General features: G+C 42.1%; 90 protein-coding genes, 1 tRNA gene and 5 pseudogenes. 41 read left to right on the top strand and 55 right to left on the bottom strand.

What is annotated here, in order from left to right; all coding sequences use genetic code 11:
• From V7K36_RS30625 to V7K36_RS30615, 3 genes are all read right to left on the bottom strand, one after another.
• The coding region (locus tag V7K36_RS30625; RefSeq protein WP_335121435.1) for a tetratricopeptide repeat protein at positions 1–1,426 on the bottom strand (1,426 nt) is incomplete at its 3' end.
• Between the two features lie 6 nt (positions 1,427–1,432).
• Complete coding sequence (locus V7K36_RS30620) at positions 1,433–2,221, bottom strand: PP2C family serine/threonine-protein phosphatase (protein ID WP_335121433.1); 789 nt, start codon at positions 2,219–2,221, stop codon at positions 1,433–1,435.
• 10 nt (positions 2,222–2,231) lie between these two features.
• A complete protein-coding gene (locus V7K36_RS30615; RefSeq protein WP_335121431.1) occupies positions 2,232–2,891 on the bottom strand; it encodes a vWA domain-containing protein in 660 nt (219 codons plus the stop codon).
• Between the two features lie 413 nt (positions 2,892–3,304).
• On the opposite strand from V7K36_RS30615, the gene V7K36_RS30610 reads away from it, so the two are divergent.
• On the top strand, positions 3,305–4,372 hold the full coding sequence (locus V7K36_RS30610) for a DMT family transporter (protein WP_335121429.1): 1,068 nt from the start codon (positions 3,305–3,307) through the stop codon (positions 4,370–4,372).
• 367 nt (positions 4,373–4,739) lie between these two features.
• On the top strand, positions 4,740–5,882 hold the full coding sequence (locus V7K36_RS30605) for a peptidoglycan-binding protein (protein WP_335121447.1): 1,143 nt from the start codon (positions 4,740–4,742) through the stop codon (positions 5,880–5,882).
• Between the two features lie 375 nt (positions 5,883–6,257).
• Here V7K36_RS30605 and V7K36_RS30600 read toward each other — a convergent pair.
• A pseudogene (locus V7K36_RS30600) lies at positions 6,258–6,713 on the bottom strand (DUF2141 domain-containing protein).
• A gap of 573 nt (positions 6,714–7,286) precedes the next feature.
• Between V7K36_RS30600 and fba the strand changes: the two are divergent.
• Positions 7,287–8,366, top strand: coding sequence for a class II fructose-bisphosphate aldolase (gene fba / locus V7K36_RS30595; RefSeq protein WP_334824096.1), 1,080 nt, complete (start codon positions 7,287–7,289; stop codon positions 8,364–8,366).
• A 499-nt stretch (positions 8,367–8,865) separates the two neighbouring features.
• Here fba and V7K36_RS30590 read toward each other — a convergent pair whose 3' ends face one another.
• From V7K36_RS30590 to V7K36_RS30570, 5 genes are all read right to left on the bottom strand, one after another.
• Positions 8,866–9,678 (bottom strand): carbon-nitrogen hydrolase family protein, encoded by an 813-nt coding sequence (locus V7K36_RS30590; protein WP_335121427.1) that lies wholly within the window; start codon positions 9,676–9,678, stop codon positions 8,866–8,868.
• Positions 9,679–10,023: 345 nt separating this feature from the next.
• A complete protein-coding gene (gene trxA / locus V7K36_RS30585) occupies positions 10,024–10,347 on the bottom strand; it encodes a thioredoxin (protein ID WP_334824090.1) in 324 nt (107 codons plus the stop codon).
• 386 nt (positions 10,348–10,733) lie between these two features.
• On the bottom strand, positions 10,734–11,897 hold the full coding sequence (locus tag V7K36_RS30580) for a GuaB3 family IMP dehydrogenase-related protein (RefSeq protein WP_335121426.1): 1,164 nt from the start codon (positions 11,895–11,897) through the stop codon (positions 10,734–10,736).
• 427 nt (positions 11,898–12,324) lie between these two features.
• Positions 12,325–12,852 carry a YdcF family protein gene (locus tag V7K36_RS30575; RefSeq protein WP_334825164.1) on the bottom strand — a complete coding sequence of 176 codons (528 nt, stop codon included), beginning with the start codon at positions 12,850–12,852 and terminating at the stop codon, positions 12,325–12,327.
• 278 nt (positions 12,853–13,130) lie between these two features.
• Positions 13,131–14,384 carry an exonuclease SbcCD subunit D gene (locus V7K36_RS30570; protein ID WP_334942779.1) on the bottom strand — a complete coding sequence of 418 codons (1,254 nt, stop codon included), beginning with the start codon at positions 14,382–14,384 and terminating at the stop codon, positions 13,131–13,133.
• A gap of 366 nt (positions 14,385–14,750) precedes the next feature.
• Between V7K36_RS30570 and V7K36_RS30565 the strand changes: the two genes are divergently transcribed.
• A complete protein-coding gene (locus V7K36_RS30565; RefSeq protein ID WP_335121423.1) occupies positions 14,751–16,358 on the top strand; it encodes an N-6 DNA methylase in 1,608 nt (535 codons plus the stop codon).
• Here V7K36_RS30565 and V7K36_RS30560 read toward each other — a convergent pair.
• Entirely contained in the window at positions 16,327–16,518 is a 192-nt protein-coding gene (locus V7K36_RS30560) for a hypothetical protein (protein WP_335121421.1), read from the bottom strand. The genes V7K36_RS30565 and V7K36_RS30560 overlap by 32 nt on opposite strands.
• A gap of 314 nt (positions 16,519–16,832) precedes the next feature.
• On the opposite strand from V7K36_RS30560, the gene V7K36_RS30555 reads away from it, so the two are divergent.
• The 4 genes from V7K36_RS30555 (at position 16,833) to V7K36_RS30540 (ending at position 20,582) form a co-directional block, all read left to right on the top strand.
• Positions 16,833–17,549: a class I SAM-dependent methyltransferase gene (locus V7K36_RS30555; protein ID WP_335121420.1), complete on the top strand. Its 717-nt coding sequence runs from the start codon at positions 16,833–16,835 to the stop codon at positions 17,547–17,549.
• 529 nt (positions 17,550–18,078) lie between these two features.
• Positions 18,079–19,158, top strand: a complete 1,080-nt coding sequence (locus V7K36_RS30550; RefSeq protein WP_335121418.1) for a M4 family metallopeptidase — start codon at positions 18,079–18,081, stop codon at positions 19,156–19,158.
• A 158-nt stretch (positions 19,159–19,316) separates the two neighbouring features.
• Positions 19,317–19,616, top strand: coding sequence for a protealysin inhibitor emfourin (locus V7K36_RS30545; RefSeq protein WP_334942775.1), 300 nt, complete (start codon positions 19,317–19,319; stop codon positions 19,614–19,616).
• A 60-nt stretch (positions 19,617–19,676) separates the two neighbouring features.
• Positions 19,677–20,582: a DUF4437 domain-containing protein gene (locus tag V7K36_RS30540; protein WP_335121416.1), complete on the top strand. Its 906-nt coding sequence runs from the start codon at positions 19,677–19,679 to the stop codon at positions 20,580–20,582.
• Between the two features lie 41 nt (positions 20,583–20,623).
• On the opposite strand, the gene V7K36_RS30535 is transcribed toward V7K36_RS30540, so the two are convergent.
• Positions 20,624–22,093 carry an amidohydrolase family protein gene (locus V7K36_RS30535; protein WP_335121414.1) on the bottom strand — a complete coding sequence of 490 codons (1,470 nt, stop codon included), beginning with the start codon at positions 22,091–22,093 and terminating at the stop codon, positions 20,624–20,626.
• A 117-nt stretch (positions 22,094–22,210) separates the two neighbouring features.
• Between V7K36_RS30535 and V7K36_RS30530 the strand changes: the two genes are divergently transcribed.
• Positions 22,211–23,005, top strand: a complete 795-nt coding sequence (locus tag V7K36_RS30530; protein WP_335121412.1) for an aspartyl/asparaginyl beta-hydroxylase domain-containing protein — start codon at positions 22,211–22,213, stop codon at positions 23,003–23,005.
• 79 nt (positions 23,006–23,084) lie between these two features.
• On the opposite strand, the gene V7K36_RS30525 is transcribed toward V7K36_RS30530, so the two are convergent.
• Complete coding sequence (locus tag V7K36_RS30525) at positions 23,085–23,999, bottom strand: DUF4437 domain-containing protein (RefSeq protein ID WP_335121410.1); 915 nt, start codon at positions 23,997–23,999, stop codon at positions 23,085–23,087.
• 580 nt (positions 24,000–24,579) lie between these two features.
• Here V7K36_RS30525 and V7K36_RS30520 point away from each other — a divergent pair.
• Positions 24,580–24,741 (top strand): annotated as a pseudogene (locus V7K36_RS30520) (alcohol dehydrogenase); the annotation flags it as partial.
• A gap of 38 nt (positions 24,742–24,779) precedes the next feature.
• Positions 24,780–25,178: a nuclear transport factor 2 family protein gene (locus V7K36_RS30515; protein ID WP_334825044.1), complete on the top strand. Its 399-nt coding sequence runs from the start codon at positions 24,780–24,782 to the stop codon at positions 25,176–25,178.
• A 112-nt stretch (positions 25,179–25,290) separates the two neighbouring features.
• Here V7K36_RS30515 and V7K36_RS30510 read toward each other — a convergent pair whose 3' ends face one another.
• From V7K36_RS30510 to V7K36_RS30490, 5 genes are all read right to left on the bottom strand, one after another.
• Positions 25,291–25,779, bottom strand: a complete 489-nt coding sequence (locus V7K36_RS30510; protein WP_335121408.1) for a hypothetical protein — start codon at positions 25,777–25,779, stop codon at positions 25,291–25,293.
• Positions 25,780–25,846: 67 nt separating this feature from the next.
• Positions 25,847–26,437, bottom strand: coding sequence for a hormogonium polysaccharide biosynthesis acetyltransferase HpsU (hpsU, locus tag V7K36_RS30505; RefSeq protein WP_335121406.1), 591 nt, complete (start codon positions 26,435–26,437; stop codon positions 25,847–25,849).
• A 31-nt stretch (positions 26,438–26,468) separates the two neighbouring features.
• On the bottom strand, positions 26,469–27,425 hold the full coding sequence (locus V7K36_RS30500) for a glycosyltransferase family 2 protein (protein WP_335121405.1): 957 nt from the start codon (positions 27,423–27,425) through the stop codon (positions 26,469–26,471).
• 23 nt (positions 27,426–27,448) lie between these two features.
• Entirely contained in the window at positions 27,449–28,378 is a 930-nt protein-coding gene (locus tag V7K36_RS30495) for a glycosyltransferase family 2 protein (RefSeq protein WP_335121403.1), read from the bottom strand.
• 179 nt (positions 28,379–28,557) lie between these two features.
• Positions 28,558–29,385 carry a hypothetical protein gene (locus V7K36_RS30490; protein ID WP_335121401.1) on the bottom strand — a complete coding sequence of 276 codons (828 nt, stop codon included), beginning with the start codon at positions 29,383–29,385 and terminating at the stop codon, positions 28,558–28,560.
• A gap of 216 nt (positions 29,386–29,601) precedes the next feature.
• Here V7K36_RS30490 and cobU point away from each other — a divergent pair, with 216 nt between their 5' ends.
• A complete protein-coding gene (gene cobU / locus V7K36_RS30485) occupies positions 29,602–30,177 on the top strand; it encodes a bifunctional adenosylcobinamide kinase/adenosylcobinamide-phosphate guanylyltransferase (protein WP_335121399.1) in 576 nt (191 codons plus the stop codon).
• A gap of 52 nt (positions 30,178–30,229) precedes the next feature.
• Positions 30,230–30,652 carry a hypothetical protein gene (locus V7K36_RS30480; RefSeq protein ID WP_335121398.1) on the top strand — a complete coding sequence of 141 codons (423 nt, stop codon included), beginning with the start codon at positions 30,230–30,232 and terminating at the stop codon, positions 30,650–30,652.
• A gap of 1 nt (position 30,653) precedes the next feature.
• Here the strand turns inward: V7K36_RS30480 and V7K36_RS30475 are convergent, their stop codons facing one another.
• From V7K36_RS30475 to V7K36_RS30400, 16 genes and pseudogenes are all read right to left on the bottom strand, one after another.
• Positions 30,654–31,373 (bottom strand): DUF4079 domain-containing protein, encoded by a 720-nt coding sequence (locus V7K36_RS30475; protein WP_335121396.1) that lies wholly within the window; start codon positions 31,371–31,373, stop codon positions 30,654–30,656.
• A gap of 146 nt (positions 31,374–31,519) precedes the next feature.
• Positions 31,520–33,145: a glycosyltransferase family 39 protein gene (locus V7K36_RS30470; protein ID WP_335121394.1), complete on the bottom strand. Its 1,626-nt coding sequence runs from the start codon at positions 33,143–33,145 to the stop codon at positions 31,520–31,522.
• 95 nt (positions 33,146–33,240) lie between these two features.
• Complete coding sequence (locus tag V7K36_RS30465; protein WP_335121393.1) at positions 33,241–34,032, bottom strand: GNAT family N-acetyltransferase; 792 nt, start codon at positions 34,030–34,032, stop codon at positions 33,241–33,243.
• 589 nt (positions 34,033–34,621) lie between these two features.
• A complete protein-coding gene (locus tag V7K36_RS30460) occupies positions 34,622–35,542 on the bottom strand; it encodes an NAD(+) kinase (protein ID WP_335092831.1) in 921 nt (306 codons plus the stop codon).
• A 6-nt stretch (positions 35,543–35,548) separates the two neighbouring features.
• Positions 35,549–35,854 (bottom strand): NADH-quinone oxidoreductase subunit NuoK, encoded by a 306-nt coding sequence (nuoK, locus tag V7K36_RS30455; protein ID WP_006199065.1) that lies wholly within the window; start codon positions 35,852–35,854, stop codon positions 35,549–35,551.
• 59 nt (positions 35,855–35,913) lie between these two features.
• Positions 35,914–36,528, bottom strand: coding sequence for an NADH-quinone oxidoreductase subunit J (locus tag V7K36_RS30450; RefSeq protein ID WP_335121391.1), 615 nt, complete (start codon positions 36,526–36,528; stop codon positions 35,914–35,916).
• A 119-nt stretch (positions 36,529–36,647) separates the two neighbouring features.
• A complete protein-coding gene (ndhI, locus tag V7K36_RS30445; protein ID WP_335121389.1) occupies positions 36,648–37,232 on the bottom strand; it encodes an NAD(P)H-quinone oxidoreductase subunit I in 585 nt (194 codons plus the stop codon).
• Positions 37,233–37,357: 125 nt separating this feature from the next.
• Positions 37,358–38,476, bottom strand: a complete 1,119-nt coding sequence (nuoH, locus tag V7K36_RS30440) for an NADH-quinone oxidoreductase subunit NuoH (RefSeq protein WP_334942757.1) — start codon at positions 38,474–38,476, stop codon at positions 37,358–37,360.
• A 375-nt stretch (positions 38,477–38,851) separates the two neighbouring features.
• Positions 38,852–39,988 (bottom strand): citrate synthase, encoded by a 1,137-nt coding sequence (locus tag V7K36_RS30435; protein WP_335121387.1) that lies wholly within the window; start codon positions 39,986–39,988, stop codon positions 38,852–38,854.
• 107 nt (positions 39,989–40,095) lie between these two features.
• Positions 40,096–40,590, bottom strand: a complete 495-nt coding sequence (sixA, locus tag V7K36_RS30430) for a phosphohistidine phosphatase SixA (RefSeq protein ID WP_335121386.1) — start codon at positions 40,588–40,590, stop codon at positions 40,096–40,098.
• 35 nt (positions 40,591–40,625) lie between these two features.
• Positions 40,626–40,884, bottom strand: a pseudogene (locus V7K36_RS30425) (ParE family toxin-like protein).
• Positions 40,881–41,081, bottom strand: a complete 201-nt coding sequence (locus V7K36_RS30420) for a hypothetical protein (protein ID WP_335121384.1) — start codon at positions 41,079–41,081, stop codon at positions 40,881–40,883. The pseudogene V7K36_RS30425 and the gene V7K36_RS30420 overlap by 4 nt, the downstream one beginning before the upstream one ends.
• Before the next feature lie 79 nt (positions 41,082–41,160).
• Positions 41,161–42,366, bottom strand: coding sequence for an HNH endonuclease (locus V7K36_RS30415; RefSeq protein ID WP_335121382.1), 1,206 nt, complete (start codon positions 42,364–42,366; stop codon positions 41,161–41,163).
• 124 nt (positions 42,367–42,490) lie between these two features.
• Entirely contained in the window at positions 42,491–42,961 is a 471-nt protein-coding gene (locus V7K36_RS30410) for a DUF29 domain-containing protein (RefSeq protein WP_335121380.1), read from the bottom strand.
• A gap of 243 nt (positions 42,962–43,204) precedes the next feature.
• A complete protein-coding gene (locus tag V7K36_RS30405) occupies positions 43,205–44,488 on the bottom strand; it encodes a DHH family phosphoesterase (RefSeq protein WP_335121378.1) in 1,284 nt (427 codons plus the stop codon).
• 808 nt (positions 44,489–45,296) lie between these two features.
• Positions 45,297–45,794, bottom strand: coding sequence for an HNH endonuclease (locus V7K36_RS30400; protein WP_069070622.1), 498 nt, complete (start codon positions 45,792–45,794; stop codon positions 45,297–45,299).
• 305 nt (positions 45,795–46,099) lie between these two features.
• Between V7K36_RS30400 and alr the strand changes: the two genes are divergently transcribed.
• The 12 genes and pseudogenes from alr (at position 46,100) to V7K36_RS30340 (ending at position 59,528) form a co-directional block, all read left to right on the top strand.
• Positions 46,100–47,287: an alanine racemase gene (gene alr / locus V7K36_RS30395; protein WP_335121376.1), complete on the top strand. Its 1,188-nt coding sequence runs from the start codon at positions 46,100–46,102 to the stop codon at positions 47,285–47,287.
• Positions 47,288–47,451: 164 nt separating this feature from the next.
• A tRNA-Leu gene (locus V7K36_RS30390) sits at positions 47,452–47,533 on the top strand.
• A 531-nt stretch (positions 47,534–48,064) separates the two neighbouring features.
• Positions 48,065–48,526, top strand: a complete 462-nt coding sequence (locus tag V7K36_RS30385) for a DUF29 domain-containing protein (RefSeq protein WP_335121374.1) — start codon at positions 48,065–48,067, stop codon at positions 48,524–48,526.
• A gap of 191 nt (positions 48,527–48,717) precedes the next feature.
• A complete protein-coding gene (locus V7K36_RS30380; protein ID WP_335121372.1) occupies positions 48,718–48,903 on the top strand; it encodes a hypothetical protein in 186 nt (61 codons plus the stop codon).
• A 513-nt stretch (positions 48,904–49,416) separates the two neighbouring features.
• Positions 49,417–50,484 carry a response regulator gene (locus V7K36_RS30375; protein WP_335121370.1) on the top strand — a complete coding sequence of 356 codons (1,068 nt, stop codon included), beginning with the start codon at positions 49,417–49,419 and terminating at the stop codon, positions 50,482–50,484.
• A 52-nt stretch (positions 50,485–50,536) separates the two neighbouring features.
• Positions 50,537–50,902: pseudogene (locus V7K36_RS30370) on the top strand (four helix bundle protein).
• Between the two features lie 59 nt (positions 50,903–50,961).
• Positions 50,962–51,339, top strand: coding sequence for a response regulator (locus V7K36_RS30365; RefSeq protein ID WP_292770633.1), 378 nt, complete (start codon positions 50,962–50,964; stop codon positions 51,337–51,339).
• A gap of 4 nt (positions 51,340–51,343) precedes the next feature.
• Positions 51,344–51,841: a chemotaxis protein CheW gene (locus V7K36_RS30360; RefSeq protein ID WP_335121368.1), complete on the top strand. Its 498-nt coding sequence runs from the start codon at positions 51,344–51,346 to the stop codon at positions 51,839–51,841.
• 62 nt (positions 51,842–51,903) lie between these two features.
• Positions 51,904–54,756: a methyl-accepting chemotaxis protein gene (locus V7K36_RS30355; RefSeq protein ID WP_335121366.1), complete on the top strand. Its 2,853-nt coding sequence runs from the start codon at positions 51,904–51,906 to the stop codon at positions 54,754–54,756.
• Positions 54,757–54,916: 160 nt separating this feature from the next.
• On the top strand, positions 54,917–57,961 hold the full coding sequence (locus V7K36_RS30350) for a hybrid sensor histidine kinase/response regulator (RefSeq protein ID WP_335121364.1): 3,045 nt from the start codon (positions 54,917–54,919) through the stop codon (positions 57,959–57,961).
• A 517-nt stretch (positions 57,962–58,478) separates the two neighbouring features.
• Positions 58,479–58,676 (top strand): annotated as a pseudogene (locus tag V7K36_RS30345) (HEAT repeat domain-containing protein); the annotation flags it as partial.
• Positions 58,650–59,528: a HEAT repeat domain-containing protein gene (locus tag V7K36_RS30340; RefSeq protein ID WP_335121445.1), complete on the top strand. Its 879-nt coding sequence runs from the start codon at positions 58,650–58,652 to the stop codon at positions 59,526–59,528. The pseudogene V7K36_RS30345 and the gene V7K36_RS30340, both read left to right, overlap by 27 nt.
• Positions 59,529–59,891: 363 nt before the next feature.
• Here V7K36_RS30340 and V7K36_RS30335 read toward each other — a convergent pair whose 3' ends face one another.
• Positions 59,892–60,767 carry a LysR family transcriptional regulator gene (locus V7K36_RS30335; protein ID WP_335121362.1) on the bottom strand — a complete coding sequence of 292 codons (876 nt, stop codon included), beginning with the start codon at positions 60,765–60,767 and terminating at the stop codon, positions 59,892–59,894.
• Between the two features lie 264 nt (positions 60,768–61,031).
• Here V7K36_RS30335 and V7K36_RS30330 point away from each other — a divergent pair, with 264 nt between their 5' ends.
• Together V7K36_RS30330 and V7K36_RS30325 are read left to right on the top strand one after the other, a co-directional pair.
• Positions 61,032–61,532: a cupin domain-containing protein gene (locus V7K36_RS30330; protein WP_334948611.1), complete on the top strand. Its 501-nt coding sequence runs from the start codon at positions 61,032–61,034 to the stop codon at positions 61,530–61,532.
• On the top strand, positions 61,525–61,731 hold the full coding sequence (locus tag V7K36_RS30325; protein ID WP_335121360.1) for a hypothetical protein: 207 nt from the start codon (positions 61,525–61,527) through the stop codon (positions 61,729–61,731). Before V7K36_RS30330 ends, V7K36_RS30325 begins: the two co-directional genes overlap by 8 nt.
• A 41-nt stretch (positions 61,732–61,772) precedes the next feature.
• Here the strand turns inward: V7K36_RS30325 and V7K36_RS30320 are convergent, their stop codons facing one another.
• Positions 61,773–62,057, bottom strand: coding sequence for a DUF427 domain-containing protein (locus V7K36_RS30320; RefSeq protein WP_335121358.1), 285 nt, complete (start codon positions 62,055–62,057; stop codon positions 61,773–61,775).
• Between the two features lie 520 nt (positions 62,058–62,577).
• On the opposite strand from V7K36_RS30320, the gene V7K36_RS30315 reads away from it, so the two are divergent.
• The 3 genes from V7K36_RS30315 (at position 62,578) to V7K36_RS30305 (ending at position 65,308) form a co-directional block, all read left to right on the top strand.
• Entirely contained in the window at positions 62,578–63,747 is a 1,170-nt protein-coding gene (locus tag V7K36_RS30315; protein WP_335121356.1) for a KamA family radical SAM protein, read from the top strand.
• 93 nt (positions 63,748–63,840) lie between these two features.
• On the top strand, positions 63,841–64,236 hold the full coding sequence (locus V7K36_RS30310; RefSeq protein WP_335121355.1) for an SET domain-containing protein: 396 nt from the start codon (positions 63,841–63,843) through the stop codon (positions 64,234–64,236).
• A 31-nt stretch (positions 64,237–64,267) separates the two neighbouring features.
• The gene (locus tag V7K36_RS30305) at positions 64,268–65,308 is read left to right on the top strand and encodes a D-alanine--D-alanine ligase family protein (RefSeq protein WP_335121353.1); all 1,041 of its coding nucleotides are present in this window, start codon (positions 64,268–64,270) and stop codon (positions 65,306–65,308) included.
• 194 nt (positions 65,309–65,502) lie between these two features.
• Here V7K36_RS30305 and V7K36_RS30300 read toward each other — a convergent pair whose 3' ends face one another.
• On the bottom strand, positions 65,503–65,916 hold the full coding sequence (locus V7K36_RS30300) for an SET domain-containing protein (protein WP_335121351.1): 414 nt from the start codon (positions 65,914–65,916) through the stop codon (positions 65,503–65,505).
• Positions 65,917–65,983: 67 nt separating this feature from the next.
• Positions 65,984–67,366 carry an MATE family efflux transporter gene (locus tag V7K36_RS30295; RefSeq protein ID WP_335121349.1) on the bottom strand — a complete coding sequence of 461 codons (1,383 nt, stop codon included), beginning with the start codon at positions 67,364–67,366 and terminating at the stop codon, positions 65,984–65,986.
• A gap of 263 nt (positions 67,367–67,629) precedes the next feature.
• Between V7K36_RS30295 and V7K36_RS30290 the strand changes: the two genes are divergently transcribed.
• On the top strand, positions 67,630–67,770 hold the full coding sequence (locus V7K36_RS30290; RefSeq protein ID WP_335121347.1) for a hypothetical protein: 141 nt from the start codon (positions 67,630–67,632) through the stop codon (positions 67,768–67,770).
• A 148-nt stretch (positions 67,771–67,918) separates the two neighbouring features.
• Here V7K36_RS30290 and V7K36_RS30285 read toward each other — a convergent pair whose 3' ends face one another.
• A complete protein-coding gene (locus V7K36_RS30285) occupies positions 67,919–70,111 on the bottom strand; it encodes a lytic transglycosylase domain-containing protein (protein WP_335121345.1) in 2,193 nt (730 codons plus the stop codon).
• 271 nt (positions 70,112–70,382) lie between these two features.
• Between V7K36_RS30285 and V7K36_RS30280 the strand changes: the two genes are divergently transcribed.
• Positions 70,383–70,523, top strand: a complete 141-nt coding sequence (locus tag V7K36_RS30280) for a hypothetical protein (protein ID WP_335121343.1) — start codon at positions 70,383–70,385, stop codon at positions 70,521–70,523.
• Positions 70,524–70,771: 248 nt separating this feature from the next.
• Here the strand turns inward: V7K36_RS30280 and V7K36_RS30275 are convergent, their stop codons facing one another.
• The 3 genes from V7K36_RS30275 to V7K36_RS30265 all read right to left on the bottom strand — a co-directional run bounded on the left by V7K36_RS30275 (position 70,772) and on the right by V7K36_RS30265 (position 74,512).
• Positions 70,772–71,323, bottom strand: a complete 552-nt coding sequence (locus V7K36_RS30275; protein WP_335121341.1) for an REP-associated tyrosine transposase — start codon at positions 71,321–71,323, stop codon at positions 70,772–70,774.
• Positions 71,324–71,590: 267 nt separating this feature from the next.
• Complete coding sequence (locus V7K36_RS30270; RefSeq protein WP_335121340.1) at positions 71,591–72,166, bottom strand: Uma2 family endonuclease; 576 nt, start codon at positions 72,164–72,166, stop codon at positions 71,591–71,593.
• 354 nt (positions 72,167–72,520) lie between these two features.
• The gene (locus tag V7K36_RS30265) at positions 72,521–74,512 is read right to left on the bottom strand and encodes an MASE1 domain-containing protein (RefSeq protein WP_335121338.1); all 1,992 of its coding nucleotides are present in this window, start codon (positions 74,510–74,512) and stop codon (positions 72,521–72,523) included.
• A gap of 213 nt (positions 74,513–74,725) precedes the next feature.
• On the opposite strand from V7K36_RS30265, the gene V7K36_RS30260 reads away from it, so the two are divergent.
• Positions 74,726–75,346, top strand: a complete 621-nt coding sequence (locus tag V7K36_RS30260) for a Uma2 family endonuclease (RefSeq protein ID WP_335121443.1) — start codon at positions 74,726–74,728, stop codon at positions 75,344–75,346.
• A 3-nt stretch (positions 75,347–75,349) separates the two neighbouring features.
• On the opposite strand, the gene V7K36_RS30255 is transcribed toward V7K36_RS30260, so the two are convergent.
• From V7K36_RS30255 to V7K36_RS30235, 5 genes are all read right to left on the bottom strand, one after another.
• Positions 75,350–76,609, bottom strand: coding sequence for an FAD-dependent hydroxylase (locus tag V7K36_RS30255; protein WP_335121336.1), 1,260 nt, complete (start codon positions 76,607–76,609; stop codon positions 75,350–75,352).
• 228 nt (positions 76,610–76,837) lie between these two features.
• On the bottom strand, positions 76,838–77,005 hold the full coding sequence (locus V7K36_RS30250; protein WP_335121334.1) for a hypothetical protein: 168 nt from the start codon (positions 77,003–77,005) through the stop codon (positions 76,838–76,840).
• A gap of 1,130 nt (positions 77,006–78,135) precedes the next feature.
• Positions 78,136–78,429 (bottom strand): hypothetical protein, encoded by a 294-nt coding sequence (locus tag V7K36_RS30245; protein WP_335121332.1) that lies wholly within the window; start codon positions 78,427–78,429, stop codon positions 78,136–78,138.
• Between the two features lie 296 nt (positions 78,430–78,725).
• On the bottom strand, positions 78,726–79,484 hold the full coding sequence (locus tag V7K36_RS30240; protein ID WP_335121331.1) for a YebC/PmpR family DNA-binding transcriptional regulator: 759 nt from the start codon (positions 79,482–79,484) through the stop codon (positions 78,726–78,728).
• 115 nt (positions 79,485–79,599) lie between these two features.
• On the bottom strand, positions 79,600–79,821 hold the full coding sequence (locus V7K36_RS30235; RefSeq protein ID WP_335121329.1) for a hypothetical protein: 222 nt from the start codon (positions 79,819–79,821) through the stop codon (positions 79,600–79,602).
• Positions 79,822–80,115: 294 nt separating this feature from the next.
• On the opposite strand from V7K36_RS30235, the gene V7K36_RS30230 reads away from it, so the two are divergent.
• Positions 80,116–81,462, top strand: coding sequence for an ABC transporter substrate-binding protein (locus V7K36_RS30230; RefSeq protein ID WP_335121327.1), 1,347 nt, complete (start codon positions 80,116–80,118; stop codon positions 81,460–81,462).
• Between the two features lie 248 nt (positions 81,463–81,710).
• Here V7K36_RS30230 and V7K36_RS30225 read toward each other — a convergent pair whose 3' ends face one another.
• Positions 81,711–83,279, bottom strand: a complete 1,569-nt coding sequence (locus tag V7K36_RS30225) for a metallophosphoesterase (RefSeq protein WP_335121325.1) — start codon at positions 83,277–83,279, stop codon at positions 81,711–81,713.
• Positions 83,280–83,642: 363 nt separating this feature from the next.
• Here V7K36_RS30225 and V7K36_RS30220 point away from each other — a divergent pair, with 363 nt between their 5' ends.
• On the top strand, positions 83,643–84,896 hold the full coding sequence (locus tag V7K36_RS30220) for an ABC transporter substrate-binding protein (protein WP_335121324.1): 1,254 nt from the start codon (positions 83,643–83,645) through the stop codon (positions 84,894–84,896).
• A gap of 292 nt (positions 84,897–85,188) precedes the next feature.
• Here V7K36_RS30220 and V7K36_RS30215 read toward each other — a convergent pair whose 3' ends face one another.
• Together V7K36_RS30215 and V7K36_RS30210 are read right to left on the bottom strand one after the other, a co-directional pair.
• The gene (locus V7K36_RS30215; RefSeq protein ID WP_335121323.1) at positions 85,189–85,938 is read right to left on the bottom strand and encodes an SDR family NAD(P)-dependent oxidoreductase; all 750 of its coding nucleotides are present in this window, start codon (positions 85,936–85,938) and stop codon (positions 85,189–85,191) included.
• Between the two features lie 397 nt (positions 85,939–86,335).
• Positions 86,336–86,758, bottom strand: coding sequence for an ester cyclase (locus V7K36_RS30210; RefSeq protein ID WP_335121322.1), 423 nt, complete (start codon positions 86,756–86,758; stop codon positions 86,336–86,338).
• A 388-nt stretch (positions 86,759–87,146) separates the two neighbouring features.
• Between V7K36_RS30210 and V7K36_RS30205 the strand changes: the two genes are divergently transcribed.
• A complete protein-coding gene (locus V7K36_RS30205; RefSeq protein ID WP_335121321.1) occupies positions 87,147–88,094 on the top strand; it encodes a glycosyltransferase family 2 protein in 948 nt (315 codons plus the stop codon).
• Positions 88,095–88,213: 119 nt separating this feature from the next.
• Here the strand turns inward: V7K36_RS30205 and V7K36_RS30200 are convergent, their stop codons facing one another.
• Both V7K36_RS30200 and V7K36_RS30195 read right to left on the bottom strand, forming a co-directional pair.
• On the bottom strand, positions 88,214–89,047 hold the full coding sequence (locus V7K36_RS30200; RefSeq protein WP_335121320.1) for a hypothetical protein: 834 nt from the start codon (positions 89,045–89,047) through the stop codon (positions 88,214–88,216).
• A complete protein-coding gene (locus V7K36_RS30195; RefSeq protein WP_335121441.1) occupies positions 89,040–90,533 on the bottom strand; it encodes an AAA family ATPase in 1,494 nt (497 codons plus the stop codon). Before V7K36_RS30195 ends, V7K36_RS30200 begins: the two co-directional genes overlap by 8 nt.
• A 137-nt stretch (positions 90,534–90,670) precedes the next feature.
• Between V7K36_RS30195 and V7K36_RS30190 the strand changes: the two genes are divergently transcribed.
• Positions 90,671–91,042, top strand: coding sequence for a zinc ribbon domain-containing protein (locus V7K36_RS30190; protein ID WP_335121319.1), 372 nt, complete (start codon positions 90,671–90,673; stop codon positions 91,040–91,042).
• 181 nt (positions 91,043–91,223) lie between these two features.
• Here V7K36_RS30190 and nblS read toward each other — a convergent pair whose 3' ends face one another.
• Complete coding sequence (gene nblS, locus V7K36_RS30185; RefSeq protein WP_335121318.1) at positions 91,224–93,170, bottom strand: two-component system sensor histidine kinase NblS; 1,947 nt, start codon at positions 93,168–93,170, stop codon at positions 91,224–91,226.
• A 745-nt stretch (positions 93,171–93,915) separates the two neighbouring features.
• On the bottom strand, positions 93,916–95,541 hold the full coding sequence (locus V7K36_RS30180; protein ID WP_335121317.1) for a S8 family peptidase: 1,626 nt from the start codon (positions 95,539–95,541) through the stop codon (positions 93,916–93,918).
• Positions 95,542–96,316: 775 nt separating this feature from the next.
• Between V7K36_RS30180 and V7K36_RS30175 the strand changes: the two genes are divergently transcribed.
• Positions 96,317–96,856: an IS5 family transposase gene (locus V7K36_RS30175; RefSeq protein ID WP_335121439.1), complete on the top strand. Its 540-nt coding sequence runs from the start codon at positions 96,317–96,319 to the stop codon at positions 96,854–96,856.
• 442 nt (positions 96,857–97,298) lie between these two features.
• Here the strand turns inward: V7K36_RS30175 and V7K36_RS30170 are convergent, their stop codons facing one another.
• Positions 97,299–97,442, bottom strand: coding sequence for a hypothetical protein (locus V7K36_RS30170; RefSeq protein WP_335121316.1), 144 nt, complete (start codon positions 97,440–97,442; stop codon positions 97,299–97,301).
• Positions 97,443–97,787: 345 nt separating this feature from the next.
• Here V7K36_RS30170 and V7K36_RS30165 point away from each other — a divergent pair, with 345 nt between their 5' ends.
• The 3 genes from V7K36_RS30165 to mltA all read left to right on the top strand — a co-directional run bounded on the left by V7K36_RS30165 (position 97,788) and on the right by mltA (position 101,047).
• Entirely contained in the window at positions 97,788–99,212 is a 1,425-nt protein-coding gene (locus V7K36_RS30165) for an NB-ARC domain-containing protein (RefSeq protein WP_335121315.1), read from the top strand.
• Between the two features lie 317 nt (positions 99,213–99,529).
• On the top strand, positions 99,530–99,784 hold the full coding sequence (locus tag V7K36_RS30160; protein WP_334827513.1) for a hypothetical protein: 255 nt from the start codon (positions 99,530–99,532) through the stop codon (positions 99,782–99,784).
• 3 nt (positions 99,785–99,787) lie between these two features.
• On the top strand, positions 99,788–101,047 hold the full coding sequence (gene mltA / locus V7K36_RS30155; RefSeq protein ID WP_335121437.1) for a murein transglycosylase A: 1,260 nt from the start codon (positions 99,788–99,790) through the stop codon (positions 101,045–101,047).
• A gap of 63 nt (positions 101,048–101,110) precedes the next feature.
• Here the strand turns inward: mltA and V7K36_RS34350 are convergent, their stop codons facing one another.
• A complete protein-coding gene (locus V7K36_RS34350; protein ID WP_442948532.1) occupies positions 101,111–101,485 on the bottom strand; it encodes an LssY C-terminal domain-containing protein in 375 nt (124 codons plus the stop codon).
• Positions 101,486–101,566 lie beyond the last annotated feature (81 nt).

Below are 101,566 nucleotides of genomic sequence, written 5' to 3'. Positions count from 1 at the left end.
CTATTGCCCCCTGCTTGTCTCCCAAATCAGAATGGGCATTTCCCCGATTGATGTAGGCATCGGCATGGTTAGGATTAATACGCAAAGCTTGGTTGCAATCATCTATCGCCCCTTGGTTGTCTCCCAAATCAGAATGGGCAGATCCCCGGTTACTGTAGGCATCGGCATGGTTAGGATTAATACGCAAAGCTTGGTTGTAATCGTCTATTGCTCCCTGCTTGTCTCCCAACTTATAACGTGCAGCTCCCCGGTTGCAGTAGGCATCGGCATAGTAAGGATTAATAAGCAAAGCTTGGTTGTAATCATCTATCGCCCCTTGGTTGTCTCCCAAGTTATAACGGGTAACTCCTGAGTTGATGTAGGCATCGGCATTTTTATCTTTGTAAAAGGTGTGTTTTTTAGAAAATATAGGAAATATATCAATACCAAGTTTTGTGGCCCGATCGCACCAATAACACTTACCATAAGTTTGGCTGTAGTAATGGCTGTCTACCTTTCCACAGATAGTTAACTCATTAACAGCAAGTCTGAGCGCCTTTACCCAATCCCTAGCAGTTGGGCGCAAATTAGAATTTTTATAACCATCATTAAAACATCTCAAAAAACATCGCTGAACCTCTGGGTGAACAATCTCAAGAGGAATTGTGCTATCTATAGCTTGAATCAAACTATTTGGTGCATACAGCCATAAACCCCGACGGATAAGTTCATTAGTTTCTGGCATTTCACCCGCGCCTATCCAGTTTCCCTTAAAAAGAGTTTGACTACTAAACAACAACTGATAGATAATCACTGCTAACCGAAAGCGATCGTGTACTTCTGTTTGATCAATGCTAGAAAAATCTTGATCAATCAGTTCCGGTGGTGTATAATCTGGTGAACCAACTGGACAACGATAAATATTGCCATTTTCCGGATTCCGAACCTGAAAAGAATCAGTATCAATAATTGAAGGTAAGGCGCGATCGTTTACAAGAATATTTTGCTGCTTGATATCACCCAAAACATAGCCAGAAATGTGAATTGCTTCAATAATTGAGGCGATATTCAGCGCCGTAGTGTGGAGAAAACGCCAATCAACATCAAGTTTTGAATCCTTTCTTTTCTTGGGGTTGTATACATCAATAAGTACTTTTGCTTCCTTAATTTCCGGCATCAAAAAACCGACACAATCACCCTGAGCATCTTTCAGTACCGACTTAGGCCAAGCAAAAGAAATATGATTTAGGTGAAAGTTTGGCTCTTTGGGTCGGTGCGCTATCATCACAGCCAACTTTTGCACTTGCTCAGGAGTTTGCGAGTGGTAAATTTTTGCTAAGTAACCATTGTGATTAGTTCGCCAAACCTTACCTTCACCACTATTAGCTATCGGTTCACCCAGCAGAGTAATCGATTTTCCCGTACTAGCACAGGTGAGAACTGTCATCGAATTTTACTCTCTATCAAATAAGCACAAAAGTAAGGTTTTATCATCATCAGTGCGAGAATTTAGCCGTTCAGAGTTGAGGAATTCCGTTAGATATTTATCCTCCTTTGGATCAACACTTTCATGCAAATATTCCTCTAAAGGTTTAAAGAAAGGTGAGAAAGGTTCCCAGTCACTCAAGCGAATTGCTACTTTTTCTAGTCCATCAGTGGAAACACAAATAAACTCTTGTTTTTCAGAAATAACCTTTACAGGTATATCTTTTACTGCATTTGTTGAGGTGATAAAAGTTGTTTCATTCACAAACTCACCTTTATCGGGCTGAAACAACAGTTTATATTCTGAGTCGTGTGAACGCATTACAATAAATCCATCCCCGATTTGCATAGCTGCAACCCAGTCAGGAGTTGCCACGAAAACCAACAACGTACAAGCTAAATCATTGACAGAATAACCTCCTTCGTCCGCTTGATTATGTAACTTTCCAATAGCTATTTTCACAATCTTCGTAAACAGTTTCTCAGCTTCTTCTTGGGACAGTGGTTGAGAAAAACCTTCCTCTGATTCTTCTTCATTCTGAGGAGATTCATGAATATCAGAAAAGCATTTGAGTACCGTTTCTACTGCCAACTTAGCACCAATATCCGAATATTTAGCACTACCAGCACCATCAGCAACCGCACCTACAATAATCACATCATTAAAGATGAGATAACGCCCATAGTCTTGACAAGGTATCTCCTGGTTTTGATGACTTGTTCCGATCGCACAATCCCCAGCAACTTTCCAATTCACAAAATTTCCCCTAAGTAGTAATTTGACCCCATCCCACAGCCGGTAAAGCTACAGCCTGTCCCACTTTGCCACTAGAAACCCGTTTCATCGAAGCAGAAAGCCAGACAAACAACTCACGAAAATCCAAGCCTTTTAGCATAATTGGTGGACGTTCAGGAGGGGAAATTTGTTTGAGGATATTCATATCAGCATCCTGTACACCAACTGCAAAAAATGACAGTCGGCTTTGTGCTTCTGCTTCTCTCAATCTTTGCGCGGCTGATTGCCAGGAGTCTGTTGGCACTCCGTCTGTAATCAAAAACACCCAAGGGCGATAATAATGGATACCGTTGTCTTTATAAGTCTGTTTGCGGGTTTCTAAAAAATCTAAAGCATACTCAATCGCCGCACCCATTGGGGTAAGACCACCTACTTCCAATATAGGCGGTGTAAATTGGTCAATCGTCACAAAGTCTTGCACCACTTGAACTATGGGGCCAAATGTGATTATTGCCACTTCTACACTCAGCGATGCTTGGGAATCTTTTTGTACATCTTCTTTGAAAGCTGCAAGTCCTCGATTTAACTCTTGGATAGGCTGACCTGACATAGAGCCAGAAGTATCAAGTAAGAGAATTACAGGGCAACGATTTTCTGGATTTTCAACGAATTCAGGCATTCCGGCAGACATTCGATGCTCCTAAATTGAATCAACTGGTCTGAGAGATAAATCACTTACATTTTCAGCTATAAAACACACTTTTGCAGTAGTATTTATACGTATAAATACTACTGCCTATTTGCCTGATTTAAAGCGTTTGTGCTTTTTACCTGATAAGTAGTCGGATAGAATTAATTACACGTAAATATTTTTGTCCAGCTAGTTATAGCGCCTCTTAGTTGAGTCCAATACAGACCTAACCCCCAGCCCCTTCCCTACTAGCGTTGGGGAGTAAGATTCAAAGCCTCTCTCCTTTTAAAAGAGAGGTTTGGAGAGACGTCAGACTGTCTCTTCGAGACGCTATGCGATCGCAAAACTACATAATTCGGTAAAATTGGGTAAAGCAATTTTTGCGCTTGTTAAATAAAGGCATCAGCAAACCCATGCAACTGAAACTCAGTGCATCTCAACTTCCCTTCGCCCCCCTCCTGTTAATTGCCCCCTTTTTCCTATGGGGGACGGCAATGGTAGCCATGAAAGGAGTGATACCCCACACCACACCCCTATTCATGGCGGGAGTGCGTTTGATACCAGCAGGGGTGTTAATTCTGATTGCAGCAGCATTCATGGGTAAACCCCAGCCCAAGGGTTGGGCCGCATGGCTGTGGATTGCTTTATTTGCTCTAGTAGATGGGACGCTGTTTCAAGGCTTTTTGGCAGAGGGATTAGTCAGAACCAGTGCAGGGTTAGGGTCTGTGATGATTGACTCACAACCCTTAGCTGTTGCCTTGCTGTCGTTGTGGCTATTCCAAGAACACATTGGTTTTTGGGGATGGCTAGGGTTAGGACTAGGAATCACAGGTATTAGTTTAATTGGTTTACCTGATGAGTGGATTTTACATTTTTTCGACTCAGGCACAAATATTACAATTGGCAACTGGCAAGATTTGTTTGCTAGTGGCGAGTGGTTAATGCTGTTAGCAGCCCTATCAATGGCAGTGGGAACAGTGTTGATAAGGTTTGTGTGCCGACACGCTGACCCAGTAAGCGCTACGGGATGGCACATGATTTTGGGTGGATTGCCATTATGGGGAATTTCATCAGTTGTTGAATCCCAGCAGTGGGAGAATCTAGGAACATCTGATTTAGTGGCTTTGAGTTATGCCACTGTATTTGGCAGTGCGATCGCCTACGGATTATTCTTCTACTTTGCCTCTAGTGGCAGTCTCACCAGCCTTAGTTCCCTCACCTTCCTTACACCCATATTTGCACTACTATTCGGCAATCTGTTTCTCTCAGAAGTCCTCAGTCCGTTGCAGTGGGTCGGTGTTTTCCTCACTTTAATCAGCATCTATCTGATTAACCAACGTGATACTTTAGCAGGACAAAACGATACAGTTACCGTCGGCGAAATAGCTAACATCCCACAACCACTTTTAGAAGCATCTGCGAAAAAATTGAACCCCATAACCCTAGCAGTCAGAGAATCTGAACCAGAAATTTTGCTATAAGCAATAATATTATGTCCGCTTGATTGCTTATTAAACCCGAAGAACCCCACCCCGCCAAAGCTATGCTTTCTCTCCCTGCCCCTAATCCCCAGAGGGGACCCCGAGTTACCCGCTGGCGGGGCGGGGATTAAGGGGAGCCAGCGCTCAGAGGGGTCTCCCCAAGTGGAGCATCTGGCGTGTGGGGTGCAATGACTATGGGAATCACAACTAATTACCGGGACATGATATAAGTCTCTTCTCTACGAGACGCTGCACTTCGGCAAGGCTCTGTTACCACACGAACAATTTTGAATTTTGAATTTTGAATTTTGAATTGTTATTGTGGTATCGAAGACTTCAAAAGCACGTTCAGGCTGAAACTTGCAATATGAGGCTACGCCCTTCCTTAATCTTGATATTTACCTGTTTTTCTTGCCTGGGTTTTTACCCAAATCGCGCAAGTACAGCCACACCTAACCTAGCACCTGAAATTTTAGAACTTGCACAAGCTAGTTCGACAGTAACTGCTAGTCCGGCTGTTTTGATGCCCGGTAGTCAAGGGTCAGATGTGCAGAAACTACAAACTCTATTAAAGCAGTTGGGATACTACAGTGGCGTGGTAGATGGACAGTACAACGCTAGTACGGAAATCGCTGTAGCTAAATTCCAGAAAGCAAAGGGTTTAAAAGTAGATGGCATTACGGGTCTGGCGACTATGGGGAAACTCCAAGCAGCTTTGGCAGCCAAAAATCAAATTATCACCTCTCGAATATTCACCTCTCCTGCTGCCACTTCCAAACCAACTACAACACCCAAGCCAACCGAGAGAGGTTTTGTCTGGTGGTTAATATTTGCCATCGGAGTTCTAGGAAGTATTGGCGCACTTGTTTACCTGCTGAGGTGGTTTCGTCAGGTCAAACAAGTGGAAAAGTCCGAAATATCAAATACTAAAAGCTTGAGTGAAGCTAAGATAGACCCGATGATACCACTCTTACCAGAGACTGTAACTAGTCCACAAACAGCTACGCCACCATTAGCGACACAATTACTGCTACCAGAAAAAACTTCTCGACTGGTTAAACTCAATATCGTTGACGAATTAATTCAAGAATTACGTAGTTCTGACCCAACAAAGCGACGCAAGGCTATTTGGGATTTGGGTCAGCAGGGAGATTCGCGGGCAATTCAGCCAATGGTTGACGTGATGATTGATGCTGATTCTCAAGAAAGCAGTTTAATTTTGGCAGCTTTGGCAGAAATTGGCACTCGCACACTCAAACCGATGAATCGTGCTTTAGCAATTTCAATCCAAGATGAAAGTCCACAAGTACGACAAAATGCGATCCGTGACCTGACGCGTGTTTATGATATGATGGGTCAAATGAGTCAGATGTTGCGCCATGCACTAGAAGACCCAGATGCCGAAGTGCAAGCAACAGCACGATATGCTTTAACTCAGATGAATCGAATGCGTGGCTTGCCGGAACAACAGAGTCTACCGGAAGATTCACACAACGATTCACAAGAATAAGTGTGACATACTCCACACACTCCCCTTCGGGTGAGTGTAAGCTCTCTCAGTGACTCTTCTATGAAGACATTAACTGAGCTTTAAAGCCCTGTGCCCCAGGGTCTTTGGTTTTATGAAGGTTTTGTTTTTTATAGGCTGCATTTCTGCATTTAATTGGTTTACACCTACGTTCAAATACTACCATAAATAATCAATATTTTGTTCGTTTCGTCGCTATGCAAATACTTGTTTTCGCTTGCTCAAAACACTTGGGACCATGCAACTCAACTCACTCGAAATTCATGAGGCAGCGCGGTCTTGGGGGTTTCCCCTATGAGCGACTGCCATCTCATCACCTCCCTACCGGGTAGGTGAGAGGCAACTTTAAAGTTTCAGTTAAAAATATTTCAACTGGATTTGGATATTGATGTCCGGGCCTACCACTAAAAATGCTGCTTCGCTAAATTTGGGCGCTCTTGTGCGAATTTCTGGGTTGCTGGAAAATCCAAAGCCTTCCTTTGGTATACCAAAAATATTACTATTGAGAGTGTAGTCATTATTTTCATCGTGAAAAACAGCAACCGTATAAATACCTGCTTTCAAGTTCTGAAAGCTAATGATTAAGGGAGTGTCAGTAATCTTGGTACACTACTTTTGTAAGACGCGATCGCGATCGCTAGGAAATCCTTCACTGCTTGCAAATATACTGGCACAGACTTGTCCTTCTTTATTCTTCAAGCCATCAATTTCTATGGTGAGTTGACCGTTAAAATTTGCCTTGGCACTAAATGACCATACCAGATTTCCCAGAATTGCCAATAGCAATATACTAACTCTCAATCCTTTAACCATAAAATTTTCACAAAATAAAATAAGTTTTGCTCAAATAAAGCAACGCAGATTTCTAATATCTATCCTGAGATGTCTATTGGTCGAGGTATTTACAGAACAATTATCACTCAGTTAAATCTGATTGTAAGTATAAACACACAGGCGATCGCTATCTGACAGCAGAATTCAAGTATTTGAACCACATATGTCGTCAGGGCACAGCAATGCTGTGCCCCTACCGCGTGGTCTATTTACCTGAAAATAGCTGTAATTGATCAGGTGCAGCAGTTGAGCAAAGACACTCCGCTTACCTCTTATCTACTCCCTCGAATCCTAAAACCTCAGAAAATACCTCTTCGCTTGCGCCTAAGTTCTCTAGTATTCCAGTAGCAAATGCGACAGGGCGAATATAGTACAGCAGTAGAGAGCAAATATAGGGCATATTTATAATAGTAAACATGGCGTGATCTTTTTCAACATGACACACCACACTAGTTATAATTTCCTATAAGTTGAAAAAACTCTTAAGATTTAGCGTAATAATTACGCTTCTCTCACACCGACTAGCTGACAACCACATTAGGAGGACTATCTATGGCGCTTGTACCACTGCGGCTGCTGTTGGATCACGCAGCTGAAAACGGTTATGGCATCCCAGCTTTCAACGTTAACAATTTGGAGCAGATTCAGGCGATCCTGAAGGCTGCTGTCGAGACAGATAGCCCTGTAATTTTGCAAGCTTCTCGTGGCGCTCGTGCTTATGCTGGAGAAAACTTCCTACGCCACCTAATTTTGGCAGCAGTAGAAACCTATCCTCAGATTCCCATTGTCATGCACCAAGATCATGGGAATGCGCCTGCTACCTGCTACTCAGCAATTAAGAACAACTTCACCAGCGTGATGATGGATGGTTCTTTAGAAGCTGATGCTAAGACCCCCGCTAGCTTCGAGTACAACGTCAATGTTACCCGCGAAGTTGTAAATGTAGCTCATGCTCTGGGTGTGAGCGTTGAAGGTGAACTCGGTTGTTTGGGTTCTCTAGAAACTGGTGCTGGTGAAGCTGAAGATGGTCATGGGTTTGAAGGTACACTCGACCACTCCCAACTCTTAACTGACCCCGATGAAGCTGTTGACTTCGTAGAAGCAACCCAAGTAGATGCTTTGGCTGTTGCCATTGGCACAAGCCACGGTGCTTACAAGTTTACCCGCAAGCCGACAGGGGAAATTTTGGCAATCAGCCGCATTGAAGAAATTCACCGCCGTTTGCCCAACACCCACTTGGTAATGCATGGTTCTTCTTCTGTACCTGAAGATTTACTGGCCATAATTAACCAGTATGGTGGTGCAATCCCTGAAACATATGGCGTACCTGTAGAAGAAATCCAAAAAGGTATTAAGAGTGGTGTACGTAAAGTAAACATCGACACCGACAACCGTTTGGCAATTACTGCTGCTGTACGTGAAGCTTTAGCTAAAAAACCAGAGGAGTTTGACCCCCGTCACTTCCTCAAGCCTTCCATTACATATATGCAGAAGGTTTGTGCTGAACGCTATCAGCAATTTGGTACGGCTGGCAATGCAAGCAAGATCAAGCAAGTTTCTTTGGAAGATTTTGCTGCTAAGTATGCTAAGGGTGAACTCAACGTTGTTAGCAAAGCTGCTGCTAAAGTTTAATTTTGACAACAAATAAATAGGGGCATAGTGCTGCTTATTGGTGTCAACTTAAGCAAAAACTCCTTTAAAACCTCGTTTCCAGCCTCTGGCTGGAAATGCTCTTCAATTGCGGCTCTGCCGCAAGTCTTGAGGCGGTAGCCCTCACATTAGGCATTCCCAGTCGGAGACTCGTGACGAGACAATCTCTAATATCATGTCCGCTTGATTACTTATTAAACCCGAAGAACCCCAAAGAGCCAAAGCTATGCTTTGTCTCCCCTCCCGAAGAGCTCTTAGGGGGTGGGGTTCTTTTATTATGGGTAATTTGGCGGACAATCTCTAAAAGCTTTTTTAGGCAGGTTTTTACCTTAAGTTGACATCAATGACTCCTGCTATGCTCCTAAAAAGCTGAAGATTTTAATGTTGTCAAAAACCGGGTAGTTTACCCGGTTTTTTGTTTTATTCTGTTAATCAGCATTGGGCATTAGTTATTTCCCTCCTGCTCCCTCATCCCCAGCGCCTAGAATACCCGATGTTGTAAGGAGGGCATTTGACGGCGAACTTGTTCAAGCCTAGTGGGGTTGATTTGGGCGATCGCAATTCCCGGTTTTTCCCCAGCATCGGCTAAAATTACGCCCCAAGGGTCGATAATAACGGCGTGTCCGTGGGTTAGACGGCGGGCGTAGTTATTGCCTGTTTGGGCAGGAGCAATGACGTAGGCGGTATTTTCGATGGCTCTGGCTTGTAGTAGTACTTGCCAGTGATCTTTGCCCGTAAAGGCGGTAAAGGCGGCGGGAATAAAGATAACATCAGCTCCCTTATCTGCCAGATGACGATACAGTTCAGGGAAGCGGACATCATAACAAATAGAAAGTCCTAAATTGCCAAGTTTTTCTGAGAAATAAACGGGGGGTAATTGCGTACCAGCCACAACGGTGCTGGATTCCCGATAGGTGTTGCCGTCGGGGACATCAACATCAAATAGGTGTACTTTATAGTAGCGGGCCAGTTCTTGACCGTTTGGGTCGATGAGTAGAGTGGTGTTATAAACTTTGCCTGTATTGTCTACCGGAAGTGGAAAGCTGCCGCCCAAGATCGTAATTTGAAAGCGTTGAGCCATTTTTTTAAGAAATTTTTCACTTTCAAGAGCGATCGCATCGCCTTGCGCGAGTTTGTCTTTTTCTTCTCCCATATAAGAAAAGTTTTCTGGTAAACTTACCAATTGGGCGCCTTGACGCACGGCAAGCTCGATTAATTCTTCTGCCTGTGCCAAATTTTTGTGTAGATCGGGCACACTGGTCAATTGAATAGCGGCGGCTAAATAAGACTTCATAGATTCAACAACGAACAGTTGATTTATGGAAGATAGATTATCAAATATATCGCTACTTCAACATCTGTGGTAGTTAATTAGAAATGCGTCAGCGTCTGGTAGAGAAGCGACGTGACTCAGCTTTTGGGTTTTCTGTTGGCGATGCTATAGCGGTAGAAATTGGTAGTGCGGGAATTAGGGAGTTGTTTTTGAGGTAGAAAACTCCTAAAAATATTCGGAAATTGTATACAAAGGTAAACAAGCTTGAGAAACGAGAAATTCGCGCCTCTCAAACTTGTTTATAAAAATTAACTTAAAGTTAGAACAAAATGGATAACTCAAGAGCATTTTATTGCCGATTGAGTTTCAAAGATACTTTTCGAGAGTGGAAGCTAATGTACTTTTAGGCACAGCACCTACCACCATATCCACTTTTTGTCCACCCTTAAAAATCATTAATGTAGGAATGCTGCGGATGCCGTACTGGCTAGCAACCTGAGGATTTTCATCTGTGTTGACTTTTACAACCTTGATTTGACCTTCGTACTGTTGGGAGATTTCATCGACAACAGGAGCTACCATACGGCATGGTCCGCACCAGGGTGCCCAAAAGTCAACTAAAACAGGTACATCGCTGTCGAGTACTTCTTGCTTGAAACTAGAATCGGTAACTTGTGCGGCTGTTGACATGCCTAAAACCTTCGCCAATAATATCTGAGCTTGGTGAAAATTCTACCATAGCAAAAACTTCGGCTCGGAAGTAGAGGATGTATATTTGCAAAGAAGCTCTAGAATTTATTTATAAACATAAGGAACCGCCCGAACAGTAGTCCGGGCGGAGTGTGGTGTGAGGAGTGAACGGAAACATGCGTCTCCGCTATCTCTATTGTAGGCGACATATCGGATTTTTCCAGCAATTGTTTAGGGGGCTGGAAAAATTTATTCAAGGATTAGGAGTGGGCATTGGGCACTGGGCATTGGTTATTCTCCTTGTCCCCTTTGTCTTCCTTATGCCGATGCTCCATGCTCCATGCTCCATGCCCCATGCCCCATGCCCCATGCCCCATGCCCCAATTCTATTTCCCCATACCCAATTGTTGAGCTTTTTGGTAAACTTTACCCTCGGTTAATAAGGAAGGCGCAATCACAACTTCCACTTGCTGCATTTCTTTAATATTTTTGACTCCCAAGGTGCCCATGCTCGTCTTTAAGGCTCCTAAAAGATTGTGAGTGCCGTCATCTAGTCCTGCTGGGCCAATGAGGATTTGCTCTAGGCTACCAGTGGTGTCAACGCGAATCCGGGTGCCACGAGGCAAAACTGGGCTGGGAGTCGCCATACCCCAATGATAACCTCGTCCTGGGGCTTCGGCGGCTCTGGCAAAGGGGGAACCAATCATCACACCATCGGCACCGCAGGCGATGCATTTACAAATATCGCCACCGGTGATTAAACCGCCATCAGCAATAATGGGGATATAGTTACCAGTTTCCTTGTAGTAATCATCTCGTGCCGCAGCACAATCTGCGATCGCAGTCGCCTGTGGCACACCCACACCCAACACCCCACGAGAAGTACAAGCGGCACCAGGCCCAATTCCCACCAGTACCCCAGCCGCCCCAGCTTTCAACAAATTCAAAGTAACTTCGTAAGTCACGCAATTACCCAACACCACGGGGATGGGCATGGAACGGCAAAATTCTGCTAAATCAAGAGGTACTAAAGACTCTGGTGACAGATGTGCAGTAGAAACTACCGTAGCCTGGATAAAAAATAAATCTGCCCCAGCTTTTGCCACCGCCTCACCATATTTACTTGCACCGGCTGGAGTTGCACTCACCGCCGCAATGCCACCTTGTTGTTTAATTTGCTGAATACGTAGTTCAATTAATTCTGGCTTTATTGGTTCGGCATAGAGTTCTTGCATCAGGGCAACAAATTCATCTTTACCCACAGAGGTAATCCGATCTAATATTGGCTCTGGGTCAGCATAGCGAGTTTGAATCCCCTCTAAATTGAGGACACCTAATGCTCCTAACTGTGACAAACGTACAGCCATCCGAACATCTACAACGCCATCCATCGCACTGGCAATTATCGGGATTTCTCGCTCAATATTGCCAATCCGCCACTTAGTCTCTGCCAAACTGGGGTCTAGTGTTCTGTTACCGGGGACTAGAGCAATTTCATCTATTCCGTAAGCTCTGCGAGCTGTTTTCCCCCGCCCAAGTTGAATTTCCACGCTTTAATTTTTCTCAAATCTGTTTAAGCTAGGGTATCAAATTGTGGAGGGGATTGGGACGTTTTTTTCCCGGAACTACATAGATAAATTCGAGTCATCCAAGCCATTGCTCGAAACTTTGGTAGACGCAAAGTATTCACCAAGCAACCAAATGAGCAAAAATTGTTAATTTGTTTTTATATTGTGTTATTTGAAAGTTGGCGTGGCGCTAGCTTTTCGATAATTGTAGTTTCATGTGTCTGTTATTACTTAGTTAATGTCAGGATCATTGCCATTAATTCTCTTAATTTGCCTGTATTGACTTAGGTTAAGATCATGCAAATTACCATAAATGATACCAACTTAGAATAGTTTGTCTTGTTTCAAATTGATAAACCTTCTGAATCTGAAGATTTTCAATTTCAAAATCTAAAATTGGTTTGATTTATTATTTATTTTTAGCTACATCCACACCCGTGTAACCAGTTGCTAACCAAAGTATCGCTCTAGCTCCATCACGGATAGATTTTTCGATAGATTCCGGTGGTTTTCCTGAAGGAACTGGCACTGGTTTTAAATAAATACCTCGACTACCCAAAATAATTTCGCCGATGACACAAGCCCGACGCATATGGAAATCTGAAGTAATCAAATAAACGCTTTTGATGCCGCGAGCTTGCAAATCATCCACCAACGTAGTAAAATTAGTAACTGTATCTACGGCTTCATAGTCCAAGTGTAAACGTTTGGGATCAACACCAGCTTTAATAAACACTCGTTGGGTTGATCTAGGTGGACTACCCCCACTAATCCAAATTGGTATATTTGGATGCTGGGTGACAAATTCAGCCGTAAACTTCTCTCGCTCTAAACGTCTCGTTGAACCACCCAACACTACAACTGCTTCTGGCTGTACAAATTGGTTTTGTACCTCTTTGTATCCCCACCAAATGATTAGCGGTAGGAAAAAAGCCATAAAACGAAAATATTTACCTGTAAAGAGTAACTTATTCAAGGCTCGATAACTTAATTTACTGAACTCAAAATTTCCTCTGGCTAGAAGAAAAGCACAATTGATAGTAGAGTAGCAAACTCCTCAAAAATCTGCCCAAATACAAATTTGGGTGATTTTCATGTTACAGCGCGATTAAGCGTGCTTGAAGTTTTTCCGCTAATTGATGGATTATCCTAACCTGTATTGCACAATCCATCAAAGGGTTCTAGCAGCTTGTCGGAGAATAATTGGCATCTATCTTACTCACTAGTTGCTGCTTCCAGCCAGACTTGGACATCATCTGCTAGCAACTTCTGTGCAGCATCCAGCATTGATGCTGCTATGTCTTTGAGGTCTTCACGATTGTTCAAGTAAGTTTTCAAGGCTTCCATTGGGTCGATACTGCTACTTGCACTCAATTCAGGAATGCGGGGCCTGGCTAATTGACTGACTAATTCTGCTTGAATGGTGTAGGTATGAGCGGGACTTAAAGCAGTATGTAGAGAGGAACTGTCAATTAAATCCATCTGTTCGGAGCGGAGTTTGTAAATTAGCCGCACTACAGCATCTTGAATATCATACTTGGCGATCGCTTTCATTAATACCGCTTGCGGATCATCTGCTTTCGAGACATCCACTTCAATGGTGCGGAAAGTCCGAACTGTTAACGGACAAAATTCCCATTCAGCGCTCCCCCGCTCCAGTTCCAGCATTACATAGCCTTTGTCTTCTTTTTCTTCGCTAAAATCTACCCGCTCAATACTCCCTGGATAAATCACCGGCGGGTTGTTAGATTTATTCAGATTTTGGTGGCGGTGGACGTGTCCCAACGCTACATAATCAAAACAAGGTCGCGTCAGCAAAGATAGGGGTAGAGTAAAGCCTTTACCTACTGCCAAAAAGCGTTCTGCGCCCAAGGTAGCATTGTCAGACATCAAGTGAGCTAGAAGAACAGTTGGTACATCGGGGTCGAGACGACGAATTTCCCCTTCTAAAACAACTCGCAGGCGTTCCGTTAACAATTGGTTGACTTCCGCCAAAGACAAACCTTCAGTCTCTTGGCGAGTCATCAGGGTGGAACGGGTCAGCCAAGGGAGGGTGATTACTTGCACTTTGCCATTACGGGTTTCGATGCAGTGAGTAGTTAATGTATCACCGACAACAAATCCTGGTACTCCCAAGGTGCGGTAAATATTTAAACTTGCTCCTCCCTGTCCTTGGGAGTGTTGGTCGTGGTTGCCTACCAACAGCACTGTGGGAATATTGGCATCCATGAGACGGCGAAACTGGCTAGCAAAAGCTTGTTGTACATAAGGCGGTGGTGTAGCATCCGGGAAAGCATCGCCACCAAATATCACCATATCAACAGCATCTGTCAGCGCTCGGTCAATGCATATAGATAATGTACTGACGAAATCCTCCAATCGTGTATTTAATCCAGTTGCGGGATTAATTCGTCCGTGGGAGAAGCCGCTTCCCATGTGGATGTCGGAGAGATGAAGGATTTTAATCATATTTGTCCTTTGTCTAATACTAATGACTAACAACTAAATAATGCGATGTCCGACTTATTCTTGGAACAACCGCTCCAGACGCAGGAAGAGAGGAGGAGATTGGTATACTGTATTTTTACTTAAATAATTGTATTATATTCGATAATTCAAAATCAACGGCAGTATATTTTACATCTTTACTAGGCTTCGTCTGTCATAACCTCTGTTCAGGCATGATGTTATTTGGAAATTCACCTCTTTTTACCTAACATTTAACTTTAACCTTCATTTAATCTTCATGTTTTAGCTGTGGATATCACTGGTGTTAGTTAGTAATAATTAAGGCTAGTTTGGACATACCTTAAAAGTATAAAAGTTTGATAAAGTATGTCCAAACTTCTGGTTAGTCAATATCACACAGAAGTAGAAATAATTATCCAATACGGCGGTTCACGTAAAGAAACATCGATTCGGGTTGCATTTCAAAACTTAGTCAATGAATATTGCAAACCGAGGGAATTTAGACTTATACCCGAACTAGATTATAAAACAGCTAGCGGCAAACTTGTTTATCCAGATGGCACTATTAAAGATGCTTTGCGTTTGGATTGGGGCTATTGGGAAAGTAAAGATGAATATGATAATTTAGACCAAGAAATTGAAAAAAAGCTCACAAAAGGCTACCCAGATAGTAACATTCTGTTTGAAGACTCGAAAACAGCCGTTTTAATTCAGGGTGGATATGAAACTAGGCGCGTCCTGATGAAAGATGCTGACGCGCTAGATGGCATAATTACATCTTTTATTAACTATGTTCGCCCAGAAGTTAAAGATTTTCGTGAGGCGATTGAAACTTTTAAGGGAGACTTACCGACTGTTTTAAATGCTTTGCGTGACTTAATTGATAGTCAAATCGAAACAAACGCAGCTTTTCAAACAGCGAGGGCTAAATTTTGGGGTATCTGCAAAGAATCAATTAATCTTGAAATCACTTTGCTGGATGTTAGAGAAATGATGATTCAGCATATTTTAACTGAAGACATTTTTATTAGCATCTTCAATGAATCTCAGTTTCATCGAGAAAATAATATTGCTCGTGAATTAAAAACTATCATCGATACATTTTTTACAGGTAGCACTAAAAAGAATACTCTTGGTACTATTGAGCGTTATTATGGTGTCATTAGAAGAACTGCTGCGAATATTTACAATCATCATGAAAAGCAGAAGTTTTTAAAAGTGCTTTATGAGAATTTCTATAAAGCATATAATCCGAAAGCGGCTGACAGGCTAGGAATCGTATATACGCCGAATGAAATTGTCCGCTTCATGATTGAAAGTGTAGATTATTTAGTCCATAAAAATTTTGGTAAGCTGCTTGCAGATAAAAACGTAGAAATTTTAGATCCGGCTACAGGAACTGGCACTTTTATTACTGAATTAATTGATTATTTACCTAAAAATAGTCTGGAATATAAGTATAAGCATGAAATTCATTGTAATGAAGTGGCAATTTTGCCTTATTACATCGCTAACTTGAATATTGAATACACCTATAAGCAAAAAATGGGTGTGTATGAGGAGTTTAAAAATATCTGTTTTGTCGATACTCTTGATCATATGCACTTTATCGGCAATCAAAAAGATTCTTTCACGGGTAGTATAAACTATGTTAGGCAATTGGAATTATTAGCTTTTACTGTAGAAAATACAGAAAGAATTAAAAAGCAAAATGAAAGTAAGATATCGGTGATTATTGGTAATCCTCCATATAATGCTAAACAAGAAAATTTCAATGACAATAATTCTAATCGTTATTATGGAGCAATAGATAATTTAATAAAAAATACTTACGTCAAATACAGTAAGGCTCAGAATCGGATTGTTGTTTATGATATGTATACTCGTTTTATGCGCTGGGCAACTGATCGTCTAGGGAAAAATGGTGTTGTTGCCTTTGTTTCTAACAATTCTTTGCCCCATTTTCAAGGGTAAAATGCTGTATAACAGTTGTGTCATCAGCTTGATGAATAGTAACAGTATGTCCACGCCGATAAGCTTGGTAATGCTTCCCACGAACAGCATTTGTAAAATCGTATTCTGGGAGCATATCGTTATCTGTAATATCAAGCTGCTCAGAATTAAGTTTGTTCATAAACTTTGCACCTCATTCCGGCAGAGCGGAAGCTAAGAGGCGGCAGCCCCCCATTAGGCATTCCCAGTCTGAGACTGGGAACGAGATATATTATTTTAATACTAAAGAACGTGGATTAAATAAAATGCAAAACTTCATCCTGTCTCACGATCCTCTCCTTTATAAGGAGAGGGATTGAGGGTGAGGTAAGCCAGGGAGATAAATTGTATGTTATTTAATTCTTATTCCTAAAACTTCCTCCCACTGATGTAGTATATACCTCGGTAATGATCGATGATTAATATTGATTAGTGTGTCTATTTTTTCCAATCCCCATGCAAAATGTATTTCCCGGAGAGGTATTCGCCAACACTGCTGATTTTGACAATGGTATTCGCCAACTGTTACCGCGATACGATGAGATGCTGGAAGTAATTACCCGTTGTCTGCCTTCCACAAGTCGGCGCATATTAGAATTAGGTTGTGGTACAGGGGAACTTAGTATCAAGATACTTAAACGCTGTCCAGATGCCCAAGTAATTGCCCTAGATTACTCGCCTCGAATGCTGCAATTTGCCCAAGATAAAATCACAGCAGCTGGATATCAACAACGCTGGACTGGTATACAAGCAGATTTTGGTGACTGGGCAAATAATCCAGAAAACTTGGATTTTGGTAGCGAATTTGATGGCTGTGTTTCATCCTTGGCAATTCACCATCTTCAGGATGAGATGAAGTTGAAGTTATTCGAGCGAATTGTTACTAGGCTCACTAAAAACGGTTGTTTTTGGAATTCAGATCCTACTTTACCAGAATCACCAGCTTTAGCAGAAGTTTACAAGGCGGCACGACAAGAATGGGCAGTTAAACAGGGAATTAGTTTGACAGAGATTGGCGCTAAACGTGGCGCGAGCAGCACCCAAGGTTACTCTAGTCAAGACCAGCTAGCTAGCTTAGATGCTCATTTACAAATGTTGAGCAAAGCTGGATTTAAGACAGTTGCAGTACCTTGGAAATATTATGGTCTGGCGGTGTTTGGTGGCTGTCTGTGAAAATTTTGGGTTTTGGATGCATGGATTTAGGATTTACCTGTCTCTAATCGGGAGTATCTCACTTTCGTAAAAAGCCTTGTAAAACCTCACCCCAACCCTCTCCTTGGTAAGGAGAGGGAGCAAGAATCTTGTTTCTCATCTGGTATATTTGCAAAACCAAACTGAGATGCTCCCCCCTCCAATGGGTATTTATAGCATTAACAGCTTGATAGTTACAAAACAGTAATAAATAACATTATTTCCCTTGATAAGAACTAAAATATAAACGCATTAGGTCTGTAAAAGAGGTCTTGCTAACTCACGCAAGAATTTTGACCCAGACTTGCGGCAATTAAGCTCTCCTTGTGTTTTTCGGTAATATTTTCATATCAAAAGTACCCCATGAGGGTACTATGCATCCTCCACAGACCTATCCGAAAATACAGAGTAGAAAATTTCCTTCAGAAAACAAACCAGGGACACGCGATTTGGATTCGTTTTTCTGCTCCTTTGTTTGCCATCACTTAGTTTCAAAAGGAGAATATCTTGGATGGCTCGAAATAAAAAGAAATCAGCCCGGTTTAAGTATGAGCATCCACTTGACTCTAGATGCCCTATTTGTTGTATTATCCCGCCCCATATGCTAAAAAATGTTGTGGTGAATGGCAATCCCCAGCAGCGTACTTGGGCTTTTCATACATTAAATATTTCAGCACAATTTCTGGGACGCAGAAACGTCGTAGGTAATATCTCGTTTGCGCCTTCTCCGGGTGAAAAACGCCGCACCATCTACGACGCCAAAAATGGGCAGCAACTCCCTGGTACGCTGGTGCGTAGTGAGGGAGGCCCTGCCAGCAGTGATGTAGCAGTTAATGAAGCCTACGATGGTGCTGGTGCTACTTATGACTTGTTTCATGAGATATTTGATCGCAATTCGATTGACGACAAAGGACTACGTTTAGATTCCACCGTGCATTATGGCGTTAAATATGACAATGCCTTTTGGAACGGCGACCAGATGGTTTATGGTGATGGTGACGGAGAACTGTTTCAATGTTTCACAAAATCAATTGATGTGATTGGGCATGAGCTAACTCATGGTGTAACTCAGTATCAAGCAGGTTTACAGTATTATGGCGAACCAGGGGCACTGAATGAATCGTTTTCTGATGTTTTCGGTTCGTTGGTGAAACAAAAGTCCAAAAATCAGACTGCACAAGAGGCAGACTGGCTGATTGGTCAAGGTCTTTTGGTACCGACTGTCAAAGGTATTGCCCTCCGTTCCATGAAAGCACCGGGAACAGCATACGATGATCCAGTATTGGGCAAAGATCCCCAACCAGCCCATGTGAAAGATAAATACACTGGTACTGATGATAACGGTGGGGTGCATATCAACTCAGGGATTCCTAACTATGCCTTTTATCTGGCGGCTGTTGAGATTGGTGGCTATGCCTGGGAAAAAGCTGGTAAAATCTGGTATATAGCTTTACGCGATCGCTTACGTGCCAAAGCAGATTTTAAACAAGCTGCCAGCGTCACTATTCAAATTGCCGGCGAACTCTACGGTAATGGTAGTAATGAGCAGAAAGCTGTACAGAACGCTTGGCAAAAGGTAGGAGTTATTTAGAGACGCGATTAATCGCGTCTGTAGAGGAGTTTGGAGTTTTTTCTTAACTTGTAACTTTTTAGATGTATTGTTTGTTATTGCTAGACTGGGAGGTGAAAACTATCATCTCCCAGTCTTTGTATTTATCCCAACTAAATAACACAACGGACAGCAAAAAAATGCGGGTATCATTTGAACGCACGGGCGGCTTTGCCGGAATCAGCAAGAAGACTACCGTTGATACAGACACTCTCCCGCCACATGAAGCTGCTACACTTCCCCGACTGGTGGAAGTTGCTGATTTATTTAGGCTACCTGAACTAATTACCTCGCCAAATCCCCAGAGCGATCGCTTTCAGTATAAGTTAACAGTAGAAGATAATGGTAGACAGCATACGGTAACTGTCAGCGAGGCAGCATTGCCAGGAACCTTAAGACCCCTAATTGAATGGTTACAGAATATAGCACAGAAAAGGTAATTTCCTGAAGAAGTTAAATAAAAGCTGACATAAATCCCAAAAACAGGAGAATGTAGAGTTGTGGGTGAAGAAAATAAAAATTTGAATTCCCCAGAAGAAAACCAAACTGATGATTTTTTGCATGTAGCCTCTGTAAAAGAGGATTGGGGTGGAGACGGTAGAGGACGCATGAACCTATCAGCAAGGCGCACAGCCATCTCCAAAGAATACCTACTTCGCCAATATCAGTTATTTGACATAAATACTGTACAACAAGAAAATGGGTGGCGAGTCAGTGGAATGCCAAAGAATGTAGCACCTGGAAGCCGTAGATTGCTGACATGGCACGACTGTGGTGCATCTACTTCAAGAATCGTATTACCATCTCAGTTTAAAGCACCATCTGGCATATTTACCGCTGATTTAGAGCTTTTCGTACTTAAGGGAGCAATTCAAATTGGTGAGTGGAAACTTAGTAAGCATTGCTACTCTTTTATTCCTGCTGGAGTGCAAGTCGGTGATTGGCAAGTGTTAGGTAGCGATGATGTAGAAATCCTTTGGATGGAGAATGGCTATTTAGAATATAAAAATTTATCCAATAATCATCCAGATGCTAAGTTAAATGAATTCATCCCAGTATTAGATAGTAAATTGTTACCGTGGGGCAAAACGGATACAGTTCAATTTATAAAAGCAAGTAAGAAATGGTTAAGGAAAGATGCTAACGGTGGTGGTGTATGGTTACTTGCTATCTTGCCTCATTATGACGGTCTGTATGCAGAAATACAATGTTACAACGAAGAGGGTTATTGTTTAGCTGGGTACTGTGATATTGGAGACTACCGTCTTGGCAAAGATTGCTTTGCCTATGTTCCCAGTTTTACCATCGCTCCTTGGCATAGAACAGATGATGGCGGCTTATTCTTTATCCGAGTTGATAGGGATCTGTCAAAAATTAGCACAGTTTTGTCATATGCACATGAATGATTAATAGGGATTGTAAGCAGTAAGGTTTTTGCGGGATTACTCTAATATCTTTTTAAATAGCGCCCAGTAGGAGAACCCAAAACCTGTCCGTTATTGTAAATAAGATTTCCCCGCAAAAAAGTACTCTTTACTCGCCCAGTTAACTCCACTCCTTCAAAGGGTGTATAACCTTGTTGTGACTCCGACTCAGCAGCACGTACCACAAAGCTTTCATTGGGGTTTACCAGCACCAAATCAGCATCATAGCCAACAGCAATATCACCTTTTTCTAACAAACCAAAGCGTCGGGATGGGTTCCAAGACAGCAACTTAGCCATGTGGTTATAAGACATTCCCCGCTTGCTACCTTCACTAAATACACCAGAAAGTAAATATTCTGTACCGCCAAAACCAGACTTTGCTAACCAAATATTATTCGGGTCTTTAGCACTTCTTTTTTGTTCAGCAGAACAGCAAGCGTGGTCGCTAACTATCCAATCTACTTGATTGTTGAGTACTGCTTGCCATAAGTATTCCACATCAGCACGGGGACGAATAGGAGGGTTGACTTTTGCCCAAATTGTATTGGGAGTATCGACATCTAATAGCAAATGTCCGACAGTAACTTCTCGCCGAAAATTGATATGGGGAAAAGCAGTTTGCATAGTCAAAGCTGCTTCCATTGCTTTACGCGAACTCAGGTGCAATAAATTGATATTTGCACAGTTAGTCTCATGTGCTAAATAAGAAGCAATGCAAATTGCTAAACCTTCGGAATGAGGAGGACGTGCTGCACTATAGGCATGTAGTCCGCTAAGACTAGAATCGTTTTCAACTATTTTGGTATAAGCGTTGAGAATTTCTGCAACTTCACAGTGCAAACTCAAGCTGATAGTATCTCGCGCTTCTGGATGTTTTTCCATCAAGCGAGTTAGACCACGCATAATAAATTCAAAATGGGCAAAGTCGTATCGTTCCTCTTTGTTAATCATCAAAAAGAGGTTTTGCTGGTCTGACAAACCATGCAACCCATAGCCGCCATAAAACATAAAGATTTTAAACGAAGATACGCCGTGTTCTTCAAACAATAAAGGTATTTCGTCGATATGCTGGCTAGCTATCGGTGCGATGTGATAGCTGTAATCTACAAAAAAATTACCTGCGGATAAAGCCAACACCTCTGGAAAAAAATCGCGGTAGGAGCCGCCTTTGTTAAGATAATACTGCCCTGTACGGATGTAATTTAAGCTGGTAGTCACACCTCCCATTGCGGCTGCTTTAGTTTCAGTCACAGCATCTTTGTGGAGGGGTTGATAGATACCGATGTGCATATGGGCATCCACGAACCCAGGAAAGCCCAACAAGTTTTTGCCATCAAATACCTCTTTACCTGTGTCTGGGCTAATATTAGGGGCAATCTGAGCAAATTTTCCATCCTTAATGCCTAAATCAAGTAGTTCGATTGCATCCTGATGGGGACGAACTACCCGCACATTTTTGATAATTTGATCTAATACGGGAGTTTCAGACACAGTAGACCTCACACTAAAATGAATTTAGTCAGGAATTCCAACATCATACCGGGACGCAGACCAAAAACTATCACCATGTAACGATTTTTTATTCAATTATCTTTAGGAGAAAAGACAATGGAAAGTTTTAATGAATATCATATAGACCCAAATGAATTTGCTTTTCTCAAAAGCTTTCAAGATAACTGGGAAGTGATTAGAGACGAGTTTACACGTTTTATTAAGCAGGCATCTAATGACGAGTTAAAGTTAACTTATGATATTCTGGGGCCTAAAAGTCAAACGATTAAAACCAAAGGTGATGCAAAATACAGTGCTTTTGGTATCTTATTTCAAGGTATGTTTATTGAAAAATATATTCAGGCGCATCAAATACAATATCCTGATTATGGGTCAGATGAGGCATCACAAAAAGCACTTGTATTAAGAGAGAAATATTTTCCAAATTTAGCTAAGGTGATAGAAAAAGTTAACTTTAGCGATGATGAGATAATTAGAAACGTGTATTTTGGTACATTCCATCCAGGCTTGGATATCAAGTTGCATGTGAACTATAACCCTCATATGAATCGTGGCTATCTAGGATTGATTGTGCCAGAGGGGGATGTGGCGATGAAAATATGCCATGAGCAGCTTTATTGGCATGAAGGCAAATTCCTAGTTTTAGATCACAGCTATCCACACTGTCCGCACAATTATACCAATTATCACAGAACTGTATTAGTTGTAGACTTTTTTAAACCAGATAAACCTAGAAAGGAAGTTATCCAATTTGAGAAAGAGCAAGTCACACAACGGATGCAAGATAATCCTTACAGCTTAGGTGTTTTTGGGAAAAGCGATAAAGCTAAAGTAGAAGATTTTATCAAGTATGGTTTAGCTGATCAATTAGAATGGGATAAAGCTTTATAAGCTTAATTTATGATCTCCAAACTGGTTAGGAAGCATCATTCGCCATTTATTTACCCTTATCTGCTTTGCTGGTTCTGTTTCAGGAGTGGGATTTGTCGCGATCGAGTGCAGCCTGGAGACGTGCCTGATCTTGCTGAGTAATATCTGGGTTATGCAGTATCCAATAACAGTCTAGGCGATCATTGGTGCGAAACAGAAGTAATGCTCCACTTTCAGTCCAGAACGGGCCGTGTGGAATATGTGCTGGTCGCCAGTAATAACCGTCTTTGCACATTGCTGTATAGCGTCTATTAAAAGGATCATCGTTCATAGACCAATGTCCAAGCACATCTCCACAGATGACATATGCCTCCTCAGTAGTAGGATGACCAGCATAGAAATTGCCTTCAATCCACATAGGTACTAAGCCTAGAATCCAGGTAGCACGTCCGGTTTTTTTATTGGTATACAGGCTTTTACGTACTGAACCAGGAGGTAAAAAGGTTGTGCTTTCCCATTTCATGGCGTGGAGTTCTTGCAAGGGAATATACTCAGTCATCCGTTCATGGGTCTGCATATTCACATGATATACAGGAGTTTCCGGGATTTGCTCAAGGCTTTCGTAGTCTTCTGTGATGTAAGTGGGAGTAGCATTTGGCATCCATAAGATAATGGTGTCTTCTTCCGTTTTCCAAGGGCCAGTAGGTATGCCAGCTGGGATGAAAGAGTAACTGAGATTGCGTAATATAAACCCACCCTGGCAAAGTGCGCCGGTTAGCACAAAAATTTCCACATCGGTAGTAAAATGACCGATAGGTGCGTTCCAACCCTTTTTCAGTACGACTCGCTGTGTAGATTCACCTGTAGTTTCGTTGACGGATAGAACTTGGGCAGTACCGTGTTTACCAATAATAAAGTTTTTCACGTTAAAAGGCACTTGGGGAAAGTTAAAAACTGAGTTAAGTGATTCTTCAGTTTCTACATGTTTGCGCCCTGGCGAGGTGTTCTTGTTCATTTTAATACCTGTGTCTGTGTCTGTTAAATTAACATTATTATCGAGTGAATATGAGATTTTATTGTCTTCATGTCCTTTAACTATATCTGTTTCCTGATCTACTAACTTCTTACTTACAGCATATTGATTAGACTTGCTTAATTAATTAGCCTTGAGTTGCAATTGAAATAAAAATACAAAAATTAGAATACTAAAATTAAACATAATAAAATTGGGGAAGATATATTACTATTTGTAAATTGATACATTCTTTTATCTATTTTTTTGGAAAGCAGCTTCTGTGAGAGGCTTTCTCATGCCTCATTATAAAGAATTAGGATTTACGCATTGACAGAAAAGCCCAAATGCCAGGTATTCTTTTCAGGGGCTTTAAGCAGATTTTTCAACTATCTTTTTGCGATGCCCTTCTCTACAAGACGCTACGCGTAGCTTCCCGAAGGGTACGGCGCAGGCTCAGGGTAAGACCTGCGGCGGGCTACGCCTACGCGACTAATCAAAGGATGGCTTGTAAAAGGCTAAAACGACCTATTTACGTTAACACACAAGATGATTCGTTTGTACAGTGCGAGAGTCCTAATAATATATACCAGAGGCACGCGATCGCCTTTTAAACCTGTTCTACACAGACAAATTCAAAGTCGCCGTTGACCCAACACAGTTTCAAGGCATAAAATCAATACCTGATGCTGTAGAATATCTCCTCAGTGGTCAGAATTGTGGGAAAGTGGTTGTGAGCTTTTAACTAACACGGTATTAGTTTATATCTAGTCGGGAGTGAGAATGACACAAAATTCAGAAAATACTTTAAAAGTTGCTCGGCAGGCATTTGAGAATCTGACGCATGGTATAGCAACCGGAGGGTGGGAAGCATTTTTAGATATGCTCACAGAAGATTTTACCCTTTGGTTTCCAATAGGAAAATTCCACGGTTTAAATGTCGGAAAAGAGCGAGCTAGAGAATTTTTCGAGTACGTTTTTGAATCCTTTAGTCCTGGTTTGAACCTGACTGCTTTAGACCGTGTTACTAGTAATGAAACAACGGCTGTATTTGAGTTTCGGGATGAGGGACTTTTGTTCGGAGAGCCTTACAAAAATCGGATAGCAGTTTCCTTTGATGTACGTGGAGACAAAATTTGTGGCTATCGGGAATACTTTGGTAGCGATGGGAAATCGTATTAAATAATTCGTAATTCGTAATTCGTGAGGCAGTCCGGTCTTGGTGGTTTCCCCAAAGAGGAACTGCCGAACCCGAAGAGTAATTCGTAATTACGAATTATTTAATTCACTTTTGTTAGTTTCTCTCAGGGTTGAGTTCGTTGATTTCTCTGCACTTAGCCTCTGCGGCTTGATATGCTGCTAAATAGTCTTGACCACCTAACATTACATCACCGTAATATTCATAAGGTGGATCACCATAGATTGGTAATGGGTCATCTTCTGGATAATCTTCTTTTGATTCTTCAATGATGGCTTTCAGTTTTTTAACGGTCAGCCTTTGTGCTGCAAAATACCAGAGTTCTTGGGGATTTTTGTTTAGATACGGTAATGTGGGATCGATAATGCGTACAAGGGAGTCATTGTCCGAAATATCGTCTAGCTCAATCCAACTGTGTTCAATCGGTTTGTATGGCTTCCCAGGAAAAGCTAAAAATCCCTGAATATATCTTGCTCCCTCAATAGACAATGCTGCTTTGTAAGCATTATCAAAGGGAGTGCTAGCTCTGCTGTTTATGCTTTCAGCAATTTTGATTGACAGCGTTTCATCCAATAGTTTGTTCATCAATAGCAAGGATTAGAGCAGCCATGATAAACATATTACCACTGCTCTTACTGTCTTGCTTTGAGATTCAGAAGGCAGATGGAGATGAATGGGGATCAAGTTTTATCCGAACCGTCTTGGGACGACAGGGGCTTCCCCAACAAACCTGGCCAGAGGGCATATTAGTAAAAACACTACTACGAGCGCCAATCACAGCATTAGCCCCGATTTGCACTCCCGGTCCAACAAAACAATCTGCTGCTACCCATGCACCATTGTCAATGGTGATACTCGCTGTTTTCAACCCAAAGGCCGGGTCTTGGAGATCATGACTACCAGTACATAGGTAACTTTTTTGGGAAATTACGCAGTGTTCACCGATGTAAATCTGATCGAGGCTGTATAAAACTACGTTATCTCCAATCCAACTATAGTTACCAATGGTGACTTTCCAAGGGTAGGTGAAGCGGGCGGTGGGTCGAATTAATACGCCTTTGCCGATATGAGCGCCAAATAATCGTAGCAAAGCACAACGGAGAATATTTAAGGGTTGAGGAGTAAGGCTAAAGGCGATCGCTTGTACAAACCACCATAATAAAATATACCAGCCTGGACGACCCCGGTCAAACCAAGATTGGTCATATTTGCGTAAATCTACGAAAGATTGATCATTTGTCATTAGTCATTAGTCAATGGTCATTAGTTATTTATCAGGAGTCAATGGTCAATAGCTTTTCCTCTGCTCCCCTGCTCTCCTGCTGCTCATCTCCTTCCTTCGGGGTACTTGCAGTATTTAAATGACCACCACAGTTGCGTAATTCGTAAAGTTTAACGCCAATTTGATATTCATATTGACTCAGCAAGCGTGCATAGATATATCCTGCTTTGCCATCTAAAAAACCGCGTTGAATAATATAAAACAAAACAAACCGCAAAATCGGTTTAAATGGCAGGTGTACCCACACTTTTTTCAAAAAGCGCTTGCGTTGCACGGCATCACCAAATAGATTGGCATTGATGGTACCGCTATCATCTTTACCTGCGAGAATATTAAAATAAACACTAGCTTCCCAGTTGGAATAGCGGTTATGTCGTTCTAACCAGTGGTAAAGGTCGCGGAAGTCTTCGTGGAGCATATCATTTTTGAGATACCCAACTTTCCCCTGCAAAATCACATGTTCGTGAACTTCGTTATCACCAGTATTGGGAATATCTTCTGTATGTAGATTTTCGTAGCGACCATTTTTATGTTGAAATAAACGTAAATTCCAATCGGGATATTTCCCACCATAACGAATCCATTTTCCTAAGAAAAATACACGGCGGTTGAGATAATAACCTGTATATTCCTTGTTTTGAATTACTTGGTCAATTTCTTCCCAAAGTTCGGGAGGGATGCGTTCATCGCAATCTACAATTAGCACCCATTCGTTACGAAAAGGTAGATTATCTAAAGACCAATTTTTCTTTTTAGGCCAGCGTCCATTGAAGTCGAATTGCACGACATTTACACCGTGAATTTTAGCAATTTCAATGCTGTTGTCGGTACTTTGAGAATCTACTACAAATATTTCATCTGCTCTGGTGAGGCTAGCTAGGCAGGCAGGCAAGTTTAGTTGTTCGTTTTTTGCCGGAATTAGTACTGAAACTGGTATTTTAGATGACATCTGAGTATAAATTATGTTATTGGTTATTTCTTATTTGATGTGGATAAAAGACTCTGAATAGCAGCATTTAAGTAACCAATCTGACCGTAAGCATAAACAAGTTTGTCAAACCGTTCTGCTGGATCAGAAAAATATTGTAATGCCTTATATAAGCCGAGCACAAACCGTTCGCTACCTCGCTGCAACTGAGCAATACCAGCTTTACCAGCCAGTTGTTCTCGATAGCATTCACTGATACCTTGCCACCAGCCTCGGTTTAAAAACCAGGAGCGTTGCAGGCGCTCTGAGGCAACATTGTGAGCGACTAGTGCTTCGGGAAGATAAGCGACTTGCCAACCACGCTGTAGGGCAAATTCGGTCATTTGCAGTTCTTCATTTGACAATAGATTTTTCCCGACTCGACCGAGATGAGGATCAAAACCGCCAATTTCTTCTAGGAAACTGCGGCGGATGGAGTAATTTAAACCTCTGGGTGTTGAGCCAGGTTCCTCGATGTAGATGGTAGTGTCACCCAAGTCGTATGCACCCAGATTTGCAGCTAGCCCTGGAGATAGCCACCGTGGTTGCTGGATTCCTGGGGGCCAGATGAGAGTGACTTTCCCACCTGCGATCGCTAGTTTAGAGTTATTGTAAGCAAAATATAAAACTTCTAGCCAGCGATCGCAGGCAACGGCATCGTCATCTAGATAAGCCAGAATATCACTACTAGCTACTTTTGCGCCCGTGTTACGAGCGACAGATAAACCAATGATCGGTTCAAAGACATATTTTAGGCGCGGATTGTGGCTTCTGTGTTCTACAACCTCACGAGTGCGATCGCTAGACCCATTATCAACTACTACAATTTCAAAGTCAGCAGCAAAATCCTGCCCTAAAAGACTATCAATTGCAGCCCCTAAATAGGTATCTCGATTGTGGGTACAGATAATGGCAGAGATTTGGGTGTCTGGCATAGATTTAATTTAGGATTTGAGATTTGGGACTTTCCTGCGGAACGCTACGCGAACGGCTACGCTCACTCGAACGATTTGAGATTAAATTCTTAAATCCAATGCACAACTACCGAGAGTTAATCTAACCCAAAAGTTCCTGACCCACCAACCGAGTTTCTTCGGAAATAATCTTTAAAACTTTACGTTTGTTGAATATGACTGTGTAAAACTACAAGAGTTTGGGCTAGTTGACTCAGGCGGGTTTCCAAAGATTGCTTGCACCCTAACAGTTGACGTAACTTTTGATAACGAGCGATCGCCATGCTAACACTGGGAACCTGATCTGCTGGACATGGGCGTGACCAGACTTTACCAGCATCGTCTACACCGCAGAGGCGATAGCCAGTAATAGATGATTGATAAGATACTTTCCCCCCTGTGGCGCAAATTTCTTCTACGTAGTTCATCAGGCGGTCAACTTCTGCATGGCGCAGTGTTGCGGTTCCGCCCGGTTCTGCTTCTTGAGGATTGGATTCTAACCAGCCATTGACAATTGGCCCTTCTAAGTAAATATCCTGAATTTGCTTCAGAATATTTTGTAATTCTGTTTGCCAACCGGCGACAGTTTCCTGAATTTCTTGTAATAGATTCATCGCCAATGCTGGATTAGCACCGTGGCGATGGCTACTAAAGCTCGGAGTTTTCAATTTGGGTAGGCTGGGTGTTTTGCTACCATTCTCTTCTGCTTGAAAGGTCTGCACAGAGTCATGGTGAGGAAAGAAATTTTGTTCATGAGGATAATCATTCTCAGTATCCACGCCCAAGTCAACTGTTTGTCCTTGTGTATTTAATTCCCCATCCTGAGAAGATGGAGTTTGTGTACTTTCTGTGGGTTCGTTGGCTCCGACGCTGATTCTAAAAGAAAAAGGCCGTTTTGTGGTCGAATCACCTGTTTCGGCGGCAGAGGCAGTGCCGCGATTCCCTAAATCGTGTAGAGTTGCTTCTATGCGTTTTAAGCCTGCGTTCATAAAGACATCCTAAAGTTTGCTGTCCCCAGTGACATTAAATAATTAAGAATGGGGTTGTTGGGATTTTTGGCTTTTGCCAGTTGCAGCATTAATCATGCTGGTGCTAATTTTATCTCTTAAAAGTTATTTAAAATCAAAAACCTCACCGATGAAGTAAAAAACTGCGGTGATAAATTGCAACCATAGGTATATTGTTAAAATACTCAGGAAATAACTTTGGGTAAAATCATCTTAGTAACAGGGCCAGCACGATCTGGTAAAAGTGAATGGGCGGAAACTCTGGCCATGCAGTCAGGAAAAGCAGTTGTTTACGTAGCAACAGCCACCGATAACCCAGATGACCAAGAATGGCATCAACGCATTTTACAACACCAACAACGTCGTCCCCAAGACTGGGTAACTCTATCTGTACCTGTAGAACTGTCTGCTACCCTCGCCGATGCCAAACCCTATACCTGCCTTTTAGTTGATTCTTTAGGAACTTGGGTTGCTAATCTCCTGGAACAGGATGAATCTAGCTGGGAAAACATCCTTGCAGAGTTGTTAGAGACGGTGGATTTGGTTGCTGCTGATCTGATGTTTGTAGCAGAAGAGGCGGGTTGGGGTGTGATACCAGCTTATCCCTTGGGGAGAACGTTCCGCGATCGCCTGGGTTCTTTAGTGCGTCAGCTAAGTGCGCTCAGTGAAACTGTTTATTTAGTTACTGGTGGTCATGTTCTCAATCTCAGTGTCCTTGGTTCGCTATTACCAAATAGAGAGGATGCTGGAGCATTCAGGAGTCAAGATTCTTAACTGTTGATTCAAATTAATCCAAAATCTAAAATCTAAAATCTAAAATTGTCTTATGGCAACCAAACAAGAAGTTAGAGGATACCTCGCCTACTGGTTCCAGTTGGGTAAGAAAGTGATTACGGGCAACGGTAAGGCAAGCTTTTTGTCTCTATCGGTGCTAAATGGTGATCGCTATAGTGAAGAATTTGAAGAATGTTGGCAGAAAATTATCTCACCAGAATCGGGTGATTGTTACCTGGAGGGTACAGATGAAACGATTGCTGAACTGTTACCAGCATGGGAGATGCTGCCTTGTGGCCGTTGCAGTATGCCAGTAGCTGCGCGAAACGTCGGAATGCCAGCATTGTTATGTCCCTGCAATGATTTACCTAACTGGCCTAATACCGAATTACCACCACCGCGAGAGCCAGTTAAGACTCAAGAGCAACTCAAAACAATTCGCAATCGGCTTGTAGATAATTTGGAAATCTCTTAGTTCACTTTGGTGCTTGGGAATTTGGCGTTGGACAAGTTTTATGAGCAAAATCACACTGATAAATATAGGGTTCTTGCCAACTCAGGGGAATTTCTAATAAGTCTCGCGTTCCGGTCATGCCTTGTCCAATAAATAGCAACAAAGCAATGCAGTTTAAAATCGTATGGATGATACGCCAGCGATTGGATCTATCTTGATAAATATCTTGAACAATTGCTAATGAAAAAATCATCAGCAGTGCTGCGGTAATACCAATATAATAATGTGACCAATACCACTCATTAGTGAGGCGATATACTCCATCCTGACAGCCTAGAATTACTAAACCTGCACCAGTTAAAGTTGCAAAAACTGCCCGCCACACTCGTTGTTTTGCCCGATAAAGAAATACTAAAGAGGCGATTGTAGCAGCAAATATTAACAGGATAAAAATAACTTGAAAAGGTGTTTTATTCCATACTTGATTTTTGATAATATTTTTGCTAATCGGGTAGCTTAATCCGATTAAAGTTACTGCGACAACTGCACTTGTTAGTCTTTCACCTAACTGCTTATGTTCTCCACCCACCACTGGGGGAATTTTACTTTTACTCCCGGCTAAAGTTTGCAATCTGCGTTGGCGTGTTTGCCAAGCAAAATTAACCACTGTACCGATGAGTGGAAACACAAATATAATTGCGATCGCTGGATGTAAAAGACCAAGGAAATCTGTTATTTGCATACAACACCTTTCAATAAATCATTAAATTGATCTTAAAGGATAATCTAAAGCATCGTACTATCACTTAAATTAATTTCAGATGAGAATCTGTTTAATATTTATCATTGTTATTCTTAGGTGATTTTAATATTAGGTGGAATATGACGTTAGCGCAACTTAGGAGATTTAACCAATTTCCAGACCGAATAATAGTTTTCACTGGAAATAATATCTGTCTTTAATTTATACTTTTTTTCGATTTTTTCGCGCCAACTGTCTGAAGGATTGAGTAAAAACACATCAGCAAATCCATCAGGAATATTGGGAATTTTTTGATTGTTCACCAAGATAAATCGCACTTTTGGTTCCAAAAGATAGCTCAGAGAAAAGACGTTCCCAAAATTATTGCCCAAAGCATCACTAATCAAAAGTGGCCGAGTCGTTTGATTAATGATTTGGGCAACTTGTGGATTGCCATAGCTCATACCCTTATTCCACCAAGTTTCAGCCTGGGAACTCACCTTAGAAGAAATCAGACCACAAATAATCACTAATGCCATGATTATCTGCCAAATGCTGCGGCGTGACACGCTCCCATTATATAGTTGCGTAGCTAGTAAATAAGCAACAGTCACTTGAATTCCTAAATAAGATGGTATTAAATATGGTTCGGTAGATGATTGTATGCCTCCAGCAATTAAACTTGGCAGTATTAAGGGTAGTGCTGGTACTACAATCAATGTGATCAGAAAAAACCAGACTTTATAGTTAGTTGTTCGACAAATAAAATAAATTGAATATCCCACCAAAGTTAAAATGAATAGTGTAATAAAATAACCTAGACGATTATTTGAGCTAAGGTCTATATCAAAAAAAATCCGGTTTAACTGCATCTGCAAAAATGGAAATATAGGCACCAAAGATGACTGCGTTGTTGTCTGATCTGCTGAAATCAAAAAATTAAAAAAGTTACCCAATACAATTGTTAGCCAAGGCATGAAGGCTAAAAAACCTACTAGCGATGCTATCAGATAAGTTCTGGCAGTTTCAGTCAACTGAAATTTGGCAATGCTGATCACATAAATTCCGTGAGCAACTGCTACAAATGCACTCCAAAGAAATGTATAAAGACTGATAGCTAAAGTTACTGCATAAATGCTCCAGATAGCAAATAAATCTGGTCGTCGTCGTTTTTTTACTAGCTGATCTTTATCTGGTGATTCCAGCCGCATTGCTTGCAGCAGAGATGCACTGGATAGTAATATGGTGACTAACCAGAGAATATATTCTTGTGCTTCTTGGGCGTATACTAGATGAATTGGAGATATGGCCATGAGTGCGATCGCTACACCAGGAACCGATAATGGCACATTAAATAATTCTCGACATAGCCAATAAACACAAGGAAAAACCAGCAAACTGATAAAGGCAGATAAACTTCTAATGGCCGTCACCGAATTACCAAAGATTTCCATCCACAATCTCGCTATTACGTAATACAACGGTGGATGCTGAGGATCTTCTTTTGCCAAAGACATAATTGTGTCATTTAAGCTTTTTTCTGGATTTGCACCTTGAAACTGGGCAAAACTTTCTTCACCAATCACACGATTATTAAAAAGTCGCTGTTTTGCTTGATTAATTGTGTAACCAGAAATCCGCAATGAGGTATAAGTTTCATCATGCCAGTACACTTTGCCATCCAGGTTAACAAAGCGAAACAATATACCCATCGCCAATAATAAAATAATTAAAAATCGCAACCAACTCGGAGCAAATTTGAGATGGCGCATAAGTAGTTTTTCCAATAAATTGTCTAAAATAATTCAGTCATGCGGACTTTATTCCTGTAGCTGCGACTTCCATTCGTTAGCACAAAAGAGAATTTTTACAAACTTTGGTAACGCCATCTAGCAAAGTCTTTGCTATTAGATATAGTTAAAAAATCAATAGTCTTAAAGTGTCGGTCGATAGCTGGAATACTGCATATTTTAGCTCCAATATCCAAGTATGCCTGCAAAATTTTAGGAATTTCAAAATTATATGGTTCGGGAGAATTTTGAGGCATTTCAAGACAATATTGTGAATTTGGATAAACTAAAATACTTGGATGCATCAAACCATTCTGCTGAAAATAATCATAAGCGGAAGTAGCTTGCCAAGGACATTGTGTTAGTAAGGATGCACAGCCAAAGAAATATTGGTTTTTACTCCAGATGAGATAATTTGCTAGCCCTTTCCATAGTAGTAAAAGTGCCTGAATGTTGCGGTATTCTTTAGCTATACATGCACGCCCAACTTCAACTGATGCCTGAAGCACAGAATTGGGAATCGCATTAAGATTAAATATATCGGCAGCATCAAAGCCTAGTCTTTGAGAAGCCATTGTATAGGTTTGCATCCGATAAGTTCCAATGGTTTTACCCGTTTTTTTGGAGATCAGGATTAAATGATGGCAAACCGCATCAAACTTATCTATATCCATCTGGGTAAAGTTAGAAGCAGAAAATCCTAAGCCTAGTTCAAGATTAAAAACTTCAAAGCGCAACCGAAAAATTGATTCTAATTCTGCTTCAGTTGACGCCAGCCGTAGGATATATTTTTCAGTTTGAAGGACGGGAAAATCTTCAAGAGGGAGAGGATTTAGTGAGTAATTGATGTTGCATCCAAAAACTTCCATCTATGTTCCTACTTAGATTTGCGAAAATATCCTACTAGGATTTAGGCACTAAACAAATAACTCACATTATGCATTAATGTGTCAAAGCGTGATTGGGACGATTTTCGATAAAAGAACCTCTAGAGAGCTTTTTTACTCTCTAGAATTAGGGGTAGAGTGCTTTTATTATGGACATTAATTATTAAAAAATCTGGCAATAAGATACAAAATTCTCCTTTGATATGCGCTATAAATGCAAGTTATACCAATTCACACAAACCCTGATACATATAGATTTCTCGTATGGGCATATGATCATCGGTGTCAACTTAACGTGAAAGTTAGTCTAGAAGCAGCATTTAGAGATTGTCTCGTCAAGAGTCTCCCACTGGGAATGCATGGCTTTGCCTCAAGACTGGCGGCAGAGCCGCAATGAGGTGCATTTCCAGCCTCTGGCTGGAAACGAGGTTTTAAAATGATTATTAAAGTGAAACGGTATCAGCAAAGAAAGTCCCAATCAGGGTAAAAAGCCCCCGGATGAATCCAGGGGCTGGGATAATTTTGGTTACGGCGATCGCAATCTGTGGTAAATGCACTCTAAAATACTTAATCAATTACGGTGATTATTGTTGTAGTGAACCCTTGTGCCTGCCCAAAGCAACTTCTCCCGCAGCGTCTGATAGTAGGAATTGTTCTCGCGCAAAATAATAAATTTAGCCCGACAATCTGCCATCCGCACATCAACGCGGTGTCCTGGCCAAATTGAAGTCCCCAAAACTCCATCTGTCCACAGCTTGGTACTCAAATCGTAATCCCCCAAAGGCCAAATACTCACCACAGAACCAGGGGGTAAAACCAGGGGGCGACTAGAAAGGCTCATTGCACAAATCGGAGTGATGGTAATCGCCTCCATACCATCGTGCATAATTGGCCCATTGGCGGAAACGGTGTAACCAGTAGAACCTGTGGGAGTAGCAATGATTAACCCATCCCCGACATATTGATCGACTACCTCACCGTCGATTTCCATTTCCAGAATTGAGGTAATCATTCGGTCAGCCGAGGCGGGTTTGACACAAAATTCATTCAAAGCCAGGTAACGCTCACTCACTGGTTCCAAATTAGACCCATGACCCTCATACACCGCAGCTTGTAACATCATCCGCCGTTGGATAGCATAGCGATCCTCAAACAGCCGATCCCAAACTTTTTCCGTATCCTGAAACTCTTCCACAGACTCAGTTAAAAACCCCAGATGACCTCCGACATTCACTCCCAGAATTGGGATGCCAGCTGGGGCTAAATGTCTGGCACTAGTTAAAACAGTACCATCACCACCGAGTACCAAAGCGAGATCGATTGGTTGACCCGCCGAAGCCAAAAAGACTGGATAGGGGTTGTCTTTCGGCCCGCTAGGCCCCATCAACACTTGGCACTGGCGACTTTCTAATTGTTTCGCACAGATTTCTGCCCATTCTTTACTCCGGGCATCCCGCGCTTTATAAGCAATGATTACCTGCTTGAGTTGCACGCACAATTACCACTTCAGGAGATTAAACTGCTCCATATCGACGGTATCGCGGTTGCGATAAATGGCAAGCACGATCGCTAAACCCACCGCCGCCTCGGCCGCGGCCACGGTAATCACAAATACTGTGAAAACCTGACCCTTAATTAATGTTGAGTCCAGGAAGTTGGAAAATGCCATTAAATTCAGATTAACAGCATTGAGCAGTAACTCAATTGACATCAGCACCCGCACAGCGTTGCGGCTGGTAATTAAGCCGTAGATGCCAATGCAGAATAAAGCTGCCGCTAGTAATAAAAAGTACTGGAGTTGCATGAATCTGAGTATCCCTCCTCAAAAATATGGCTGTTTATCTGCGACTGAGGTCACAAATCTTACTCTTTTGTTTCGCTAGTTGTTGATACTAGTTCTCTGGGGCGTTCTTGCAAAGTCAAAACAGTTTGCCGCAGATCGGATGGCGTCAGCTGGTCTGGCAAATACTCGCGACGTGCCAAAATAATTGCTCCTACCATCGCTATCAGCAGCAAAATGGAAGCCAGTTCAAAAGGCAATAAAAAGTCTGTGAAGAAATGTTCTCCAATCAAAACTATAGAACTTTCACCACCCACCACAGGAGTAGTTGAGTAGGCCCAAGGGGTTGCCAGCACCATCGTACCTAAAAGACCAAACAATCCTACACTGACTATACCCGTAAGTACTTTCCGCACCCAAGAGTTAGGAAATGGTACAAAATCCTGCCGCTTATTCACCAACATAATGGCAAACAAAATCAGCACGTTAACCGCCCCAACGTAAATTAGTATTTGTGCGGCGGCAACAAAATCACCATTCAGCAACAGGTAGATTCCCGCCATGCTGATGAACACGCCCCCCAGCATAAAGGCAGAATAGACAATGCTGGAGAACAGCACCACACCAATGGCTGCCCCAATCATCATCACGCCCAGTATGCCAAGTGATACTAACTGTACTCCTTCCGCTAGATTCACTGTTTTTTGTCCTTAGTCAATCAATTTTGGATTTTAGATTGCGGATTTTAGATTTTTCTTTCAATCTAAAATCTAAAATTTGCATGGTCATTGGTCACTAGGAAAAGGACAAATGACATTTAGTTTTCTGTTTGTTCCACCAGGTCTTCTGGACGCGCACCCGGACGCGGCGCATCTGCGGGCAGTCCATGTGGTTCGAGGATGCCCTTGGGTAGGTAAACTAGTTCGCGCAGTGGTGTAACCATTGGGTCATCTGTCACCTTATAGGGCAGGCGACCCAGGGCTACACTGTCATAGTTCAATTCATGGCGATCGTAAGTGGCAAGCTCATATTCTTCTGTCATGGATAGACAGTTAGTAGGGCAAAATTCCACACAGTTACCGCAAAAGATGCAAACTCCAAAGTCAATGCTGTAGTGGTTGAGTTTTTTCTTTTTGCTGGCTTTGTCGTATTCCCAATCTACTACAGGCAGGTTAATCGGACAAACGCGAACACAAACTTCGCAGGCGATACACTTATCAAATTCAAAGTGAATTCTACCGCGAAACCGTTCGCCAAGAATCAGTTTCTCGTAAGGGTACTGTACGGTAATCGGACGCCGCCGCATGTGGTCGAAGGTGACAGAAAGCCCCTGACCAATGTAACGCGCAGCTTGTACCGTTTCTTTGGCGTAATCACCAACTTGTTTTAGGAACTTTAGCATTTTGTGTCTCTCTCTTTAGGTGATAAAAGTTAGGAGTGAGGAGTTAGGAGTGAGAAGTTAGAAGTGAGGAGTTAATTAAAAACTTATAACTCTTAACTCATAACTCTTAACTCATAACTCTCTCATTACCCGCCAAAGGCGAAGGGAAAGGCTAGTTTTAGCGCGGCGGTTAATAGGAGATTAACCAAGCCAACTGGCAACAAAAACTTCCATCCTAAATCTAACAGTTGGTCAATCCGTACCCGTGGCACTGTCCAGCGCAACAGGATGGCGACAAACACTAGTAAATAGGCTTTGAATACGGTCATAATGATACCCAAAGCCGCAGTTACTATCTGGAAGACGGGATTTGCTTCACTGACTCCCAGCCAACCAGCGATCAGGTTGAGGGGAACGGGAAAGTCCCAACCGCCCAGGTAGAGAATTGCTACTAGTAGGGAAGAAAGGATCAAGTTAACGTAAGAACCCAGGTAGAACAGACCGAATTTCATGCCTGAGTATTCAGTTTGATAGCCTGCTACCAGTTCTTCTTCCGCTTCGGGTAAGTCAAAGGGTAATCGTTCGCATTCAGCTAGGGCGGCTATCCAAAAGATCAGGAAACCGATTGGTTGTCGCCAAATGTTCCAGCCCAGGATGCCGTAGCCAGACTGTTGATTGACAATATCAACGGTGCTGAGGCTATTAGACATCATAGCGATCGCTAACACCGCCAGCGCCAAAGGAATTTCATAACTAATAGATTGCGCTGCTGCCCGCAAGCCCCCTAAAAGGGAGTATTTGTTATTAGATGCGTAGCCAGCCATCAGCAAGCCAATGGGTTGAATGCTTGACAAGGCAATCCACAAGAATACGCCCATGCCCACATTGCTAATTACGATATTCTGTCCAAAGGGAACGATCAGGAACGACAGAAACACCGGAATTACAACAATAATTGGGCCGAGGGTAAACAGCCAGGGGTCAGACTTGGCTGGTACTATATCTTCTTTAAATACCAACTTCAGACCATCCGCTACAGGCACCAGCAACCCAAAAGGCCCCTGGTATTCTGGCCCAATTCGCTGCTGTGCGGCGGCGGAAATTTTTCGTTCTAGCCAAGTAGCAACTAATACCCCCACTGTTGCCCCAATCAGCATCAGTATCATTGGCAGTGGCATCCAAATCGCTTTGGCGGTTCCTGCTGGTATACCTAAATCCCGGAGGGATTCAATAAAAGTTCCTTGGAGGTCAATTCCTGAGTTCATGTTTCCGCTCTTTAAAACATCGAGTCATGGTGAATTACAACTATTAGTTGAATTAATACCTGTAAATTCACCCATTTTTAATTTTTGCTCAGATGACGCTTGATTGAAGATTTGTTGCTAATTCCCATGCCTAGTATATCCTTGGATGGTTTTAGCTCTCTGAAGCGATACGAGAACTTCTACTTATGGTTGGCATTGAGATTCGCTATTGAAAAGACGTGGGACAAGGGGACAAGAGGACATGGAGAGAGTATATATTTCAGAACTGACGCAGTAATGCGATCTGTGAAGACCGCCCAAACAGCGCATAGTGTAGCATTGGTTCGATTTTCGATGCCCAATGCCCAATGCCCAATGCCCCATGCCCAATCCGAGTTACCGTTGGTCAATGGGGGTATAAGTAACTTCGTGCAGACCGTTGTAAACCTGGGTAGGACGAAAAATCCGGTTTTCTGCTAGTTGTTCTTTCCAGTGGGCTAACCAACCGGCAACGCGGGCGATCGCAAATATTGGCGTAAACAAGTCTGTGGGAATACTCATCTTCCTATACACCAAACCAGAGTAAAAGTCAATATTAGGATAAATCCCTTTGCTACCGAGTTTTTCCTCTACTACTCGTTCCATCTCTTGAGCAATGTCATAGAACTTGTCATGCCCAAACTTTTCAAACAGCTGTTCTGCTAGACCTTGTAAAATTGTGGCTCGTGGGTCTTTCACTTTATAAACACGATGTCCAAAGCCCATAATCTTAGATTTGCGTTCCAGACAATCCTCTATGTAGGGACGGACATTTTCCACAGAGCCAATTTTTTCCAACATCTGAATTACTTCTTCATTCGCTCCACCATGCAGGGGACCTCCCAAAGTTCCCACGGCACTAGCAACCACAGCGTAAGGATCAGTCAGGGTGGAAGCTGTCACCCTAGCACTGAAGGTGGAAGCATTCATTGTATGCTCAACCTGAAGTATCAAGCAGATATCAAAAACTCGCGCCATCAGAGGATCGGGTTCTTGTTCATCAAGCATGTATAGAAAGTTGGCGGAATAGTCTAAGTCATCACGGGGACGTACTGGGTCATTGCCTTTTCGCATCAGTTGGAACGCCGCCACCATCGTGGGAATGGTTGCTATCAGGCGCACCACCGAATCTCGAATGTAGACAGGATTATGTAAATCGCGGAGCGAATAAAACAAGCCTAAAGCAGCAGCAGAGGCTTGCAAGGCATCCATTGGGTGACCGCTTTCTGGAAAGCATTTCATCATGTCCCGAATGCGGTATTTTATTCGCCTGTGGTAACGAACTTCATGCTCAAATGCTTTCAGTTCTTCGTTGGTTGGAAGTTCGCCCCAGATTAAGAGATAAGCAGTTTCCAAGAATGTACTTTTTTCTGCTAGTTCTTCAATCCGGATGCCACGATATTCTAGTATTCCCTTTTGCCCATCAACATAGCTGATACTTGATTGGGCGGCGGGAATGCCTTCTAAACCAGGCTTGTATTCGCACACCATCATGGCAACACCATTCGCTTTTTGAAATATCTGATCAAGCTAACTTACCAGAAATTATTGTCACCATAACAGTAGCCATTCTAACAACAATTGGAAATGTTGAAAAACTGTTATAGCAGGTACTTGGGTGGTGTCAACCAAAACATCTGACTACGACCCAGAGGAGAACCTGTTTCTGGTAGTTTTATCCCAATCATACCTGCTTTTTTCAAGACTAAGCTTTCTTTGGCTTCCCCCCATAGGAGAATTTCTGCCCAATTGGTCAAATCAGGTTCGTGTCCAACCAGCGCCAGTTGGGTATTTTGGGAATAATTCCTCGGCTCTAACCAGTCTTTGAGCCAACTAGAAATTTGACCATCGTGGGCGAGGTGGCTAGATTCCTCTAACTGGGAGCTTAGTTTTTCTGCTATAAGGATTTCAGCCGTTTGGCGGGCCCGCACTAAAGGACTGGTGAGAATTAAATCAAAGCTTAAACCCAATTTAACAAGTTTCTGGGCAACTTTCTCAATTTTTTGCCTTCCTTCTTTGGTAAGGCTGCGCTCCTCATCCTTGATGTCTAATCCCTTGTCTTCGGCGATGCCATGACGAATTAAATATAGTTCCATATTTTGTATTATGAGTCTTAGGCAATGTTAGAACGCTATCCACCACTTAGCAATCTGTCATACTCTGGATGTGACCCAATCCAAAACCATACAAAATTATCATCTTCTTTTACAGCAAGCGCCCGATAATAATACCAATACGCACTGACCAAAATTGACCGACTTTTTGAAATGCAATGATGGATATTTGGGATCTTCCCGAAGAAACTCGTAAGATCGATCAGCAAGCTCTTGGATATCAATTGGTAACTGACGATAGTAATACCAAAAATCTGGGGTTGCTCGATGTTTCACAAATCAGTACAACGCCCTTCTCGGAGATGTTTAAGTGCTTTCTCTGCCAATACATCTAACCGGCCATCGGCTGCATCTTTTTCAATCTGTTTATCCCAGGCTGCTGCATCAAATTCCGCAAACCAGGCACGAAATGCAACTAGATCCTCTGGTGAAAGCTGACTAATAGCGAGTTCTACTTCCTTTAGGGTACTCATAATTTAGATAAATCAAGCTTGTCATTCTCTAACTTAAATATACAAGTACTTCCGAACAAAATAACTGAATTTATTTAGGCTAAATATTTTGACACCATTTACACTGCTCAAACCTCTGTTTCAAAAATTCTTGGTTAGGACGGCACATTTCATCTTTTGGAACTCGTATCTCTTTACCATCGATTGTTTTATATTCAGTTTTTTTGAGAACAGGGGAAATATGTACCTTCATTGTTTTTGGATCGATAACAATGAGGTTTAAATCAAATAAGGTATGTAAGTCAGCACGTAACAACAAACCATTTGACGGATGATTATTCTCTGTTTCAATGTAAGGAATTATGTGAGCAGCTTCGAGCGCAACCTCAGCATCAAAATTAGTAATAGTACACTTACTATAGTAAGCATCTAGTAAAGATTTACGAAATTGTGATTGTCCCTGTCTCCTAGCTATTGATACAGTAATTTTTTGACGAGCGTCGGTGTCACTTTTAAAATTGAAAAATTTCTCTTTATCAAGTTCTTCTCTAGCAAGTAATAGTTCGTTAAGCTCCGGTATTATCGTTAGTTCTGGAGGCTTCGGCGTTTGGCTAATCTTCTTTAAAATTGATTCGCAATAACTTATTCTATTAATTGCTTTGACATATTTAGTATCAACTTCCAAGGCTAATTTGTAAGCATCTATTGCAGCTTGATACTCCTTTTTTTGCTTAAAACCTTCTCCCTGTTCAAAGAAGATGTCAACAAGTCTAACTCCTCGTCTTTGCCTTTGTTGTATTAGGGAATGGTTCTCCCATTCTGAATCTAAAAAGGGAGCAGCTTTACTATTAAATCTACAACCACCACCTCCGAAATTGAAATTTATTCCCTGAAATTGAGGTAGTCTTTTTAAATTCTTTTGTTCCAGAGGGAAATCAAAGTCAACAACTGAATCTATTTTAATGCAAACGAAAAAACATCCAGCATAATCAAATATATATGCTGCACTTAAATCTGAATATTTTTTATCTGAATGCTTGAGTTGTTGAGCCTTTGGTGCTGCAATCACATAACCAGCAGCAATAAAGCCAATAGGTTCATTGCCAATATTTCCACTTCTCTTAAAATAGGCTCTATCCCCAAGTTCTATAAATTTGGAATTTCCACAACTCCAGGGTGTTTCATAGTATTCTCCTGACGAAATCTCTGATTTTATTAAACCAGGAAGTTCCATATTTTTAATGACTCCTTTTTCAGGGTGGTCATATTCTGCTTCACCGTTGCAAAGAAAAATTATAGTTTCCATCAAATATAAAAATGACTAATCATGATTATCATGATGTTAGCCATTTAGTATACTAAATATAAACAGTATATTTACTTGTTTTAGGTATGGCATCGTGATTGTCGTAGCATAAATAATCTTACGATTATTCCTCAGGATTAGGATAAAAGTCTAAGTCTAAAATCTCATCAACAGAAAAGGGACAGACGATCGCAAAGTTATCCTCTGATAAACTAGTTTCCACCATTGCCTCTCGCCGCGATCGCTGATAGGTAGAATTAATCCATTCGGCATCATTTAAAAAACGGCGCAAGCTGGGACTTTCTTGCAGTAATTCATCTATATTCAGTCGCTCACGGGTAATAGTCACTTGCCAACTGCGGCTACGGTGTTCGGGCTGATACTTCCACTTCAGCAAATGCGACAACACCAACCGCAACGCACTTTGCAACGCCCGTTGTTGACTCTTACCCAAGTCCACCACTTCCTCAATTAAGTGTTCTAAATCCAGCGTGTCCCAGTGGTGCAATCGCAAAAGCTCTGCTGTCTGCTCTACCCACGCACAAAAATCTTGCTCATACAGAGTTTGTAAGATTTGCAGTTCTATAGACTTCATGGCGCTCCTTCTTAGCAAATAAAATAGGTAGGTGCAAGTTAATTTTATTTGTGTCTACCTACTTAACATTAGGCTCGAACTACATCCTCAATCAGTTCAGCCTCTGTGAAAAGACCAAAATTCCCGACTTTTCTAAAAAGTCGGAAAATATATGTTTATCACGAATGACTTAGGGATGCTATTTGAGCAAACACTTTGACTGCTGCATGAGTTAGGAGTTCTCCCCATCTCCTTGATCTCCCTCTATTCTGACTGAATCGGGTTGTCTCTGGGATTAACCAACCTCAGCAGTTTTTGCTTAATTTGAGCGTCGAATACTTCCCATTTCATTTTCGCATAGGGGGAATTTTCGTTGCTGCCAGATAAGAAGCCCATCGGAATTTCAAAGCCGCCTGCGCTTGTCCTTCCACCACCAAAAAACCGCCCTGCGCTATCTTGTCCAAAGGCTTCTTTGATGAATTCATCAGGATCAAGGGTAAGTTTAGTGGTTCTCAGGGAGCCGATGACTATTTCCAGTTCTTCGTTTTCATCGTGAACAATCCCGTAAACTACGGCGGTGTGGACGTTTTCTTCGGTGACGAGAAAATCAGCCGCTTGGGGGATGGCATCACGGTCTTCGTAGCGTAAGTAACCGACACCAGCGATGGAAAAGTTATTTTGGACGATGCGATTTTTTAGCGATCGCTCGATCACATCCATTACCCGCTTGGAACGGTTTGCCTGTAAAATGGCGTTTAGCAATTGGACGTCATAAAATCGGCTTAAATACGCAGCTGCCATAAAGTCTTCTTCTTGCGCTTGCATGAGCCGATTTGTATCCGATCGCAAACCGTGCATCAAGGCAGTAGCGCATTTGACGTGTTGATTTATGCTGCTATCTAATGCCAATAATCCTGTTTGGAGGTATTGAGTAAAAATTGTTGCCGTGGCTCTGACATAAGGACGGATATCCTCAAACTCCGATTGCAGATCACCTTGTATACTGTGATGGTCGATGAGGACTACTAGGGGAATTCCAGCCTGCTGCACCGATGACAGTAGTTGTGAAGTGGTTCCTTGGTTATCAATTAATACAAAACCTTGATAAGATGACAAATCTTTGGTTTTCAAGGTTTGGAGTGTCCATCGCTGAACAGGTAAATTAGTCAGCCTTACCAAGGCAATATTCTCTTGGTGGCTCAAAGCGCCAGCATAAATGATTTCACATTTGATATCATATTGCTGAGCAATTAACTGGTAAGTCCAGGCACAGGAAAGGGCATCAGGGTCAGGAAAATCTTGCAGAATTACCAGTTGGCGATCGTGTCGGTGTGCCAGAAGGGTTTTTTGCAGTTCTTCTGACTTTTGTTGTGCCAGAGAATTACCACGGTGACTGAGATATATCGCTCCGTCACCTACCGATGGCGGTAATGACGGACTCTTAAATGCAACTTCCACTGGCGCTTTCTCGATTTCAGGTTCCTCTGGGTTTGGCTCTGTGGTCAATGACAAACTCTCAAACTGAGTAACGGGAGAATTAAAGTACATAGGGAACTTTTTTAAAGTGTGAGGCTCCTTTAATTCAGAAATACTACGTTCAGCAATTGACTGAATTTAGCCACATTATTATGATCTTCGCAAAAATATCAACACATTGCACTATACATCTGAGTATATTTTTTGTCAGTAACAGCGCTCAACAATCAACTAAATTCCCCTAGAGGGTGTAAAACTACTGGAAATAAAGAAGTTTACTATATCGGGCTGTAGGTAGCATAAATCTGTTTTAGGAGCGTTTTTTCTGTTTCGTAAATTGAATCACCGGGATTTTTCTCTGACTTAGGGTATAGTTTCTATATTATTACTTTAGGGCTGGAAACTGTAACTTAACTGCTACCCATATATAGACACAGTTACTTCTAAATGGGTGTAGAGACACGACTAACAGCACCTCTGGAGTTTGTAACAAGACTTAAACTTTAGTTCAAGGCTCTTAGAGGTTCGTGGAACTCACATTTGCCTGGATTTATGCAGACTACTGTGTCAATACGCTTGGGTTAGAGCCAAAAACCAAAACCAGCGTAGGTTAGGTTGAGGAACGAAACCCAACATTTTGCAGGGTTTGTTGGGTTTCACTTCGTTCAACCCAACCTACAATTATCCTTAACTGAACTGTATTGACTTCTATGTTGGTTTCTGCCGAAAAATGTGCATCACAATGTCTGAACAAACCTGATCCAACAGACAATTTCTGAAAGCAAATGTGTCCAATACAGCTTTAGCGAGACTTTCAAACTAAGCACAAACGCCAACCTGTGACTATTTCTTGATGATTTTAGGATTAGGTTAAGTTATGTCAAAGACCTATAACATACTTTTGCCATTCTGTGTGTAGTCCACTCTTAAGATGTTTACTGACCTCAAAATAGAGGCTGCTATAAGGTTGGCGGGGGGGATGACGCAAAGGCATATGAGCTTCGTGGGGAGTGCGACTGCCTTTTTTGACATTGCAACGGACACAAGCGGTAACAATGTTCTCCCAGGTATCGCCGCCGCCGCGCGATCGCGGTATTACATGGTCTAGGGTCAACTCATCCCCTGTGTAACCACAGTATTGACAGGCATGACCGTCACGGTGCAATATATTTCGGCGAGTCAGAGGAATTTCTTTATAAGGAACACGTACATAATGACGCAACCGGATCACGGTCGGCAACGGAAAATCCGAATAAAGGAATTTACCGTTGTGTTCCACGCGTTCTGCTTTGCCCTTGATTAAGAGAACCACAGCGCGACGCCAACTCGTTATATTGAGAGGTTCGTAAGAGGCGTTTAAGACTAAAACTTTCCCCATTATCTACAGCTCAGGGTATGAGTTTTAAAATATGTTAACACAAATACACCCTGCTAGGGAGATGAGAATAAATTATACTTTCGGGAGAAGTCAAAAATTAAGTTATGAGTTGAGAGTTAGAAGTTATTTTCTTTGTTCCCTGTTCCCTTTCATTCCTAACTCTTAACTTTTTCTTTAGTAACTGATGTTGTTGTCTCAATTGCAATATGAAAATTAAACTTCCTATTTAATCTGATCTCGCTTTTAGGAGCGTGTATAGATAGATAATTTGGAAGTTTAGCCAGGTGGGATAGGAGTCAGTACAAATGTTAAGTCATAAACAAACCCCAAGCTTTGCTGATAGTCAGGAGTGTGATACCTACGCTTGGTTCTCGCAACGAGCCTGGGTAGAAATTGATTTAGGGGCGTTGTCGTACAATGTACAGCAACTGGTGCAGTTTTTATCGCCGCGTACCCAGTTGATGGCAGTAGTAAAAGCTGATGCTTATGGACATGGAGCGGTAACAGTCGCCCAAACTGTCATCCAATCGGGAGCTAGTTGGCTGGGAGTCGCTACAGTTCCAGAAGCGATTCAATTGCGAGAAGGCGGGATTCAAGCGCCCATTTTGATTTTAGGGGCAACTCATACAGCAGAGCAGATTCATGCGATCGCACACTGGAAACTTCAGCCCACACTCTGTAGCCCTAAACAAGCTCTGGTATTTTCCGACACTCTAGAATCGATGAATTATGGTTCTCCCATACCCGTACACATCAAATTAGACACGGGAATGTCCAGGTTGGGGACTAATTGGCAGCAAGCTGGGGAATTTGTGCAATTAGTGCAACGCTTACCACATCTTGAGATAGCCAGTATTTATTCCCATTTGGCAACAGCAGATGATCCTGATACTACGGCAATGGAAGAACAGCATAAACGATTTGAGGAAGCGATCACCCAAATCAAAGCAATGGGAATTCAACCGCCCTGCTTGCACTTGGCAAACTCAGCAGCTGCACTCACAGATCGGGCATTGCACTACGATATTGTGCGAGTCGGTTTAGCCGTTTACGGACTCTACCCTGCAACCCATTTACAAAATGCGATCGATCTCAAGCCCGTTTTGCAACTTAAAGCACGAGTCACCCAAGTTAAAACAATTGCCCCAGGAACAGCTGTTAGTTACGGTCATCAATTTATTGCCCCGCGTGAACTTCGCATCGCCGTGGTGGGAATTGGCTATGCTGACGGTGTTCCTCGCAGTCTTTCCAACAAAATGCAGGCGTTAATTCGCGGTCGGCGGGTGTCGCAAATCGGGACAATTACAATGGATCAATTGATGCTGGATGTGAGTGCTATACCTAATATCCAAGAAGGAGAAGTAGTCACCTTACTAGGGGAACAGGGAAAAGAACAAATTTCAGCAGACGATTGGGCAGAACAACTAAACACTATTTCTTGGGAAATCCTCTGCGGGTTCAAGCATCGTCTGCCTCGGGTTGCAGTCATGTAATTGGGCATTGGGCATTGGGCATTGGGCATTGGGCATTGGGCATTGGGCATTGGGCATTGGGCATGGGGCATTGGGCATTGGTTATTAATTCTTCTCCCCCACTCCCCCACTCCCCCACTCCCCCTTTCCATAAATAATTTCTTATGGTATGATAGTAAACTGATGCGGATATGGCGAAATTGGCAGACGCGCTAGATTTAGGTTCTAGTTCCGAAAGGAGTGAAGGTTCAAGTCCTTTTATCCGCACTTTTAATTTGCAAAAACTGCATGAGCCAATAGGCTAGGCAGCATATCTATAAATTAATTCATCCTCAACTGCAAGCATGAGAGTCAGTACAGCTAGACTTTGCTGGTGTAACAAGATTATTGTCTGTGTTTTTTAACTTTGCGATCGGTTAAGTTATCGTAAATAAAAGGGTTTAAGACCCCTATCTCTACAGGTAGTCCCAATTTCAGTCAGGGTTTAAATCCCCCGGAGTTGCTCCTTTTGGGGAGACCCCAAGACCGCACTCCTCTTCTCTGCGAGACGCTACGCGAACGTCTGAAATTCTCTAAAATGTTTGAATGCGTGAATTTTGAATTGTTAATGCGTTGTATTAAAAATCAAATCTGATTGCTAGAGATTTTGTTATCTTATATTTAACCTTGCTACTTGCCAAATGTCAACTTCCACTTGTGCTCAGCCCAAAAGCAATCTATTTAGATATATCACGGGCATAGCAAGAGCGGAATTGAAATCAAGCTTAATAGTTGGATTTTGGGAGATTGAAAAATCAGATGACAGCGCCGCAACCAACAATATTTACAACCTATCATCTTTACGATCAAGATTTTTATCTGTGGTTAGAGACAACAGCTAAACAATTAAAAGAAGGTAGATTTTCTGAAATTGATTTAGAAAATCTTATTGAAGAGATTGAATGCATGGGGAGAACTGAAAAACGGGCGCTTGAGAGTAATTTAATTGTTCTATTAATGCATCTACTAAAATATAAATACCAGCCAGAAAAACGCTCTAATAGTTGGAAAGGAACTATTAGGGAACATCGCCGCAGATTGACCAGAACTTTTAAGGATAGTCCTAGTTTAAAACCATATTTCCAAGAAGTTCTGCCACAATGTTATCAAGATGCAAGAAAGCAAGCCAGCGATGAAACTGGTTTATTGCTTGATACTTTTGGGGTAGACTCTCCGTTTACTGCCGATGAATGTTTAGATGAAGAGTTTTTACCTGATTAGTGGATTGTTGATATTTTTTTAGTTTATAGCGGTTCTCGACAAGCGTGAGGTACAATTTTGACCTCACTTCCATTCCTCTCTCCTAAAAGGAGAGAGGAATGGAAGTTTTCCCCCTTCCCGCCTTCGGGAAGAGGGTTAGGGGCTTAGGGGGTTAGGTTTGTTTGCATACCTGTGAAATAATTATACATTTAATGCCTAATCTAGAAATGTGGCGATGTCTACGACGCTCACTGAGCTTGCCTGCCCTGAGCCTACGTCGAAAAGTCGAAGTGAGGGCTATTTGGCGTCGCACTCACACTACATCCACAGTACGAATAAACTGGCGATCGCGCAAATTTTTTGGACAACCAGAAAAATTCACCTGGAGACTTGATTAATTTCACGCCTTCTTCTGGTATTGTTATTAGCCCTTCTAAATTGTGTTTTATTTTTATCAAAAAATTCAGTATTATCCCTGTAGTTACAACGGGAATACTTAAGGAAAAGTTGCTTGATTTAGTACTTATATGCTTAAAGAGGGGATTTTACTTAAGTGTAAATACAGAAGCCCAAATATATTATTTTAAGAAAATCAGTATTATTCCTGTGGTCAGATTGGGGTTACTCAATGGAAAGTGGCTTCATCTACTCTTGGCATTTTTATGTCTTATTCTCGAAAGATGTTTATAAATCTTAGTAACAGTAAATAAATTAATCACAATTTACGAATTTACTCAGATTTGCTCATCTAAAAATAACGCATACTGTCGTTGAGTTTCACCACAAAACTAGATGAAAACTGATGTACTTTAAAATACAAACCCTTGATGCCTTTTACTTGATTTCAATTGTGGAATAACTCTGCACGAATTTAGCTTACACGTATCGAATTTAGCTGAAGTAAAAGCAAAATGAGCACAACTCCTATAGGTAGCTACAGGTTGTTCCAGAAACTACATCCGCTATCTCTGTTGGCACAATTAACTAGTCGCCATGCTACAGGTTGCTTAAGGGTATTTACTGCGATAGTTTCTTGGTCAATTTATCTAGAGGACGGTAAACTTACTTATGCCTCCTATTCAGATAAACTATTTGAGCGCCTTGACAGTCACTTGCGACGCTTGAATCAGCAAATTCCTGCTCTCAACAGCGCCACTCGTATGCAGATGCGGCTGATGTTTGAGACGAAGAATGAACATCAATCAATACCAAATGCGGATTACCAAGCTATTTGTTGGTTAGTAAATCAGGACTATATCACCTCTGTGCAAGCAGCAAGCCTGATAGACGAATTGGCAAAAGAAGTGCTGGAATCGTTTCTGTGTTTAAAAGAAGGTAGCTATGAATTCAGTCCAGAAAGCTCTTTGGATGAACTACCAAAATTCTGTCGCCTAGATTTGCGGTTACTTGTTGAACATTGTCAAAAGCAGTTACGAAATCGGCAAAATATCCAGTCATCAATTCCGGCTGGTGGGGGTTCCAAAGTTTTGTCTACAACACAACCGTCTCAAGTTCAGCCACAACTGCAAATAAAACTTGGGCAAAAATTGCTGAGAACAATCAATCTTGATATTCCTGATAATAATAAAATTACTCAGCCAACTGTTGGCAAAAAACTATATACAATTGCCTGCATTGATGATAGCCAAACAGTTTTGAATTCCATTAAACACTTTTTGGATGAAAATACATTTTCAGTTGTGATGATCAACGATCCGGTAAAAGCTTTAATGCAAATTCTTCGGAGTAAGCCTGATCTGATTTTGCTAGATGTTGAAATGCCAAGTTTAGATGGCTACGAGTTATGTTCTTTATTGCGGAAACATTCAGCTTTTAAAAATACACCTATTATTATGGTAACAGGTAGAACAGGATTTATCGACAGGGCTAGGGCTAAGATTGTCAGATCATCAGGATATTTGACCAAGCCTTTTACACAATCAGAATTGCTAAAAATGGTTTATAAGCATCTTGGTTGATTCAGAATTCAGGAGTCAGAATTCAGGAGTCAGAATTCAGGAGTTAGAATAAATGAGACAGCCAGCGAAGACATTTCAAGATTTGATAGTTTGGCAGAAAGCACATCAATTTATTTTATTAGTGTACCCATTTACTGCTCACTTTCCTAAATCAGAAATATATAGGCTTACCTCTCAATTTAGACGGGCAGGAATTTCTATACCAGCAAATATAGCGGAAGGATTTAAGAAAAAAGGATTAGCAGATAAAGTACGTTTTTTAAACATTGCACAAGGTTCTTTGGAAGAATGTCGTTATTATCTCATTCTTTAAAATGACTTAGAATATGGTGATACTTCAGGATTAACACTTCAACTTGAGGAAGTTAGTAAGCTACTAACAAGCTATGCTAAATCCATTCTGAATTCTGATTCCTGACTGCTGAATTCTTATAACAAAGTTAGTATGTTTAATTTATTTTTTTAGGAGATTTAATAGTGAGCCTGACTTTGCTTGGCACAATTATGATTGTAGAAGATTCTCCCAGTGAATTGGAATTAATGAGCCATTATCTTAAAGAGAGTGGTTACAACGTAATTAAAACTTCTGGTGGAAAAGAAGCTTTAGAAAAAGCTGTGTTAGAAAAACCAGATGCGATCGTTACTGATGTAGTGATGCCAGAAATGAGTGGATTTGAATTGTGTCGCTCTCTGAGAAGAAATCCGATTACTGCAAAAGTACCGATTGTGATTTGTAGTTCCAAAAATCAAGAAATTGACCGTTTATGGGCGATGAGACAAGGTGCAGATGCTTATATAACTAAACCTTACACCCGCGAACATCTCCTACGTACTATTAAATCAGTGGTAATTTGAATCAATGACTAGTACAAACATTACTCTTTCTTCAAAAGTAACCCACAATAACTTAGCAGATGGTTATCTGAAGTTTCAGCTAAATCAACAAACTACTGCTGTTTTATCAATGATGCATACCCAAGAAGCAATTATTGTGCCTGTTGAATCTATCACCTCAATGCCCAATATGCCTCCCTGCATATTAGGTTTAATGAATTGGCGGAGTCGGATAATTTGGGTAGTTGATTTGCCAAGAATGCTCAATTTAGAATCTCTAGATTATCGAGTGCGACAGTACAATACGATCGTTATCCGAGTTGAATCATTGGTGTTGGGGTTAGTTGTGGAAGAAATAAAAGGTACAACCAAGTTTGTAGCTGATGCTATTCATTCTCCTATCGGACAAGTAGCATCAAGTTTAGTTCCTTATTTATGTGGGTGCGTTGTGCAACAGCAAGAAATATTACTGATATTAGATGCAGAGGCAATTGTCCAGTCTTCTATTCTCCGCAGTGATTAGGGTTTACTACTAAAAAAAAGATTTTTAGTGTTCTTATTCACATACTTAGGACAACTACTTTTATGTTTAATAAAACCAACACGAATCAAGGTAATAGCGCTCAAAATCGAGCATCGTTGATTTCATCTCAAAAAGGCATTGGGACTCTAGTAAAGCCACCTAGTAAGCTGACTACTGGAACTGGTAATAATTCTTCTTTGAATCAGGGTATTGCCTATTTTACAAGGCTGGGATTGGTTAAGAAAGCGACTATTTTAGCGATCGCAATCGGTACAATACCAGTATTGATCATAGGCGCGATCGCTTTTAGCTTTGCCAACAAATCAATTACTAAGCAAATTACTCAATCTCAACAAGCCGAAACTAGTGGTTTAAGTGATAAAGTTAACCGTTTCATGTTGGAACGCTACGGCGATATTCAAGTAATATCAAGTTTGCCATTTTTGACAAGTCCCCAAGCTAGTGTCAGTATCACTACTCAAGAAAAGCAAGCAGTCCTAAATCGTGTTGTTGAAGCTTATAAAGCTTATGACAGCGTTGCTGTTTTTAATCGCCAAGGTAACTTGATTGTGCAATCTAAAGGCGAACCCCTGAACAATCAAAAAGACCGTACCTATTTTCAAGACGCTTTACAAAAAGATGCCCCGATCATCAGTAAACCGGAAGCAGCAAAAAATACTGGTGTAGTGAGTATTTATATAGCTGCACCCGTGAAAGAAACAAGGACAGGGCAAACTATTGGCGTGGTACAAGCACGTATGCCCGTAAAATCTTTAGAGGAAGTAATCAAAAACTACGTAGCCAATGGGCAACAATATTATTTGCTCGATGCTTCGGGAACAGTTTTCTTAAGTCCACAAAAGGAATTATTGGGGAAACAGGCAAAGGAAGAGTATTCTAGTTTACCTAAACTGCTAACAGCCAAGAAGGTAGATAGTTTTATAGAAGTACCTAAAACTGACAAAAAACAAGAATTAGTTAGCTACGTACCATCTAGTAAGTTAGATGGCTTGCCTGATTTAAACTGGCAGGTACTTTTATCTACAAATACCGCAATTGTATTTGAGCCGCAAAGACAATTATTGTGGACTATAGCCATCGGCACAGCACTGACAGCATTTATTGTGGGTGCGATCGCATCTCGGTTAGCTAAACTGACTACACAGCCAGTTCTGAATGCAAGTGCGGCATTAGCAAAGCTAGGTCAAGGTAAATTTAATACCCGTCTGGAAATCGAAACAGAAGACGAATTAGGGTTATTGAGTGCAAATATCAACCAGATGGCCGAACAATTGCAGGTCTTAGTTAAGGAACAAGAACTCGATGTTGAAGGGGTAAAATTACTGGCAGATATTACCCTACAAATTCGGCGAATTCTCAAAAGTGAAGATATCTATCACGCAGCAGTGAAGGAAGTTCAGCGATCGCTAAAAACAGACCGGGTAATCATTTATAATCTGAATCCAAAGACTTGGGATGGCGTTGTTGTTGCGGAATCGGTAACTGATAATTGGCCGAAAATGCTCGGTGTGCAAATTGACGATCGCTATTTTCGGGAACGCTATATAGAAACTTATCACGATGGACAGGTGCAAGCGATCGGCGGAGTCCTTGCCGAAGGCATCGCCAATATTTATCAAGACCAAAGCCTGAAAAATGCCGACAGTTACATCCAACTTTTAGAAAAATTTGCTGTCAAAGCTAGTTTGATCGTACCGATTTTTGCCCAAGAACAACTTTTAGGCTTATTAATTGCTCATCATTGCGAAACTCCTCGTGTTTGGCAACAGCCAGAAATTGACTTGTTTCAGCAGATAGCAACTCAAATCGGCTATGCCTTAGAACAAGCCAAGTTATTAGAAGAGATCGAAAAATCTAGAAATGTTGGCATAATCGGGTCAGACGAAGAACGGCAACAAAAAGAAACACTGCAACAGCAACTTTTAGAACTGCTCAGTGATGTAGAAGGTGCAGCCAGAGGCGACTTGACAGTGCGTGCAGACGTAACTCCTGGGGAAATAGGCACTGTTGCCGACTTTTTCAACTCCATTGTGGAAAGTCTGCGGGATATTGTTACCCAAGTTAAAAAAGCTGCTATCCAGGTGAATACTGCTATTGGCTCTAACGAAGGAGCCATCCGTGACTTAGCAGAAGAAGCACTCACACAAGCTGCCGAAATCAACCGCACCCTTGATGCTGTTGACCAAATGACCCAATCCATGCAAGCTGTAGCCCAAAGTGCCGAAAAAGCTGCCTTCATTGCCAACCATGCTACTCACACCGCCACCAAGAGTGGACACGCGATGGATTTGACAGTCCAAAATATCCTGTCTTTGCGGGAAACCGTTGGTGAAACTGCTAAAAAAGTGAAACGTTTAGGAGAGTCTTCTCAACAAATTTCTCGCGTGGTTTCCTTGATTAACCAAATCGCCATCCAAACCAACTTACTCGCCATCAACGCTGGCATTGAAGCAGCGCGTGCAGGTGAAGAAGGTCAAGGTTTTGCCGTAGTTGCTGAAGAAGTCGGTGAATTAGCAGTACGCAGTGCCGCAGCAACCCAAGAAATTGAACAAATTGTTGAAAATATCCAACGAGAAACCAGTGAAGTGGTGCAGGCGATGGAAATAGGCACCACCCAAGTAGTAGAAGGTACTCAGATTGTGGAGGAAGCTAAAGAAAGTCTGAGTGAAATTTTGGATGTATCCCGTCAAATTGACTCCTTAGTACAGTCGATTTCCAGTGCAACTGCATCTCAGGTAGAAACATCGCAAAGTGTTAGCCAATTGATGAAAGATATTGCTGCTGTATCAAAGCGTACCAGCGATTCTTCTCGCCAAGTTTCTGAATCTCTGCAACAAACTGTGGAGATTTCCCAGCAGTTGCAAGAGACTGTCGAGACTTTTAAGGTTAGTTAAGTTTGTCATTTGTTATTTGTCCGTTGTCATTTGTCCTTTTATTAATGACCAATGACTTTTGTTATTTGTCCGTTGTCATTTGCCCTTTGTCCTTTTATTAATGATCAATGACTAATGACTAATGACCAATAACCAATAACCAATAACTAAGGAAAAAACTATGTTAGAAGACAAAGAATTAGAAATCCAGATGCAGTTTCTGGAAGAAGCAACTGATTACTTAAATACTCTAGAAGGGATATTGCTGGAAATCGATACTACTAACCGCATCGATTTAGATAAAATTAATGCTGCACTCCGGGCGACTCATTCTATCAAAGGTGGCGCGGGGATGATGGGATTTAGATCCATCAGTGATTTAGCTCACCGTCTGGAAGATTCCTTTAAAGTTTTAAAAACTAAAAAAAATTCTCTTGAAATTGATACTCAGTTGCAGAGTTTATTGCTATCTGGAGTTGACTGGCTGCGTCAGATTGTCGAATTGCTTGCAGAAGGAAATGTTGTTGAAGATCAGTGGTTAGCAACCTTTTGTTATCCCATTTTTGATGAGTTGCACGATCGCTTGGGCGACCCTAACCCGGAGGATGCCTCAACCATGCTATCCCCAGAAGATGGACAAAACGTTATCCCCTTGCTATTTGGAACAGAAGTAGAAGAGTGTTTGCAGCGTCTAGAATCTATATTGGCAGATAACGAACAGCCCGGATTGCATGAAGAAGTTGTCATGATGGCATCTGAATTGGGCGGTTTGGGGGAAATGCTCCAGTTGGCAGCTTTTACCAAGCTTTGTGAGTCAGTAACGCAGCAATTGGAAACTGTTAGCAACGATCGCATTCCCGAAATTGCCGAGTTAGCATTGCAAGCATGGCGGCGATCGCAAGCTTTGATACTGACAAATCAACTAGATAACTTGCCTACAGAAATTGACTTGGGTAGTTATACGCAATCACAGCCACTATTACAAGCAGAAGTAATACCACAATTTATCGCCACAGATACAGCTGATATAGAAGTAGAGTCAACATCTGTTTGGCAACCAAAAATAACTCCAGAAACTTGGACTAAAGATGAAGCGTTGGCGCAGCCCACCGCAGGTATCGCAGCTAATTTTACATTTGTAGATGCAGAAGTTACAAATGACGTAAATGCTGTCAATATCACCGAGCAAAATACAATATTTGCTAGAGAAAATAATCCTCCAGATGCCAGATTTGGCGAAAGCAAAGTCGAGCCAGTTAGCATTGGCAAAGAGCGTGATACTCATGAAAATAGCGTCCGAGTTCCTAGCAAACAACTAGAGCAAATTAATGATTTATTTGGCGAACTGATTGTTCAGAGGAATGGTTTAAACTCGCAACTAGAAAAATTACGCAAACTCGTTCGTAACCTCAACCAGCGAGTCCAAGTTCTCGACCGAGGAAACCAGGAATTACGTACAGCCTACAAGAAAATTTCTCCTCAAGCTGCCTTGTCTGCTGCGGTGCCTTCGCAAGCTGAAAATGGCCACCAAACACAAGGTAAAGATAGCAAATTTGATGCCTTAGAAAAGGATCGCTATCACGAATTAAACCTGCGATCACAGGAAGTTATGGAAACCATTGTTCAGGTACAGGAAGTCACAACTGATGTGCAACTCAGTGTAGATGATACAGACCAAATTGCTCGTAAACTAAACAAAACATCGAAACAGTTACAGACCAAACTAAATCATATTCGGATGCGGCCTCTGTCCGATTTAATCGAACGTTTTCCTAGAGCTTTGCGCGATTTAAATGTAGAGTATGGGAAAAATGTCCAGTTAAAAATTGAAGGTGGGAATACTTTAATTGAACGCAGCATTTTAGAAGCATTAAACGAACCTTTAATGCATCTGTTAAGGAATGCCTTCGATCATGGTATCGAAGATTCAGCCACCCGCCGCCTTTTGGGTAAACCAGAACAAGGATTAATTGAAATTAAAGCTATTCACCGCAGTAATCGCACCCTGATTACCATACGTGATGATGGTTGGGGCATTTCTCTGGAGAAAATTCGCATCCGCGCCCTAGCTATGGGATTGGATGCTTCTCTACTTGCTAATGCTAGTGATGAAGAACTGTTATCACTAATTTTTGAACCAGGTTTTACCACCTCAGAGCAAGTGACAGCATTATCTGGTCGCGGTGTCGGCATGGATGTGGTTCGCAACAACCTGAAACTGATTCGAGGTGATGTCAAAGTTAATACGGAACCAGGAGTTGGTACTACCTTCATCCTATCAGTACCCTTTACACTTTCCGTTGGCCGAGTTCTGCTAGTAGAAATTAACAAAATGATATTGGCATTTCCCACAGATGTCATTTCAGAAATATCTTTACTCCAAAACGATCAAATTTTCCAAATGGCAGGTAGCGAAGTTCTAAATTGGCAAGGAACGATGCTGCCACTGATTCGCCTGAATCGTTATTTAGAGTTTAATTGCCTGCGCTACGATAACCCAGAATTGGAAACATCGCCAGCAATTAATACTAGCAGCGTGTTAGTAGTCAATGGTAATAATCAGCCAGTAGCAATCCCAATAGACCGTTGCTGGGGTGAACAGGAAGTTGCTATTCGCCAAGTCGAGGGAAATATACCTCTACCTGAAGGTTTCAGTAACTGCACAATTCTCGGTGATGGTCGAGTAGTGCCACTAGTTAATGTCAATGAGTTGCTGTATTGGATTGCTACAAATCGGCAAAGTCCCAAAGGCACTCAATTACCATCAGCAAGGTTAAAAACACCGTTCCTCATATTTGATGAAGAAAAAATATCAGCAGCATCTGTTAAGCAGAAAGGCACAATTTTGATCGTAGATGACTCGATTAATGTTCGCCGCTTTTTAGCCCTGACCCTTGAAAAAGGAGGGTATCAAGTAGAACAAGCTAAAGATGGTCAAGATGCCTTAGAAAAACTCCATAGTGGATTGAGAGTTGAGGCAGTAATTTGCGATATTGAAATGCCTCGTCTAGATGGGTATGGCTTTTTAGGTAAGGTAAATTCAGATGTGGATACAAAAAATATCCCAGTTGCGATGCTGACTTCTCGTAGCAGCAATAAACATCGGCAATTGGCTATGCAATTGGGGGCGCGGGCTTACTTCTCTAAACCTTATAACGAGCAAGAATTACTCCAAACGCTGGAGGAAATAATTCATCCTGTAGCAGGAAAAGGCGCTTCTAATTAAAATTTGATAATTCATAATTAGATTTTAGTAGATATTTTCGTAGGGTGCGTTAGCCTTTGGCGTAACGCACCATTTTAGTACCTTGATGACTAGAAGTCGCGCCTACACAGACTTAACCCGCGCAGGCGGGTTAAAAGACTGAGTTATATCAGTAATAATCGCCCAGCTTTTGCGTAATACTATTTGTGTAAATTGAAATAATAGACCTCTTGCATAAATCAAAAATAAGAACCCCACCCCGCCAAAGCTACGCTTTGTCTCCCCTCCCCGCAAGCGAGGAGGGGTTAGCAGGGTGGTTTCATACAAGCAGAGAAAAAACTAAAACTGGGTTTCAAAGCCTCTCGACCTTTCGGGGAGAGGTTTGGAGAGGGTAAAAAGCCACGTCACAAAACGAGAATCAAAACTTATCTATTTTTATTTCTTCGTATTAAAACAGCCTGCCTCTCCGCAAGCGAGGAGGGGTTGAGGGTGTGGTGTTAGGGATTTTTGCAAGAGGTCTAAAGACGAAGCTAAGTCAGCACTACAACAAACAGACCGCACAAAAGCGATCGCCGCCTTGGTGCAACTGCTGCAATCAACAACTGTGGATGACTTCACTCGTAGGCTGGCAGTAGAAAGCTTAGGGAAAATCGACCCAGGCAATGAAATTGCGATCGCCGCCTTAGTGCAACTGCTGCAATCAACAACTGTGGATGACGACACCCGTAGGCTGGCAGCAAATAGCTTATGGAAAATCGACCCAGGTAATGAAATTGCGATCGCCGCCTTGGTGCAACTGCTGCAATCAACTACTGTGGATGACGACACCCGTAGGCTGGCAGCAAATAGCTTATGGAAAATCGACCCAGGCAATGAAATTGCGATCGCCGCCTTGGTGCAACTGCTGCAATCAACTACTGTGGATTACTCCACCCGTTGGCAGGCAGCAGATAGCTTAGGGAAAATCGACCCAGGCAATGAAATTGCGATCGCAGCCTTGGTGCAACTGCTGCAATCAACAACTGTGCATGACTTCACCCGTAGTATGGCAGCATCAAGCTTAGAGAAAATCGGCACTAGCAATGAAATTGCGATCGCCGCCTTGGTGCAACTGCTGCAATCAACAACTTTGGATGACTTCACCCGTAGCCAAGCAGCATCAAGCTTAGAGGAAATCGACCCAGGCAATGAAATTGCGATCGCCGCCTTGGTGCAACTGCTGCAATCAACTACTGTGCATGACGACACCCGTAGGCTGGCAGCATCAAGCTTAGGGAAAATCGGCACTGGCAATGAATTTGCGATCGCCGCCTTGGTGCAACTGCTGCAATCAACAACTGTAGATTACTCCACCGCTTGGCAGGCAGCATCTGACTTAATAGAAATTCTACAGGATAATAAGCATCGCTTTGCAGTAGTCAAAGCTTTAAGTGGTTATTGGCTATTGGATTATAAATACTACGATTTAGCCTGGAATTGCGCTCAGAATATGCTTTACCCGGATTTCTATCAAGCTTGGCATCAGCATAATGTTGCTACTCGTGCGATGCGAAGCTTAAAGAAAATCCTCTTCACAAGAATAATTTAAGTTATTTTGCAGCAGGGAGTTCTAAATAAAGTTCCCGTGATAACAACAGCTTGTCCATTTGTTACCAAAACAGACGCGGACGTTACGAATGTTTGTCTGTTAGCAACAACAGCTTAAGCATTTATTATAAATGGATACTCATTTGCTGCAATTGCGTACTCATTTGTAGCAAATGCTGTCTTATTTATAAGTAATACTTAAAATCTAATCAAACAAATTAAGCATTTATTATAAATGGGTACTCATTTGTAGCAAATGCTGTCTTATTCATAAGTAATACTTAAAATTTAATCAAATAAATTAAGCATTTATTATAATTAAGTACTTATTTGTAGCAATTGTTGTCTCATTTGCAGCAATTGCTTATGCATTTGTTATAAATGCTTGAACTTTAGCCGAGAGATAGCGTTTTTGCGGATACAACACTGCGATCGGTAATCCGACTTGGGTCGCGTAGGCTTGGAGAATAGGTTGGAGGTTTCCACGGGCGATCGCTTTCGCTGCAATAAATTTGGGCAATTGCACTACACCGGCTCCTTGAATGACCGCCTCTAAAATGACTTCTGAGTTATCAAATCGCAGATAACTCTCAACGGCAAGGTCAATGGATTTTCCGTCTTGTTCAAACTTCCAGTTAGGTTCTCGCCGAGTCTGTGGAAAGATAAAGTTGACACAGCGATGCTGCAATAGTTCTGCGGGCGTTGTGGGCGTACCATACTGAGCGAGATACTGCGCTGAGGCACAAGTGGTGTAGCGTGCAGTTGCCAGATGGTGCATCATTAAACTGCTATCGCTGCTCATTCCAATCCGTACTGTCGCATCAACGCCTTTCTCAATCAGATCGATCAGGCGATCGTTAAAAGAAACATTCAGATTTAGCTTCGGATATTGTACGGCAAATTGCAGCAGAGCTGGGGCGATATGCATTTTGCCAAACGCAAAGGTTAGATCCAGTCGCAATGTTCCGCTCGGCATGGATTGCGATTGTTTGATTTCGAGTTCGGCTTCTTCCAAATCGTTGAGAATTTGCTGAGAGCGTTGATAAAATCGGTTGCCATCTTCGGTCAGGGTCAAGCTGCGAGTTGTCCGCTGGAGCAAGCGCACCCCCAATTCATCTTCTAAGCGCAATACAGCCCGACTCACGGCTGACGGAGCCATGCCTAACTGTCGGGCGGCCTCGGAAAAGCTGCCATATTGAGCGGAGCGCATAAAAATCATCAGGCTTTTGAGCTTGTCCATTGACGCAACCACATTTTTGAATTTTTTGCATAAGTGCTTTGAATTTTAACTACTTTCTCTTTTTTTCTGTATAAGCTATTGTTTAGACAAGATGAAATTTTAGATACGCAAACAGTATTGAAAAAAAGCATGACACAGCAAATAAACGCAGAACGACTCATCTTAGTCACCGGAGCACAGGTTTGGGCGATCAGTGCGATGCCTTGACCGTAGACCGCAATAGGGCAACTTGAGTAAATCTAAAACAGGAGCAAATTCACCACTATGGAAAATCCAATTAATGATCTTACGACTGTAACTGCTCAAGACGGTCAGGTTCTGTCGGTTGTCGGCGATACCTACCGCCTGGTTATCACCGGTGAACAAACTGGAGGAGCTTACGCTGCTATTGATATGCTGGTGCCGCCGAAAGGTGGGCCAGGACCCCACGCGCACGCCAACTTTCAAGAATCTTTTTACGTTTTGGAAGGGGAAGTCGTGGTTAAAACTAAAGCCCAGTCCTTTGTCGCCCGGAAGGGTTCCTTTGTCAACATTCCCAAAGGCGGGGTAGTGCATGACTTTAAAAATGAGACAGATACAATAGCGCATCTGTGGTGCGTGGTGGTTCCCGCTGGACTAGAGAAATTCTTTCAGGAGATCGGAACGCCCGTAGCGGCTGGCACCTTTCTGCCTCCCCCAGTTATGGATGAGGCAGCGCAACAACGGATGCAAGAAATTGCCAGAAAGTATGGTCAGGAAGTGTTCCCGCCAGACTATCTTGACTAGCGAACCACGATGCTTTGCTTCTACTCAACCAACGAGAATCCAGATGACTGATAGGGCGATGTTCGTTTTAGTAAACCAAAAAGTTTTTCCGCGAACAGCGATCGCTAAGAATCTTACTATTAATGAGTTTAAATACGAAGCCCGCTCAGACTTGTCTCTGCGCGGGCTAATTATTTTATGGGCAATTAGTCGAACATAATATCAATGTCCCTGAAACTAAAATACTTTCAGGAACCTTTATTAAGCCTCAACTTTTACACCGTTCCAGAAGGCAACATAACCCTCAATATTCTTAGCCTTCTCCTTAACGCTGGGATAGTACCAAGCGGCATCTTTATTGATTTGTCCATCAACTTCAATACTGTAATAGCTAGCGACACCTTTCCAAGGACAAGTGGTGTGGGTGTTACTTTCTCTGAAGTACTGCTTGTTAATGGTGTCAGCAGGGAAATAATGGTTGCCTTCCACAACTACAGTATTATCACTCTCGGCTAAAACTGCTCCATTCCAAATTGCTTTCGACATAAACGACTTTGTTAATAAACTATACACATAATATTTTGACACTAAGCTGTAGCGTCTTTAATTTTCCAGAGTGTTCTCTTTGCAACAAAGGTTCCAGACCATAAAAAGTAGTTATACGCGCGATCGCTTATCAGCTTATTTGTAGTGAATTTATGGAATCTGTGACGCTGACGGGTGTGTTTTTGAGCCATATCTAACACCGACGCAGTAACTAGACGACCACATCAGCGTCTGAAACGGACATTTTGCGTAATACACATTAGAGTTGGTTTGTACAGTGCGTAAGTCCTAGCCAGAATAGTCATCACCTGTTTGATGAGGATGTTATATCAGAACTGATTACATTTGTCAATAATTTTCTCTTTTATCTACGAATGTAGGTAAACAAACCAGGCTGTGATTGGTTTATCAAAAAGGCAAAGGGAAGGTAAAAAGCTTTTTGGTATTGTGGGCGACTTAATTCATCCCTTTATCCTTTACCCCTCTTTTTTATTATTCTCAGATTAATTTAGTTCTAATCATGATCAAAAACGCTATTCTAGATCCTCTAGTAACCGATGTTCGGTGTGAAGAAATTTGTCAGATTTTGGGAGAGACTTACAACCAGGAACGCTGGAACGATTGGCGCTGGCAAATGCGGCATCGGTTAACTAAGCTGGAACACTTTCAGAGGTTATTAAGGCTTAGTGCTACCGAAGAACAGGGACTTTTAATCGCACCAGAGAAATTTGCTGTAGCCGTAACCCCATACTTTGCATCACTGCTTGATCCAGAAGATCCGCTTTGCCCACTACGGTTACAAGTGATACCACGAGAAGAGGAACTCATAGTTAGTACAGCAGACATGGTAGATCCATGCGGTGAAGATAATGACACTCCATTGCCAGGACTTGTACACCGCTACCCTGATCGGGTGTTGCTGCTTGCCCTAGACACTTGCGCTGCTTATTGTCGCTATTGCACCCGTTCTCGTTTAGTCAGCCAAGGTGAGATGTATCCAATAACGCGGCGCTTGGATGCGATCATTGCTTACCTGGAGGAACACACCGAGATCCGTGATGTGCTAATTTCCGGTGGTGATCCTCTGTTGATGTCTGATCAACCTTTAGACAACTTGCTTGGGCGGCTGCGTGCCATTGGGCATATTGAATTTATCCGAATTGGTTCCCGCGTGCCGAGTTTCTTACCGCAGCGAATTACACCGGAACTGGTTGCCTTGCTTCGTAAACATCGCGTGTGGCTGTCTTTGCACTTTTGTCATCTGCGGGAACTTACCCCAGAAGTGGCACAAGCTTGCGATCGCCTAGCTGATGGCGGCATTCCTTTAGGCAGTCAAACCGTGCTGTTAAAAGGTGTGAATGATTCTGAACAAGCGCTCAAGCAGTTGTTTCACGGTCTTCTCAAGTTGCGTGTACGACCCTATTACCTTTACCAATGCGACCCAGTTGTTGGTACAGCACATCTGCGAACGAGTGTTCAAACTGGACTTGATCTAATTTCTAAATTGCGTGGTCATACCACTGGCTACGCTGTACCAACCTATGTAATTGATGCCCCTGGCGGTGGTGGCAAAATCCCAATTCAAGCCGAGACTCTACTTGCATACGATAAGGGCACAGCTACAGTGCGAAATTGGGCAGGTAAGACATACACCTATGTAGATCCAGTGGAGCGGGCTAACACTATATAAGTTGATCGCCATCATCCAAAAGAGCCAGTTGGAATAGTTCTGTTGAGTTGTTGGCGAACCAAAAAACTAAGTAATCGCAGGAGATTAATTGGAATGTTGATTGTTGGTAATACAAACCTAAAAGGTCGAGGTGTCTTCGCACAGAAGCGCTTTTTGAAAGGAGAGATCATTGAGAGAGTGCCAGTTGTTGTTATACCCGCAGAACAGGTTAAATTCCTAGATAAAACAATTTTGGGCAACTATTACTACGATTGGGAAGATAAAGCTGCAGCGATCGCTCTAGGTTTATCTTCTTTGATCAACCATTCTTACTATCCTAATTCTTATTATGTGAAAAAATTCGCCGACCGAGAGTTGGATCTGATTGCCTACCGAGATATACAAGTGAGAGAAGAAATTACTGCCAATTACAACGGTTCTCCTGACGATAAATCTCCTATATGGTTTGATGTGGTTGATGAGATATTTTCAACTCCATTGAGGATTTAGTAATCGTAATTCCTCAATTAAGACACCTGATTTGGACATTAAAGCTAACAGAGAAAGCTTTCTCACTGGGAATTATCGGGCTATGGGGTTATTAATTGGTATGTGTTATGACCTGAAGGCAGACTACCTTAAGGCTGGTTTCAGTGCCTCTGAGGTGATGGAGTTCGACGATGAAGAAACTATCATCGGGCTAGAAGCTGCACTATTTCAGCTAGGTCATCAGGTTGAACGTGTCGGCAATGGTAGAGAACTCGCTCTGCGCTTGGCCAAGGGCGATCGCTGGGATCTGCTTTTCAATATTGCTGAGGGTTTGAAAGGTCGCTCTCGTGAAGCCCAAGTCCCGGCAGTCTGCGAATTATTCGCTCAACCCTATACCTTTTCCGATCCGCTCACCTGCGCCTTAACGCTAGACAAGGCACTTACTAAGATGGTAGTGCGCGATCGCGGTTTGCCGACAGCCCCCTTTGAGGTGGTGAGTACTACCGCAGAAGCCGCCGCCGTGTTGCTGCCAATGCCACTTTTCCTCAAGCCGGTGGCGGAGGGCAGTTCTAAAGGGATAACTGGGCGTTCTCTTGTCAAAGAACGCCAGGAGCTAGTAAATAGTTATCAATTGTTACGCGAACTTTTTCAGCAAGCAGTACTCGTGGAAACCTTTCTTCCCGGTCGAGAACTAACAGTGGGTATTATTGGCAACGGCAGCAACTCACGGATAGTAGGTGTGATGGAAGTAATTTTTACAGACCAAGCAGAAACCCCCGCCTATACCACCCTTTACAAGGATGAGTATCTAGAACGGGTATCTTATCGTTTGCTCATAGATCCCGAACCACTGGCGGCACAGGCAAAGCAGCTGGCGCTGGATGCTTACCATACTCTTGGTTGCCGTGACGCTGCCCGCATGGATCTGCGCTGCGATACTTATGGAGTGTTGCAGTTTATGGAAGTTAACCCATTGCCAGGGCTACATCATATCCGCTCAGACTTGCCAATTATGGGACGTTTGGGTGGTATGACATACACAGAAATCATTGCTGAAATAGTCGAGTCTGCATGGCAAAGGTACAAATGTTGAAGCTAGTTGCGAGGGTTTGTAGTAAGGACTTTAGTACTTAGAAAATAAAGACTAAAGTCCTTACTAAGAGCCAATTTGATTTATTTTATTTTACATTACATAAGATAGTTTGATTTATTCTTGCCGACTTACTTAGTGCGGCACAAACAATCCCTAATCACTCTAAGATTTTTTGAGTTGAAATCGGATACCACTCAAAGCCACGGAGAAAATTGCTTTGCTCGCTCGGACATTGGCTCCAAACGCACGTCTATCGTTATTTCTTCATTAGGTTGAATATCTATCAAAGCAAATACTTTACGTTTTTCAAGGTCAACCACGGCATTGGGATTTCGAGAATGATTGACTGCCGCAAACTTAGTTGAACCCTCAGCTGTTAAACAAATTTCCTCACTAATTCCAATAAATTTACCCTCCCTGAGAAATTCATCGGTTTGCTCGGCATATCTAACCTCTTGGTAAAAATTGGAAAAGCTAAAGTCTATTATTTGCTCATCTTCTAATATCAACTCCTTGGCAAAAAGTCCGTAACCGTTAATTATACTCTGACGAACTGCACATTTAGGCGCATTGTCAACCAAGTTTTTTATCTCTTGAGGAGTCAGCATAATTACAAGTTTATATATCTTCAATTGTTTAGTTTTTCTAACTTAAAATTTATTTTAGCTGAAGTTTTTAGGGCTGTTCAACCAGACTCTCAGAAGTCAAAAGATAAAAACGCCAAGTTAAAAGCACTGCACCTATGAGTAGCCCTAATACTAAACCCAACCATAAACCTATAGCACCCCAGCCGAAAGTAAATGTCATCAGATAGCCCCCACCTAGACCTACCCCCCAGTAAGCGAACATAGTGATTAACACTGGCACTTTAGTATCCTTCAACCCGATCAATGCACCAGCAGCAATAGTCTGAATAGAATAAAATATCTGGACTATTGCCCCCACAGCTAGGAAAGAAATTGCCGTTTTAACTATCTCGATATTATCCAGATTACTGGTGTCCAAATACATTGCGACAATATAGTTGGGAAACAGCCAAAAAATTAGTGCCACAATGCTCACAAAGGGACTAACTAGGGCAATGCAGACAAATCCCGCTCTGCTTGCACCCTGGAGATCATTTTGTCCCCTCAGATGTCCTACTCTCATGGTGATGGCATAGGAAATACCTATAGATACTGTTTCGACAAAATTTTCTGTCTCGACGGTAATTTCATGAGCTGCTAAAGTCTCTGTCCCAAACCATCCCATCATTAAAGCAGTGGCAGTGAATACTCCAATTTCTGCTCCGTACTGCAATCCCAAGAACCATCCAGTTTGGAAGATATCTATAAACATATCTTTATCGAACTGATGTAGAGCGCAATCAAGTTGGTAGTTTTTAAAGTAGTCGTCGAAGTAAACCCACCCGGCGGCGGTAATAAAATTCAGCCAAAAAATGAGTGCGCTTCCCCAACCGATACCGGCTAAACCAAGGGCTGGTAAACCAAATTTACCGAACATTAGTATGTAATTAGCAGCCGCATTCAATAATAGTCCAGCCACCGTAATTACTGTTAGGAATTGGGGGCGATTAAGGGCAGAACTAACTTCTTTTAAGATACAAAAACCGAGTGTAGCAGGAAAACCCCAAACTATAGACCGCAAATATCTTTGAGCTAATAACACATTGCTTTGTTCTTGACCAGTCAGCAGTAGGATAGAGTCAAAGTGCCAAATGACAAACATCACAGGTAAGCACATCGTCACAGCTAACCAAATTCCTTGACCGGTAGTACGGCTAACTAGGTCTACTTTTCCAGCACCAAAAGCATTGGCGACGCTTGCACCTACTGCTGAAAGAATAGAACGACAAATGGAAGCTAGAGTAGAAAAGGCCACTGCACCTAAAGCACCCGCAGCTAAAGCTTGGCTGTTAAGTAAGCCCATCATCACGCCATCCAATAAAGGAATGCCCGCTTCTAAGATTTGAGTAATTACCAGAGGAACTGCCAATTGTAGGCAGGCTTGGACTTCTAATATCAGTTCTGACTTAAATTCTTTTGAAGTTAACTCCATTGGGCACAAAAATTAAGGAGGGTGCAAAAAAAGTAAAATTTAATATATTAAGATATGTTACCACTTACAGATGCATCAACTCCAGCTATTAGCGATTGCCCCACCTTGACCTTAGCTAAATACACATCACTAGTACTTACGCATTGACAAGAAAACCAAAATACGTATAGTCGGAAAACCCATATCTTTCGTAGGGGCAATTCATAAAAAACTCCACCCACAAGGGGATGGAGTTTTTGGGCATGGGGAATGGGGCATAGGGCATGGGAAAGAAGTTACCAATGCCCCATGCCCTATGCCCCAAGCGGCGGAGCGGCTATCCCTCTCCACCCACTCTTGGGATGGAGTTTCCCGCCGCTTTCAATGAATTGCCCCTACGCGCGGGTATATTTATCATCAAGTAATGATTAATAAAAGCCTAAAACGACCTATTTTGGTAAATGCATACCATGATTAGTTTGTACAGTGCGTAAGTCCTAATCACTATGAGTTGTGAACTTGGAATTAAAAAATTGCTTTAACTCAACATTCACAACTCATAACTTTTTAACGTTATCGCGCCGGTAGTTGTGGGTGTTGAACAGAATATTTAGCGACGATGCCAGAAATCTCAGGGTTGTAAAGCCTCAGATAATTCCAGTAGTTGCCAAATACTTGACGCACATAATTTTTCGTTTCATCAAAGGGAATTTGTTCAACAAACTCATCTGGATCTTGTGTAGTTTGAGTTTGCAGCCATTTAGAGACATTGCCCGGACCAGCATTGTAACTGGCGATCGCGAGCAGCGAGTTATTGTTATATTGCTGATGAGTATGATCCAAATACCATGTACCCAGCATGATGTTATCGTTGGGATTTTCTAAGTTTATGGTTTTGATATCCACCTTGATTTGTGGGGTAATCCATTGAGCTGTACTCGGCAACAACTGCATTAAACCAGTAGCGTTAGCAATAGATTTGATTTTTGGCTCAAACCGTGACTCTTGACGAATTAAGGCAGTGACTAACAGGGGATTGAGTTTACGCTCAGTAGACCATTTTTCAATCTCCCGGAGATAAGGAAATGGATAACGGGCTTGCCAGTAGGTGATTTGCTTGCTGAAAGTTTGATATTGGGCAAGTTCAGCTGGTGTTTCGCGGTCTTCCAATTTAGAAATTTTGTCAATTCCGATGAGATTTTCTCCCTTAGCCTGCCGCATCAACCCTTCAGTAAATTGCTCTGCTACCGTCGGCTGAATTTTATTCTGAAATTCCGTTTCCCATTGTAACCAGGCATCGCGGTCTTGACCCAGCAGATACAATTCTTTGAAAGTTTCAGAACCAGTTGGCGGTAATGGACGCTGAGGTGTAATTACTTCGGGGTTCATCACGCGCACATTGTCAAAGTTGCCAACATTTAGCCCCAACATGTTCGCGGCTCGCCATGCATAGTAAGAGTAGGGAAATTGGCTAATCACATACTCATAAGCAGTTTGAGATTGCTGCTGTTTCCCTAGCAAAGCTGCCCATTTTCCTACCCAAAAGCCTGCTCTCGGAGCCAAAATACTGTTGGGATTGTTGGTGACAATTGGTTCTGCCCATTGCCAAGCACCAACGTAATCTTTAGCTTTGGCTTTGTCTTGGGCAATTTTCCAGCGATACTCTGCCGCTTCATCAGAATTTCCGTACTTGGCTATGAGTAATTGCCACGCTTGGCTAGCTGACTTTTGATTATTCAGGGCTTGGAGAGTTTTGGCTTTTTGTACCAGTGCAGTACCAGCTTGTTTCGGAAATTTACTAATTACCTGCTCAAGATAGGGTAAGCCATCTTTAGGTGTTGCCATTTCTGCTAAACGCAGTAGAGCATTCCCAGTTTCCTCAGTATTTGGAAATTGCTGCACTAATTGTTTATAGGTGGCGATCGCTTTTTCTTTATCTTTGCCTCCTACCTGTAACCCCCGTGCGGTACGGTAGAGGTTGCGAGATGTTTTGGGTGCGTTGGCATAAGCATTCGCCGCTTTGATAAATTGATTATTTTCCCAATAGCTTGTACCAATTAGTTCCCAGTCTTCGGGTTTGAGGGTAGGTTCTTTTACTAACTGATCTAAAACGCCAACTATGCCTGGTTGGTCATAGGCATATTTAGCCAAAATCAACTGTAATTGTGGCTGATTGGGATTTTCTTGCAAGCGTTTGCGAATAATTTCCCAAGTCAGAGGATTGGCAGGAAATTGAGCGATCGCTATTTCTTGTTGCTTCGGTTGGGCAATTAGATAGAGCGCTTTCACAGAGGCCGCTTCTTTGGGATACTGTTTCAGCACGCTTTGCCTGAGATCCGAAGCTTTGCCATCCTTCCCCAGTATATCCTCTGCCTGTGCCTGTTTCAGCAAAATGTAGGGCGCGAGAATAGGATAGTCTTTCTCTAGTCCGTCTAGTAAAACTAGGGCTTTTTGCGCTTGGGTTCTTTCAATGTAATCACTCGCCAAAAGATAACGAGCGCGATTTCGATCTGGCGATCGCGATTCTTGAGCGATCGCTGCTAGTTTTGCCGCCCGTTCTGGCAGCGATTCTGATACCAGTGGAAAGACGGCTGATTGGGCAATGCTACCCTCTGATGTTTGCTGTGCTTGATTCTGACTCAGTTTGAGCCATTTCCCCAGAGACTTGCCAATCTGAGGTGCTGATACCATTGCCCCAGCTAAAAAGGCAAACAGTGCTGCACCCGCAATTATCGAAATTTGCTTTTTCTGTAGTTTCTTCAGCATGAATACCCGCTGAAAAGTTCCGGTGAATTTCTTGAAACTCTAACACTCCTAATCATCAGTGTTACCAATTTTTAATTTTAGATTTTTAATTTTATGTAGAAAAATTCTAATTTTCAATCCTATGGTTAGTAGTATTGAGTAGATATCACATATTAAATATTATTACATCTATCTTTGGTTTGATGGATTGGGGTGATCGCTCCAAAAATACTCCTATGCGTAGGCGTAGTCAGCCGTAGGTATCGCCGAAATAGCAAATGGGGTCGCCGAAATGGCAAATGGAGTCGCCGATATAGCAAATGTGATCGCCGATATAACAAATGGAGTCGCCGAAATAACAAATGCGATCGCCGATATAGCAAATGGAGTCGCCGAAATAACAAATGGAGTCGCCGATATAGCAAATGCGTAGGCGTAGCCCTTGATAATGATTAACGGGACTTAAACAAAAAAGAAAACTAAAATAAGATATGATTTACCATCAATTATTGCAGAATTAATGGTTACTCAATTTGCGAGGAGTCGTGGTGCGCCACTCACTGCAATTACCATATCACGTTGTTGCATTAGGCGGCTTTGTTTTGTACCGAGTTCAGTGCGATCGCCTGCTCTTGTAGGATGCGTTAGCGCCAGCGTAACGCATCACCCAAAACCTTGAACTCACCGATCCCAAACCTCTAATAAGGGCATCAATTCCTCCTTCATTCCCCAATCAACCGAATAAATACCCTGTGCTACATATCGGTGAAAACTTGAATACTTCCAATCCATTGCTCGCTGACACAACCCATGTTGTACTGGATTGTAATGGATATAATCACAATGCCGCGCAAAATCAGCATCATCTCGAATCCAATGTTCCCAAAATCGTCGCTGCCAAAGATTGCTCTCTCTCCGTTTCTGCCGTGATTCACTCCGGTTTGCCAGCAACTGTAGCTTAGACGCTCCTTGCTTGGTGACATCGCTTTTAATCAATCGCCAACGAGTTGCATAATCACTATCATTGGGTGGTAAAGTCCAGATGCAGTGGATGTGGTCAGGTAACAACACAATGGCATCGATCGCAAAAGGATATTTTTCACGAACCTTGAGAAATGCCGAGCGCAGCAAAGGACGGGCAACATCCGTGCAAAGCCACGGTTGTCTTTGATGTGTTACCTGGGTAAAGAAGTAGGTACCGCCCTCAATCCTGCTTTTGCGGTAGTTGGTCATTGAATCATACAATTCGGATTTGTTGATTAGTTTGCCCAAATCCAGCAGATAATCGATAATTCAGCACGTTTATTCCAGAGGGTGATGCGTTACGCTATCGCTAACGCATCCTACAAGATCGAGTGATCGCACTGTAAAATCAGCCACCATTAGACGAGGTACGGTTCCCCCGTAGTAGCAAAGGTCACTTTTTGGGCGGGGCTACTCCCGTGAACAACTTCACATAAATCACTAATCTTCATTTCAGCATCCCCTGATGAATTTCCATCAGCCCTGCAAAACCTGAACAGCAGTCAACTTTAGCGAAGCAAATACCAGCGAAGCGATCGCGCTATCCCGTACATACACCTTCTCCTCATAAAAACCCTCTACCCATTCCAGAACCGTCACTCGCTCTTGTATCGGATCGACGATCCAATACTCAGCAATACCCCGCGCCGCATACTCCGATCGCTTATAGCGATAATCACGACTGCTCTGATTTGGACTCACCACCTCAACCACCAATAACGGGGGTGGCATCTCTGGCATCACCGTAGATCGTTTAGCCCCCTCCATCGCAGTCGCCAACTCCTCAGAAAACACCACCAAATCAGGAACGCGCACCCGTGAACCAGTAGTCACAATTTCCGTTTTCATCGACAGCCGATAAGCAGGAATACCCAGTTGCACAAAGCAGACAAGGATAAACATGGCAATTCGTCGATTTATCTCACTCTCAGCCGTCATCAGAAGCAATTCTCCATCTTCAAACTCATAGAGAGCATCTGTACCATCGTCATAATTAAAGAACTCCTCAAGAGTCATCTTCCCAGATGCAGCTTTCTCTAATGTGATTGCCATAATCACCTTACCTTCTTGTTAAAAAATCATTAGCTTGATCTATTATCGCAATATCTCCTCTAAGTACAGCTTTGCGTAAAATCGTGGCGAATTGAGAGTTGAAATTTAAACGCATAGGTGCTTCGCCTTCCCGCAGGGTAGGGGCGGTAAACGCAAAGTCTCCCCTCTCCTTAGTAAGGAGAGGGGTTGGGGGTGAGGTTTTGTATTTTATTTACAGGAGAATTCAAGTATTTGAACCACATCTGTCGTAAGGGCACAGCATTGCTGTGCCCCTACCGCGTGGTTTATTTACCTGAAAATAGCTGTAATACCAAGTTGCCAAAGATAGTATTTGGTAGAATTCACATTCCTTGCTCAAGCAATCCTCTGAGCTTTTACAGGAATCTCAATCACAAACTTTGTGCCTTGCCTCAGTCTGGAATCACACCAAAGATTACCGCCATGTTTCTCAGTCACAATTTGATAGCTCATAAACAAACCTAAACCAGTGCCTTTGCCAACGGGCTTAGTGGTGAAAAAAGGATCAAATAGTTTAGAGCGAATCTCTTTTGAAATGCCTATTCCATTGTCAGAAATCATAATCATCACTTGGTTTGTATCGATTTGACGAGTCTGAATGCAGATGGCATTGGGGTTGGCTGAAATGTCTTGCAACAAACGCCCCTGATTAGATTCTTCTAATGCATCAACAGCATTGCTCAAAAGATTCATAAACACTTGATTAAGGGAGCCAGGATCACATTCAATCAGTGGTAACTCACCATACTCTTTAATAAGCTGGATCTGTGGGCGATCGGCTGTTGCTTGCAATCGATGTTGCAAAATCACCAAAGTACTATCAATCCCTTGATGAATGTCTACCGCTTTCAATTCTGCTTCATCCAAGCGCGAGAAGTTCCGCAGCGATAACACAATAGTACAGATACGCTCAGTACCAATTTTCATGGACTGAAGAATGTTGGTCAAATCTGACTGTAAAAAGTCCAGTTCAAGTTTATCCAATTCTGCGTGCAGAGCTTGAGGTGGATTTGGATAGTGCTGTTGGTAAGCTTGCAATGCTCTCAACAAGTTTTGGATATACTCAGAAACATAATTCAAGTTGCCATGAATGAAATTAACCGGGTTATTGATTTCATGGGCAACCCCTGCTACCATCTGTCCCAATGCAGACATTTTTTCACTCTGAATCATCTGCAATTGAGTCCGTTTCAGTGTTTGTAGGGCTTGCTTCAGAGTCGTATTCTTTTGATTCAATTCTTCAGTTCTCTGCTGAACTCGAACTTCCAGAGTTTCATTGGTTCTGGCTAATTCGGCAAAAGCTAAACGCAGCTTGGTTTCTGCTTGTGTTCGTTCGGCGATCATTGCTGTTAGCACCAAAATGGTAAGTGTAATCACGCCAATAAATGATTGCAGCTGCATCAAAGATTCGTTCAGATTCGCAGTCACAAAACCACCTTTGCCATTGACGGTTGCGATCGCTGCGATCGCAGCCACAATAAAAGTTAACAGTGTTGCACCCGGTTGCCCCAGTCGAAAGGCAGACCAGATTAACGTCGGAATTAACATATACTCTAAGTGATATCCCTTACCAAAAGCAACTTTGGCGATCAGAATGACTAACCCCATAAGGATAACTGGCTCTATGATTAACCAGAATCTTAAAGGGTGTGAGTTTGCTATTGAGTGTCGAAGATGAGGGAGATTTTCAGAATCCTCTGAGGTTGAACTGAGGGATAAGCATTGCCAGATTGGATGTCGGTTTTTTTGAATTAATTGCCCCCAACTAAGCAGAATCGGAGTAACGATAAAAATTCCCGAAACATTAGAAATCCACCAGGTTAACCAGACTGTCCCATACGCTGTCCAGGGAACTTTACCACTCAACGCCAAGCAAGCCACTCCAACAGTTGCATTGATGATCGGCCCCACCATCCCGGTTAAGATCAAAAATTTGAATACGTTGGTAACACGTTCTAAGGGATAGTGAATGTTGGTAGTTTTCCGCAGCAGGAAAGCACCCAACAGAGTCCCCAAAGTTGTTCCGATCGCAATTCCTAGTACTGGCAGCGTTGAAATCACCAAGGATAAGAAACTTGTTGGATCTCGGAACGCCCAGAAATTAGCGAGAAATGAACCCAGCAAAACACCGTAGCCCATCCAGTTACCAAACAATAGAACAGCCCCAGTAGCAATTCCATCTGGAGGCCAAACTGGAGTCACATTCTGGGGTGTGGAGGCAAGGTGCCGTGAAATTTCAGCCATTCCATAATAGGCGATCGCTAAAACAATGGTGCCTCCGATTTGCCTTAGCGGATGAGGGAATATAGAGGATTTTTGTTGAATCATCTGTTTAGTGGCTGCTTGATATCAAGGTTCCTTTCTAAACATAGAATGCCCTTTTCTCTTAACGTCGGAACATAAAGCAGCTATGAAAGTAGTTTACAAAACGTATTAAAACAAGCGGTGATTTATACCCTAGCTCTCAACTGTGGTGAAAAAGCTGTCCGCAGTCTCCTGATTAGAGATAATATTTCTATCATCAGTAATTCTCTATCATCTATGACTCAAGCCATACCCAAGCTAGTAACCTTTGAGGAATTTGTCGATTGGCTACCCGAAAATCGACGAGTACGCTACGAACTACATAAAGGGCAAATTGTTGAAATGGCGCAACCAGTAGGGGAACACGAAGAAGTTAAAGGATTTCTATGTATCGAAATTGCTGTTGAAATCCAACGTCTAGGATTGCCCTACTTCATGCCCAACCAAGCTATAGTTAGACCTCCTGAAAAAGATTCTGGTTACGTCCCAGATGTGTTGGTGCTAAATCGTGCAAATCTGGCAAGCGAAAAATTATGGAAAAAACAATCTATCGTTAGTTTGAGTGCATCGATCCCTTTGGCAATTGAGGTTGTATCAACTAACTGGCGGGACGATTACTACTTAAAATACGCTGACTATGAAGAGATGGGTATCCCCGAATACTGGATTGTCGATTATGTTGCCTTGGGTGGACGTAATTTTATCGGTAATCCCAAACAACCGACAATCTCTGTTTGTAACTTAGTTGATGGAGAATATCAGATAAGTAAGTTTCGAGATAGCGATCGCATTATTTCCCAAACTTTTCCCGAATTAAATCTCACCCTAAATCAGATTTTTCAAGCTGGTGTGGTGTAGCGTTTATCGTTTTGCCAATTCTGGAGTCCGTCCCTTCAAACCAATCATCAACTTCAGCATAAACACCTTTAATACAGGTACTCGCTGCAAAAACCATAAACCGAGGCGACGCACCACTACCACAGGTAAGAAATTATTAGAAAACATCCGATCTAACAAATCGGTGAAACCTAAAATCGTCAGGTTTTCTAGCTTGCGCCAACGTTCATAACCTTTAAGAATTTGAATGTCGCCAATATCTTTACCCGCTTGGTGCGCTGCTTGGATTACTTGCGCCAAAGCTGCTGCATCCCGAATCCCCAGATTTAAACCTTGTCCGCCCACAGGATGGCAATTGTGCGCCGCATCACCAATTAATGCCAGTCGCGGGAGAACATAGCGATCGCTTTGCATGAGTTGTACTTGGAATACAAAGCGATCGCCTAGTAATTCCAATTTCCCCATCTGATTGCCATAGCGACGGGTTAATTCTGCCAAAAATTGCTGATCATCTAAAGTACATAAAGCTTTTGCTTCTTCGTGCGGGGCTGTCCAGACAATGCGGCAACGGTTCCCCGGTAAAGGTAAAATTGCAAAAGGGCCGCTAGACCAAAATCTTTCGTAAGCGGTGTTATTGTGCGGTTTTTCTGGTTTGACAAATGCAACTATGCAAGACTGCCAATATTTCCAGCCAGAGGTTTTGATACCAGCAGCTTGACGAATCGGCGATCGCGCCCCATCTGCTGCTATTAGTAATTTGCTCTTGACTGTCTGTAAGCGATCGGCAACTTTAATATCTATCGCTACTACATCCTGCTGATACTGCGTATTTACCACTTTTGCCGGACACAGATAAGTCACATTTGGACAATTTTGGACAAACTCCTGCAACGGTTGCAACAACGCTTGGTGTTCCGCCACATAACCCAACTCTGATGTATTTAGATCATCTGTGGTAAATTCCACCACATTGGGAGAATCGGCATCAGAAAGACGAACCCGGTAATATTTGGCGATTTGAGGCAACATTTTGTCCCAAACTCCAATTCCTTGATAAATTAGCGACGAAAGCTTATGAACTGCATAGGCTTGCCCCTTTGCTACCGCCGCTGATGCCAATGTTGCCTCAATCAGCAAGACACTCAAACCAGAATCTTTTAAAGCAGAGGCTAGAGTTAACCCAATAATCCCACCGCCGACAATTACCAAATCATATTCATATCCCCGCTCATTTGGCGGTGTTGGTTGAGGGGAAAGAGTTTGCTCAAGCTGCGTTAAGGCCATTGTTAAGTTAGGTTACAGCGTCTTCACTTTTATTTTGACGCGATCGCGCCCTTTAAGGCAAGTTAATAAAATTGAAAAACCTCACTGATGACTAAGGACAACAGCGAGGTTACACAGCTTTACTTATTTTGCTGATAAATAAAGTATAAATTTTGTTGCAGAGCTACTACCAACTATTACTACTAAGAGTAACTTATCATTAAATATGCTGTGTTTTACAGCAGGAGATTATGGATGATGTTTGCGAACGTGATGGTGACGCATTGGTTTGTGATGATGTCTATAATAATGCCTAACAGCAGCTGAAGCCGGTGTAGCTTGAAAGATTGGTGCAGCAATGGCTACGGGGGTAGCGATCGCCAGAGCTATAATTAAACCTTTAGCAAACTTGTTCATGTGATTTCCTTGATCCTCTTTATTCAGTGAATCTATGAATTGAATATGACAAATACATATGTCGATATCTTGTTATTTATATGAAGTTTTCGTGGATATTTTTGCCGATATTAGCATCTATATACACCTGATAATTTATTAGTCTTCAGAGAAAAAACACGGAGTTTTTCGGCAAGTAGCTAGAGTTAATTGTTAGACTATAGCGTTTTCTAATTTAGTGATGTACAGCTTAACCTTACCCCGACAAACCTGTACTTTATCTCCTCTTTCCTTGCTAAGGGGATGAGGTTTTGATCTGATGTACTTCATCCACCTGAGAACCACTATAAATAAGGGTGATTCTATTGTTTTAAAGAAATTTACCAACTTCAAAAAAAACCTACTGTGATCCACAGCAGGTCTAAATTGTATGGTATGTAGTTAGAGAGTAGTAGAAAATAAACTTGTTATATAACTACTGCAAAATATCAAAGTTAACAGCAACTATAAAGATCATATTTGAGCAGTAAGACACTGATGAATAACCAGGGCTATTTAGTTCTAGGCATAAACCGCCCAGAACTAAAGTTCACAGGCTTTTAGCTAAAGTCCGTTAAAACGGACTATAAACTTTTCTCAGTCGTCTTTAGAGGATGTTTGAAAAGTCGTAAAGTATATCAAAAACCCCGCTTCCATTCCTCTCCCAGAAGCGGAGAGAGGCTTTGAAACCCCCATTCCCTTGTAGGGAAGGGGGGCTAGGGGGGTTAGGTTTCTGAGCTTTTGATGTTAGCAATAATACTTTTCAAACGTCGTCTTTAGACGAGTTTCGCTATTAGACTCAGAATTCATTCTGAGACGGGCTAGATGAGAATGAACTAGCCCTGCATGAATAACCGTCTATAGCCCAATACCCTTGGGTTAAGGATAATTGTAGGTTGGGCTCAACATTCGTGTTACTCAACAAACCACGACAAATGTTGGGTTTCGTTCCTCAACCCAACCTACACAGCTTAAGCTTTTTGGCGCTAACCAAGCTTATTGCTATATAGTCTATGTTCACTGCCAGCTTAACCATTATTAAGCAGATATCAAGGAAGCGTCTGACGGCTTTACAAAAGATGAGAAGAACAGCTATTTACTTTCATCAATAATTAGTTACTTGGGGTAGTTGGTGTAGGTGCAGGTGGCGTAGTTGCATCTGGTGGAGTAACGGGTTTTTTAACTGCGGATTGTTTAACTACGGATTTACTTTTAACAGCTTTGCTAGAGTTGTGGTGTTTGTGTTTATGATGTTTCCGTTTTGCAGTCTTGGATTTGGCAACTTTAGCAGTTGCGTAAGTTGCAGTCGGGGTAGGAGTAGTTTTGGCTTGAACAGTAGATGTAGAAACGGCTACAGGGGTAGCAAACATTAGAGCCAAAAGTAAGGCTTTAGCGAACTTATTCATTTAAAACTCCTCATCAAATAACCAATTGCCTAACTATCTACTAGTCGTATGTCATTAGTTTGTAATTTGTGTGAATCTTACGTGTGATTTTTTAATTATCTCTATTCAAAGATAGATGACTTTAAGTAAATACCTTGCTAAGTGATACTAGTTGCCATAAGATGATCAGCTATTACAAAGTTAGATGTAACATTTTGCACATCATCTAGGTTTTCTAAGGTAGCGATGTCTACTACGGGCTATTCGGCGTCGCGCCTAAATAGCTTGATAGGTTAAGATGGCTGTGTTAATTTTGATTAGGAAATGCTGAGAGCCATTAATTCTTCTGCTATTTCAAAGTTAGCTGTGACATTTTGCACATCATCCAAGCCTTCTAGAGTGTCAATTAATTTGAAAAGCGATCGCGCCTGATCGGGATCAGTAACTTCTACGCTATTACTAGGAATCCAGCGCAATTCGGCATCAATTACCTTAAATCCTTGATCTTTGAATGTCTGGCTAAGGGTTTCTAAATTGCCAATGTCAGTAAATACTTCAGCCATCTCATCTTCAGTCATCTCATAAGACTGGGCATCGCCTTCAAGGGATGCTTCTAAAAGCTGTTCTTCATCAACTACACCCTGCACCACACAAACGCCTTTTTGCTCAAACATCCAGCTAACGCAACCGACTTCACCGAGATTGCCACCATTTTTACTAAAAGCTACACGCAAGTCAGCAGCAGTGCGATTACGATTATCTGTGAGGGCTTCGATTAAAATTGCCACACCACCAGGGCCGTAACCTTCGTAGCGAATCGCTTCAAAGATCGCATTATCACCGCCAAAAGTGCCTGCACCTTTAGCGATCGCTCGTTCAATATTATCATTGGGGATACTCGCAGCCTTTGCTTTGTCAATTGCCGTGCGAAGTTGAAAATTCAGCGCCGGATCTGGTACACCGCTTCTAGCCGCAACGATAATCGCCCTAGATAACTGAGTGAAGGTTTTTCCCTTCCTTGCATCTACTACGGCCTTCTGGCGCTTAATATTTGCCCATTTACTATGTCCTGCCATAATCTTAAATTATCAAAACTCTATTCAAGATTAGGATATACCTAGCTTTTGCCCAGATGCAAAGGTGCGGTTGTTAAACTCCACCCATAAAGCGATGGAGTTCTTCTGACTCCTTTCATTCAAAAACCATCATTCCAGGATGATTGATAGGTAGTATCCAACTCGTAGGTTTAGCGTATGTACCTGCTGGGTATGGCGCTATCCATGCGTTAGGTTTACACCCAGGAAGGCACAGGCATACATGAGTATCAGACAGCCACCATACTTGGTATTGATCCGCCCAGTAAAATATCAGCTTACCGGACATCAGATCATTTACGGTTGCCCGCCTAGCCATTTTTATCGCCCTCGCCTTTGTCCCATTCCTGCCACTGTTCTACGGTTTATTCTATTTCTTCTTGTGTGGACTCTCTTGTTGTACCGTCGTCCTCTTCTGTTACAAAATCACCAGGGTTTTCTGGATCGCAATAAGTCCTTGGCATACTCTGTTAGACCTCCTTTTGTAATTGAATGTATTGCTTAATGGCTGACGGCGAGAACGTCAATTAAGATCATTGTGCAACGCTACATCAGAATTGCAAAGTTGTAGTAGCTAAATTACGAGAACTGATCAATCATTTTAATCAACATCATGCACGATTTTTTTTCGTCTTCCCGCTATGCCAAGCGAAAAAGAAAGAAAGTGTCACGCTATCTTAGGAGGTTACTGCTTCTATTATTGGTGGGCATACTAGCTTTAGCTGGATGTCAAAGTATTCTAACTGGTGTTAAGCAAGATAAAGTAATTCATTTAACCTTGTGGCAAGGTGTAAATCCGCCGCCAAATCGGGATGTGCTGCAAAAGCTGGTAGACAAATTCAATCAATCCCACTCAGATATTCAAGTAGAGTCGCTTTATGTTGGGCAACAGGATCAGCAAACGCCCAAGATTTTAGCGGCGGTGGTAGGAAATGCACCCCCAGATTTATTGTGGTACAATCCAACGATCGCAGGTCAATTGGTAGAACTCAATGCGCTTTTACCTTTGGATGAAATGCTGGATCAATCTCCAATCAAAGCCGAAATTGACCCGGCTTTATATTCATCAATGAAATACAACGGGAAGATTTGGTCTGTGCCTTTTGCTACGAATAATGTTGGTATTTTTTACCGTCCGAGTTTGTTTAAGGCAGCAGGGATTACTGAATTACCGCGCACTTGGGAAGAGTTTGGACAAGTTGCGAAGAAATTAACTCGTGATACTAATGGTGATGGACGAACAGATCAATATGGGATGTTTCTACCTTTGGGGAAGGGAGAATTTACAGTGTTCACCTGGCTACCGTTTATGTGGAGTGGTGGCGGCGAGTTGGTGAGTGGTGATTCACAGAATGCAGCAGCAGTAAATTTGCAAGATAATCAAGGTGCGATCGCGGCTTTGCAATTCTGGCGCAATTTAATTACAGACGGTTCCGCGATTTTATCTGGTCCAGAACGGGGTTATGAGACAGATGACTTGCTGGCTGGTAAAGTGGCAATGCAATTAAATGGCCCTTGGACTCTGGGGCAATTTCAAGAGACTGGTGTTGATTTTGATGTTTTTCCAATTCCGGTTGGGCAGAAACCTGCTACTGTTATTGGTGGTGAGAATCTCTTCTTTTTCAAAACCACGCCGAAACGCCAAAGAGCAGCCTTTGAGTTTGCCGAATATGCTTTGAGTGAAGAATTTCAGACAGAATTAGCATTGGGAACTGGCTATTTACCCGTGAATTTGAAATCTCGTCAAAGTCGAAAATATCAGGAATTCGTCAATAAAATACCACAGGTGAAGGTATTTTTAGATCAAGCTAAATATGGGCGATCGCGTCCGATATTTCCTGGTTACAATCGGATTTCTGACAGTGTAGGGCGAGCGATTGAATCTGTATTGTTGGGTAAAAGTTCGCCAGCAGATTCACTCAAAGCAACCCAGCAACGCCTAGATTTGATTTTCAAGTGATCCGATTACCCGAAATCCCTACAAAACCTCACCCTGTCAAGAAAGTACATCCCTCTCCTTACTAAAGAGAGGGACAGGTTTTGCGTAGTATAACCAGGGTGAGGTTTTTTGAGAGCTACGGTGTACACACAAGTGATCCGATTACCCAAAATCCCTGGAAAACCTCACCCTGTCAAAAAAGTACATCCCTCTCCTTACTAAGGAGAGGGACAGGTTTTGCGTAGCATAACCAGGGTGAGGTTTTTTGTTTAAATCACAAAAGGTTCAAGTTCGCGGTTATACCACTCATCTTCAACACGTTCAGTAATCAGTGGTCTGATGATAAACTTGGGTGGGCGACCATCCAGAACATCAATCCGCACACATGAGTAAGGCAGTCGGTTCTGAGAATTGTAGTCATGACGACCCACAAAAAGCATTGAATCTGCAACTTTCCGAATGGGTTTACCGGCAATTTCGGTAAAAGTCTCCATCAATTCAGTCCCCCCTCGCCGTTGATAGCGGGGACGATGACCACTACCACCAGAGATAATGCAGTTAATGTGGGAGTCAGCAAATCCGGTATCAGTTGTGCAAAGATGCTCGAAACAGTGAGCGTGACCATTTAAAATCAAATCCACTATAGGACGTTCTTTAATTAGAGAACCAAGATTTTGTGCCACTTGTTCAAACACCCAGCGCAAGCGGTGGCGAACCGCCAAAGTTTGCGCCTGATTCCACTTGGTAGCTTCTGTGACGTAGGGTGGATGGTGGAAAAAGATTACACGTCCGCGCACTTCGGAGGTGTTCCAAGATTCGATTAGTCTGCTTCGCAACCATTCAAGTTGTTCAAAGTCGATCGCAGGCATTTGCTGAGATGTTAGTTGTTTTTCAATATCGATTTTGATCTCATTTATTTGGTCTAATTTGGCACTTAGCTCATCGAGTTGTTCGGCGTCGGTGGGTTTATCTGGGTTGAGGCGATCGCATATTCCCAAAATCTGCAATTCTTCTTGATCTATTTCCTGGCGACGCTTTTGCAATTCCCGGCGGTAAATTTCTCCCTCTTGAGTTGCAGGTAATGGTGATGGTGTATTAAAGGTGTTGGAATCTAAAGCGAAAAAGTCAATACCGCCGTAACGGAAAGTGTAATAACGATTGGGTAAGCGGGTAAACTGTCCAGGTTCGTAACGCAAACAGCGCCCTGTGTCAGTCTTAGCAGTATAGTGTTGATCTAAATGACGTTCCAATTCTGGGGAAGACATCGCCCCTGTATAGTCCAAAAACGCCCGTGCATAGGCATCGCCTTGATATGATCCATGCCAGCCAATCTCACTATCTTTGTAGCGCAACAAGCGACGCAGTGGTAACGTAGTTCCAGCCAGCCAACGGTAGATTAACGGCACATCGTAGTAATCATGATTACCAAGTACTGGCAAGAATGGCAGATTAAACACCATGCGATCGTAAGAAATGCCTTTGGGGTTGTCGCCACCGACCAGAAATTCCCGATAAGGCTGAATAAAGTTTGTCGAGTAATATTCTTGGGAACCCACCACATAAATTACATCGCCTGTGTGCAACACAAAACTGCAATCATCTCGGTGAGTCAGCATCAGTTCAGCAACTTTTCGTTGGGGGTGGTGTCGAGAATGGGATTTGGTGCCGGAATCACCGATAACCATAAACGAAAATTCTGGACTATCCTGCCTGCGATCGTCAATCACCATGCTGGTTTGGTCAATTCCCCGTTCCACAAAACTTGGATGCATCCACCGCACCCGTTCCTTCATCTTTTGAATTTTTACAGGAATCGGTGGCTCGGAAATCAATTTCATGGCTGATAACTCTTCAATGCCTAATGCATATGCAGATTGTAACGAAATAATAAGGGTTTTATTTTAAATCTCCTTTCCAGAGACTGCTAAACACAAAATTTCTCTTAGGAACGTGGATTAAATAAAATGCAAAACTTCATCCTGTCTCACGATCCCTCTCCTTTATAAGGAGAGGGATTGAGGGTGAGGTAAGCCAGGGACATAAATTGTATATTATTTAATTCTTATCCCTTAGTGCCTTTGCATCTTAGCGTAAAATTTACTACTCACCACCACTAAATGTATTACGCAATTTTCAGGTAATTAACAGGGGCTTTGCCTACATAGCCGTACTATCGTAATAAACATAATACTTGTGCATCTATGAAAAATGCGATCGCTCTTAAGCTCTTTGTTGGTATCGCTCATCAAACAGGATTATTATTTCTCTGCTCTATGCTACTAATAGCCTGTAGTAAAAGTGGCACTACTGGTGCAAATTCTGCAAATAACCCAACAGTAACAACAGGTGCAGTTGATGCGATTCCGATCGGTATCGCTTTTGCCCAAACAAGCAATATAGCATTACTTGGTCAAGAAGGAACTGATGGAGTAAAAATTGCCGAAAAGTATTTTAATGAGCAAGGTGGTATCAATGGTAAACCAATTAAATTAGTATATCAAGATACTGGTGGCGATGAAGTTGGAGCCATTAATGCCTTTCAAACTTTAATTAATAAAGATAAAGTTGTTGCCATTGTTGGCCCTACCCTGTCACAACAAGCTTTTAGCGCTGACCCCATAGCAGAACGTAATCAAGTTCCAGTTATGGGAGCATCAAATACTGCTAAAGGGATTCCCGAAATCGGTGATTATGTTGCTCGTGTTTCTTCATCTGTTGCTGTCGTCGCTCCTTATTCGGTGAAAGCCGCACTCAAGCAAAATTCTCAAATCAAAAGAGTAGCTGTATTCTACGCTCAAAATGATGCTTTTAATAAGTCGGAAACAGAAATTTTTCAGAAGACAGTTAAAGATTTAGGATTGAATTTAGTAACAGTACAAAAGTTTCAAACTACAGATACCGACTTTCAAAGTCAAGCCAGCGATGCGATTAATTTAAAACCAGACTTAGTGATTATATCCGGGTTAGCTGTAGATGGAGGTAATTTAGTTAAACAACTACGGGAACTTGGTTATAAAGGAATAATTGTTGGTGGCAATGGTTTTAATACATCTCATATCTTTTCTGTATGCAGAGAGCTTTGTGATGGTGTGATTATTGCTCAAGCTTACAGTCCTGTATATCCCAGTAAAATTAACACTGCATTTCGTAAAGCCTACATTGAACAATATCGTAGAGAACCACCCCAAGTGAGCGCTCAAGCTTTTACTGCCTTGCAAGTATATATAGAAGCTCTACAATCTTTGGATAAAAAAAGCAAAATTAACAAATTGACGCTGCCACAATTGCGTACACAATTAAATCAGGAGTTACTCAAAGGAAAGTATCAAACTCCTCTTGGTGAAATTGCTTTTTCACCAGTAGGTGATGTCATTCAGAAAGACTTTTACGTTGCACAACTGAAGATGGAAGCAAACGGCACCAATGGTAAATTTTCTTTCTTAAGCGTAAAATAGTACTTTCTCAAGCTAGTTTGGGGGTTTGTAGTAAGCAGTAAAGTCATTATAAGAGTCGATTCAAATATCCCTAAAGGTCATGAATAAAAGAATTCCAAGCATCAAGATCCACCGTCACTTTTTTGTAAGTATGGAACCCGCGTCACAATCCGGTTCAATTAAAGCCAAAAGCCTTAATTTGCGTAGGAACGAAACCCAACACTAAACATTAATTGTTGGGTTTCACTTTGTTCAACCCAACCTACGATTCTAATTCAGAATTCTGACTCCTGAATTCTGAATTCTGCTGTAATTAGTTCTCTTGTCCCGTTGGTCGAATGAGGATTTCGTTGACATTAACATGCGGTGGTTGAGTGAGAGCGTAAACGATCGCAGCAGCAATGTCTTCGCTTTGCAGAGGTTGAATTGACTTGCGTCGTTCTTCGATCCGTTGTTTGGCAACGGGATCGGTAATTTGGTTGTCAATTTCCGTATCCACTAAACCTGGTTCGATAATGGTGACGCGGATGTTGTCCTTGTGGACTTCTTGGCGCAATGCTTCGGAGATGGCATTGACACCCCATTTGGTAGCATTATAAACACCCAGACCCGCCCGCGCTGTGCGGCCAGCCACTGAGGAAATATTGACTATATGCCCGGATTTTTGCGCCTTCAACAGAGGCAAAACAGCATGAGTAGCATATAGCAATCCTAGTACATTGAGGTCAAACGATCGCCGCCAGTCTGAGCTATTCCCAGCTTCAATGGTGCCGAGTAAGGCAATCCCGGCATTATTCACCAGGATATCGACCCTTCCCAATTCTGCATTTGCCTTTGCCACCAAGTTATTTACCTGGGTTTCGTCAGTCACATCGGTAATAATGGATAATGCCTTGCCACCACTAGATTTTATGCGTTCTGCTAATGCCTGAATGCGATCGCCACGTCTAGCAGCAAGTACTACTGTAGCTCCTTCTGCTGCCAAAGCGATCGCCGTTGCTTCTCCAATTCCGGCTGAAGCGCCAGTGATAATTGCTACTTTTCCCTCTAATTTCCCTGTCATCGGATTATTTAACTCCTTAGTAATTGATAATTGGGCATTAATTATCCTAAATTACAGCTATTTTCAGGTAAATAGACCACGCCACGCGGTAGGGGCACAGCAATGCTGTGCCCTTACGACAGATGTGGTTCAAATACTTGAATTCTGCTGTCAAGGCGCTATATCAACGATAGTGTTCAACTAAATACACTAACTTGATAGATTTACTGTTTTTTATACTAGTTAGCAAACTATCATAGACAACTCTAAGAAGCAAGGTGTAGGGGGAATGGGGAGTGGGAACCGCCGGACTGCTGAGATTATTCTCTAGAAGGCAATTGTTCAACAGCTAGAGTTTTAAGCACTTCTAGCAGTTTCTGAAGAGACTCGCCATTTGTTCAGCAAGTCAGTAAAATTATTACCTAGACGTTCCTGCCTCAATCCGCGCCCCAAGCTGAAGAACTCGTCCGAGATCATCAGCGTTTCGCCAGGTTTCAATTATCTTCCCATCAACAATCCAATGAATGAAGATAGCCGTGAACGTCTGCTCTCGACCATGACTAGGTATTCCCAGGAAACTTTCTTGAGCGCAGGTGTTGGTCGCACGCACCACAACTTTATCACCTTCAGCAATTACATATTCAATTGTCCATTTCTGCTCAATAGCCCCAAATGAACCAAAGAGTTTACGTACCCCATCTGGCCCTGGAGGAAGCCCAGGTAAACCACCGTGCATCGTCCAAGTTGAGGCGGTCATCTCGCAGATATCTTCAATCCGATGCTCGCTAATGAGTTCGACCCAGCGTCGAGCAATTATTTTGTTGTCTTCAATGTCAGACATTGCTACTCCTTTTTATAGTTGCAAGTCACATAGTCAAACATACTCAGACATTTGTGAGATTGGATAAAAGCCACTCTACTTTTAGCATGAACACGCTTGAATAGTAGAATTATACGCCTTGGATGTACTACCAGACATTCCCTATCCTTTAGAATAGACTTGAGACAGTCGAATCCTTCTTTCCTTACTTTTTCTGGCGATGTTATATCCCGCATTGACATCGGCATGAATTTTGACACGATTAGTATAATTGCAAAAACTAATAATTTATTCCAGAAAATCATGAATGAACTTCAAAGAACTATTCGCTAAATATAGCTTTATTGACGATGCATTTAATTAGCAATTGATCTAAAGTTTCTATTTTCCCCAGCTATTAGTATATAATATGCCTAAAATTACTGTTTGCATTCCTACTTTTAATCGAGTTAATCTCCTGCCTTATGCGATCGACAGTGTACTGAATCAGTCTGAGCAAGACTTTGAGCTAATTGTTTGTGATGACGGTTCTAGCGATCGCACACCTGAGTTAATATCCCAGTACACAGACCACCGGATTAAATATATCCGTCATCCGCAAAATATTGGTAAAAGTAATAATATGCGCTCTGGCTTTGATGCTGCCAGTGGTGAATATTTTATTAAATTTGATGATGATGATCGGCTAATACCCGATTTTCTGGCAAGTACCGCAGCTATTCTTGCTCAAGACTCTAGCATTGATTTTGTTGGTACAGACCATTGGATAATTGATATTAATAATGTGCGGGATGAGGTAAAAACTCAAGAAAATTCTCATCGCTGGGGTAGGAAGAATTTAGCAGCAGGTGTTGTAGATAATTTGTTGGAAGTTGTATTTATTCACCAAAGTTTTCAAATTGGGGCGACATTATTTCGCCGTCAAACCTTGCAAAAATTAGGATTTATGCAGCAAAATATGCAAAATTGTGAGGATAATGATTTATTTGTGCGTCTGGCTTTGGCTGGAAAAAAGGGTTATTATTTACCAGAATTATTGATGGAATATCGCAACCATGCAGAGCAGCAAGGTATCAATCGAGCCATTCCTTATTTATTTGATAAAATCCGGTATTTAGAAAGTTATAAATTTGAGTCTGAAAAAATAGAGACAATCAGGAAAAATCGTCTAACTGAAACGCAATTATTATTAGGTTTGCGTTTAATTGAAAAGGGTGAAACGCAAAAAGGTAGAGAGCTAGTTTTGGCAGGAAAGTCTTTTTCAACTCCTAAAGCTTGGACTGGTTTAGGATTATCGCTGTTACCAGTTGGGTTGCGAGGTAAGGCGTTTCATGCACTGCGACAGGTGCGGGGTTAGAAAATACAGCATAATTCAGGAGCAGGAGTTGCCAAATTTCCTACTCCATTTCGTTGTATAACTGACTATACCGTCATGTATTGCTAAGACAAAAGTACATTAACTAAGATTTAATACAGCTACTGACTATTGGATATATCTGTAAACTTTCTTACTTTTTCGTAAGTACCTTTGGCAAAGTTTTTAATCTTATGTTCACTGCCTGATTCAGACGATTTCTTAAGATTTTGCCAGGTTAAAACTTTGCCTGGTTGTTTCCAATATTTAATAGCTTCCCATGCAGCATTCCTGTGATTTTCGTTAGTTACGCCACCTTCCTCTAATGCACTTTTGATTTCTTCCTCATTTGCTATCACCAAATTTAACTTTGCTGGAGGAAGCACTTCTTTTACAAGTATTGTAAGTTTTTCCAATGCAGATAATATATTTTCCAGTCGGCTTTCAATTCCTCTCGATTTTCCTTCAGAATCTGATTTTTCTGTATTATCTTTAGAAAGTAATTGATTTATTTTAGTATAAATTGGTTTGAGTTTTTGCTCAATTAGGCTACCAATTTCAGTTTCCTCTTTTAGATTATTTTCAGCATCAATTGAATAACCAAGCAACTGCTCCATTTCATCTTTAGCAGCAACAGCTTGCTCATCGTTCATATCAAACACCCAAACCCATAGCTTTTCGATGTCAAGTTCTTTAGCAAGAAGACACCAATCAGCACCAAAAACAACTTCGTACTCCTCTTCTTCGCTATAAGCTTCGGTACGACGCACAATTAGAGGAATTAAATTACTTTTGTGTTGAGTTAGAGTCTCCTCTATTAGCTGGCGTCTTTCCAGGGAAATATTTTCCTGGAAAGTCGCTGATATAGCAATCTGGAAAGTATAAACTTGACCATGACTAATTGGTTGAATTCCCAAGTTTGCGCGAATACGGGCGCTGCGTTCTGAACTATCCATTATTTTTTGAATCTCCAGTAGCAATTTGAATCAAATGTTGAGCTAGATTGGTGTAGCGTTCTAGAACTTTTTGTGCAGCCTCTTTTTCTTGAGAGGCAAGTGTGTTGTCAAATTCTCCTTGGTACAGTGGATATCCTTTATCTTGACAAATAGAAACTATATTTAAACGTGGAATCCAAGTGCTTTCAGGAAAAAGTTCCACTTTGTTACTTCCGCCACTCTTTTCAAGAATATCGAAAAGTCTGACAACCATAGACTTATTGTAGTTGGATGATTTTTGGTCGTACATACTAACGGCTATTCCCAAAATTGGTAGAGGTTCATCTTTTAATTGCTCTATTTCATTTGTTCGCTCTAGCACATATTCTAAAGCGCGAATTGCGTAGGCTGATAACTGAGTAGGAATAAGAATAGCTGATGATGCCATTAATGATATGCTGTTAACTTTGCCGAAAGAGGGAGGCGGATCAATAAGTACGAAATCGTAATCATGCTTTTTCAGCTTTTTTGCAAGTAGGCGATCACTATCTACTGTTTGGTTAAGTGTAGTTTCCATTCGACTTAGGCGTATATGTGAGGGAACCAAGTCCAATTGAACATCTCCCCAATTAGTTGTAGTGATTGTGTCCTCTAATTTAGTTCTTGGCTCAGTAAGTAGATGGGTAATATCTTTCTTCCCTTTCTGTTCAATATCATCCAGCGGATCTATTCCTAAGCCCATTGTTAAATTAGCTTGAGCGTCAATATCAATCAGCAGCACTCGCTTACCTAGCTTGTTGAGAGCAGCCGCAAGGTTAATAGTTGTTGTAGTTTTACCTACCCCTCCTTTGTTATTAAATACAGTAATAATCATCGATTTGCGTTCCTCCTTCGTTTCTGAAACTAAAATTTCTTCTTTATTGGTTTGCTGTGTTTGAATGGGAGAAGTCTTACCTTTGTTGAATAAGCCCAACATATCTTCTTGTTGCACCTCTTTGGAGATTAAATTTAAAAATTGTAATCGAATATTCTGTTGATTTTTATACAACGTAGAAGTAAAGTTTAAATAAGTTTTTTTGGATAAAATTTTGTAAAATGACCTATATTTATGAATAAGTGTGGCTTGTGAATACTCTACAATCGTTGTAATTTTTTCGTTATAGTTATAAAGTATACGAAAATCATAGCCATTGGTTAACAGACCGATAATAGATCCAGTGTGGCGCATATAATTATTAATTTGCCAAACGCTGTGGGCAATTTTTTTACTGGGTGCTTTAACTTCAATAATTAAATAGGCAGGTTTTATTAAAGCGGAGTCTGGTTGACCCACTAGAAAGTCAAGCTTAGATTGGAGAATTACTACTTGAGACTGCCAATCTGTATTACTGTAACCAAGGATATGCAAGAGGGGAACTACTACCTTCTGCTCTACATCGGATTCGTTACTATTTGGAGCGATCGCTTGAAAAATGTTTTGCAGGGTCGAGCCATAGTCAGCAATCATACTAGCACCGAGAGGCATCCAACTTTACAATTCTATCCGCTAATTTCTCCCTTGTAAAAATTTTTGCCTCTGTTGCTAGTAAAATCCAAGAATGGCTAGAATCAAAGTGTTTACTTAACGTATTTGCGCTAAAGGTTTTGGCTACTGTATCTTGTCCCCACTGCCATCAACTCGTTGATAATCAAGCTATTAGTTGTCCCTATTGCCGAACGACACTCAAAGCTTACGGCCATCCCGGTATTCCATTGCACCGCGCCACTAAGGACGGGTATCTGTGCGACACTTGCACCTATGAAGCTGATAATACTTGCAATTTTCCCCAGCGTCCCTATGCCAAAGACTGTACCCTCTACCAAAATATTGAACAGACAAAGTTAGAGTTGCAACAGCAGCGTTACACTAACCGTTTTGCAGTAACGGTGAAAAGTTGGATAAAACGCAATCAGGCTTTGCTGTTGCTATTAGGTTTATTATTGGTCTGTTTGTTGTTCGTTATATTAAGGTCTTGATTAGTGTTTGTTGGGGAGTCGGGAATATAGCACTTCTGGGTTGAGTCCAATACAGACCTAACCCCCAGCCCCTTCCCTAGAAGGGAAGGGGAGTAAGATTCAAAACCTCTCTCTTTTTAGGAGAGAGGTTTGGAGAGAGGTCAAAAATAACAAACAATGCCCCATGCCCAATTCCTAATCTTCAGACTGTGGTGATTTTGGATGCTTCAGCAACAGGCTCAATCACTATTGGTGGCGCTTTTTCCTCAAATGCGGCTAAATCGAACCAAAAAGTGGTGCCAATGCCAACTTCACTCACGAGATGGACTTTACTACGATGTCTGTCGATGATATTTCTGACAATCGATAAACCTAAACCCGTGCCTTCTAGGGTGTGAACTCGGTTTTCTACGCGGAAGAAGCGTTCAAAAATTGAGTATTGATCTTCTGTAGCGATGCCAATTCCAGTATCGGAAATTTCAATCCGCACTGGAGAAGATTGGGTATGACTGGGCTTGAAATCTAGTTGATAGGCGCGGATTGCCACTTTACCACCGGCTTTGGTGAATTTGAGGGCATTACCAATCAGGTTGCCAAACACTTGTACTAATAGATCATAATTACCCATTACTAAGGGCAAATTAGGAGCAACTTCCTGAACAAGTTCAACACCTTTATCTTTAGCATTGAGTTGGTAAGTACGCAGTGTTTGCTCGATCGCTTGGGCTAAATCTACGCCATCAAAGTTATAATTGCGACCAGATTCGAGTTTTGACAAATCCAAAACATCGTTAACTAGACGGGTTAGGCGATCGGTTTCATTGTTGACAGTTTGGAGAAACTCTTGCCGTTCTTGTAAAGCTAAGTCTTCGCCGTAGTCGTGCAGGGTTTCAATATAGGTTTTGATGTTGAATAGAGGCGTTCGCAGTTCGTGAGAAACGTTGCTGATAAATTGGCTTTTTGCATCGTTTAATTCCACCTCACGGGTAATATCTTGGATAGTAATCGCAATACCTTTGATACTTTCCCTTTGCAGATTCAGTACTGTAGTCAAGAGAATGCGGATCGTTCGTGGGGTGGGTTGGTTAATAAAAATTCGGAATTCGGCGCTTTCACATTCGCCTGCCGCCATTTCGTACAAGGGACGGGTGATTTCCATTTGTACCGATGGTGGCAAGTGATGTAACACATTATGTCCTACGACGTCAGCAGCTTCCCAGCCAAAAATTCTCTGTGCTGTGGGGTTGACTAAAATCACTTGCATGTTGTTATCAATTAACACAGCACCATCGGCGATCGTTGAAACTAGGGTTTCTAGTTTGGCTTTTTCTGCGGTCAGTTCCTCAATATTCTGTTCTTCATAGCGTTCTAATCGCTCTGCCATTTCATTAAAACTTAAAATTAACTCCCCCAGTTCGCCCCCTAAAGGTAAATCAATGCGCTGCTTGAAATTCCCGGTAGCAATTTGTTTCACCCCCACCAGCAGTTCTTTAATCGGCTTAGTGATGGTCAAAGCGTTAATCACTCCTGCTAAAATCACCATTACCCAAATCGTGATAAAAACGGCAATGGTGACATCGCGGGTAAAATTGGTGGAAATGACAGCAGTCTGATTGGGGTTAATACCGATCGCTAATACACCTAAGTATTTTTTATTGACGATCAGGGGAATAAATACATCGGTGACTATCCCATCTGGGGTTGTATGTTGCCGTACCATCGGCTTTTCCCCATCACCAGGATAATCTTCTGGCAGTTGTATCCGCCGTTTAATCGTGAGGGAGTTTTCTACCTCGGCGTCCCAAAAAGGAATGCCAAAAAAGATTTCCCCGGTTTCATCGGCGTAGAGCATATAACGCACACTAGAGGTGCTGCTATAGAAGCGTTGGGAAAATTGGGCAACCTCAGTAAGATTATTGTCAGCGACTAGGGGGGCAACGTTGGCAGCAAGCAGCAGCCCCAAGTCACGGCCGAAGCGAGTGTCATTCATCCGCGCATCCTGCTGAATTGTATTCACAGCCCAGAAGGTCAGACCACTCATCACCAAGGAAACTACCAAAGTGGCTACAGCCAGTAGTTTGGTCTGGAGAGTGAACTCCGACCACCAACTAGCGATCGCATCTCGAATTGTTTTGAATAGAGCTAGCATCTTAAAATAAAGTTGTTAGTAGTCTTTGTTATAAAGCCCAACAACTAAAAAATTAACAGTTAATTTGATAAAAGTGTTAGGGGCATGGGGGATGCGGGACTGCTGGGGATATTCTTGTTAAAGTGGTCTTAACGAATTTACCTCATTTTAGCGATCGCAGTTGATGTCCAGTTGAGGATTAACGCGTTGAACCCCACTTTTTCGCCATAGAATGGTGAATTTTGTTCATAACGCTTGATTACCGCACGAGTCGCTTATGTCTCAGCACGCTTGGTGAATGAGCTTTACGCTTACCGAGTGGTTTGTAAGAGGACACCATCGCTAGGATGTTACTCTAAAATCTGTGTATAGAGTGAGTATCCCATAGCCTATCACTGTGACATGACTCCTTTCCTGTTGGTACGGAGGCAACTAAAGAATCACTTCAAAGACTTCCTAGTTACTCCCTTACCGGATTTCGACTTTGACCTGGACTGAGATATCTGATACCTCAGTACAAGAGCAAACCGTCTGCATAGGCGTTTTGGATTCCCGACTGTCCATCGGTACTAATTAGCATTCCACTATCTTAAGATATTTGGTGGCAAATCCAATACTGGTAAATACAAAGCCGTGCTAGAAGCACGGGGTTTTAAACCCAATTTTTCGATAAATGTCCAACTTGCGTAGACGCTTCCTCGGCAGTCAACACACATCGCCTTTACAGAGTTATGAATGTAGCAATTTTGGCAGCGAGAAACCTTAATTAAGCTGGGGAGATCGCCTGATCCATTAAAGAATCGACATCATAATTATTAGAACTAGCAATAGTCTCTGATGTCAAATATTTTGTCGTTTCTGGGTAGATGCCTAGCAACTTGTTGTTAGACATCGGCTGACCCATTAGAGAATCGACATCATAATTATTAGAACTAGCAATAGTCTCTGATGTCAAATATTTTGTCGTTTCTGGGTAGATGCCTAGCAGCTTGTTGTTAGACATCGGCTGACCCGTTCGAGAACTAAAATTGGAACCATTAAAACTAGAAATTGTCTGTGATGTGAGATGAATTGCGGTTTGTGCGTCGATGCGTAGCAGATTGTTGTCAGACTTTGCCTGCCTTCCTAGAGAACTGACATCGGAATTATTAAAATTAGAGATTGTAGTTTGTGTATTATTTCCTGCTGTGTCTGCAATCACCTGACTCGCTAGAGAACTGACATGAGAAATATTCAAACTAGAGTTTGTAGTTTGTGTACTATTTCCGGCGGTATCTGCGACAATCTCACGGACTTGGGCATCAGTTAGTTTGGAGTTAGCACTAAGCATCAGGGCAACTACACCAGCAACATGGGGAGCAGCCATCGACGTACCGCTATAAGTAGCATACTGATTATTTGGAACTGAGGAGTAGATTTTGACTCCTGGGGCTGTGACGTAGGAAATTGGATTCGTTCCAGAGCGGTTAGAGAAGTCAGCTAGCTTATTATTCTTATCGACTGCACCAACGGCAATTCCCGACTTGTATGCATAGCTGGCGGGATAATCTGGTGATGAGCCACCATCATTACCTGCTGCCATGACGACAATCACTCCTTTGCTGCTGGCATAGTCAATGGCTGACTCTAGAGTAGGATTAGAATAAGCACCTCCTAAACTGAGGTTAATCACGTTAGCTCCATTGTCCACAGCATAATCAATGCCCTTAGCGATGGAAGTGTAAGAACCGGAGCCAGAGTCATCTAAAACTTTCACGGGCATAATCTTGGCATCATAAGCAATACCAGTGACACCGTAGTTATTATTCTCTCCGGCGATCGTCCCGGAAACATGAGTGCCATGACCGTTGTCATCTAGGACATTATTATTATTGTCAACAAAGTTCCAGCCGTGGATATCATCAACATAGCCATTGCCATCATCATCTTTACCATTGCCAGCAATTTCCTTGGGATTCGTCCAGATATTATCCTTTAAATCCTCGTGATTGTAGTCAACTCCAGTATCGACAACAGCAACAACAACGCCTTTACCTGTGTATCCGTGTGCCCAAGCTTCCGGTGCTTTAATGAGGTCTGCTCCCCAATTATTGCCACCAAGGTTAGGAACATCAGCAAAGGTATTCTGACCAGCAGCTTTAGCCACTGCTGCTGCTGCATTAATTAAGCCATAGCCATTGGTGGAGTTATAATTCCCAGTGCTTAAAGCATTAGCAGTAGCGTTACTGCTATTTTGCGATCGCAAAATAGCATCGGCTGAGTTGTAGCTACTACGTCCGTTGAGGTTAAGGCTGTAGCCATCCTTTGTATTAAAGGTATCTAATGAGGAGACTGAAGTGACATTGAGCCGTTTATTTGACAACACATTGTTATTAACATTCTCAATGCTCATAAGTATTTTTCTCAAAGATAGCAATCTTTTTTTGACAGATTGAAGCGTTAAAATCTTTACAGAAAAAAGATTTTAAGGGGTGAATAAGCTCCATTGTCAATAATTACTATGTAATCTCATAACAAAATGCTAATTCGATTACCAAAAAGCATAATCAATAGGGGAATTATTGTTAATATCTTAATTGATAAAATAAATATTAAATTTTTATTAGTGTAAGTAGAAATTGTTGGAATAAGAAAATAATTGCGTTATGTATAACAATCGTAAATGAGTTACGAACAAAAAGGTGTTTGAATCCCTAATAGGGAGTTAATGAAATTTCAACTTCAACCACTGCATCTGTTCCATTAGAAGTCATGAAATGTTTCAATCCCTAATAGGGAGTTAATGAAATTTCAACAAGGGGAAAATATATCCTAATATACGGGAATCATGTTTCAATCCCTAATAGGGAGGACACAATAACATTCATCTCAACCTCCCTGACTTTTCACGGTATCTGGAAAACCTCACTTCTATTTCTCTCTCCTACAAGGAAGGAGAGAGACTTTGAATTTTCCCCCTTCCCGTGTCGGGAAGGGGGGCTAGAGCGTGTTTTCAAACTCGTTATATCCTAAAAAATAGGCGATCGCAGACAGGGTGAGTTGATGAATCGAGGAGACTTAAGTAACGAACAGTGGGAGAGGTTAAAACTGCTACTGCCACCACAAAAACCCAAAACGGGTAAACCAAATCATGAGCAGACGCTCGTTCCTCGCTAACGCTACGCGGCATCCTCTGGATACTCAGAACAGTGGCACCGTGGAGGGATATGCCAGAACGTTATGGAAAGTGGGAGAGTATCGCAACGCGGTTTTACCGATGGCAAAAAGCCGGAATTTGGAACCAAATCTTGGAACATCTGCAAGCGATTACAGATGAACAGGGAAACCTTGATTGGCAGGTTCATTATGTCGATGGAACAGTTGTACGCGCCCTTTACTCACGCCGCAGGTGGAAAAAAGGGGGCGACGAAGATGAGAAACTAGGTCGTTCTCGCGGTGGGTTCAGTACAAAAATACACATCCGTTGTGAAGGTAAAGGCAAACCAATAACTTTTCTCCTCAGTCCAGGTCAACGCAACATTGTTGAACGTGCTATCAACAGAACTCTTGTCGTAGCCGTCGTAATCATCGTAGCCAGAGCCGGAAGCGGGATAGCCGTAGATAACGTCGTAACCGCTAGTACCATAGAGTACATCGCTGTACGAGGTGCCGTTAATAGCCATTTGAGTTTCTCCTTAGAATTTAAAGACAACTTGCTATCCTGTTGATTTAATAGACCTCTTGCAAAAGTCCCTAACACCCCTCCCCGCTCTTCGGGAGGGGAGCGTTTGCTTTACTCAAATGCGGGGTGGGGTTCTTAATTTTTGATTTATGCAAGAAGTCTAATGATTCCTTGATCCGATACTCAAAAAACTCTTCAGGACAGACTTAATGTATCCTTTCAACCCATTCAACTCAACCGAAGCTTACGAACTTAAGAACGAACTTAAAAACTTCTTAACCTCGATCTTCCGAAGCTAGACACAGGAGTTATTTCAACCACTGCCAAAATTAATTCCACTTCCCTAAGATCGGCAGAGCCAACCTTAACTTCAGTATCTACAATTACAAAACTTGACCGACGCTCTAGGAAATATACAGTTTAAGTTATACCGAACAGAAGAATAGCGATCGCTTTCCAGGGAATTTGTAGATAGCAGTTACGCGTATCTACAGGAATTTTTTAACCGCCTCTCCCCAAATTTTGATCTCGTTGACAACGGCTAAAATCTCCTCTGTGTGATGTCGGAACCCCTCAAAATCAATTGCCGCAGTCAATTTTTCGATATCAGCGATCGCGGATTTAATCACCATACGTAAAATTACTTAACGTTGATCGGAGAAGAAAGCAACTAACATAAAATTAGCTGAATAGATTCGCTCCATTCAGTCTTTTAACTCTTACCTGCTGTCGGTCTGAAATAGTGCTTTGCATTTGTGTTTCCTAGCATAATTCTTTAAGAAATCCTTAAAATGGGTGCAGTTTTGAGAATCAAGACTTGATTGAGTTGTAGATAAATTTGGATCGCAGCTGAAGTTATTTATTGCTGACTTGTGCCAGTGATATCCCATTTATTGCTGCATCTTACCGATGCACTACAGACAGTCATGCTTGTCCATAAAAAATACTATCTATATTTATAACTTGCGAGGTTCCCTATGAAGTCCCAACAAAGGAGCCGTAAACGTGGTGTAATGCTAACGCGCCAAGGATTGCAGAAACTCCAAGATGCAAAATTTAAATCAGAAAGTTATGAAAATTTCGATAAACATTATACTCGTGAAGTCTTAGGCTTTCGCATGGGGTTAGACCCAGATACAGTAGCAAAGGTATTTGCCTGTGAAGTGGGGGTAGATCGGCAAACCCTAAAGTACTGTTTTCAAGCATTCAACCTCCAACTAGAACCTAATGACTATCAGTTCGCCAATCTGCATATCAACCCGCAGCAAGACTACACAAAAATTCAAAATCGAATTGATTGGGGAGAAGCACCAGATGTATCCCTTTTTTGCGGACGCAGGGAAGAACTGGCAACTCTCAAGCACTGGATTTTAGCTAAATCTCCGACAATTCAGGCAATAGCCTGCCGTCTCATTACCCTATTGGGCATGGGTGGGATCGGCAAAACCTGGCTATCTGTGAAGCTCACTCAACAACTTCAGGATCAGTTTGAGTTCGTGATTTGGCGATCGCTGCTCCCTGCTCCTCTAGTTAACGATCTCCTGAAAGACCTGATCGCTGTTCTATCAGATGGGAAAGAAACCGATCTGCCAGAACCATTCAATCACAGAATTTCACGGCTGATTCACTATTTGCAACGTTATCGTTACTTACTGGTTTTAGATGGTGCTGAGGGACTTCTCCAAGAATCTGCTGCCCCAGAGATTACCTATAGAGACGGCATCTGCCTCCACTACACAACCACCGGGGAGTACTACGAGTTGCTAAAAAGAGTGGGAGAAGCCACCCATCAAAGTTGCTTAATCTTAACCAGTCGTGTCAAATCCCATCAGTTCATCCCGCTTGAAGGAAAGACACGACCGGTGCGAGTATTCTGTCTTCAAAGATTACAGGTTACAGACATCCAAGAACTTTTCAAAACAAAAGGAACCTTTAGAGGAACGCCAGACGGCTGGAATCGATTAATCAAATCTTATGCAGGGAATCCCCATGTCCTAAACCGCATTGCCACAACGATTCAACAATTATTTGATGGCAGCATCACTGAATTTTTAAACCAAAAAGTAACAGTTTTCGGTACAATTCTCAAGGATTTAGACCGAGAATTTGAACGCCTCTCGGATGCAGCTAAAGCAACGATTCAATGCTTAGTACTCGCTCGTCAACCCATTTCTTTTTCACAGCTACGAACAAAGATGCCATCCTCAGTTTCATCTCAAGAACTCCTGGAAACCTTAGAACTACTGCAAGCGCGATCCTGGATTGATGCCAAATCAGGTTTGTTCTCTCTTCATCCGATGATGATTGAATATGTCAAATCTTTTATTATTGACGAGAAGATCACCAAATTTCAGCCGAGCGTATTTCTGGATCAAGAACATCAACGTCAGGTAGCAAGCTAGAACTGTCAGGGGAACTTTCTTCTAGGGCTTGCTTCTTTGAGTTCATCCAGTCAGTGCTGAGTGCGTAGCCAGCCGTAGGCATCGCTAACTTAAAAATTGTGTTTCTTACCCCTTTTTTGGCAAAATTTTAAGCACTATTACTTATTGACAAATTGTTTATCATAAATATCCGTCTGAAATTGTCTAAAATGTTTGAATTTTGAATTTTGAATTGTTAAGGATGTCCTCTAAATCCCCTGCTCCCGTATGCTTACCCTTTTCATTCGGAGGTTACGTGGTTAACAATGGGTTGAATGTTTTTCAAATGATTCCACCTTATGACTAGAAGTGCAAATGAATATGCCGTATTCCTCCTACTGGAAAGCGGCCACCGGGAAGAAGTACGTTTTCCGACTATTCAAGAGTTTCAGAAGTGGTATAGTGGCGAACTTGTGCCAAAGTCTGCTTCTAATGACTTTATTAGTGTCCCGATCAAAAATATTCAAGGTGAGTACATGGTAATAAGACCCTCTCGGATCGTGGCAATCCGGGTAGAACCCATTTTTAGTTCCAGTGTTGAAAGATTCAACTAAATGATCAGAAAAACCCTCGCTTTGCTTTCCTTGAGTCTGGGAATTGCCCTTGTAAACCCTCTCTGGGTGGCTGTTGCTCAGGTTCCTAACTTACTGCCGTTGCCAGTACCCACAACTCCTAATTTCCCGCCTCTAACAGTACCAAGCACTCCTGAGTTAACGCCACCGCTAAAACCAATCGCTATAGGAAGCTATTGTACACCTAGTCCGGCTTGCTTGGGTTGGGATGACCAAATTTGGGGTCAAATAGGCAAAACAGGCGATCGCAATGCCTTGTTGGCTTCCATTGACAACAGTCTGCTTTACCTAACAAAGGGTGATGCGATCGCAGCATATCAAAATTATCCAGTTAAGGAAATTACTCTTAATCGCGTCCGCCGAAGTTTGGTACGTTTCCGCCAACTTGTTGTCAGTTCTAAGTCAGCAGCGCAACTACAAGCCGATGTCCACCGTGAGTTTGTCTTCTACCAGTCCGTGGGCAACGATGGCAAGGGTACTGTTAAGTTCACTGCTTATTACGAACCTGTTTATACCGCTAGCCGTGTCAGAACTTCAATATATAAATATCCCATTTATCGGCTACCACCTGATTTCAGGCAATGGCCGAAACCCCACCCAAAACGAATTGATTTGGAAGGGAAGGATGGTTTAAAAGGGAATAAGAGCAAGTTGCGCGGTTTAGAATTGCTTTGGTTCCGCGATCGCCTTGACGCATACATGATACATATCCAAGGTTCTGCCCAAATTAAGTTAACTAATGGCAAAACAACATCAATTGGCTATGCAGGTGGAACTGATTACCCCTGGACTAGTATCGGCAAAGAACTAGCCAAAGATGGCAAACTTCCACTGAATGGATTAACGCTACCACGGATGATTGCTTACTTCCGGCGACAGCCACGCGAGTTGAGCAATTATCTGCCACGCTGGGAACGATTTATTTTCTTCCAAGAAACTGGTGGTACCGCAGCTACAGGCAGTATTCATGTGCCAGTGACAGCAGAACGTTCCATTGCTACAGATAAGTCTCTCATGCCACCGGGAGCGCTAGCGCTGATTTACAACTCATTTCCCTATCCTGCTGGACGTGGCAAACTAGAGAATCGTACCGTCAGCCGCTTTGTGCTAGACCAGGATACCGGAAGCGCCATCAAAGGCCCGGGTCGGGTGGATTATTTCATGGGTTCTGGTAAACTGGCAGGCGATCGCGCTGGGATCACAGGCGGTAATGGTTCACTATATTATTTGCTGCTCAAAGAATAGATATTGGGCATTGGGACATTGGGTATTGGGCATTCACCCAATACCCAATCACTTGAAGGCAAACTATTTTAAATAGTATCGCAGCCATGACCATACTTCATTTTTGAGCTTAACAGGCTCTGGATTAGGCAAAAGAGTTAATGGTTTTGTTTGGGCAATACTATTCATCGAAAGTACACAAATAGTTAATTCCCCATCTGTGTAATACCCGTCGCCTCCTCCATTCCGACCTTGCCATGTGACTCCGACACCTGTGACTTGATATAATTGGGCAATCTGGTGTGTATTTCCAATACTTTTAATCAGGTTATCTCTTTCTTGATCAATGTTTGCATCAATGTGGTGAGTAATCTGTCCTGTGCGGTGGCTAAGTTCGATGCTTTGATCAAATGTCGCTGAACCTAACCATACAGGTCTGCGATCGCTACTTACAGCAATTTGATATCAAACCAGCCACAAAGATTGTAAACTTGAAAGATGTAAAAAAACAGATTATTTAGAGATGGCAGCATATTCGAT

The organism is Nostoc sp. (assembly GCF_036919555.1).
Taxonomy (GTDB): Bacteria; Cyanobacteriota; Cyanobacteriia; order Cyanobacteriales; family Nostocaceae; genus Nostoc.
Note: the sequence above shows the minus strand (reverse complement) of the source record. Positions and strands in the feature narration are given on the sequence as shown.

What these genes read in the sequence shown, in the direction of transcription:
- V7K36_RS30615 (WP_335121431.1), bottom strand. Translation starts at nt 2,891, where the DNA reads ATGTCTGCCGGAATGCCTGAATTCGTTGAAAATCCAGAAAATCGTTGC.
- V7K36_RS30610 (WP_335121429.1), top strand. Translation starts at nt 3,305, where the DNA reads ATGCAACTGAAACTCAGTGCATCTCAACTTCCCTTCGCCCCCCTCCTG.
- V7K36_RS30605 (WP_335121447.1), top strand. Translation starts at nt 4,740, where the DNA reads ATGAGGCTACGCCCTTCCTTAATCTTGATATTTACCTGTTTTTCTTGC.
- fba (WP_334824096.1), top strand. Translation starts at nt 7,287, where the DNA reads ATGGCGCTTGTACCACTGCGGCTGCTGTTGGATCACGCAGCTGAAAAC.
- V7K36_RS30590 (WP_335121427.1), bottom strand. Translation starts at nt 9,678, where the DNA reads ATGAAGTCTTATTTAGCCGCCGCTATTCAATTGACCAGTGTGCCCGAT.
- trxA (WP_334824090.1), bottom strand. Translation starts at nt 10,347, where the DNA reads ATGTCAACAGCCGCACAAGTTACCGATTCTAGTTTCAAGCAAGAAGTA.
- V7K36_RS30575 (WP_334825164.1), bottom strand. Translation starts at nt 12,852, where the DNA reads ATGGCTTTTTTCCTACCGCTAATCATTTGGTGGGGATACAAAGAGGTA.
- V7K36_RS30570 (WP_334942779.1), bottom strand. Translation starts at nt 14,384, where the DNA reads ATGATTAAAATCCTTCATCTCTCCGACATCCACATGGGAAGCGGCTTC.
- V7K36_RS30565 (WP_335121423.1), top strand. Translation starts at nt 14,751, where the DNA reads ATGTCCAAACTTCTGGTTAGTCAATATCACACAGAAGTAGAAATAATT.
- V7K36_RS30560 (WP_335121421.1), bottom strand. Translation starts at nt 16,518, where the DNA reads ATGAACAAACTTAATTCTGAGCAGCTTGATATTACAGATAACGATATG.
- V7K36_RS30555 (WP_335121420.1), top strand. Translation starts at nt 16,833, where the DNA reads ATGCAAAATGTATTTCCCGGAGAGGTATTCGCCAACACTGCTGATTTT.
- V7K36_RS30550 (WP_335121418.1), top strand. Translation starts at nt 18,079, where the DNA reads ATGGCTCGAAATAAAAAGAAATCAGCCCGGTTTAAGTATGAGCATCCA.
- V7K36_RS30545 (WP_334942775.1), top strand. Translation starts at nt 19,317, where the DNA reads ATGCGGGTATCATTTGAACGCACGGGCGGCTTTGCCGGAATCAGCAAG.
- V7K36_RS30530 (WP_335121412.1), top strand. Translation starts at nt 22,211, where the DNA reads ATGGAAAGTTTTAATGAATATCATATAGACCCAAATGAATTTGCTTTT.
- V7K36_RS30525 (WP_335121410.1), bottom strand. Translation starts at nt 23,999, where the DNA reads ATGAACAAGAACACCTCGCCAGGGCGCAAACATGTAGAAACTGAAGAA.
- V7K36_RS30515 (WP_334825044.1), top strand. Translation starts at nt 24,780, where the DNA reads ATGACACAAAATTCAGAAAATACTTTAAAAGTTGCTCGGCAGGCATTT.
- V7K36_RS30510 (WP_335121408.1), bottom strand. Translation starts at nt 25,779, where the DNA reads ATGAACAAACTATTGGATGAAACGCTGTCAATCAAAATTGCTGAAAGC.
- hpsU (WP_335121406.1), bottom strand. Translation starts at nt 26,437, where the DNA reads ATGACAAATGATCAATCTTTCGTAGATTTACGCAAATATGACCAATCT.
- V7K36_RS30500 (WP_335121405.1), bottom strand. Translation starts at nt 27,425, where the DNA reads ATGTCATCTAAAATACCAGTTTCAGTACTAATTCCGGCAAAAAACGAA.
- V7K36_RS30495 (WP_335121403.1), bottom strand. Translation starts at nt 28,378, where the DNA reads ATGCCAGACACCCAAATCTCTGCCATTATCTGTACCCACAATCGAGAT.
- V7K36_RS30490 (WP_335121401.1), bottom strand. Translation starts at nt 29,385, where the DNA reads ATGAACGCAGGCTTAAAACGCATAGAAGCAACTCTACACGATTTAGGG.
- V7K36_RS30480 (WP_335121398.1), top strand. Translation starts at nt 30,230, where the DNA reads ATGGCAACCAAACAAGAAGTTAGAGGATACCTCGCCTACTGGTTCCAG.
- V7K36_RS30475 (WP_335121396.1), bottom strand. Translation starts at nt 31,373, where the DNA reads ATGCAAATAACAGATTTCCTTGGTCTTTTACATCCAGCGATCGCAATT.
- V7K36_RS30470 (WP_335121394.1), bottom strand. Translation starts at nt 33,145, where the DNA reads ATGCGCCATCTCAAATTTGCTCCGAGTTGGTTGCGATTTTTAATTATT.
- V7K36_RS30465 (WP_335121393.1), bottom strand. Translation starts at nt 34,032, where the DNA reads ATGGAAGTTTTTGGATGCAACATCAATTACTCACTAAATCCTCTCCCT.
- nuoK (WP_006199065.1), bottom strand. Translation starts at nt 35,854, where the DNA reads ATGCAACTCCAGTACTTTTTATTACTAGCGGCAGCTTTATTCTGCATT.
- ndhI (WP_335121389.1), bottom strand. Translation starts at nt 37,232, where the DNA reads ATGCTAAAGTTCCTAAAACAAGTTGGTGATTACGCCAAAGAAACGGTA.
- nuoH (WP_334942757.1), bottom strand. Translation starts at nt 38,476, where the DNA reads ATGAACTCAGGAATTGACCTCCAAGGAACTTTTATTGAATCCCTCCGG.
- V7K36_RS30435 (WP_335121387.1), bottom strand. Translation starts at nt 39,988, where the DNA reads ATGATGGTGTGCGAATACAAGCCTGGTTTAGAAGGCATTCCCGCCGCC.
- sixA (WP_335121386.1), bottom strand. Translation starts at nt 40,590, where the DNA reads ATGGAACTATATTTAATTCGTCATGGCATCGCCGAAGACAAGGGATTA.
- V7K36_RS30420 (WP_335121384.1), bottom strand. Translation starts at nt 41,081, where the DNA reads ATGAGTACCCTAAAGGAAGTAGAACTCGCTATTAGTCAGCTTTCACCA.
- V7K36_RS30415 (WP_335121382.1), bottom strand. Translation starts at nt 42,366, where the DNA reads ATGGAAACTATAATTTTTCTTTGCAACGGTGAAGCAGAATATGACCAC.
- V7K36_RS30410 (WP_335121380.1), bottom strand. Translation starts at nt 42,961, where the DNA reads ATGAAGTCTATAGAACTGCAAATCTTACAAACTCTGTATGAGCAAGAT.
- V7K36_RS30405 (WP_335121378.1), bottom strand. Translation starts at nt 44,488, where the DNA reads ATGTACTTTAATTCTCCCGTTACTCAGTTTGAGAGTTTGTCATTGACC.
- V7K36_RS30400 (WP_069070622.1), bottom strand. Translation starts at nt 45,794, where the DNA reads ATGGGGAAAGTTTTAGTCTTAAACGCCTCTTACGAACCTCTCAATATA.
- alr (WP_335121376.1), top strand. Translation starts at nt 46,100, where the DNA reads ATGTTAAGTCATAAACAAACCCCAAGCTTTGCTGATAGTCAGGAGTGT.
- V7K36_RS30385 (WP_335121374.1), top strand. Translation starts at nt 48,065, where the DNA reads ATGACAGCGCCGCAACCAACAATATTTACAACCTATCATCTTTACGAT.
- V7K36_RS30380 (WP_335121372.1), top strand. Translation starts at nt 48,718, where the DNA reads ATGCCTAATCTAGAAATGTGGCGATGTCTACGACGCTCACTGAGCTTG.
- V7K36_RS30375 (WP_335121370.1), top strand. Translation starts at nt 49,417, where the DNA reads ATGAGCACAACTCCTATAGGTAGCTACAGGTTGTTCCAGAAACTACAT.
- V7K36_RS30360 (WP_335121368.1), top strand. Translation starts at nt 51,344, where the DNA reads ATGACTAGTACAAACATTACTCTTTCTTCAAAAGTAACCCACAATAAC.
- V7K36_RS30355 (WP_335121366.1), top strand. Translation starts at nt 51,904, where the DNA reads ATGTTTAATAAAACCAACACGAATCAAGGTAATAGCGCTCAAAATCGA.
- V7K36_RS30350 (WP_335121364.1), top strand. Translation starts at nt 54,917, where the DNA reads ATGTTAGAAGACAAAGAATTAGAAATCCAGATGCAGTTTCTGGAAGAA.
- V7K36_RS30335 (WP_335121362.1), bottom strand. Translation starts at nt 60,767, where the DNA reads ATGGACAAGCTCAAAAGCCTGATGATTTTTATGCGCTCCGCTCAATAT.
- V7K36_RS30330 (WP_334948611.1), top strand. Translation starts at nt 61,032, where the DNA reads ATGGAAAATCCAATTAATGATCTTACGACTGTAACTGCTCAAGACGGT.
- V7K36_RS30320 (WP_335121358.1), bottom strand. Translation starts at nt 62,057, where the DNA reads ATGTCGAAAGCAATTTGGAATGGAGCAGTTTTAGCCGAGAGTGATAAT.
- V7K36_RS30315 (WP_335121356.1), top strand. Translation starts at nt 62,578, where the DNA reads ATGATCAAAAACGCTATTCTAGATCCTCTAGTAACCGATGTTCGGTGT.
- V7K36_RS30310 (WP_335121355.1), top strand. Translation starts at nt 63,841, where the DNA reads ATGTTGATTGTTGGTAATACAAACCTAAAAGGTCGAGGTGTCTTCGCA.
- V7K36_RS30300 (WP_335121351.1), bottom strand. Translation starts at nt 65,916, where the DNA reads ATGCTGACTCCTCAAGAGATAAAAAACTTGGTTGACAATGCGCCTAAA.
- V7K36_RS30295 (WP_335121349.1), bottom strand. Translation starts at nt 67,366, where the DNA reads ATGGAGTTAACTTCAAAAGAATTTAAGTCAGAACTGATATTAGAAGTC.
- V7K36_RS30290 (WP_335121347.1), top strand. Translation starts at nt 67,630, where the DNA reads ATGGGAAAGAAGTTACCAATGCCCCATGCCCTATGCCCCAAGCGGCGG.
- V7K36_RS30285 (WP_335121345.1), bottom strand. Translation starts at nt 70,111, where the DNA reads ATGCTGAAGAAACTACAGAAAAAGCAAATTTCGATAATTGCGGGTGCA.
- V7K36_RS30280 (WP_335121343.1), top strand. Translation starts at nt 70,383, where the DNA reads ATGGCAAATGGAGTCGCCGATATAGCAAATGTGATCGCCGATATAACA.
- V7K36_RS30275 (WP_335121341.1), bottom strand. Translation starts at nt 71,323, where the DNA reads ATGACCAACTACCGCAAAAGCAGGATTGAGGGCGGTACCTACTTCTTT.
- V7K36_RS30270 (WP_335121340.1), bottom strand. Translation starts at nt 72,166, where the DNA reads ATGGCAATCACATTAGAGAAAGCTGCATCTGGGAAGATGACTCTTGAG.
- V7K36_RS30265 (WP_335121338.1), bottom strand. Translation starts at nt 74,512, where the DNA reads ATGATTCAACAAAAATCCTCTATATTCCCTCATCCGCTAAGGCAAATC.
- V7K36_RS30260 (WP_335121443.1), top strand. Translation starts at nt 74,726, where the DNA reads ATGACTCAAGCCATACCCAAGCTAGTAACCTTTGAGGAATTTGTCGAT.
- V7K36_RS30255 (WP_335121336.1), bottom strand. Translation starts at nt 76,609, where the DNA reads ATGGCCTTAACGCAGCTTGAGCAAACTCTTTCCCCTCAACCAACACCG.
- V7K36_RS30250 (WP_335121334.1), bottom strand. Translation starts at nt 77,005, where the DNA reads ATGAACAAGTTTGCTAAAGGTTTAATTATAGCTCTGGCGATCGCTACC.
- V7K36_RS30245 (WP_335121332.1), bottom strand. Translation starts at nt 78,429, where the DNA reads ATGAATAAGTTCGCTAAAGCCTTACTTTTGGCTCTAATGTTTGCTACC.
- V7K36_RS30240 (WP_335121331.1), bottom strand. Translation starts at nt 79,484, where the DNA reads ATGGCAGGACATAGTAAATGGGCAAATATTAAGCGCCAGAAGGCCGTA.
- V7K36_RS30235 (WP_335121329.1), bottom strand. Translation starts at nt 79,821, where the DNA reads ATGGCTAGGCGGGCAACCGTAAATGATCTGATGTCCGGTAAGCTGATA.
- V7K36_RS30230 (WP_335121327.1), top strand. Translation starts at nt 80,116, where the DNA reads ATGCACGATTTTTTTTCGTCTTCCCGCTATGCCAAGCGAAAAAGAAAG.
- V7K36_RS30225 (WP_335121325.1), bottom strand. Translation starts at nt 83,279, where the DNA reads ATGAAATTGATTTCCGAGCCACCGATTCCTGTAAAAATTCAAAAGATG.
- V7K36_RS30220 (WP_335121324.1), top strand. Translation starts at nt 83,643, where the DNA reads ATGAAAAATGCGATCGCTCTTAAGCTCTTTGTTGGTATCGCTCATCAA.
- V7K36_RS30215 (WP_335121323.1), bottom strand. Translation starts at nt 85,938, where the DNA reads ATGACAGGGAAATTAGAGGGAAAAGTAGCAATTATCACTGGCGCTTCA.
- V7K36_RS30210 (WP_335121322.1), bottom strand. Translation starts at nt 86,758, where the DNA reads ATGTCTGACATTGAAGACAACAAAATAATTGCTCGACGCTGGGTCGAA.
- V7K36_RS30205 (WP_335121321.1), top strand. Translation starts at nt 87,147, where the DNA reads ATGCCTAAAATTACTGTTTGCATTCCTACTTTTAATCGAGTTAATCTC.
- V7K36_RS30200 (WP_335121320.1), bottom strand. Translation starts at nt 89,047, where the DNA reads ATGGATAGTTCAGAACGCAGCGCCCGTATTCGCGCAAACTTGGGAATT.
- V7K36_RS30195 (WP_335121441.1), bottom strand. Translation starts at nt 90,533, where the DNA reads ATGATTGCTGACTATGGCTCGACCCTGCAAAACATTTTTCAAGCGATC.
- nblS (WP_335121318.1), bottom strand. Translation starts at nt 93,170, where the DNA reads ATGCTAGCTCTATTCAAAACAATTCGAGATGCGATCGCTAGTTGGTGG.
- V7K36_RS30180 (WP_335121317.1), bottom strand. Translation starts at nt 95,541, where the DNA reads ATGAGCATTGAGAATGTTAATAACAATGTGTTGTCAAATAAACGGCTC.
- V7K36_RS30170 (WP_335121316.1), bottom strand. Translation starts at nt 97,442, where the DNA reads ATGGTGATTAAATCCGCGATCGCTGATATCGAAAAATTGACTGCGGCA.
- V7K36_RS30165 (WP_335121315.1), top strand. Translation starts at nt 97,788, where the DNA reads ATGAAGTCCCAACAAAGGAGCCGTAAACGTGGTGTAATGCTAACGCGC.
- V7K36_RS30160 (WP_334827513.1), top strand. Translation starts at nt 99,530, where the DNA reads ATGACTAGAAGTGCAAATGAATATGCCGTATTCCTCCTACTGGAAAGC.